This is a genomic window from Micromonospora sp. NPDC057141, assembly GCF_042670805.1.
Classification (GTDB): Bacteria; Actinomycetota; Actinomycetes; order Mycobacteriales; family Micromonosporaceae; genus Micromonospora.
Window position 1 is genome coordinate 1 of record NZ_JBHUVA010000022.1, and the last position, 83,598, is coordinate 83,598.

Annotated in this window: 65 protein-coding genes; 30 read left to right on the top strand and 35 right to left on the bottom strand. The window is 72.6% G+C overall.

From position 1 onward, the window contains the following. The 5 genes from ACFT41_RS14485 to ACFT41_RS14505 form a co-directional block, all read right to left on the bottom strand. The coding region (locus ACFT41_RS14485) for a TIGR02679 domain-containing protein (protein WP_377613826.1) at positions 1-397 on the bottom strand (397 nt) is incomplete at its 3' end. After that, the gene (locus ACFT41_RS14490) at positions 390-4,568 is read right to left on the bottom strand and encodes a TIGR02680 family protein (protein WP_377586575.1); all 4,179 of its coding nucleotides are present in this window, start codon (positions 4,566-4,568) and stop codon (positions 390-392) included. The genes ACFT41_RS14490 and ACFT41_RS14485, both read right to left, overlap by 8 nt. Before the next feature lie 26 nt (positions 4,569-4,594). Further along, positions 4,595-5,815: a TIGR02678 family protein gene (locus tag ACFT41_RS14495; protein ID WP_377586577.1), complete on the bottom strand. Its 1,221-nt coding sequence runs from the start codon at positions 5,813-5,815 to the stop codon at positions 4,595-4,597. Further along, complete coding sequence (locus ACFT41_RS14500) at positions 5,812-7,458, bottom strand: TIGR02677 family protein (protein WP_377613827.1); 1,647 nt, start codon at positions 7,456-7,458, stop codon at positions 5,812-5,814. Before ACFT41_RS14500 ends, ACFT41_RS14495 begins: the two co-directional genes overlap by 4 nt. A 121-nt stretch (positions 7,459-7,579) precedes the next feature. After that, entirely contained in the window at positions 7,580-9,061 is a 1,482-nt protein-coding gene (locus tag ACFT41_RS14505) for an endo-1,4-beta-xylanase (protein WP_377586581.1), read from the bottom strand. Between the two features lie 374 nt (positions 9,062-9,435). Between ACFT41_RS14505 and ACFT41_RS14510 the strand changes: the two genes are divergently transcribed. Next, positions 9,436-10,092, top strand: coding sequence for a GNAT family N-acetyltransferase (locus tag ACFT41_RS14510; protein ID WP_377586583.1), 657 nt, complete (start codon positions 9,436-9,438; stop codon positions 10,090-10,092). Between the two features lie 129 nt (positions 10,093-10,221). On the opposite strand, the gene ACFT41_RS14515 is transcribed toward ACFT41_RS14510, so the two are convergent. Genes ACFT41_RS14515 through ACFT41_RS14530 form a run of 4 tightly spaced genes read right to left on the bottom strand, consistent with a single transcriptional unit; the run spans position 10,222 to position 15,704 of the window. Then, positions 10,222-11,742, bottom strand: coding sequence for a bifunctional 3-(3-hydroxy-phenyl)propionate/3-hydroxycinnamic acid hydroxylase (locus tag ACFT41_RS14515; RefSeq protein WP_377586585.1), 1,521 nt, complete (start codon positions 11,740-11,742; stop codon positions 10,222-10,224). Between the two features lie 13 nt (positions 11,743-11,755). Continuing rightward, a complete protein-coding gene (locus tag ACFT41_RS14520) occupies positions 11,756-13,639 on the bottom strand; it encodes an acyl-CoA synthetase (protein WP_377586587.1) in 1,884 nt (627 codons plus the stop codon). Further along, positions 13,636-14,574, bottom strand: coding sequence for a fumarylacetoacetate hydrolase family protein (locus ACFT41_RS14525; protein WP_377586589.1), 939 nt, complete (start codon positions 14,572-14,574; stop codon positions 13,636-13,638). Before ACFT41_RS14525 ends, ACFT41_RS14520 begins: the two co-directional genes overlap by 4 nt. Further along, complete coding sequence (locus tag ACFT41_RS14530; protein ID WP_377586591.1) at positions 14,571-15,704, bottom strand: VOC family protein; 1,134 nt, start codon at positions 15,702-15,704, stop codon at positions 14,571-14,573. Before ACFT41_RS14530 ends, ACFT41_RS14525 begins: the two co-directional genes overlap by 4 nt. Positions 15,705-15,843: 139 nt before the next feature. Here ACFT41_RS14530 and ACFT41_RS14535 point away from each other — a divergent pair, with 139 nt between their 5' ends. From ACFT41_RS14535 to ACFT41_RS14545, 3 genes are all read left to right on the top strand, one after another. Further along, entirely contained in the window at positions 15,844-16,488 is a 645-nt protein-coding gene (locus ACFT41_RS14535; RefSeq protein WP_377586593.1) for a TetR/AcrR family transcriptional regulator, read from the top strand. 287 nt (positions 16,489-16,775) lie between these two features. Further along, a complete protein-coding gene (locus tag ACFT41_RS14540; RefSeq protein ID WP_377586595.1) occupies positions 16,776-17,468 on the top strand; it encodes a response regulator transcription factor in 693 nt (230 codons plus the stop codon). After that, positions 17,458-18,834 (top strand): ATP-binding protein, encoded by a 1,377-nt coding sequence (locus tag ACFT41_RS14545; RefSeq protein ID WP_377586597.1) that lies wholly within the window; start codon positions 17,458-17,460, stop codon positions 18,832-18,834. The genes ACFT41_RS14540 and ACFT41_RS14545 overlap by 11 nt, the downstream gene beginning before the upstream one ends. A 109-nt stretch (positions 18,835-18,943) precedes the next feature. On the opposite strand, the gene ACFT41_RS14550 is transcribed toward ACFT41_RS14545, so the two are convergent. Then, positions 18,944-19,633 carry a DUF2202 domain-containing protein gene (locus ACFT41_RS14550; RefSeq protein WP_377613828.1) on the bottom strand — a complete coding sequence of 230 codons (690 nt, stop codon included), beginning with the start codon at positions 19,631-19,633 and terminating at the stop codon, positions 18,944-18,946. Between the two features lie 229 nt (positions 19,634-19,862). Between ACFT41_RS14550 and ACFT41_RS14555 the strand changes: the two genes are divergently transcribed. Both ACFT41_RS14555 and ACFT41_RS14560 read left to right on the top strand, forming a co-directional pair. After that, the gene (locus tag ACFT41_RS14555) at positions 19,863-20,099 is read left to right on the top strand and encodes a YgaP-like transmembrane domain (protein WP_377590527.1); all 237 of its coding nucleotides are present in this window, start codon (positions 19,863-19,865) and stop codon (positions 20,097-20,099) included. A gap of 167 nt (positions 20,100-20,266) precedes the next feature. Then, complete coding sequence (locus ACFT41_RS14560; RefSeq protein ID WP_377590526.1) at positions 20,267-20,698, top strand: OsmC family protein; 432 nt, start codon at positions 20,267-20,269, stop codon at positions 20,696-20,698. Between the two features lie 134 nt (positions 20,699-20,832). Here ACFT41_RS14560 and ACFT41_RS14565 read toward each other — a convergent pair whose 3' ends face one another. Then, complete coding sequence (locus tag ACFT41_RS14565; protein WP_377589789.1) at positions 20,833-21,102, bottom strand: metal-sensitive transcriptional regulator; 270 nt, start codon at positions 21,100-21,102, stop codon at positions 20,833-20,835. A gap of 151 nt (positions 21,103-21,253) precedes the next feature. Here ACFT41_RS14565 and ACFT41_RS14570 point away from each other — a divergent pair, with 151 nt between their 5' ends. Together ACFT41_RS14570 and ACFT41_RS14575 are read left to right on the top strand one after the other, a co-directional pair. Further along, positions 21,254-22,456, top strand: a complete 1,203-nt coding sequence (locus ACFT41_RS14570; RefSeq protein WP_377589790.1) for an FAD-dependent oxidoreductase — start codon at positions 21,254-21,256, stop codon at positions 22,454-22,456. A gap of 79 nt (positions 22,457-22,535) precedes the next feature. After that, positions 22,536-22,928 carry a DUF302 domain-containing protein gene (locus ACFT41_RS14575; protein ID WP_377589791.1) on the top strand — a complete coding sequence of 131 codons (393 nt, stop codon included), beginning with the start codon at positions 22,536-22,538 and terminating at the stop codon, positions 22,926-22,928. 66 nt (positions 22,929-22,994) lie between these two features. On the opposite strand, the gene trxA is transcribed toward ACFT41_RS14575, so the two are convergent. Continuing rightward, a complete protein-coding gene (trxA, locus tag ACFT41_RS14580; protein WP_377589792.1) occupies positions 22,995-23,363 on the bottom strand; it encodes a thioredoxin in 369 nt (122 codons plus the stop codon). Between the two features lie 170 nt (positions 23,364-23,533). On the opposite strand from trxA, the gene ACFT41_RS14585 reads away from it, so the two are divergent. Both ACFT41_RS14585 and ACFT41_RS14590 read left to right on the top strand, forming a co-directional pair. Continuing rightward, positions 23,534-23,848, top strand: a complete 315-nt coding sequence (locus ACFT41_RS14585) for a rhodanese-like domain-containing protein (protein WP_377589793.1) — start codon at positions 23,534-23,536, stop codon at positions 23,846-23,848. A gap of 20 nt (positions 23,849-23,868) precedes the next feature. Next, entirely contained in the window at positions 23,869-24,216 is a 348-nt protein-coding gene (locus ACFT41_RS14590) for a rhodanese-like domain-containing protein (protein ID WP_377589800.1), read from the top strand. A gap of 62 nt (positions 24,217-24,278) precedes the next feature. On the opposite strand, the gene ACFT41_RS14595 is transcribed toward ACFT41_RS14590, so the two are convergent. From ACFT41_RS14595 to ACFT41_RS14655, 13 genes are all read right to left on the bottom strand, one after another. Next, the gene (locus ACFT41_RS14595) at positions 24,279-24,683 is read right to left on the bottom strand and encodes a Fur family transcriptional regulator (RefSeq protein WP_377589794.1); all 405 of its coding nucleotides are present in this window, start codon (positions 24,681-24,683) and stop codon (positions 24,279-24,281) included. A 315-nt stretch (positions 24,684-24,998) separates the two neighbouring features. Further along, entirely contained in the window at positions 24,999-25,652 is a 654-nt protein-coding gene (locus ACFT41_RS14600; RefSeq protein WP_377589795.1) for a choice-of-anchor M domain-containing protein, read from the bottom strand. Further along, on the bottom strand, positions 25,649-26,305 hold the full coding sequence (locus tag ACFT41_RS14605; RefSeq protein WP_377589796.1) for a choice-of-anchor M domain-containing protein: 657 nt from the start codon (positions 26,303-26,305) through the stop codon (positions 25,649-25,651). Before ACFT41_RS14605 ends, ACFT41_RS14600 begins: the two co-directional genes overlap by 4 nt. A gap of 67 nt (positions 26,306-26,372) precedes the next feature. Further along, entirely contained in the window at positions 26,373-27,245 is an 873-nt protein-coding gene (locus ACFT41_RS14610; protein WP_377589797.1) for an anchored repeat-type ABC transporter permease subunit, read from the bottom strand. After that, a complete protein-coding gene (locus tag ACFT41_RS14615; RefSeq protein WP_377589801.1) occupies positions 27,245-27,958 on the bottom strand; it encodes an anchored repeat-type ABC transporter ATP-binding subunit in 714 nt (237 codons plus the stop codon). Before ACFT41_RS14615 ends, ACFT41_RS14610 begins: the two co-directional genes overlap by 1 nt. A gap of 26 nt (positions 27,959-27,984) precedes the next feature. After that, positions 27,985-28,977, bottom strand: coding sequence for a choice-of-anchor M domain-containing protein (locus ACFT41_RS14620; RefSeq protein ID WP_377589798.1), 993 nt, complete (start codon positions 28,975-28,977; stop codon positions 27,985-27,987). Beyond that, on the bottom strand, positions 28,977-32,090 hold the full coding sequence (locus tag ACFT41_RS14625; protein ID WP_377613829.1) for an anchored repeat ABC transporter, substrate-binding protein: 3,114 nt from the start codon (positions 32,088-32,090) through the stop codon (positions 28,977-28,979). Before ACFT41_RS14625 ends, ACFT41_RS14620 begins: the two co-directional genes overlap by 1 nt. A gap of 127 nt (positions 32,091-32,217) precedes the next feature. Beyond that, positions 32,218-33,360, bottom strand: a complete 1,143-nt coding sequence (locus ACFT41_RS14630) for a WxL protein peptidoglycan domain-containing protein (RefSeq protein WP_377586679.1) — start codon at positions 33,358-33,360, stop codon at positions 32,218-32,220. 131 nt (positions 33,361-33,491) lie between these two features. Further along, positions 33,492-34,964: a choice-of-anchor M domain-containing protein gene (locus ACFT41_RS14635; RefSeq protein ID WP_377586680.1), complete on the bottom strand. Its 1,473-nt coding sequence runs from the start codon at positions 34,962-34,964 to the stop codon at positions 33,492-33,494. A gap of 38 nt (positions 34,965-35,002) precedes the next feature. Continuing rightward, the gene (gene rpsN / locus ACFT41_RS14640; RefSeq protein ID WP_377586681.1) at positions 35,003-35,308 is read right to left on the bottom strand and encodes a 30S ribosomal protein S14; all 306 of its coding nucleotides are present in this window, start codon (positions 35,306-35,308) and stop codon (positions 35,003-35,005) included. Beyond that, complete coding sequence (gene rpmG, locus ACFT41_RS14645) at positions 35,308-35,475, bottom strand: 50S ribosomal protein L33 (RefSeq protein ID WP_013287204.1); 168 nt, start codon at positions 35,473-35,475, stop codon at positions 35,308-35,310. The genes rpsN and rpmG overlap by 1 nt, the downstream gene beginning before the upstream one ends. Next, on the bottom strand, positions 35,475-35,711 hold the full coding sequence (rpmB, locus tag ACFT41_RS14650) for a 50S ribosomal protein L28 (RefSeq protein WP_377586682.1): 237 nt from the start codon (positions 35,709-35,711) through the stop codon (positions 35,475-35,477). The genes rpmG and rpmB overlap by 1 nt, the downstream gene beginning before the upstream one ends. Positions 35,712-35,861: 150 nt before the next feature. Continuing rightward, a complete protein-coding gene (locus ACFT41_RS14655) occupies positions 35,862-37,184 on the bottom strand; it encodes a condensation domain-containing protein (protein WP_377586683.1) in 1,323 nt (440 codons plus the stop codon). 194 nt (positions 37,185-37,378) lie between these two features. Between ACFT41_RS14655 and ACFT41_RS14660 the strand changes: the two genes are divergently transcribed. From ACFT41_RS14660 to ACFT41_RS14740, 17 genes are all read left to right on the top strand, one after another. Next, positions 37,379-38,428 carry a beta-ketoacyl-ACP synthase III gene (locus ACFT41_RS14660; protein ID WP_377586684.1) on the top strand — a complete coding sequence of 350 codons (1,050 nt, stop codon included), beginning with the start codon at positions 37,379-37,381 and terminating at the stop codon, positions 38,426-38,428. Positions 38,429-38,436: 8 nt separating this feature from the next. Further along, entirely contained in the window at positions 38,437-38,679 is a 243-nt protein-coding gene (locus tag ACFT41_RS14665; protein WP_377586685.1) for an acyl carrier protein, read from the top strand. After that, positions 38,676-39,545: a TauD/TfdA dioxygenase family protein gene (locus ACFT41_RS14670; protein WP_377586686.1), complete on the top strand. Its 870-nt coding sequence runs from the start codon at positions 38,676-38,678 to the stop codon at positions 39,543-39,545. Before ACFT41_RS14665 ends, ACFT41_RS14670 begins: the two co-directional genes overlap by 4 nt. Beyond that, positions 39,542-40,066 carry an FcoT family thioesterase gene (locus ACFT41_RS14675; protein WP_377586687.1) on the top strand — a complete coding sequence of 175 codons (525 nt, stop codon included), beginning with the start codon at positions 39,542-39,544 and terminating at the stop codon, positions 40,064-40,066. Before ACFT41_RS14670 ends, ACFT41_RS14675 begins: the two co-directional genes overlap by 4 nt. Further along, positions 40,063-41,607 (top strand): long-chain-fatty-acid--CoA ligase, encoded by a 1,545-nt coding sequence (locus ACFT41_RS14680; RefSeq protein ID WP_377586688.1) that lies wholly within the window; start codon positions 40,063-40,065, stop codon positions 41,605-41,607. The genes ACFT41_RS14675 and ACFT41_RS14680 overlap by 4 nt, the downstream gene beginning before the upstream one ends. Positions 41,608-41,626: 19 nt before the next feature. Then, a complete protein-coding gene (locus ACFT41_RS14685) occupies positions 41,627-41,878 on the top strand; it encodes a phosphopantetheine-binding protein (protein WP_377586689.1) in 252 nt (83 codons plus the stop codon). Further along, positions 41,871-46,286: an amino acid adenylation domain-containing protein gene (locus tag ACFT41_RS14690; protein ID WP_377586690.1), complete on the top strand. Its 4,416-nt coding sequence runs from the start codon at positions 41,871-41,873 to the stop codon at positions 46,284-46,286. The genes ACFT41_RS14685 and ACFT41_RS14690 overlap by 8 nt, the downstream gene beginning before the upstream one ends. After that, complete coding sequence (locus tag ACFT41_RS14695) at positions 46,283-47,743, top strand: MFS transporter (protein WP_377586691.1); 1,461 nt, start codon at positions 46,283-46,285, stop codon at positions 47,741-47,743. Before ACFT41_RS14690 ends, ACFT41_RS14695 begins: the two co-directional genes overlap by 4 nt. A 127-nt stretch (positions 47,744-47,870) precedes the next feature. After that, a complete protein-coding gene (locus ACFT41_RS14700) occupies positions 47,871-48,962 on the top strand; it encodes an ABC transporter substrate-binding protein (protein WP_377586692.1) in 1,092 nt (363 codons plus the stop codon). 100 nt (positions 48,963-49,062) lie between these two features. Beyond that, entirely contained in the window at positions 49,063-50,046 is a 984-nt protein-coding gene (locus ACFT41_RS14705; protein WP_377586693.1) for a FecCD family ABC transporter permease, read from the top strand. Beyond that, positions 50,043-50,915 (top strand): ABC transporter ATP-binding protein, encoded by an 873-nt coding sequence (locus ACFT41_RS14710; protein WP_377613830.1) that lies wholly within the window; start codon positions 50,043-50,045, stop codon positions 50,913-50,915. The genes ACFT41_RS14705 and ACFT41_RS14710 overlap by 4 nt, the downstream gene beginning before the upstream one ends. Further along, the gene (locus ACFT41_RS14715; RefSeq protein WP_377586695.1) at positions 50,902-51,627 is read left to right on the top strand and encodes a LuxR C-terminal-related transcriptional regulator; all 726 of its coding nucleotides are present in this window, start codon (positions 50,902-50,904) and stop codon (positions 51,625-51,627) included. Before ACFT41_RS14710 ends, ACFT41_RS14715 begins: the two co-directional genes overlap by 14 nt. Before the next feature lie 234 nt (positions 51,628-51,861). After that, complete coding sequence (locus ACFT41_RS14720) at positions 51,862-52,344, top strand: sigma-70 family RNA polymerase sigma factor (protein WP_377586696.1); 483 nt, start codon at positions 51,862-51,864, stop codon at positions 52,342-52,344. A 59-nt stretch (positions 52,345-52,403) separates the two neighbouring features. Beyond that, entirely contained in the window at positions 52,404-53,156 is a 753-nt protein-coding gene (locus tag ACFT41_RS14725) for a zf-HC2 domain-containing protein (protein ID WP_377586697.1), read from the top strand. 102 nt (positions 53,157-53,258) lie between these two features. Further along, positions 53,259-53,804 (top strand): copper resistance protein CopC, encoded by a 546-nt coding sequence (locus tag ACFT41_RS14730; RefSeq protein ID WP_377586698.1) that lies wholly within the window; start codon positions 53,259-53,261, stop codon positions 53,802-53,804. A 227-nt stretch (positions 53,805-54,031) separates the two neighbouring features. Beyond that, a complete protein-coding gene (locus ACFT41_RS14735) occupies positions 54,032-56,035 on the top strand; it encodes a cytochrome c oxidase assembly protein (protein WP_377586699.1) in 2,004 nt (667 codons plus the stop codon). 193 nt (positions 56,036-56,228) lie between these two features. After that, positions 56,229-56,957: a class I SAM-dependent methyltransferase gene (locus ACFT41_RS14740; protein ID WP_377586700.1), complete on the top strand. Its 729-nt coding sequence runs from the start codon at positions 56,229-56,231 to the stop codon at positions 56,955-56,957. Positions 56,958-57,054: 97 nt separating this feature from the next. Here the strand turns inward: ACFT41_RS14740 and ACFT41_RS14745 are convergent, their stop codons facing one another. From ACFT41_RS14745 to ACFT41_RS14770, 6 genes are read right to left on the bottom strand one after another with little or no spacing between them, the layout of a single operon-like run. Beyond that, positions 57,055-57,999: an NAD(P)/FAD-dependent oxidoreductase gene (locus ACFT41_RS14745; protein WP_377586701.1), complete on the bottom strand. Its 945-nt coding sequence runs from the start codon at positions 57,997-57,999 to the stop codon at positions 57,055-57,057. Beyond that, a complete protein-coding gene (locus tag ACFT41_RS14750; RefSeq protein ID WP_377586702.1) occupies positions 57,996-59,378 on the bottom strand; it encodes an ABC transporter ATP-binding protein in 1,383 nt (460 codons plus the stop codon). Before ACFT41_RS14750 ends, ACFT41_RS14745 begins: the two co-directional genes overlap by 4 nt. Next, the gene (locus ACFT41_RS14755; protein ID WP_377586703.1) at positions 59,375-60,175 is read right to left on the bottom strand and encodes an ABC transporter permease subunit; all 801 of its coding nucleotides are present in this window, start codon (positions 60,173-60,175) and stop codon (positions 59,375-59,377) included. The genes ACFT41_RS14750 and ACFT41_RS14755 overlap by 4 nt, the downstream gene beginning before the upstream one ends. Continuing rightward, entirely contained in the window at positions 60,172-61,098 is a 927-nt protein-coding gene (locus tag ACFT41_RS14760; protein WP_377586704.1) for an ABC transporter permease, read from the bottom strand. Before ACFT41_RS14760 ends, ACFT41_RS14755 begins: the two co-directional genes overlap by 4 nt. Continuing rightward, entirely contained in the window at positions 61,095-62,606 is a 1,512-nt protein-coding gene (locus ACFT41_RS14765) for an ABC transporter substrate-binding protein (protein ID WP_377586705.1), read from the bottom strand. The genes ACFT41_RS14760 and ACFT41_RS14765 overlap by 4 nt, the downstream gene beginning before the upstream one ends. 34 nt (positions 62,607-62,640) lie before the next feature. Beyond that, the gene (locus tag ACFT41_RS14770) at positions 62,641-66,618 is read right to left on the bottom strand and encodes an amino acid adenylation domain-containing protein (protein ID WP_377586706.1); all 3,978 of its coding nucleotides are present in this window, start codon (positions 66,616-66,618) and stop codon (positions 62,641-62,643) included. Positions 66,619-66,667: 49 nt separating this feature from the next. Between ACFT41_RS14770 and ACFT41_RS14775 the strand changes: the two genes are divergently transcribed. Continuing rightward, positions 66,668-73,081 (top strand): SDR family NAD(P)-dependent oxidoreductase, encoded by a 6,414-nt coding sequence (locus ACFT41_RS14775; protein ID WP_377586707.1) that lies wholly within the window; start codon positions 66,668-66,670, stop codon positions 73,079-73,081. Positions 73,082-73,113: 32 nt separating this feature from the next. Then, positions 73,114-75,531: a methyltransferase gene (locus ACFT41_RS14780; RefSeq protein ID WP_377586708.1), complete on the top strand. Its 2,418-nt coding sequence runs from the start codon at positions 73,114-73,116 to the stop codon at positions 75,529-75,531. Between the two features lie 7 nt (positions 75,532-75,538). On the opposite strand, the gene ACFT41_RS14785 is transcribed toward ACFT41_RS14780, so the two are convergent. The 3 genes from ACFT41_RS14785 to ACFT41_RS14795 all read right to left on the bottom strand — a co-directional run bounded on the left by ACFT41_RS14785 (position 75,539) and on the right by ACFT41_RS14795 (position 80,169). Then, complete coding sequence (locus tag ACFT41_RS14785) at positions 75,539-76,612, bottom strand: saccharopine dehydrogenase NADP-binding domain-containing protein (RefSeq protein WP_377586709.1); 1,074 nt, start codon at positions 76,610-76,612, stop codon at positions 75,539-75,541. Then, complete coding sequence (locus ACFT41_RS14790) at positions 76,609-78,579, bottom strand: phosphopantetheine-binding protein (RefSeq protein ID WP_377586710.1); 1,971 nt, start codon at positions 78,577-78,579, stop codon at positions 76,609-76,611. Before ACFT41_RS14790 ends, ACFT41_RS14785 begins: the two co-directional genes overlap by 4 nt. A gap of 363 nt (positions 78,580-78,942) precedes the next feature. Beyond that, positions 78,943-80,169, bottom strand: a complete 1,227-nt coding sequence (locus tag ACFT41_RS14795; RefSeq protein ID WP_377613831.1) for a serine hydrolase domain-containing protein — start codon at positions 80,167-80,169, stop codon at positions 78,943-78,945. Between the two features lie 185 nt (positions 80,170-80,354). Between ACFT41_RS14795 and ACFT41_RS14800 the strand changes: the two genes are divergently transcribed. Beyond that, complete coding sequence (locus ACFT41_RS14800; RefSeq protein WP_377586712.1) at positions 80,355-81,464, top strand: LacI family DNA-binding transcriptional regulator; 1,110 nt, start codon at positions 80,355-80,357, stop codon at positions 81,462-81,464. On the opposite strand, the gene ACFT41_RS14805 is transcribed toward ACFT41_RS14800, so the two are convergent. Next, on the bottom strand, positions 81,403-83,598 hold a 2,196-nt coding region (locus ACFT41_RS14805; protein WP_377613832.1), incomplete at its 5' end, for a family 78 glycoside hydrolase catalytic domain. The two genes, ACFT41_RS14800 and ACFT41_RS14805, sit on opposite strands and share 62 nt — an antisense overlap.

An 83,598-nucleotide genomic window follows, 5' to 3' on the forward strand; every position in this document is an offset into this window, starting at 1 on the left:
CAGCACACCAGGCGGCCAGCTCGGTACGACGCTCACCGAGCGCGGTGAGCGGTGCCAGCGCCGCCCGCCAGGATGCTGCCTCGGCGGCCCGCACGTCGGCGAGGACCGCGACCTCTCCGGTGAGCGTCCGCACGGCGGCGGCCAGCCCTGCCGGGTGCAGGCCGCTGCGCCGCAGCACCCGGTCCAGCTCGTCCAGGTTGACCGTCAGGCTGCCGCCTCGGCCGGGCGGGCGACCCAACAGCCCTTCCACCGCCCGGCGTTCCTCCGGGCTGGGCTCGGCGAGCGAGAGCGTACCGGTCAACGGCTGTCCCCGGGCGATCCGGCTACGCAGCCGCTGGACCAGCCGGGCGGTGGCCGAACCGCCGAGCTGACGGCGCAGCCGGTCGGGGTCACCCACCCGGCCCCCACAACGCCGGCTGGCCGTCACCCGGCTCCGCGGTGCCCGGCGGACCACCACCGTCGGCAGGTTCCGGGACCCGTGGCTGCGGCGTCCGCTGCTCGGGCCGGGTGCTCCGCCGCCGCTGCCGGCCGTCCCACCGCCACGGGGTGACCAGCACCGCGTCGATACCGTCGTGCCGCGACAGCTGTGCGATGCCGAGACCGGGCACCTGCGGATAGCAGCCCCACTCCCGCTCGCTGGTCATCACGACGTCCAGGTCGAAGGTGGCCAGCAGGCCGAGACACTTCGCCCGGGAATCGTCGTCGACCCCGGCGAACGCCTCGTCCAGGGCGATCAGCCGTGGCGCGTGCGGATTGCCGGCGGACCCGTAGTAGGACGAGGCGGCGGCGAACAGCGGAATACTCGCGGCCAGCACCCGCTCGCCACCCGAGGCCGGCCCGGCCGCCGGGCGCCACTGCCCGTCCTGGTGCCGCTGGATCACGAACTCGTGCCACGCCCGATAGTCCAGCGCCCGGGTGAGCTGCTCGGTCCAGGTCGCCGCGTCGTCGCGCAGCCGCTCCCGGTTGATCTGTTCCTGAAGGAAGGCGCCCACGACCCGGCGATCCTCGTCGTTCCAGACGTCGGTGCTCTGCCGCAGCTGCCGGCCGCGCAGCTCAGCCAGCCCGGCCGGGGCGTCGCGGGTCGGTCGCCACAGCAGTCTCAGCCGCATTCCGGTGGACGTGGGTCGGGCCTGCAGCTCGGCGTTCATCTCGTCCACCTGCCGTTCCGCGCCGACGATCAGCTCCTGCAACGCCCCCGCGACCTCGTTGACCAGGTGGGTCTCCAACACCTCGCGTTCGTGCGCGGAGAGCAGCCGCTGCCGTTCGGTGATCTCGTCGACCAGGGCGGCGGAGAGGTCGGCCACCGTCCGGCTGTGCCCCTGAAAGATCACCTCGACCACCATGGTCTCCTCGCGCACCATCGGCAGCACCTGGTGACCGTGCCGGGAGAGGCTGTCGGTGAGCGTCTTCATGTCTGCGCTGACCTGCTGCTGCAGCCGATCCCAGCGACGGTCGTCGTCGGCGGCGTCGGCGAGCGACCGTTCCACGGCCCGGGCGAGCGTCACCGCCGGGGTCACCGCCCACGCTCCGGTGGTGTCCGGCACGTCCAGCTCCGGGCAGGCCAAGCCGATGAGGCCGGTGCCGGCGAGGGCGCGTAGCCCGTCGACGGCGCGGTCACGGGCCGGAGTCGCCTCGTCGAGGGTTTCGCGCAGCCGGGTGCGCTGGCCATGGGCGTCACCTCGCGCGTCCCGGGCGGCCCCCTCCTGCTCGCGTGCCTGCTCGATGTCCCGGTCGCACCGCTGGCGCAGCTCGGTCACCTCGGCGATGCGGCGGTGGAGCTCGGCGACGGAGTCGCCGGCGGTGGCGTCGAGCGTCTCGAACTCGACCCGGGCGACGGTCGCCGCCTGCCGCGCCTGCGCCGCCTCCGCGGCAGCCGGCGTCAGCCGCTCCAGCCAATCCGCGTGCTCCCGGTCGGCGTCCTCCCGGCGGGCCGTCGCGGTCCGCACCCCGGTCACGGTCGGCCACCACGCGGCCAGCGCGACCCGGTACGACTGCAGCCCGTCGCGGACCTCGGCCAACTCGTCGGGGTCGTACGGCAGGTCGACGTCGCTGGCGAACTCGGTCGCCTCGGTCAGCGCGGCGCTGGACTCCGCCAGCCGCCGGCGCAGCCGCCCATCGGCCTCCTCCCGCCCCACGACGACGTCCCGACGACCCTGGTAGGCGCCGCGCACCAGGGTGTGTGCCTCGCGCAGCGGCTGATCCGACGGCAGCGCCTCCACCTCGGCGGCAACCTGCTCGCGCCGCCGCCGTAGGTCCTCGCGGCGGGTTCCGATCGCCGCCAACTCCGCCGTCAGGTCGCTGGCCTGCCGACGGAGCTGCGCGACGCGCGCCCGGCGGTACGCCTCCCGGGCCCCGTCGCCGATGTGCTCCGCCGCCGGTTTGGTCCACTGCCCGGTGAGGATGCCGTTGCCGAATCCGCCGTCCGGGTCGACCCAGGTGGTGGCCGAGCCGGCACCGAGGCCGATCGCGGTGAGCACCGCCGTCACCGTGTCGTCGGCCAGCGCGGCGCTGGCCGGGTCGGCCGGGTCGATCGCCGGGCGCAGCAGCCCGCCCAGGTGGGCGCCGACAGGTGGGCCGGGCCGCAGCAGCGTGTCCCCGGTGACGGGGTCGCGCAGTGCGCCGTCCGGATCGAGCCAGGCGTCCAGGATTCCCGCCGCCTCCAGCGCCGCCTCGATCCCGGCCCGCTGCGCCGGCGGCACCTGCGGGGCGAAGTCGACGACCCGCCACAGTGGCGCACCGGGACGATCCCGCCGGATCCCGTCGGTCCGGGTGTGCGGCGCGGACGGTGGTTGGTGCCTCCCCTCCGCCAGCTCCCGCAGGTCGGCCTCGATCCGTGCCAGCTCGGCGCGGGCGGTGCGCTGCTCGGCCTCGGCGGTGGCGTCGGCACGGGTGAGCGCCTCGGTCGCGGCACGGGCGGCACGGGCGGTCTCCCGGACGGCGGGATTCTCCCCGTCCAGACCGCCGACCCACTGCTCCAGTGCGGCCAGCGTCACCTCGGCGTCGTCGACCCGCAGCTCGACCAGCCCGGTCAGGTGCTGCCTGGTCTGCCGCACGAGCAGCTCACCGGCCGCAGTCACCGCCGACTCCGCCTCGGCGACCCGCAGGTCCGCGGCGGCGAGCTCGCCGTCGAGCCGGTCGACGTCCTCGCGCGCCCGATCGGCCACGTCGCGGGCCCGGTCGGCGGCGGCGCGCAGCCGGTCGAGGGTACGCACCGAGGCCGCCCGCGACGCGACCAGCTCCTCGGCCGCGGCGGTCGCCTCGGCCGCCCCTCGCTCCAGCGCCGGCAGCACCCGGTTGGTGTGCCGATCGGTCAGCCGGGCAGCTTCGGCGTCCCGCCGTACCCGTTCCCGGGCCGCCTCCTGCGCCTGCCGTGACCGCTCCAGCTCCCGGGCAGCCTCCTCGGCCGACCGTCGGGTCCGCGCCACGTCCGCCTGCAGCTCGCGCAGCCGCTGCTCCTGCTGCTGAGCCAGCCGTTCCCGCTGTTCGGCGAGGTCACGCAGCCGCCCCAAGTGCTCGGCGGTGCGGGCCTCCGGGCTCTCCCGCAGCGCCTGCCACCGCGCGTCCAGCTCCTGGGACTGGCGCGTCAGCCGCTCGATCCGCCCCAACGCCGCCGCCAGCTCGGCGTCGGACTGCTCGTAGGCCCGCTGCGCTTCGGTGAGGTCCCGGCCGAGTTGCTCGTAGCGGCTGTGCTGTTGGCGCAGCACGGCCGCCCGTCGTCGGGTGGCGACGCGGGCGTACAGGCGGTAGCGGGTGAGGAACTCGTCGGCGGCTCGCTTGGTCTCGGCCAGTTCCCCCAGCGTCTCCCGTTCGTCGTCCAGGCTGCGGAACGCCTCGGCGACCTGGGTGATCAGGTTCTCGTTCAGCGGTGGCAGCGCGTCACCGAGCGCCCGGGACAGGCTCTTCTCGTCCGGTCGTTTCGACAGCTGTGGCTGACGCAGCCGGATCAGCAGGGAGATCAGCGCATCATAGCGGCTGCCCAGCCCGAACAGCGCCTCATCCACGGCCCGCCGGTAGTCCACCGCCCGGTCGTAGAGCATCCCCTCGACGCCGATCGCCTCCCGCAGCCGTTCCCGGGCCAGCGCGGTGCCGGTCGGGCCGACGAGGGCGAGTTCGACGCCGACCCGCTGGCTCGTGACGAAGAACCAGTGCCGGGCTATGCCCCGCCCGGCGACCGCCTTCAACCCACAGCCGATGGTGAGATACCGGTCGCCGTCGCGGTCGCGCCGGCCGAACTCCAGCCACGTGTAGCCGAGCCGCTCCGGGTGCGGGTGCCGGCCACCCAGCAGCAGGTTCCACTCCATTCGTTTGTGCGGGTCCCCGTCGGGCTCCACCCGGTACGGCGACAGCTCCCCGTCCAACAGGAACGGCACGGTCAACGCCAGCACCTTCGACTTGCCGGTGCCGTTGTTGCCCCGCAGCAGCAGGCTGCCACCGTGGAAGTGGAACTCCTCCTGGTCGTAGTAGAAGATGTCGACCAGTCCGGCACGCAGCGGCTGCCACCGTTCGCCACTCGGTCGGGGCAGGCTGTCGGCCGGGTGCGGTGGGGTGTCGGCCACAGGTGCGCTCACCGGGGCTTCCTCTCGATCGTTCCTGGTCACTGCGGGTGCGTAGGGGCACGGGCGGCAGGGACGCGGATGGTCGGTTCGGCCAGGGCGTACCGGGCGATCGCCGGGCGGGGCAGCACCAGCGGGTCGTCGGCCGGCTCGACGGCGACCAGCTTGAGCGCTTGCAGCGATTCCAACGCCGCCGCCACCAGGTCCACCTCGGCACCCGGGTCGGTGGCGTGTTTCCGCCAGTACGACCGGTGCTGCCGGGCCAGCTCCCGGGTGTGCCGATGCAGCGCGCTGACCCGCACGCCCGCGTCGGCTCCGGCGATCCGCTCGGCCAACAGCAGCGTCAGGTGGCTCTGCATCCCCTCGGCCGGCATCCGCACATCGGTCAGCTCGTCGTCCGGATCGACCATCGCGATCCCCTCCGCCCGCACCTCGGCCACCAGCCCGGTGAACTCGGTGATCCGGTGCAGCAGCGCATGCCGCTGACTGGTCAGGTAGGCCAGCTCGACGTCGGAGAGCTCGTCACGGTAGACCACTGGCTGCTCCAGCAGCAGCCGGGTGAGCCGGTGCCGCAGCGCCCGGTTACGGGCGTCGTCCACGTCCGGCACCACCTCGACGGTCAGCGCCGCCAGCCGGGACTCCGGCGTCGTCTCGTCGATCATCGACGGCCCCCGGGACGCGGCGAGCAGCCCGGAGATGACGTGCCGGTCCACGTCGTACAGCACGTCCCCGCCGGCGCCGAGGTACGCCTCCTCGTCCCCGGCGACCCGACGCAACACCCCCCAGTGCAGCAGCAGCCGCACCACGGCGACCATGTCGGCTCGACGTTCCCGGCGGTCCAGGGCGAACGAGAAGCCGGCGGCCGTCAACGCCGGATCGGTCGCCCCGGCGACCACCTCCTCGGCCAGCCGACCGAGGGTGATCTGCCCGTCGGCCCGCTCCAGCGTGGCCAGGGCCAGGCACGTCAGGACGTACCGCTGCCGGGAGAACGGGGTGCGGGCACGCGGGTCCCGAGCCGGGTGCGTGCCGTCGACCGGGTCGGCGGTGAGTTTCATCAGCCGTACCGTCTGGGCGTCGGCGAGAATCCGCCAGCCGGTCTCCCGGTCGAACCACTCCCGCAGCTCCGGCGCGTGGGCCCGGACCAGGCGGAAGTCCTCCTCGGCGGTGATCCCGGCGACCAGCAGCGGGCGGGCCAGCAGCAACCGGGCGGCCCGGCGGCGCCGTGCCTCCGGGGCGTCGTCGGGGCCTACGCGACGGCTCACCGGCCCACCCCGGCGAGGCCGACGCCGTCGGCGGAGGCGACTGGTCCGGCGGGGTCTCCAGATTCGGTCGCTGCGGCCAGGTCGATGATCTCGATGACGTGCTCCGGACCGGTGAGCACCCCGTCGGCGGTGACGAGCCGCACCAACGGCGCGTCGTCGACCCGACACAGTCGGACGGCCATCGTCCCGTCCGAGGTCGTGGTGCTCACCTCCGACCAGTCCGGCCCGCAGCCGGCGAGCGCGTCCCCGAGCAACTGGAGGAAGAGCCGGAACTCGACCGGGTCCAGCGCGGTGAGGGCGGAGAGAGGAATCGGCCCCGGCGTGGCCAGCGCGGCCCGGGCGCTGGCGGTCTGCTCCGCCTCCCGCCGCACCCGCTCGGCGAGCGCCCTTCGCTGCTCCGACCGGTCGATCACCCGGTTCGGCGAGCCTCGCCGCTCGTATGATCCGGTGCGCCGGAGTCGAGGGCTGATCTCCAGCCGAGGCCCCCGCGCCCACGGGGTGACCGCCGGCACCGGCTGCTCCCGTACGGCCGCGAGCGTCTCGGCCGTGACCGACAGGTGCCGGGCGGCGGAGAGCCCGAACGCGGTGTGCCACAGTCGATGCGCGGCCGGGTCGTCGGGCGTCTCGGCGAACCAGAGCGCGAGGCGACGGAAGTCGGCGGACCGGTCGGAACGGCCGGTCCGCCGCTCGTTGATCGCCGCGACCGCGCCGAGCAGCTGGCGGATCGCGCCGATCGCCGCGGTCCGCAGCAGTCGCGCCTGGGAGGGGCGGCTGGTCTCCGCGCTGACGAACCAGTCCCGCAGCCCGGCCCAGCGGTGCCGCCAGGCACGCAGCGCGTCCCGCTCGGCACCGGCGGCCCCGTGCCAACCGGCCGACGGCCGCTGGCCGGCGTCGGGCTCCTGCCCCGGCACGGCATCGGCGGCCTCCCGGCGCGCCACCACGACCAGGAGGGGCTCGACCCCGACCGCCTCGATCCGGCCGGCCAGCGCCGCGATCTCGGCACCCTGGTTGGCCAGGTCCGCGATGAACCGCTCCAGGTAGGAGATCAACAACTCCTTGTACGCGAGGAACGCCGCGACATCGGCGTCGACGAAGTCGATGGTGCGCCGCAGCGACGCCATGAACGCCTGCGCGTTGTCGGCCAGACCGGTGAACCGGTCGACCAGGCTCATCATCAGCAAGTGCGTCTTGGCCGCGTCAGGCTGCCCACCGGCGGCCGTCTCCTCGGCGATGAGCAGCAGTGCCCGCAACTGCCCGGCGATGTCCGACAGGGCCACCGACTGGAGGGCGCCACGCCGGCCCACGGCCTCCTCATAGGCGGCGATGGCCTGCTCGGCCGCGTAGCCCTCCGGGCTGAGCTGGTAGAGGTAGCGGGCCCGGTGGAAGTCCTCGACCGTGGTCACCCGGCCGGTGTCCGGGTCGGCCCGCAGGTTGCCCCAGGCACCGAGCTGGTCGAGCGCGGCGCGGACGGTCTCCAACGACTGGCCGGCACCGAGCTCGCCGAGCACGTCCTCCGGCCGCAGATGCACGGCGAACCGCTGCTTCGCCCGGACGAACACCGTCAGGACCTGCCGGTACAGCACCGCGTTCTGCGCCTGGAGATGGGCGAACGGCTGGGCTGTCGTGTCCACCCCGATAGCCATGGCGTCGATTGTCGCACCGACGCCCAGCGGGCCGTCACCCACCGTAGGCGACCCGGCGGCCGACGCACCGCTCTCGCCTGTCCTGGACGGGCGGCTCGCGCCCGCCCAGGACAGGACCTGCTCAGGAGGCGGCGCACACCGGGGTCAGGCCGGTGGCGGTCCCGGTGCCCTGGAAGCCGAACTCGGTGTACTGGCCGGCGTTCACCGCGCCGTTGTAGCTGACGTTGCTGAACTGCACGGTGCCACTGGTGCCACTGGCGTTGGCGCTCCAGGCGTTGGTCACCGTGGTCCCCGACGGCAGGGTGAGCTGGACGGTCCACCCGCGGATCGGCGAGGTGCCGGCGGTGACCCGCACGGTGGCGACGAAGCCCCCGGTCCAGGAGTTCAGCGAGACCGTGGCCGAGCAGCCGGTGGTCGGGTTCGGCGGCGTGGTCGGCGGGGCGGTCGTCACCGGCGGGGTCGTCGGCGGCGCGGTGGTCGGGTCGACCGGTGGCGTGGTCGGCGGGGCGGTCGTGGGCGGGGCGGTGGTACGGCCCTTGTTCAGCTCGTCGAGGACCGCGTGGTAGGCGGCCTTCTTCTGGTAGTTCCCGTTGCCGCCGGTGAACAGCAGGCCCCGCTCCGAGGAGCGCCACGACTCGCTGTCGGAGATGCCCCAGACGGTGATCCCGGTGCACTTCGCGACGTTCAGGCAGGCCCGGACGACCTTGCGGTAGTTCTCCGCCTGGCCCGCGCCGATGTCGTTGTTGCTCAGGTCGTCGTCGATGTCCACCTCGGACAGGTGCACCTCGACGCCGAGGTCGGCGAAGCGCTGGATGTTGGCCTGCAGGTCGTTGGTGATGATGCTGTTCGGGTTGTCGTTGAAGTGCGCCTGGAACCCGACGCAGTCGATGTACTGCCGGTAGTTGCGGACGATGTCGTACAGCGCGTTGGCCTTGCGGTTCTGGCCACCGCCCTGGACGGTCAGGCCCTCGACGTCGTAGTCGTTGATGCAGAGCTTGGTGGAGAACCCGCCGGCCTGCACGACCTGCTTGGCCCGGATGAACGAGTCCCGGATGACGTCGGTGTCGCCGGCGTCGAAGAAGTCACCGTCGCCGTTCGCGTCCCGGTTCATGCTGTGCGGCCACTGGCTCCGGCGCCGGCCGGTGTTGTTGTCCTCCAGCGCCTCGTTGACGACGTCCCAGTACGCGATCCTGCTGCCCCAGCGGTTGATCGCGTTGCCGATGAAGGTGTTCAGCGTCGCCTGGCTGGCCCCCTGCAGCGCGCCGGCCTGCGAGTGCCACACCAACGTGTGCCCCCGGACCAGCATGTTGTTGCTCTGGGCGTGGTTGACCAGGGTGTCCGCGCCACCGGTGTTCTGCAACCCACCGCTCGACGTGGCGATCCGGTCCGGCTTCATGTCGTTCTCGGGGGTCAGTTGGCCGAATTCCTGACCGACGATCGGGTAGAGCCGGTTGGGTGAGGCGGCGACGCCGAAGAACAGCCCGGCCTTGGCAGCCGCGGCTCGCAGCGTGGTCTCGGCTGCGGCGGCAGGGGCCGTGGACTGGACCGCCACAGCGCCGCTCACCAGCAACAACACCGCCGCCGGCAAGGCGATTCTCGGCATTCTCTTTCGCTGTCTCAGGCTGCCGTTCACGGGCCCTCCTCGACGCATGACGTCAATGATCGAAGTTCATGTATTCCAATCGGAGGGTCAGTATCGATACCGGTCGACCACAGTGTCAACAACTTCCGGAAATGTTTCGGAAACTTCGATGCGGGCTCAAGGAGTCGAAGGAGGCACGTCAGTGCAGGTGGGAGAGCAGTGCGACCGAACCCACAGCCTCGGACAGGAGGGCGACACTCGCCAGCTCCCCTCGCTCACACCACAGGTACCGAAACATTCGAAACCACGGCTTCCGGGAGAGCGGCCAGCGCCGCGTCGTACTGCGCCCGCAGCCGGTCCCGCTGGTCGACGAAGAGGGCCAGGAGCACGCCACGGTGGCCACCGCCGCGTCCAGCGACTCGCCACCGTGGGCGGGCGGCGAGACGAGGTACGGCTGGTACGGCGTCCCGCTGATCGCGTTCACGGCGTCTGGCAACGCCGTCCACGCCGCCACCTGCCCGCGCCGGGATAACGCGTTGCCTGCCGCCGGACGGATCGGGAAGGCTGCGCAGGTGGGGACAGAGCCTGAGCACGAGCGCCCGGTCCGGCCGGCGGCGGTGTCCGACGCCGACCTGGTGGCCGAGATGCTGGACGCCTTCAACCGCGAGTTCGACACCCCGACGCCGGGGCCGCGGGTGCTCGCCGCCCGGCTGCGGCGGCTCCTCGCCGGAGAGCACTTCCTGGTTCTGCTCGGCGGTGATCCGCCCGTCGGGGTCGCGGTGCTCTCCTTCCGGCCCAACCTCTGGTACGCCGGCCCGGTGGCCACCCTCGACGAGCTCTACGTGCGCCCCGAGGCGCGCGGACAGCGGTACGGACACGCCCTGCTGGAGGCCGCCTGCCGGCTGGCCCGCGAACGCGGCGCCGGATCGCTGGAGATCAACGTCGACGGCGAGGACACCGACGCCCGCCGCTTCTACGAGGCGCACGGCTTCTCCAACGTCGAGCCCGGGGCACCCGAGCCGATGTTCTACTACTACCGCGACCTCGACTGACTCCACAGGTCGCCGAACACCGTGGTCGGCCCGTACGACACTCTGCCCGCCTCGTTGGCGCCCTCGCTGCTGGGCCTGGCACCATCCGCGACAGCCGTCCGGGAGCGGTCCCAGCCGCGCGCCCCAGGTTCAGCGCGCTGCCGCCGACGACGTCGGTGCAGGCAGGGCTCGGCAGAGGCCGGCCAGCTGCTTGCCGGCAGCGAGCACGGTGCCGTCGGGGCGGACGATGGCCGCCCGTGCGCGGCTTCTCGTCAGCCATCGATGCAGTTCGCTGCCCGGCGGGGCGCCGACGACGACTGCTCCCTGGCGTGTCATCTCGGCCCGTTGCTCTGCCGACGGCTCGATGGAGGTGACGATCGCGAACCGGCCCGCAGCCACGTCGTCGAGACGGAGGTGGCCGTCGAGGACGGCGTTCGGGCACAGCCGGCCTGCGACGCCGCGGCGCAGCCGTGCCCGTATCACCAGGGCGGATCGGCGCAGCGCGGGTGTCTCACTGTCCGCAGCGAGGACCTGGAGACGGGGTACGAGATGCAGGCGTGGCGCCACCACCCGGCGGACGAGGTCTCCCCACCTGCCGCCGGCCGTCATGGCGATGCCGATCAGCTTCGCCATTCTGATCATGGCCCGGGCGTGCTGCCTGCGTTCGATCTCGTAGGTGTCGAGGACGCTCTCGGGCAGGGTCCCGTCGAGCACGCCGGTGAGTTTCCAGGCGAGGTTCATGGCGTCGCGGAGCCCGGCGCCCATGCCCTGGCCGATGAACGGCGGGGTGAGGTGGGCGGCGTCGCCGAGCAGGAAGATCCGCCGGTCGCGCCATCGGTCGGCGACCTGGGCGCGGAAGGTGTACTCGGCCGCACGGACGACCTCCAGCTCCGCGAGGGGGAGGTTCCCCGTCCACGGCGCGATCAACGGATGCAGCCGGGTCAGGTCGCGGAAGTCGTCGGCGGTCTCGCCGGGTGCCAGCAGGAACTCCCAGCGGTAGCGGGTCCGGCCGACCCGCATGTACGTCCCGGCGCGAGCCGGGTCGCAGAGCTGGTGCACACCCTCCCAGTGGCCGAGATCGGCCTCGGTGACCACGTCGACGACGAGCCAGCGTTGGGTGAACCCGAGGTCGTGCATGCTGGCGCCGATCGCGGTCCGGGTCAGCCCGTTGGCGCCGTCACAGCCCAGGACGTAGGCCGCGCGGACGATGTCGTGCGCGCCGGTGACCGTGTCGGTGACGCTCACCCGCACGCCGGCCGCGTCCTGGGCCAGCGCGGTGACCTCGGTGTCGCCGCGCAGGGTGGCGCTGCCGTGCCGCTGGAGGTTGCGGCGGAGGATCGCCTCCAGTTCCGGCTGGTCGAACATGCTCCCCTGCGGGTAGCCGTGCCTGCCCGGCGCCACGTCGCGGGGGAACTCGGCGAGCACCCGCATGCTCCGGTCGACCAGCCGCAGGCCCCGGTGTGGCCTGGAGATGGCGGCGAACTCCGCCCGCAGCCCCAGCCGGGCGAGGATGCGGTGAACCTCGTCGTCGAGGGCGACCGCGCGGGGCAGGGGATAGACCGCTCCCCACCGTTCGAGGATCAGGCACTCCACGCCGTACCGGGCGAGCAGCGTCGCGACGGTGAGCCCGGTGGGCCCCGCGCCGACGATGACGACCGGAACCCCTGTCACCGTGCCCCCCGCGTCATGAGACGACCACCAGTCGCCATTCGATGGCGTAACGGCCCAGGATCGCCTTGACCGCCTCCTCCTGACCAGCGGACTGTACTGTCACAGTGGCCACGATGGAGCTTCCCTCGATCATGGCCCCGATGTCCCGTACCCCGGCGACCTGGTCGAGCGCGGCGCGCAGTTCCTCGCGGGCGGCGTCCCGGCGCAGGGCGAGCTTGTAGAGCTTGCCCACGGCGGTGACGGGCAGTTCGTCGAGGACCGTCACGGACCTGGGCGCGGCGGTGCGGTCGGGCACCCGTTCGCTCGCCCAGGCGCGCAGCTCGTCCTCGGTCACGGTGGCGCCGGGCGCGAGGGTGACGTACGCGACCGGCACCTCCCCGGCGTGCACGTCGGGGCGTCCGACGGCGCTGGCCGCCGCGACCTGCGGGTGGGCCAGGAGAGCGTCCTCGACGATGGCGGGGTCGATGTTGTGGCCGCCGCGGATGATGAGGTCCTTGGCCCGGCCGGCGAGGTGGACGAAGCCGTCCTCGTCGATGCGGGCGAGGTCGCCGGTGTCGAGCCAGCCGTCGACCAGCTTGCCGAGTCCGTCCAGGACGGGTCCGTTCTCGTCGCGGTCGACGACATAGCCGGGGAAGACGGTCGGGCCGCTGATGGCCAGCACGCCCGGCTCGCCGACGGGTCGGTCCTCCCACGTGCCGTCCCCGGCCACGATTCGCACCCGCTGGTAGGGCAGGCGCTGCCCGACCGAACCCGGTCGCGGCGCGTCGGGAAAGTTGCGCGTGCTCGCACAGGTCGCCTCGGTCAGGCCGTAGCCCTCGACCAGGGGTATCCCGGTGCGGGCCCGGAAGCTGTCCCGGACCGCGGCGGGCAGGGGCGAGGCACCCACCATCGGAAACCGCAGGCTGCTGATGTCGTCGTCGACCGGGAGCTGGGCCAGTACGGCGTACACGGTGGGCACCGCGCTCATGGCCGCGATCCGGTAGTGCTCGACGATCTTCCAGAACGCGCCGAACAGTGCCGCGTCGCGGTAGCCCAACGGACCGGCCCACACCACGGGCTGGCCCTTGAACAGCGGTGCGAGGAGGGTGACGACGAGGGCGTTCACGTGGAACAGCGGAAGCGCCGCGAACACCACGCTCTCCTCGTCGAACAGGGAGCTGGCGGCCAGCATCCACGCGTCGCAGACCTCGTTGGCGTGCGTGTGCGCGGCCAGCTTCGGTGCTCCGGTGGTGCCGCCCGTGTGGAACATCGCGGCCAGGTCGGCGGCTCGGGGCAGCTCACCGGCGAAGGCGGCCAGGTCCCTGGTCGCGGCAAGCTCGCCGAGGTAGCCGACGCGAACGCCCTCGACGGTCGGCAGCGGCGGGGGCGTTCCCTTCGCCCCGGTGGGCCGGAGCACCAGGATCGCGTCGAGCAGGCCGGTGCGGGCGAGGGCCTGCGCGGTGTCCCACCCGTCCGGCCCGAGCTCGGGCCCGGCCGTGACCAGCACGCGGGCGCCGGAGCGGCGCAGGAGTTCGGCGAGGTGCTGCCGGGACAGGCCGCCGCCCAGCGGCGCCGCGATCCCGGCGAGCTGCCCGGCCAGCGTCGCGGTGACCAGTTCGGCGCAGTTGGGCGACATCAGCGCGACCGCGTCGCCCCGCCGCACGCCCAGGTCGTGGAACAGGTTCGCCGCCCGGTGGACGTCGGCCAGGAGTTCGGCGAAGGTACGCCGCAGCGGCTCCCGCCAGCGGGCGGCGTCCGGCAGGACGCTGACGGCCGTACGATCCGGCCAGTTCGTCGCTGCTCGGGACAGCAGCGCGTACGTGGTTTCGGGCAGGCCCCGCGCCTCCAGCGGCACGGCCTCGATCGCCTCCAGGTCGTCGGGCGCGGCGTACTCCGGCCACAGCAGGTGCCCGGTCATCGGGCGTACCGCACGACCGTGCGCTGCCGGCCCAGGTCGATCGCGCCGTCGTCGGTGGCGATCGCGGCCTCGACGACGTCGCCGTCGGCGAGGTACCTGGGGTTGCGGGCCTGGCCCTTGAAGAACATCCGCCACTTGACCGCGGGCGGCAGCAGCGAGGCGATGATCTCGACCGGCCTCGGTGGTGCGCTCAGGGCCGTCCCGACGGGCGTGCCGGTCAGCAGCAGGTCACCGGCGTCGACCCGCTGGAAACGGGTCAGCGCCTGCAACGCCCGGACCGGCAGGTAGATCATGTCGGCCGCCGTCATGTTCTGCCGGAGTTCACCGTTGACCCACAGCTTCAGCCGCAGGTCGGTGAACCGCCTGACGTCGTCGGCGTCGAGCAGCGCCAGCACCGGGCCGACCGGGGTGAACGTCGGGTAGGACTTGGCCTCGTAGAACTGGGTCTTGGGCAGCTGGACGTCGCGGGCGGAGATGTCGTTGGTCACCACCACCCCCGCGACGTAGTCGGCGAGGTTGTCGTCGGTGACGGCGGTGCCGACCGGCATCTCGCGGCCGAAGACCAGCCCGATCTCGACCTCGTAGTCGAGCAACGTCACATGGCCGGGGCGGACCACGTCGGCGTACGGGCCGGTGATCGAGCCCGAGGTCTTACGGAAGAACGTCAACGGGACGGTCGCCGGGTTCCCGTTCGTGTCCTCGACGTGCGACACGAAGTTCGTCATCTGGGCGACGACGCGGCAGGGCGCCGTCACCGGGGAGACCAGCTCGAGGTCCTCCACCGCGACGGTGTCGCCGCTCGCCGCGGCCGCGAGGATCGCGGGCCGGTCGGCCAGCAGTCCGCCGGTGGTGGTGGCGCTGGTGGGCACCCGGGCGGCGCCGGTGGGGGTGAGCACCCACCAGGCGTCGGCGGTGCGCAGGACGGAGGTGCTCATGAGGTGAACGCTTTCATCAGGCCACGGAGGCGGTGGAGGTCGAACTCGTTGTCCTCGCGCAGCGCGCCGATGACCGCGCGCAGCTCGCGAAGCGCTTCCCGGCCGGGTTTCATGCCGAGGAAGTCGGTGGTGGCGGGTGGGCCCCACTGGGCGAGCCCGGAGGCGGTCATCGGCGCCCAGCCCGGCTCCAGGGTGCAGTCGAACAGGTCGCCGTCGGTGAAGTGCTCGACCAGGAAGCCGTCCGGGTCGCGCCAGTAGTCGAAGATCTGACTGCCCTGGATGTGCCGGCCGATCCCCCAGGATCGCTGGTAACCCCGGTCGAGCAGGTGCTCCCCACCGGCCGCCAGCGAGTCGAGGCCGGGCACCTGGTAGGCCGAGTGCACGTACCGGTTGGCCGGGCCGAGGGTCATCGCGAGCGTGTGATGGTCGGTGGGTGTGCTGCCCCGGTCGCAGCGGATGAAGCTCATCACCGGGCCGCGCCCGCGCTGCCCGGGGTGGTAGAGAAAGTCGCTGACGATCAGGCCCAGGTGCTCCAGATACCAGTCGAGGGTCTCCAGGTACCTCGTCGTCTGCAGCACGACGTGACCCAGCCGCTGCACCCCGGCCGGCTCCCGCGGCGGCCGCTGGGTGGCGTTCACCCGCGTGACGTCGTGCCCGACGTTGAACGCCGGTGGCTGCTGCGTGGGCAGCGCGGGGAGCTCGTGGGTGTCGGCGACCACGCGGACCCGCGTCCCGTTCGGGTCGGTCAGCTCCACCGTCACCCCGCCCAGGCTCTCCGGCAGCCGCGTGATCGTCCTCCCGGTCGCCTCCGCGAGGCGCAGCACGTCCTGCCCGTCGGCGGCCCGGAACGCGGGGCCGAGGAACCGCGACCGCGGGCCCCGGCGGATGAGCACGCAGGGGGAACCGGCGTCGGTGCCCCGCAGCTGCACCTCGTCGGCGGTACGCAGCGCGGTGGTGAAGCCGAAGGCCCGGGCGAACGCCTCGGCCCGCTCAAGATCGGGCTTCTGGAACTCCAGCCAGGCGAGGTCGTGCACCTTCACGGTCGGGTTGCGGGCCCTGCCCGGGTGCTCGCCCGGCAGTGCGCCCTGCTCGCTGTGCAGACCGGTGTGCGGGTCGTGGTGCGCGATCATGTCCCGCTCCCTCCAAGTTGACGAAATCGTCACTTACGAGGGTAGCGTCAGTCAAGAGCGGACGACGACTTCGTCAACACTGAGTTCCGGCTGGGTTAAGGTGGTCGCGGACCCACCCGGGAGAGGTGAGCACGCCGGTATGACTCAGCAGACCAGGCAGGCGACCAACCGCCTGGAACGGCGGAAGGCGCACACCCGGTCGGCGCTCGTACGCGCCGCACAGACCTTCATCGCGGCCGGCAAGCCGCACGTGCCGATCCTTGAGCTCACCCAGGCCGCCGACGTGGGGATGGGGTCGTTCTACAACCACTTCGACAGCCGCGAACAGCTCATCGAGGCCGCGGTCGAGGACGCCCTCGATCGCTACGGCACCCTGCTCGACGAGGCGACGGCGGGCCTGGACGACCCGGCCCACGTGTTCGCGCAGAGCTTCCGGCTGACGGGGCGACTGCACCGCCGACAGCCCGAGCTGAGCAGGGTCCTGCTCAGCACCGGCCTGACCCTGGCCGGCTCGGACAAGGGCCTCGCACCGCGAGCCCGGCGCGACATCGCCGACGGCGTCCGCGCCGGGCGGTTCAGCGCCCACGACCCGGAGTTGGCGATGGTGACCGTGGCCGGCGCCGCGCTGGCCCTCGGGCAACTGCTGCACGACCAGCCGGAGCGTGACGACGTCGCAGCCACCGACCAGGTCACCGAGGACGTGCTGCGCATGCTCGGCCTACCGCCCAACGAGGCCCACGAGATCTGCCAACGCCCGCTGCCCGACCTTGACGATCGTCCGTAGGTCGGGCACCTGATCTCGGACTGGCGCGGCGCTGCGGATGGCAGGCGGCCTGGCCCTCGGCAGAGAGTTCCACGCCGGAAGCGCATGGCGTCCATGCCGACTGATTCTCCGCCGGCGGACTCGCAGGTCCGCAACCGCCGGCGGCGCACGGGCGTCCGCCAGCGGACCGGGGATGCCGCGGGTCAGCGGCCGTCGGTGGTCGCCTGATCCATGGCAGGGCCTGCCGACGGCGCGCCACGGGCCGTTCGGCCCTGGCCCGGCGCCGCCGGGGACGGGAGCGTAGGGCCGTGTCGGACACGGTGCTGGTCGTCGAGGACGATCGGGAGTTGCGGGACGTGGTACGCCGCTACCTGGAACGGTCCGGGCACGCGGTGCACACCACCGGATCCGGCGCGGAGGCGCTGAGCCGCCTGGCCGCGGGCGGGATCGATCTCGTCGTGCTGGATCTGGGCCTGCCGGACGTGGACGGCCTGGAGGTGCTGGCCGCCGCACACGACGGGCCGCAGGTGCCGGTGGTGGTGCTGACCGCGCGCAGCACGGTCGAGGAGCGCATCGACGGGTTACGCCGGGGCGCCGACGACTACGTCACCAAGCCGTTCAGCCCGACGGAGCTGGTGTTACGGGTGGAGGCCGTGCTGCACCGTACCCGCGGCGCAGCCGGCCCCGCCGGGCCGGTCGGCTTCGGCGGGGGCCGGCTGTGGCTGGACGAGCAGCGCCACGAGGCGGTGCTGGACGGCGCCCGGCTGGATCTGACCCCCACCGAGTGGGGACTGCTGACCGCGCTGGCCGCCGCCCCGGGCCGGGTGTACTCCCGCTACGAGTTGATCAACAGGGTCCGCGGGTACGAGTTTCCCGGGTACGAGCGAACCATCGACTCGCACGTGAAGAACCTGCGCCGCAAGCTCGGTCCGGACGCCGCCGGCACCGTGGAGACCGTCCTGGGCGTCGGTTACCGGTTGGGCTGGACCCGTGACCGCTGAGCGGTCGCGGCTGAGCGGTCGGGGGCGGCCGCTGTCCGGCCCGTTGGGTCGGCGGCTGCTGGCCGCGTTCGTGCTGGTCGCGCTCTCCTCGGTGGCGGTGCTCAGCATCGCGGCGCTGGTGGCCACCGACCGCGGGCTGGCCAGCGCCCAGCAGGCCGAGCGGCAGCGGGTCGCGCAGCGGGTGGCGACGGCGGCCGGCACCGCGTACGCCCAGGCCGGAGGCTGGACCGGCGCGGAGCTGGCGCCCGCCGCGGCGTTGGCCGACGGCTCGGGCGCCCGCCTGGTGGTACTGCTACCCGACGGCGGCATGGCGTGGCCCGGCCGTGGCATGGGCCCGATGGCCGGCGTGCACACCGGCACCGGCACGGTCGTGGAGGCGCCGGTCACCGCCGACGGGCAGCGGGTCGGCACCGTGCGGCTGGCCTTCACCGGCGCGGCGGCCAGCGGGCGCGGCGTGGCCTGGTCCTGGATCGGCGGTGCCGCGCTGGCCGCGCTGGTCGTGGCGCTGCTGGTCAGCGCGTATGTGGCGAGCCGGCTGGCCCGGCCGCTGGTCGCGCTGGCCGCCGCCACCCGTCGCTTCGCCGAGGGTGACCGGACCGCCCGGGCTGCGGTGTCCGCGCCGGGCGAGCTGGGCGAGGTGACGCGCGCCTTCGACACGATGGCCGAGGCGGTGGTACGTGCCGAGCGGGTCCGGCGGCAGTTGGCCGCCGACGTTGCCCACGAACTGCGCACCCCGCTGGCCGCCCTCCAGGCCGGCCTGGAGGAGCTGCGGGATGGGCTGCGCCCGGCCGACCCGCCACGGCTTGCCGCCCTGCACGACCAGACCCTGCGCCTCGGCCGGGTCGTCGAGGACCTCGCCGACCTGTCCGCCGCCGAAGCCGCCGTGCTGTCCCTGCACCCCGTCGACACCGACCTGGCCGCCGTGGCCCGCGCCGCGCTCGCCGCCCAGCAGCCGCGGCTGGACGCCGCCGGCCTGACCGTCACGACCGATCTGGACCGGCCGGTCCCGGTGCGGGCCGACCCGGACCGGCTGCACCAGGCCATCACGAATCTGCTGGCCAACGCCGCCCGCTACTGCCGCCCCGGCGACCGGGTCGAGCTGTGGGCGCGCGTCGAGACCGGCAAGGCGTTGCTCACCGTGGCGGACACCGGCCCCGGTATGTCGGCAGAGGAACTGCCCCGTGCTTTCGAACGGCTCTGGCGCGGCCGGGACGCCCGGCCCATCGCCGGCAGCGGCATCGGCCTGGCCGTCGTCCGCGAGCTGGTCACGGCACACGGCGGTGCGGTGGCGCTGGACTCGCCCCCGGGTGGCGGACTCACCGTCACCATCGGCCTGCCGGCCCGGCAACCGGCCGCCGCCGGTTGACCTGGCGATGAGCACCGAGGCCGGCAAGGTGGGTCGGGAGGGCCCTGCGCCCCGATCGTCGGCGGTGCCGGCTGTCGGCCGGCACCGCCGAAGTTCGGGGGGGGTTGGGTCAGGTCCAGCGGGTGAACGCGGCCAGGTGTCGCTCGGATGCGGCGAGCAGGTTGGTGTAGAGCTGCGTGACATCCGGGGCGGAGAGGCCGGTCAGCGCGGCCTTCAGGTCGGCGATGTCGGTCTGCTCGACCTTCTTGCCGACGCCGAGGGCGGCCGTCTGGCTGGTGCTTCCCTCAGCGAGCAGCGTGTCGTACGTGGCCTGCACGGCCGGGTCGCTGAACGTCCCGTCGGTCGTGCCCGCGGTCGGGTCGACCACGCCGTAGCGCTGCAGCAGGGTCCGCACCATGGCCAGGTGTTGGGCCTCGGAGTTGGCGATGTGGTCGAAGACCACCAGGTCGTACGTGGTGCCGAAGGCCGCGTACAGGTCGTGGGCCAGCTTCTCCTCCTGGGCCATCGCGGCCAGGGTGCTCTTCTGCGCGTCGGTGAGCGTGCCCTGCTGCGCGGTGACCGACGACCCGGCGCACCCGCCGCCCCGGGCCATCGCGCCCGGGCCCATGGGGCTGGTGGCGCCGTTGCGGGTGCCGTGGCCCATGCCACCGTCCCCGCCCGATCCCGGCGTGGCGGTGGCGGCCGGCCGGTCGAAGGGACCGGCGCCGGCCAGCGCTGGCGCGGCGATCGCCACCCCGCCAAGGCCCAGCGCCCCTGCTGCTACCAGGATCACCGTCCGGTGGGCCGTCGTTGTTCTCATCTCGTCCTCCTTCGTCGGTGCCGACACCACCACCGTGGCGCCGCGGGGTGCGGCCGCTGTGGAGACGGTGTGGAGGCGACGTGGAGAACGCCAGCGTCGGGACGGTGAAAGCGTCCGATACATCGGACACAACTCCGAACGTCGCGGTTTCGCCACTTCGGGTGCTGTTCGGCGATAGGCTGCCGGGAAGTTGGGGGCTATCGTCCCTTTTCGCCCAGGGGGTGTGGTCGTGCCCGTCCTGCAGTTCTTCAACTCCCCAGCCGGTCGCGTCGCTCGGGTCGTCCTCGGGTTGGTGCTCATCGCGGTCGGGGTGTCGTTGGGCGGCTGGTGGTGGCTGCTGGCCCTGCTGGGCCTGTTGCCACTGGCCGCCGGGCTCTTCGACTTCTGCACCCTGGCACCGTTGTTCGGCATGCCGCTGTCCGGCCGCCGCTTCCAGGAGGCCAGCCGGAACAGAGGACGCCGGTGACCCACCTGGGCGCTCCCCTGTTCGGCTGATGATGCGCGCTTCTTCACCGGGTTGTCCGGGGCCCGCGCCCAGCAGGGCCCAAGGTCCTCTCATCAGGGCCGCACGGGACTTCTGCGGAGACAGGCTGCGGGTGTTGGCTGAATCGGGAACACGGGAAGGAGCAGGCGATGGGACAAGCCGGCACGCAGGCCGTGAATGGGCAGATCGGGGCGGTGGACGTCCGCTTCGCGGCGGGTGAGTCGTACGAGTTCGCGGTGCGGGGACACCGGCTGCTGGTGGATCAGCCACCGGATGCGGGTGGCGCTGACGAGGCGCCCACGCCGACGGAGTTGTTCGTGGCGTCGCTGGCCACCTGTGTGGCGTTCTACGCCGGCCGGTACCTGACCCGGCACGGCTTGGGCCGGGACGGCCTGGGCGTGTCGGTCACGTACCGGATGGCGGCGGACCGGCCGGCCCGGGTGGCCGACATCCGGCTGTCCCTGCGGCTGCCACACGGGTTTCCGCAGGAACGCACGCAGGCGCTGCTGGCGGTGGCGTCGCACTGCACAGTGCACAACAGCCTGGCCTCCCCGCCGACGGTCACCGTCGACGTGCTCTGACCACGTCTCCGGGTGCACGTCGTCTTCTGCGGGTCGGGGCCACGGCGGCGGTCGACAGCCGCCGGTGTTCGTGGTCCCCGACGAGCACCGGACACCGCCCGCGCCGCCGCCAGGCAGCGCGGGCGGTCGACCGCTCAGGCGAGCGCCAGGAAGAGCTTCTCCAGCTCCTCCTCGGTCATCTCCGGCGCCTCGCCACGCTCGCGCGCGGCCTCGCAGTACCGCACGCCCGAGGCGATGATCTTGTAGCCGGCGCGGTCGACGGCCTTCGACACCGCGGCCAACTGGGTCAGCGCCTCGCGGCAGTCCCGACCGCTCTCCATCATCTCGATGACCGTGTTCAGCTGGCCCCGAGCCCGCTTGAGCCGCGTCAGCGCCTCGCCGGTCATTTCAGGTCGAAGATCCATCGCCCCACCTCCCACGCTCACCATACCCCCGGGGGTACCGATCGATGCTGGCATACCCCCACGGGTATGGTTAACCTCGAAAGTCGCCGGCACATTCCCGCACGTGGGGCGATGTCCCCGGCGGTCGCCCTGCACATACCTGGGAGGTTCCATGACTGCGGTCCGCCATCATCAGGTGGTCATCGTCGGCGGCGGCACCGCCGGCATCAGCGTGGCCGCGCGACTTCGCCGCCAGGGGGTCACCGACATCGCCCTGGTCGAGCCCTCCGAGCACCACTACTACCAGCCGCTGTGGACCCTGGTGGGAGGTGGCCTCGCCAAGGCGGGCGAAAGCGTACGGCCGCAAGGCAGGCTCGTCCCCAAGGGCGTGACCTGGATCCGGGACCGGGCGGCCGGGGTCGACCCGGACAACCGGACCGTCACGCTCACCCGCGGCGACACGCTCACCTACGACCAACTCGTCATGACCCCCGGCCTGCAGCTCGACTTCGAGGCCGTGCCCGGTCTGGCCGAATCGGTCGGGCGGAACGGGGTGTCGAGCAACTACCGGTACGACCTCGCACCACGCACCTGGGAGTTCATCCAGAACGTACGCGGCGGCACAGCGATCTTCACCATGCCGGCCGGGCCGATCAAGTGCGGCGGCGCCCCGCAGAAGATCGCCTACCTGGCCGCGGACTGGTGGCGTCGCCAGGGGCTGCTGGATGCCACCCGGGTGATCCTGGTGCTGGCCACGCCGACCATCTTCAGCCAGCCGGACTGGGCGAAGGCACTGGAGAGAATCGCCGCGGACTACGGCATCGAGGTCCGCTACGAGTCCCAACTGATCGAGGTCGACGGCGACAGCCGGCGTGCGGTCATCCTCGACAGCAAGTCCGGCACCAGGGAGACCCTCGACTACGACCTGCTGCACGCCGTACCGCCACAGAGCGCGCCTGCCTGGCTCAAGGACAGCGCCCTCGCCGACCCCGCCAGCCCGTTCGGCTACCTGGCAGTCGACCGGTACACCCTCCAGAGCACCCGCTGGCCGGACATCTTCGCGCTCGGCGACGTGGCGAACCTGCCCACCTCCAAGACCGGAGCTGCCATCCGCAGACAGGCGCCGGTGGTGGTGGCCAACCTGCTGGCCGCCGGCCGGAACAGACCGCTGCCGGCCCGGTACGACGGCTACACCTCCTGCCCGCTGGTCACCGCCCACAACCGGATGCTGCTGGCCGAGTTCGACTACGAGCTCAAGCCGACGCCCAGCTTCCCGCTCATCGACACCATGAAGCCGCGATACGACATGTGGCTGCTCAAGCGGCACGGGCTTCCGGCGATGTACTGGCACGCCATGCTGCGCGGCCTCGCCTGACCGGCTCGGCACGGCTTTGCCGAATCACCCGCGCCGGCCGCTCACGGCCGGCACCATTTCAGCTGAGGGAGAGCAGAGCATGAGCTACGCGATGACCATCCGGTTGACCGCCGGGTTCGTCCCGACCGTCGAACGGGTCCGGTCGGCGCTGAAGGACCAGGGCTTCGGGGTGCTCACCGAGATCGACATGCGGGCCACGCTGCACGAGAAGCTCGGGGTCGACCTTGAGGAGTACGTCATCCTCGGCGCCTGCAATCCGCCGCTGGCGCATCGGGCCGTGCAGGCCGACCGGAACATCGGCCTGCTCCTGCCGTGCAACGTCGTGGTCCGCGCCGACGGGCCGGACGCCACCCTGGTGCAGGCGCTCGACCCGCAGGTGATGGTGCAGTTGAGCGACGCAGACGAGCTGCGGGCGGTCGCCGACGAGGCGACCCGACGGCTGCGGGCCGCACTGGACGCCCTGTCCGGCTGACGAACGGCGGGGTGCGGGCATCGCCCGCACCCCCGGTCGTGGTCGTGGTCGTGGTCGTTCAGGATGTCACCGGTTGGCCGGCTCCCCGGAGATCTTGGCCCGCACCTCGTCCATGTCGAGCTCGCGGACCGCCTGGATCACCTGCTCCAGAGCTGCGGCCGGCAGCGCACCCGGCTGGGAGAAGACCAGCAGGCCGTCCCGGAAGGCCATGAGCGTCGGGATCGACCGGATCTGGGCCGCCGCGGCCAGGCCCTGCTCCACCTCGGTGTCCACCTTGCCGAACACGACGTCCCGGTGCTTGTCGCTGGCCTGCTCGAAGACGGGCGCGAAGCCGCGGCACGGACCGCACCAGCTCGCCCAGAAGTCCACCAGCACGATCCCGTCGCGGGTGACGGTCTCCTCGAAGTTCGCGCCGGTCAACGCCACGCTCGCCATGTCCAACCTCCACGTTTCAGTAGTGCTCTCGCACCTACCAACATACCCCCGGGGGTTTACATTCCCCGGGTGGCACCCGCGCCCGCACTCGACCGGCGGGAATGCCGGGCGGCCCCGGCGCGCTATGGTCGATGCAGATACCCTGGGGGGTATCAGGATCGGAGGATGAGATGCAAGAGGTGAACTTGGCGGACTTCGCCGCCGCACACGCCGACGGGGCCGCCGTGGTGGACGTCCGCGAGCCGTTCGAGTACGTCGAGGGGCACGTGCCCGGCGCCCGGTCGGTGCCGCTGGCGCAACTGCCGGCAGTGGTCGGAGAGCTCCCCCGCAACCGCCCCGTCTACGTCATCTGCGCCAGCGGTGGTCGCAGCATGTCCGCCGCGCAGTTCCTGGCCCGCGCCGGCATCGACGCCCGGTCGGTCGCCGGCGGCACCGGCGGGTGGGCCCGCAGTGGTCGCGCTGTCGCGACGGGAGCGGACGCGTGAACCTCGGCGGGATGCTGAAGATGGTCTTCGGAAAGCCCTACACCTCCGTCGGGCCCGAGGAGGCTGCGGCGCTGGTCGCCGACGGAGGGCTGTTGCTCGACGTTCGGGAACCGGCCGAGTGGCGGGCCGGCCACGCGCCCCGGGCCCGGCACATCCCGCTCGGCCAGCTCGCCGGCCGGGTCGGGGAAGTGCCGGCGGACCGGCCGGTGATCACTGCGTGCCGGTCGGGGGCGCGCTCGCGGCAGGCGGCTGCGCTGCTCGCCCGCGACCGGCACCAGGTCTACAACCTGGCCGGCGGGATGCGGGCCTGGGTCCAGGCCGGAATGGCGCTCCAGGCCAAGGGTGGGCGGCCCGGGCACCTGAGCTGAGGGCCACCCGGAGGGCCGAGATCGGCCAGATCGCCACGCCGGCGGCAGCCGCAGGCACGTGCTCAGGCAGCACACTTGCCGCAGGTGCCGAATATCTCCAGGGTGTGCCCGACATCGGTGTAACCGTGCTGATTGGCGACCTGGTCGGCCCAGCGTTCCACGGTCGGTCCGGCCACCTCGACGGTGCGCCCGCAAGAGCGGCACACGAGATGATGGTGATGCCGGCTCTGCCTGCAGCGACGGTACAGCTGCTCCCCATTCGGCAGCCTGGTCGAGTCGATGTCACCGTTGTCGACCAGCATCTGCAGCGTGCGGTAGACCGTGGTCAGGCCGACGCGAGCGTTGCGCGCGACAAGCATCTGGTGCAGCCGCTGCGCACTGTGGAACGCGTCCACCTCGCGCAGCAGCGCCAGGACTTCGGCGCGCTGACGGGTGTTGCGCGTCGCTCCCCGCAATGCGTCGGTCACGGCTCGCCGTCTCCTCCCACCGTGGCGGCTGCTCGACGCCGGCACACCGGTCCGTCCGGGCTTCGCAGCACACGACATCCCAACTCATTATGCACTGCGCATATGCATGACCTCGCATGCGAGTGGAGACGCCACCAAGACCCGACACCGGGAGCGGCACCCGGGGCCAGCGCGGCCGTCGGACGTGTTGGCCGGTGGCCGGTGGCCGGCGCGGAACCCGGTGGGTGATGGTCCCGCGCCGGCCGGTCCGCCACCCTCGAGGTACCCCCTACCTCAGCGGACCACAGAAATGGTAACGGATATCAGTTGCACCAATCAGGCGAGCACCTCGAAGGTGAAGGTCTTCGGACCGGAGGTGACGGTGCCGCCGGTGGCGGCGAGCGTGCCGGTCACCTCGAAGGTGACGGCGTAGGTGCCGGGGGCATCGAAGCCCCAGTTGGCGTGGGCATGGGTGTTACGGCTGACGTTGAGGCTGTCGGGCAGGCCGTTGCCACTGTCGAACAGCACGGTCGGGGTGCCACCGGAGACGGTGTAGACGCTGAATCCCGCCGGCCCGGAGACGCTGGTGAGTCTGAACGTGACGCGGTTGTTCTGGAAGACGCCGGAGGGCACCTCCGCCGTGTTCCAGCCGGCCCAGAGCAGCCCCGCGGTGCTGGACTGCGGCAGGACCCAGGCTTGTCCGCCAGTGCCGAGGAAGGACCAGGCGGCGGTGCCCGGCACGGCGATCTCGGCGGTGTTCGGCACCCGGAAGAGCACGTCGGCGGGGTCGCGCTCGACGTCGGTGCCGCCAGCGCCGTCGAGGACGTTGACGGTGAGCGCGCCTGCGGCGTAGTCGACGTCGATCACGTCGACGTGGCCCGCGGAGAGCACCACGGGCGCCGCGGCGACGGGAGTCGCGGCGCCGACGAGCAGGGCGGCGGTGAGCGCGACCGCGGCGAGGAACCGGTTACGGAGCACCATCGCGCTCATGCCTTGACCGTGAAGCGGAGCGTGGCGGGGGCGGAGGCGATCTGTTCGCCGGTGCCGGCCAGGGTCCCGGTGGCCTGGACCGTCACGCAGTACGTGCCGGCCGCGTCGAACGCCCAGTTGGCGTGCGCGTGGTCACCGGCGGTCAGGGCGAGGGCGTCGGGCAGGCCGTCACCGCTGTCGGCCAGGACGCTCGGTTGGCCGACGGCGTTCTCGGTGTAGATCGCGAGCTGGCCCGGGCCGGCGACGGACTGGACGGACAGCGTCAGCGAGTCGTCGGCGAAGACGCCGCCCGCGACCTCCTCGGCGGCGATGCCGGGCCAGATCAGATCGGCGTTCTGGATCTCGGGCAGGATCCACACCTGGGACACGCCGGGGGTGCCGAGGAAGGCGAACGCGGGGTCGGCGGGGACGGTGACCTTGGCCTGACGCTTGACGACCAGCCTGACCTCGCCGGTGCCGTACTCGACGTCGTTGTCCTCGTCGTGGACGCCGATCTCCAGCACACCACCCGCGTAGGCGACGTCGACGACGTCGAGGTGACCGGTATTGAGCACCACGGTGGAGGTGCCGGCCGCCTGGGCGGGCAGGGCCGTGGCGACCAGCGCCACACCCAGCACGCCCGAGGCCAGCAGATGACGAACGGTGCTGCGCACGAAGAAGCTCCTCTCCCGAGGCGGTCCCCGATGGACCACCTCTTAATGAAAAGCATAGTCGTTTTCATTAAGCCTGGATAGGGTGCCGCGGACGGCGGCGCCACCTGGTCAACAGACCGTGCCGGGGGGCGAACAGCCAGGCGGCCAGGAAGACGGCGGTGGCGACCAGCACGACGGTGCCGCCGACCGGCGTGTCGTAGCTCCAGGACAGGTACAGCCCGATGGTCGCCGAAGCACCGCCGATCACCGGGGAGAGCAGCATCATCACCGCGAGTCGGTCGGTGAGCAGCCGGGCTGCCGCGGCGGGGGTGATCAGCAGGGCCAGGACGAGGATGTTGCCGATGGTCTGCAGCGAGATCACCACGGCCAGCGCGACCAGGACGTAGAGCGCGATGTCGAGCCAGAAGACCGGCAGTCCCATCGCGCGGGACATCTCGCGGTCCAGGCAGACCGCGACGAACTCCTTGTGCAGTGCCAGCACCAGCCCGAGGATGATCAGGCCGGCGCCTCCGACGAGGTACAGGTCCCGGTCCGGGATGCCGGTGATGGAGCCGAAGAGGAACGACTGCAGGGATCCGGCGTAGCCGGGCGCCTGGGAGATGATCACGATGCCGAGGGCGAACGCGCCGACCAGGAGGACCCCGATCAACGAGTCCTCCTTGACCCGCCGGTTCTGCGCGAGGATCGCGATCAGCAGGGCGGTGGCCACGCCGGCGACCGCTCCGCCGAGAACCAGGCTGCCCTGCAGCACGAAGGCGGCCGCGATGCCGGGGAAGACCGCGTGTGCCACGACGTCGCCGATGAAGGCCATCCCCCGCAGCACCACGTAACAGCCGACGACGCCGCAGACGACACTCGACATGAACGCCATGGCCAGCGCCTTGGGCAGGAAGGCCAGATCCGGGTTGAACAGGTCGGTGAGGAAATCGGTGATCGACATCAGGTCGCCTTCACGAGCTTCAGCAGCGGGGAGGTCGTGCTCACCCCGAAGGTTGTGGTCCACGCCTCGGCGTCCTGCAGGTCGGCCGGGCGCCCGTCGGCGACGACCCGGCCGTTGAGCAGGACCAGCCGGGTGCAGGAGTCCACTGCGGCGACCAGGTCGTGGGTGGTCATCAGCACCGCCCGGCCCTCCTGCGCCAGGGCGCGGAACAGGTCTCCCAGCAGCTCCTGGGTGGGCATGTCCAAGCCGGTGAACGGCTCGTCGAGCAGCAGGATGCTCGGGCCGAGCGCGAGCGCCCGCGCCACCAGGACACGTTGGCGCTGCCCGCCGGACAGCTCACCGACCGGCCGGCGGCGCAGCCCGGTCAGCTGCACCCGGTCGAGCGCGTCGCCGACCGACCGCCAGTCGGCCACCCCGGGGCGGCGGAGCAGACCCAGGCGGCCGGTACGCCCGGTCAGCACCGCCTGCTCGACGGAGATCGGGAAGTCCCAGGTGAACTCATGGCGCTGGGGGACGTAGCCGATGTCGGCGCGGCCGGGACGCGACGGCCTGCCCTCCACGGTCACGGTGCCGCCGCGGGTGCGGGTCAGGGTCAGAATGGCGCGTAGCAGCGTCGTCTTCCCGGCGCCGTTGGGCCCGAGCAGTCCGACCAGCTCGCCCCGGTCCAGGTGCAGCCGCACGTCGCGCAGGACCGGCCGGCCGCCGAGGTCCACGTCCAGCCCGTCGATGTCCAGTGCTCTCACCGCCGGCCCTCCGACGCCGACACGACGCGTTCCTCCTCGGCCCGCCGCTTCGCGGCGCGTCCGCGCAGCAGCAGGAGAACCAGCCCGACGGCGAGCAGGAGGGCCGTTCCCATCAGCCCCGTACGCAGCATCGTCGACGAGGTGCCCGCCGACGCGTCGACGTCGGCCTGGTTCCCGCTCACCGCTGCCGCCCCCGTCGCCCCGGGGATGTCCGCCGTGGCGGCGAACGCCTGGTCGCCGCTGGTGCCGTCCCCCACCGCGAAGCGCAGGGTGCGGGTGGCCGAGACCGTCTCACCGTTGATCAGGTCGGCCGACGCCCGCACGGCGACGAGGTAGACGCCGGGCATGGTGAACACCCAGTTGGCATGGGTGTGGGTGTTCACCTCGGCCCAGAAGGGCTGGGGCTTCGACTCGGCGGATCGCCACAACGGCTGCGGTGGCGTGAAGTTGCCCGACTGCAGGTACGTCGTCAGGCTTCCCGGTCCCCGTACGCCGAGCAGGGTCAGGGTGACGCCACGGTCGATGGTCTGCATCACCCGGGGGTCCTGGGTGTTCCAGCCGAGCCAGACGACGTCCTGGTTCTGGACCTGCGGCACCACGTACACCCGCTTGCCGGCCTCGACGCCGAGGAAGGCGTACGCCGGATCGTCCGGAACGCTCTGCAGCGCGGCGTCGGATACGCGGAGCACGGCCTCGTCGGGGTTGCGCCACACCGGTCGCGCCTGCGTGCCGTCGTGGATCAGCAGCGTCCACTGGTCGTCCACGTAGCGGGGACCGAGGTCGACGTGCCCGGTGGCGAGTTCCGCCCGTCCGGTGGTGACCGGCTGGTCGGCGGCGATCGACTGGCCGAGACCCGGCACCGGCTCCTCGGCCCGCGCCGGGCTCTGCGCCGTGGCCAACACGACCACCGCGCCCAGCACGATCCGCAGGACTGCGGTGGCCCGGTGACGCCGCCCTCGCGTCCGTTCTGCCGTCACTGGTTCCTCCATCACTTGTCCGTGGTCAGGCAGTTGCGCAACGATTCGGCGTTGAACCGCATCATCTCCGCGTAGGTGGTGACGTCCCGGTCGAAGGTGTCGCCGTAGATCGGACACACCCGCAGTCCCTCCTCCCGGGCCACCTCGGTCAGGGTGGTGGACCGGGCCGCCAGGTTCGGCTCCAGGAACACGGCGGGGATCTTCAGGTTGCGGATCGTCTCGGTGAGCCGGCGGCGGTCGGCCAGGCTCGGCTCGGTCGCCGGGTTCGGGGTGACGAAGCCGGAGACGTTCATCCCGTACGCCTGCGCCAGATAGCCGAACGCGTCGTGGGTGCTGACGAGGTGGCGTCGCGACGGTGGGATCCGCGCGATGGTGTCCCGGACGTGGCTGTCGAGCTTCTCCAGTTCCCGGATGTAGGCCGCCGCGTTCGCCCGGTAGGTGGTCGCACCCGCGGGGTCGACCCCGATCAGGGTGTCCCTGATCAGCTCCACGTAGGAGATCGCGTTGCGCACGTTCTGCCACAGGTGCGGGTCGATCTCGCCGTGTACGTGCTTGCCGAGGACGGCCTGCGGCAGCTGATGGACCTGGGTGCCGGGCCGGCCCAGGAACCGGAACCTGCGGTCGCCGGGTACTTCGCGCAGCGCCTTGTTCGGTACCTCGATGACGGTGCTGGCCGGGTCGTGCACCCGCTGGTTGGCCTCGCCGCCGCCCTTCGGGTCGGCGAACAGGTAGAGGCGCCGCTCGTCGAGGTCCGCGGTGACGTCGGCGTGTCCGGAGTGCAGTACCGTCGCTCCGGTCATCCCCGGCACCGAATGGGGATCCACCCCGACCGCGAAGGTGAACACCTGCTCGCCCAGTGGCACGGGAGCCGTGTCGGGGGTGACCGCCAACCGTGCGCGCATGGTCAGCCGGTAGACGCCCGGCCTGGTGAACGCCCAGCTCATGTGGGTGTGCGCGTCGGGTGGCAGCCTGGCGGTGTCGTCCCGGTACCCGTTGGCGGCTTCGAACCCGTCGGCCGAGTCGACGGAGAACGACGGGTTGCCGAACGACCCGGTCAGGTACGCGAGCAGCCGCCCCGGCCCGTCCGCGGCCGTCGCGCTGAGCAGCACGTCGGAGGCGCGGTTCGCGCCCAGCGCCGCGCCGGTGCCGCGGACCCGCATGCCCAGCCAGATGGTGTCCAGTGACACGTCCTCGACCAGCGGGATGATCTCGGCGGCGTACTTCACCGCCCCCTCGGCCAGCGAGACGTTCGGCACGCCGTCGCGCAGGTTCGCGTCCAGCGCCTTGATGACGGCCTGCTCTTCCAGGAGCAGGTAGTTGCTGAACGCGACATCCGCGTAGACGACGTCGCGCACGTCGCGCAGCGACGGCTCGTAGCTGTGCGGATCGGCGCCGTCGGGCACCAACGAGGTGACCAGCACCCGGTCACCACCGACGTTGCCCACCAGGTCGCGGAGGATCCCGGTGGTGGTGACGACCTGGACCCGCTCGTCGTGCGCGCGCAACGTCGCCCCGGACCGGCAGCCGTAGGTCAGCGACGCGATCAGCAGCAGCGGCAGCAGCAGCCACAGCCGTGGGCTCGGCCGGCGGCGGCGGGCCACCAGCGCCAGCAGGGTCCCCACCGCGACCAGGATCACGCCGGCCGCTCCGGCCGTCAGCACCCAGCCGGCGCCGGTGCGAGGCAGGACGCCGCCGTCGCCGTCACCCCCGTCGTCAGCACCGCCACCGGGGCCGAAGCCGTCGGTCGGGTCGGTGTTGTCACCGACGGCGATGGTGAGCGTCTTCGTGTCGGTGACCGCCCTGCCGGCGCTGGTGGTACCGCTCATCTGCACGGCGAGGCGGTACAGGCCCGGCTTGCTGAACGCCCAGTTGCCGTGCGCGTGGCTGTTCAGTGCCACACCGGTCTTCTGCGGGAACGGCCTGCTGGAGTCGAACAGCACGTCGGCGTTGCCGAACGCGCCGGTCAGGAACAGGGCGAACCGGCCGGGTCCGTCGACCCCACGTAGCGTCCACGTGACGTCGCCCCTGACACCCGACACGACGGACGGGTGCTGGGTGTTCCAGCCGGGCCACACAAGTCCCGCCTGCTGGGTCTGCGGCAGCAACCACACCGTGTCGCCCGGGTCGCCGAGGAATCCGGTGCCCGCGGGCACCGTCGTCTTCGCCTTGTCCTTGATCTGAAGGACCACGTCGGCGGTCTCCCGCCAGACCGGAGGACTGCTCCGGTCGTCCTTGATCCGGATCGTCCAGCTGTCCCCGGACAACTGCGGACCCATGTCCACGTGTCCGTCGGCGATCACCTGGCGGGCAGCCGTGGAGGTGGCCGCCGCCTTCACCGCGGACGGTGAAGCTGCGGTGGGCCCCGGCGCGGCAGCCGGCTTCGGCGCTGTCACGGGCGCGGGCGCGGCGACCGGCGGCCCGTCACGCCGCGCCGCCGGTTCGGGCGCCACCGGTGGCGGCTGCCCGACCGGGTCGATGACGGGCACGCGCACCCGGTACGTCGCGTCGGCACTGACCTCCCGGCCGGAGCGCAGGGCGGCCGAGCCGGTCAGGGTCAGCCGGTACTCGCCGCCCGCGTCGAACGCCCACACCACGCCGCCGGTACGGGTCCCCACCGGCAGCCGCACCGACCGTTTCCCGCCCGGCCCGCTGCCGAGCAGCGGGCTCGCCGCGCCCAGGCCGGACAGGGCGTAGGCGGTGAACGTTCCCGGCCCCTCGACCGAGCGCAGGGTGAGGGTCACCGCCTCGTCGACGACGACGCCGGGGCTCAGCCCGGTGGTGTCCAGGGCCGGGAATCCGGTGTCACCGGCGGCCAGTGACCACACGGGGTGTCCCGGCGCCCCGAGGAAGGCGAGGGCCTTTCCGGCCGGCACCCGGCCGGAAAGGCCGCCGTCCGGGCCGAGCACCACCTCGGCCGGATCATGCCCGGGCTCGTCCCGGGCCGCCTGCGCGGCGTCGCGAATTCGCAGCGACATCGACTCGCCGTCGAGCGCGACGGAGACCAGGTCCGCGCCGGCCGCCGCGAGCACGACCGGCTCCGCAGCCGCCGCCGTCGCCCCTACGGCCAGCACCAGTACGGCCGAGGCAAGGCCGGCGGCCACGGCACGCACACCTCTCGTCGTCATTGCCTGCTCCCCGATCGGCGTGATGATGGTTCGTCGTGCCGCATCGAGCCGGCGCGGCTGATGGCGGCGGGCACCCTCCGGTGTGCCGGAGGGGCGGGTGCGGTTCCTTCGGTGGGGCGCAGCCGTGTCACTCCTCGTCCTTCCCCGTGCGGTCGACGTTCGGTCGTGGGTCGTCGGGGCCTTGCCCGGCACGACCGGCCGGCGGCGCCGGGCGGTCGGGGGCTGTCCCGCCGCCGGCCTGTGCGCGCCCCTCCTCCCGGGCGGCGGCCACGGCCCGCGCGAGCTGACGGGCCCGCCGTCGACGGGCCCCGACCAGCGCCCAGCCGGCGAGGGCCAGCAGGGCGAGCAGGGCCAGCTGCGGCCAGGGCACCGCCCAGACGACGACCTGTGCCGTGTCGCCCTGCGGCGGCGGGTCGAGGACCTGCTCGCCCACGGCGGCGGGCGTGACGCCGGCGATCGTGGTCAGCCGGAACAGCGGTGGCACACCGGTCACGCGTACGGAGGCGGTCAGTTCACCGCCGGGCAGGATCTCCGGCAGGGCCGCCGCGTCCGCCGAGCGCCGGCCGAGGCCGAACGGTCCGGCCGCGCCGAGCGTGGGCCGCGCGGTGAGCCGTACGTTGCCGGTGTTGCGGACCGTGAAGGTCGCGGTGAGCCGGCCACCGGCAAGGGGGTTGACCGAGCCGGTGTGCCGCACCCGAAGGTTCTCGACGGTCAACGCCGGTTGCAGTTCCCCGGTGACGCGCAGGTAGACGCGCACACCGACCCGGTGGTCGACGGCGACCTGGTTGCCCTGCGCGTCCGCCGTCGTCGTCGCGAGCGAGGCGACGATCCCGCCGGCGTGGTCCCCCGGTGTGGCGTTGCCCGGCACGGTGAGCGTGAACGGGACGATCAGCCGGGACGTCGACGGGATGGTCAGGGTCCGGCGGGTCAGGCGGACCCAGGAGCCGACGTCCGTGGGCTGTCGAGCACCGGCCAGCAGGTCGAAGCCGCCCTGCGCGGTGGTGAAGGCGTCACTGGCGTAGAGGTTCAGGGTGAGCGGGCGGGCCGAGTGGTTGGTGACCGCGACGTGGTCGGTGAGCGTGGCGCCGGGGTCGAGCTTGTAGGTGAACGCGGCGCGGCCGTTCGGTGCCCGCACGCTCGCCGGCGCCACCCCCCACGTCGCGGCGGACGGCGCCGACGGTGCAGGGAGTGGCGGCGGGGCGGGGGGTGACGGCGGGGCGGGGGCCAGGGCGATGCCGAGCAGTGCGACGACGACGGCGGGCAGGCGCATGGCGAGGCTGGTTTCCGTTCCTGGACACGAGGGGGATGGGGCGGGGTGGGCGGGCCGCGGCATCGGTCCCGCCCACCCCGCGACCGTCCGGTGGTCGGCTCGGCGCGAGACCGCCGGACGGGTCCGGGTGATCAGATCGCGGTGAGGGTCAGGGTCGCGGTGTACGCCCCGGCGGCTGTCTCGGTGGGCAGGCTCAGCCGCAGGCCCGCGCCCAGTTGCGCGGTGCCCCGCCCGGCGCCGCCCGGTGCCGAGCCCAGCACCGCGCTGTTACCGAGCCCGCCGCCGACGCCGACGACGTACGGCGCCACCTCGGGGCCGGCGACCACGTCCTGGCCGGCGGCCTGGGCGAGGACCCGCGGGGTCCAGCCGAGGTAGCCGGCGCTGAAGCTCGCGCCCGCCGGCCCGGCGAAGTCCGCCGGGATCTGCCCGGAGGCGCTCCACCCCGGCTGACCGGCGCGGGTGTCGGTCACCGTGACCGGCCGCAGCTCGCCGCTGCTCTCCCAGCGGTCACCGCCGGCACCCAACTGGGCGGGCGGCAGCACGACGGCCCGGTCGTCCGGGTCGACGCTGAGCACCAGGGAGCCCTGCGTCTCGTCGATCGACGCGGTGACGGTCTGCGAGGGGCCCGGCTCCTGCGGCGGGAACGCCACCCAGAGGGTCGCCGGTTCGCTGGTCGCGACCACGGTGTGGTCGTCGTCGTAGAGCTTGACGACGTACTCGCAGGCGTTCAGCTCCCGGGTGGCGGTGAAGGAGTAGCTTGCAGCCGCCTCCCCGGCGACGATGCTCCAGTCCGCCGCGCCCGGACACCTGCTGAACCAGTGGTAGTGGTCCAGTTCGGTCTGTGGCGTCTGCGCTGCGGCAAGTGTCACCGTGTCGTTGGGCTGGTACTCGTCGGCCATCCCGCCGATCGACAGGCCGATCTCCGGGTCGCCTCCGGACAGCTCGCCGACGACGAAGGAGTAGTCGACCGGTCCGGTGCTGACCGTGGTGCCGTCGGTCCGCGTCGCGTCGGCCTGGAACGTCAGGGTGTAGCCACCCAGCGCGCTGAACGCCCAGTTGGCGTGCGCGTGGGTGTGCACCGGGACGTCGATCGCGTCCGGCAGCCCGTCGTCGCCACGGAACTTGATGATCGGACCGCCGAATGCGTCCTGGGTGAACAGCGTGACGTTTCCCGGGCCCTGCACGTCGAGCAGGCTCAGCCGCACCTTGTCGCCGGTGAACACCCCCTCGTCGAGCGTGGTGGTGTTCCAGCCCGGCCAGAGCAGGTCCGGGTCCTGGGTCATGGGCAGCAGCCAGATGCGTGAACCGGCCGTTCCCAGGAACGCGAACCGCGGGTCGTCCGGCACCGGCGTCTCCGCCTGCGGCAGCACCTGGAACGTGACGTCCGCCGGATCGCGGATCACGGACGGGCTGACGGTGTCGTCATGCACCTTGAGGGACAGCTTCCCGTCGGTGTAGCGCACGTCGACGGCGTCGGTGTGCCCCTTGGACAGCACCGGCCTCTCGGCCGCCGACGCGGTGGCGGGGACCAGCACCACGCCGGCGGCCACGACCGCTGCGCAGGTCAGGGCCGCGAGAGTGCGCTCCCTCGCTGTCGCGTTCATACCTCCCCTTCCACACCACACCCGCCTGCGCGCGGCCGTCACCAGGACGCCTTGCGTACCCCGGGCAGTTCGCCCCGCAGGGCCAACTCCCGGAACCGCACCCGGGACAGCCCGAAGCGGGTCAGCACGCCACGCGGGCGGCCGTCGATCTGGTCCCGCGACCGCAGCCGCACCGGGCTCGAATCCCGGGGCAGCCGGCCGAGCCGGCGGACCGCCCCGGCGCGTACGTCCGGGTCCGTGTCCGGGTGGGCGATCAGCCGCTTCAGCTCGGCCCGCGCCTCGGCGTGCCAGGCCACCAGTTCCTCGCGGCGGGCCTGCCGGTTGACCAGGCTCCTGCGGGCCATCAGCGTGCCTCGCGGAACTCGACGTGGCGGCGCACCACCGGGTCGTACTTGCGCAGCACGAGGCGGTCCGGGTCGTTGCGGCGGTTCTTGCGGGTCACGTACGTGTAGCCGGTGCCGGCGGTGCTGCGCAGCCGCACGATCGGACGCACGTCGGTCTGCCTGGCCATCAGAGCTTCACCCCTCGCGCGCGCAGCTCCGCGACGACTGACTCGATGCCCCTGCGGTCCACCGTCTTGAGCGCCTTCGCGGTCAGCGTCAGCCGGACCCACCGGCGCTCCGCTGGCAGCCAGTAGCGGTGGTTCTGCAGGTTCGGGTTCCACCGGCGGCGGGTACGCCGGTGGGAGTGGGACACGGCGTTGCCGAAGCTCGGTTTCGCGCCGGTGACGTCACAACGTCGGGACACGGTGATCGTTCCTCCCTGGAGTTGCCATCCAAACGACAATGGTTTTCATTCTTCCATCGCCGGCCCATAATGGCAATCATTTCCAGTTACGTCGAGAGGGAAGCCGATGTCGTCGTCACCACAGGCCCCGCCGACCGCAGGGTGCCCGGCTCAGACCCCCGACCAGGCGTCGTGCTGGGCGACGTCGCCAATCCTGTCGTCGACGTCCAGGCCGCCGGCCACGGCATCGAACGCGTGCAGCAGGCGCACCGCGCGGCTGCGGGGCAGCAGCCGCTCGTCCAGCCGGAGCCACAGCGACGCCGTCGTACCCTCGTCGTGGACGAGCAGCCCGTTGGGCCCCGCCTCCCGGCCGGGCAGCCAGCTGAGTACGGGCTCCGGGGGCGCTGCCGAGCCGACCTGCGGTGAGGCGACGTAGTTGGCGATGAACTGCCGGTGGAACAGCACGTCCGAGCGGCGGAAGCGCCGGCCCCGCAGGATGTGGGTCCGGTCGAGGTCGTACGCCCCGGTGCGACCGGCCCGCACACCAGCCCGGTGGACGCGCCGAATGAGGTCGCCGACGGTTTCGTCCGGGTCGACCGGCACGACGGCGGGAACCGGCTGCGCGGTGCAGCACAGGGCCCGGTGCATGTCCTTGCTGTACCAGCGGTTGGCGGCCATGACACTCAGCACCGGCTGCCGCCAGCCGAACTGCCGCCACAGGGTGACGGCGGTCAGCGCCTCCATCGCCGAGGCACCGCCGACGTCGAGCCGGCGGGTGAGCCGCCGGAGCGCGCCGGCGAACGCGGCGGACCGGAGCACCGGCTGATGCCACCGCGAGCGCTCCGGCGGGGTACCGGCCCACTCCGGGGGCGGCTCCCGCCACGGCAGCGTGGGCAGGAGTGCGTCCCAGTAACGGTCCGCCTCCGCGCGCCGCTGCGCCCAGCGGGGCGAGCCCTGGTCCCGGGCGATGTCGAGGGGGCGCGCGGTGGATCCGGCCGGCGGCCGTCCCGCCAGGAGCCCGGCGAGCTCCGCCCGCAGCCGCTCAAGGGAGATCCAGTCGAGCATGACGTGATGCGCGACGAGCACCACGTGGGTGGGCCGCCCGTCGACCACGGTCACGGTGACCCGCCAGGGCGGGCCGGCGGTCGGATCGAGCGGCGACGACTGCGACCAGGTGCCGGCCTCGGCGACGAACCGGCCGATGTTCGCGCGGTCGCCGTCGACCACGGCCGGCGCGCCGCCGGTCCGGGCCTGCACGATCTGGTACGGCAGTCCGGTGCGCTCGTGCACGTCGTAGCGGGTCCGCAGGACGTCGTGCCGGCGTTCGAGAACCGCGATCGCCTCCGTGACGGCCGGCAGGCCGACGCCGGCCGGCACCGCCACGGAGGCGGTCAGGTTGACCTCCCCCAGCATCTCCGCCGGGTACGGCTCGGCGTTGCGCCAGATGTAGAGCTGGCCGAAGGTCAGTGGTCCGCTGTCCGTACGGTCGCTCATCCAGATGCCTCCTGCGGGCACGGCGCGCCACCGGCGCGGTCGCGCGATTCGACAGCAGCATGGGTCGTCCGAGCTCGACGCCGCAACGACTCCGGGGCGACGCGAACGCCCGTTGTGCGGGCTCAGCAACGGTTGACGGCCGAAGCAACAGACGTTGATGTGCGGTGGACGGGGCGTTCCTAGGCTCGGGTGTCATGCAGACGAACGGCCTGGTCGAGGGCGGGTACACCACTGCGGGGCGGGTCCGGTCCGCCGTGCTGCGCGGTGTCGGCGGTCAGGTGCCGGCGCGTACGGTGACCAACGACGAGGTCGCCGCGCGGACCGGAACCTCCGTCGGGTGGATCGAGGAGCGCACCGGCATCCGCGAACGCCGGGTGGTCGACGCCGGCACCGCCACCTCCGACCTCGCCGTGGGCGCCGCCGAGCAGGCCCTGAAGTCCGCCGGCGGACCCGCCCCGGACGTGCTGATCGTGGCGACCACCACCCCCGACCACCCCTGCCCCGCCACCGCTCCTGCGGTCGCACAGCGACTGGGGCTCGGCGGCGTCGCCGCGTTCGACCTGAACGCCGTCTGCACCGGCTTCGTCTACGGTCTGGCCACCGCCGCGGGTCTGGTGCGCTCCGGGATGGCCGGGACCGTGCTGGTCGTCGGCGCGGACACCTTCTCCACGATCGTCGACCCCGACGACCGGGACACCGCGGTGATGTTCGGCGACGGCGCCGGCGCGGTCGTCGTCGGCGCCGGCGACGAGGCCGAGCCCGGTGCGCTGCTCGCCGTCGATCTGGGCAGCGACGGGAGCCTCGAGCAGGCGATCCAGGTGGCGGCGGGCGGGTCCCGCCTGCCGTCCGCCGCAGGCCTCCCCCGTTCCGCCCGGACCCTGGCCATGAGTGGTCGCCTGGTCTACCGTCACGCGGTCCGTCGGATGTCCCAGTCCTGCCGGGCGGTGCTGACCCAGGTCGGTTGGCGACCGGCCGACGTCGACCGGCTGGTGCCGCACCAGGGCAACCTGCGCATCCTGCGGGAGGTCGCCGCGGAACTCGGTGTGGACGCCACGTGCCTGGTCAGCAACATCTCCCACGTCGGCAACACCGCTGCCGCGTCGATACCCCTCGCGCTGGCCGACGCGGTCGCCGCCGGAGAGCTGCGGCCGGGCGACCGGACCGTGATCACCGCGTTCGGCGGCGGCGCGACCTGGGGCTCGGTCGCGCTGCGGTGGCCCCACCTCGACCGACTCGTCTCGTAAGGACAACCATGGACAAGAACCAGATCCGGGCGGTCGTGCGCGACGTCGCACACCAGGTGCAGATCGACCTTCCCGACGACGTGGTGCGCGGCGGCGGCCGGTTCGAGGACCTGGGCGTCGACTCCCTCACCGTCATCGACCTGCTCAACCGGGTCGAGACCACGTTCGACATCGAGATCCCGGACAGCGCTCTCTACTCCATCGACAGCATCGACCAGCTGGTGGACCACATCGCGGAGGCAGTGGTATGAGGATCGAACCGCAGCGCAGCGGCAGGTTGGGCGTCGTCGTCACCGGATTCGACGCCGCGCGGGCGTCCGACGAGGGCATCCGGCACCTCAAGAAGACGATCTACACCGAGAAGATCGCGGTGCTCAAGGGTCAGGAGCTCGACCCGCACCAGTTCCTCGCCCTCGGTGAACGCTTCGGCACGGTCGAGCCGTACTACGAGGAGATCTACCACCACCCCGAGGTGCCGCAGGTCTTCGTCTCGTCGAACATCCCGGACAACGGCAGGCAGGTCGGGGTGCCGAAGACGGGACGGTTCTGGCACTCCGACTATCAGTTCATGCCGCGTCCGTTCGACCTCACGTTCATCTACCCGCAGGTGATCCCGACGACGAACCGCGGGACGTACTTCATCAACCTCTGCACCGCCTACGACGCGCTCGACGAGGACCTCAAGGCGGCGGTGGCCGGCACGACGGCCCGGCACAGCGTACGCCGGTACTTCAAGATCCGCCCCGGTGACGTCTACCGGCCGATCTCGGAGATCCTGGAGGAGATCGAGCAGCGCACACCCACGGTGGAGTTCCCCACCGCCTACCCGCACCCGCACACCGGCGAGACGATCCTGTACCTCAGCGAGGGGTTCACCCAGTCCGTCGTCGACGCGAACGGGACGGAGCAGCCCGAGCTGCTGCGCCGGCTGCTCGACGCGACCGGGCAGCTCGACGGGACGTACCAGGACGACCTGATCCACCTGCAGACGTTCGAGCAGGGCGACCTGCTCGTCTGGGACAACCGGAGCCTGGTCCACCGCGCCCTGCACACCAGCACGCCCGAGCCCGCCGTCTCCTACCGGGTGACCGTCTACGACGAGCCGGAGCAGCGGTGAACGACATCGCGTCCCCGCTGCTCGACAGGGATGCCGGGTTGCGCGACGAGGTGCTCCGGTGCTACCTGCCGCACTGCCGCTACCTGACCTCCATGGCGCTGCAACGCACCGCGGCGGGACTTGAGGGCCATGCCGAACTGACCATCGGCGAGTCCTGCTACATCCAGGACACCGGGCACCTCAACGCCGTCGAAGCCATGATCGGCTACAACCAGATGCTCTACTACGGCATCGCCCGCGCCGTCCGCGATCGCCTCGATCCGGTGTTCGCGACATGGTCCATGGCCGACTTCCGGCGGCGGCAACTCGCCGACATCCTGATCGTCGGGATGAGCAGCACGTTCCGCAGCCCGATCGACCGCAGCGCGTTCAGCGGTGCGATCACGCTGCGCCGGGTCCGGCAGCGACGGCTGCGCCCCGACCAGCCCCCGCTCATCTCGCTGGACACGGCCTTCCGGTTCTGGGACCGCGACGGCGGCGCCTGTTCGGGTCAGGTCGACGTCGCGGTCGTGGTGTCGTGAACGCCACGAGGACCGTCGGCGGCGTCGTGGCCCGGCACGCCACCGCGATCCCGCAACACCCGGCGATCGTCTGCGCCGGACGTGTGCTCACCTACGCGGACCTGCACCGGGGCAGCAACCAGGCAGCCCGCGCCATGACGGCTGCCGGGCTGCGGACCGGCTCCCGAGTCGCCTATCTCGGCGTGGAGTCCGAGTGGTACTACGAACTCTTCGTCGGCTGCGCCAGGGCCGGCACGGTCCTGGTGCCGATCAACTGGCGGCTGACGCCCCCGGAGATCGCGCACATCCTGCGCGACTCCGGCGCGGAGCTGCTCCTCGTCGCCGAGGACAACCGGACCGCCGTCGAGGGGTTACGCGAGGCGTTGCCCCAACTGTCCGAGGTGGTCGCGGTGGCGGACTACCCGGCCTGGCGGGGCGGCCACGACGACGGCGACCTGGTCGACACCACCGGCGGGGACTCCCCGATCGTCCAGCTCTACACCAGCGGCACCACCGGCCTGCCCAAGGGTGTGGTGCTGGCGCAGCGCAGCTTCTTCGCCGTCCGCGACGGACTCGACCGCGAGGGGCTGGACTGGATCGACTGGCGGCCCGACGACGTCAGCCTGATCGGCATTCCCGGCTTCCACGTCGGCGGGATCTGGTGGGCTGCGCAGGGACTGACCGCCGGCGTCACGAACGTCTCCATGCCGTTGTTCGACAGCCGCACCGCCGTGGAGCTGATCCGCGACCGTGGGGTCACCACGATGTGTGTGGTCCCGGCCATGCTGCGCCTCGTCCTCCGCGAGCCGGGCGTCGGCAGGTCCGACTTCGCCGCGCTCCGCAAGGTCGTCTACGGTGGCTCGCCGATCGCGGCGTCCCTGCTGACCGAGGCCATCGAGGTGCTCGGTGCCTCCTTCGCGCAGATCTACGGCCTGACCGAAACCGGCAACACGGCGATCTGCCTGCCACCGGACGACCACGTGCCGGGAAGCCCGAGGCTCACCGCCGCCGGACGGCCGTACCCCGGCATCAGCGCGAAGATCGTGGACGGCGACGGCAGGGAGCTTCCGGCCGGGACCGTCGGGGAGGTCTGCCTGCGGACACCGGCGCGGATGCTCGAATACTGGGGCATGCCGGACGCGACCGCCGCGACCCTGGTCGACGGCTGGATCCACACCGGCGACGCCGGCTACCTCGACCAGGACGGCTACCTCTACATCTGCGACCGGATCAAAGACATGATCATCGTCGCCGGCGAGAAGATCTACCCCACCGAGGTGGAGAACGCCCTGGTGCGGCATCCGGCGGTCGCCGAGGCGGCGGTGGTGGGGGTGCCCGACGACCGGTTCGGTGAGGCGGTCCACGGCTTCGTCGCGTTGGCCCCGGGCGCCACGGCCGGTCCGCGTGACCTGGTCGCCTTCCTGCGCGGCCGGATCGCCGCCTTCAAGATCCCCGTCCGCTTCACCTTCGTCGAGCAGGTGCCGCGCAACCCCAGCGGGAAGATCCTGCGGCGCGAGTTGCGCGACGGGTTCTGGACCGGCCGGGACCGACAGGTCAACTGAACCGTTCGAGGAGCACCGGATGACCACCCCCCTGACCCTGGCCGAGCTGCGCGCGGACGTGGCCGAGCTGCTGTTCCTCGAAGCCGACGAGGTTCCCGACGACGCCAACCTGTTCGAGGAGGGGCTCGACTCGATCCGCGCGCTGGAACTCGTCGAGCGGTGGCGCTCTCGCGGCGCCGAGGTGAGCTTCGTCGACCTGGTCGAGCAGCCCACGGTGACCGCCTGGTGGACGCTGATCGGGCCTCCGGCAGCCGGTGCCACGGATGCCTGACGGGCCCCGGCCGATCAGCGCCGCCCAGCGCGGCATCTGGACCTGGCACCAACTCGAGCCGGACGGCGCGGTGTTCAACATCGCCGAGTACGTCGAGATCCGCGGTGCGGTGGACGTCGACCGGCTGGTCGAGGCGATCCGGCGGGCCGTGGCGGACACCGCAGCCGTCCAGGCCCGCTTCGTCGACGGCGACGACGTCCTGCTGGCCGACGCCCCCTGCCCGGCCGCCCCGGTGGACGTGGTCGACGTACGCGCCGGGTCCGATCCGATGGGTGCCGCGCTGGCCTGGATGAACGACGACCTGGACACCCCGGTCGACCTCACCCGCGACCCGCTGTTCCGGCACGCCGTCCTGACCGTCGCCGGGGATCGCCACCTCTGGTACCACCGGGTCCATCACATCGCGCTGGACGGGTTCGGCCTGGCCCTGGTCGCCCGGCGGGTGGCCGAGATATACACCGCGCTGGTGGCCGGCCACCCGGTGCCCCCGTCGCCCTTCGCCGACCCGGCCCTGCTGGACGGCGAGGAGACCCGCTACACGGCGAGCACCGCCTACGCCGACGACCGGGCGTACTGGACCACGTACTGCGCGGCGCTCGGCGAGCCGGCCACGCTGGCTGCCGGCCGGCCGCCACCGGTGGCCGCCGACCGGGGCGCCCGGCACGGTGTCCGGCGGACCGCCGGGGTGCCGGCGCGGACCATCGAAGCGTTGAAACGGGCCGCCGCCGGGGCGAAAGTCGCCTGGACCGACGTGTTCACCGGAGCGTTCGCCACCTACCTGAGCCGGATGACCGGTGCTACGGACATCGTCCTGGCGCTGCCGGTCATGCTCCGGGTGGGCTCGGTGGCCCTGCGCATTCCCTGCATGACCCTCAACGTGGTGCCCCTGCGCGTCCGCGTCGACGGCGACGACGGCATCTCGACGGTCGCGCGCCGGGTGGCCGGCGCCATCCGGGCCGGTCGGCCGCACCACCGCTACCGCTATGAACAGTTGCGCCGCGACCTGCGCCTGGTCGGCGCCGACCAGCGGCTGTTCGGCCCCGCGGTCAACATCATGCCGTTCGACTACGGTCTGCGGTTCGCCGGTCACCGCGCCTCGGTGCACAACCTGGCCGCCGGGCCGGTCGACGACCTCATGATCGGCCTGTTCGACCGCGCGGACGGCACCGGCATCCGGGTCACGCTCGACGCCAACCCGCGTCGCTACGCCCCCGACGAGGTCGAGCTGCACCTGCGGCGCTTCCTCAAGTTCCTGGACCGTTGGCTCGACGCGGACGGGGCCGCCGCCCGCGACGTGGACCTCCTGCTGACCGGGGAGCGCGAGGCCCTGCTCCGGTTCGGTGGCGCCGCCGCGCACCGGGCACCGGAGGAGACGGTGCCGGCGTTGTTCGAGGAGCAGGCCGCCCGCACCCCGTCGGCGGTGGCCCTCGTCGCGACCACCGGGGACGGTGCGCTGGCCCGGCTGTCGTTCGCCGACCTGAACGTTCGCGCCAACCGGCTGGCGCGGCTGCTGGTGCGACGGGGCGCCGGCCCCGGATCGTTCGTCGCGTTGCTGCTGCCGCGCACCGACGCGCTGCTGGTGGCGTTGCTGGCCACGCTGAAGTCCGGGGCGGCCTACGTGCCGGTGGACCCCGACCTGCCCGCCGCCCGGATCGGCTACCTGTTGTCCGACGCGGGCCCGGCGGTCACGGTCACCGACCGTGACCGGCTCGCCCAGGCCGGTCTCGACGCCGGCGACTGCGTCCTGGTCGACTCGACGCGGACCGTCGCCACGCTCGCCGCGGAATCCGGCGGCGACCTCACCGACGACGAGCGGCCGCGCCCGCTCACCCCGACCGACCCGCTCTGCCTGATCTACACCTCCGGCTCGACCGGCGCCCCGAAGGGAGTGGTCCTCGAACATCGCGGCATGACCAACCTGTACCGGCACCATCGGGCGCACCTCATCGACCCGGAGACCGCCGCGCAGGGCGGACGCCGGATGCGCGCCGCGCTGACCGCCGCGCTGTCGTTCGACACCTCGTGGGAGGGGCTGTTCTGGCTGATCGCGGGACACGAGCTGCACCTGCTCGGCGACGACGCGCGCTACGACCCCGATCAGGTCGTACGCTATGTCGACCAGCACCGCCTCGACTTCCTGGACGTCACACCCACCTACGCCGAGGAACTGCTCCGCGCGGGCCTGCTGTCCACCGGCCGGCACCGTCCCGCCGTGATGGCTCTCGGCGGGGAGGCCACGTCAGCGCAGCTCTGGACGACGCTGCGCGGCACCGCCGGGGTCCGGTCGTACAACCTGTACGGGCCGACCGAGTGCACCGTGGACGCCCTCTGGTGCCGCCTGGCCGACAGCCCCACGCCGATCATCGGGCGACCGGTCACCAATGGCAGTGCCCACATCCTCGACGAGCACGGCAACCTGCTGCCCCCGGGTGCCGTCGGTGAGCTGTTCCTGGGTGGCGTGCCCGTGGCCCGTGGCTACCACCGGCGTCCCGAGCTCACCGCCGAACGGTTCGTCCCGGGGACCGCCGGGCTTCCCGGCATCCGCCTCTACCGCACCGGCGACCTGGCGCGTCGGCGTCCCGACGGCGCCGTCGAGTTCCTCGGCCGCAGCGACGACCAGGTGAAGGTCCGCGGGCTGCGCATCGAGTTGGGCGAGATCGAGGACGCGTTGCGCCGCCACCCGGCCGTGGCGCAGGCCGCCGCGGCGGTGCGGGCGGACCACCGGCTCGGCGACCGGCTCGTCGGGTACGTCGTACCGGCAGCGGGGACCCCGCCCACGCCCGCCGAGTTGCGGGTGCATCTCGGCGGTGTCCTCCCCGCCTACATGGTCCCGGCGGCGTACGTCGTCCTACCGGCGCTGCCCCGCAACCCGAACGGCAAACTGGACCGGCGGTTGCTGCCCCCGCCGCCGCCGTCGGCCGACGCGGCCGGACGGGAACCGCGCGGGCGGTGGGAGCACCGGTTGTGCGCCCTGGTCGGCGAACTGCTCGACCAGCCACGGGTCGGCCCCGATGACGACTTCTTCGCCCTCGGCGGCCATTCCCTCACCGCGGCCCGACTCATCCGGCAGATCCGGTACCGCTACGGGCGGGAGCTCTCCGTCCGCGCGGTCTTCCGGAGCCCCACCCTCGCCGCCCTGGCCCGTGCGCTCGACGACGACCACGGCACCCGGGACCACGGGGCGACCGCTACGGACCTCGAACGCGACGCCTGCCTCGACCCGGCCGTCACCGTCGCCCCGCGCCCCGCCGTACAGGTCCGTGAAGCGGAGACGATCCTGTTGACCGGGGCCACCGGCTTCGTCGGCAGCCACCTGCTGCACGAGTTGCTCGCCCACACCGACGCGCGCGTCGTCTGCCTCGTCCGCGCCCCCGACCACGCCCGGGCCAGGGAGCGGATCCACCAGGCTCTGCGCGACAACCGGATCCCGGCGACCACGTCCGACGACGGTCGGATCGAGGCGGTGGCCGGCGACCTGGCCCTGTCGGGGCTGGGCCTGACCGATCGGCGCCGGGCCGAACTGGGCGCCCGGCTCACCACCGTCGTGCACAACGGCGCCCAGGTCAACCACCTCGACAGCTACCACCGGCTGCGGGCGGCCAACGTCGCCGGCACGGTGGAGATCGTCCGCCTCGCGGCCGGCCGGTCGGTTCCGCTGCACTACGTCTCCACCTGCGACGTGGCGGTCGGCGCCGACGCGGCGACCGCGGTCGCCGACGAGTCCTGCCTCGCCGGGCCGGCGCAGGCATCGGGGAACGGGTACGTGGCCAGCAAGTGGGTCGGCGAGCGGCTGGTGCGGGCCGCTGCGGGCCGGGGCCTGGCCGTGACGGTCTACCGGCCGAGCCGGGTCGGCGGGCACTCGACCAGCGGCGTCACCTCGACCCGCGACGCCTGGTGGAGCCTGATCCGCGCCGTCGTCCGGCTCGGTTCCTACCCGGACCCCGCCACCGGCGGACCGGCCGGCGTCGACCTCGTGCCCGTCGACCACGTCACCGCCGCGATCCGCCTCCTTGCCCGGCGGCCCGCCTCCGCAGGGGCCACCTACCACCTGACCAGCCCCGCGGTGACCAGCACCGAAGACGTGATCGACGCCCTCGTCGCGTACGGACACGCGCTGCGGAAGGTGCCTGCGGACCGGTGGCGGCGCGAACTGCGAGCCGCCGCCGACCGCGCCGCCCTGACCGGTGACTACTCCCTCGCGGTGTTGAGCGAGCACCCGCTGAGCCACACCGCGCCCGCCGCGCCGATCCGGTTCACCCGCGCGGCGACCGATGCGGCGCTCGCCGGCACGGCGATTCCGGCGGCGTCGGTCGACGGCAGCTACCTGCTGCGGTGCGTGGACCAGCTGACCGGGGTGGGCTTCCTGCCGCCGCCGGACCGACAGCCCTCCGGGAGGGACGGGACATGACGGCCCTGTCAACGGCATCACGCCTCGACCGCCGCACCCGTGCGGGTGTCCTGGCGCTGCTGCTCGCCACCTTCCTGGGGCAGTTCGAGAGCTTCGTGGTGGTTGTCGCGCTCCCGCGGATCCAGCAGGACCTGGCAGCCGACTTCGGCGAGGTGCAACTGGCGGCGGCGGTCTTCGTCTTCGCCTGCGCGGCGGGGCTGGTCGTCGGTGGGCGCGCCGGCGACCGCTACGGCCGGCGGCGCATGTTCCTCGTCGCGGTCGGGGCCTTCACCGCGAGCGCCCTGGCCTGTGCCCTGTCGACGGGTCCCTACCTGCTGATCGTGTCCCGTCTCGGTCAGGGACTCAGCGCGGCGGTGATGATCCCGCAGGTGCTGTCCCTGCTGCGGGTCATGGTACCCACACCGGCGGCCCAGGCCAGGGCCGTCAGCGCGTACGGGGTGGCCATGGGCGTCGGGGTGGTGGCCGGACTCAGCGGCGGTGGCCTGCTCATCGGTCTGGATCCCACGGGCCTCGGCTGGCGGACGGCGTTCCTGGTCATGGTCCCGGCGGGGGTGGTGATCCTCCTGCTGGGCAGGTGGGGCGTTCCGGAGAGCCGGGACTCCGGGTCGCAGACTCTCGACCTCACCGGTGCCGCGCTCACCCTGGCGTGCCTGCCGTGCCTGCTCACACCGCTCATGCTCGGCCCGACCCACGGCTGGCCGGCATGGGTCTGGCTGGTGCTGGCCGCCGGGGTCGGCGTCGGGGCGCTGCTGGTGCGGCAACAGCGGAGCGGGGCGCGGCGCGGCAGCAACGTGCTCTTCCCGCCGTGGTTGTTCCGGCCGGCCGGACTCGCCACCAGCATGGCGGCCCTGCTGTTCTTCTACGCCGCGAACGCCGGCTGGTTCCTCATCCTCACCTTTCACCTGCAGCGTGGGCTCGGACTCGGCGCGACCGCCACCGGCCTGGTGTTCGCGCCGTTGGGAACCGGCTTCGCGGTCGGCTCCGCGGTCGGCGGCAGGTGGGCGGGCCGCCACGGCATGCGTACCGCGGTCACCGGGGCGAGGGTCACCGCGCTGAGCCTGGTCGGCGCCGCGACCGCGACCGTGCTCCCCGACGCGGCGCAGGTCGCCGCGCTGGCGATGCTGGCCGGCATCGCCGGGGTCGGCCAGGGCATGTTGGTGGCACCGCTGCTGGCCGGCATCCTCGCCCGCACGAGAGTGGACGACGTCGGGGCCACCACCGGGGTGGCGGCCACAGTGATCCAATTCGGACTGGCGTTGGGTTTCGCCGGCACCGGCGTCAGCTACCGTCTCCTCGCCGACGGGGCGGCCGGCACGGCAGCGGAGGACCGCCCGGCGTTCGCCGTAAGTGCCGTGCTGCTCGCGGCGACCGTGGCCATCGCAGCGAGTCTGTGCAAGCGCCTCCAGGTGGCCGAGAAACTGTCGGGAACCACCGCAGTGGACGCGCCGACTAACTAGGCGCCGACCTGTTGGGGCCCACCGGAAAGGTGATGCCACCACGGGGCGGCGCCACCTTGACATCCGCTGAGGCGGACGTAACCCCGGAAGGGCCGAACCTCATATGTTGCGACCGAGCGACCCGGCGATGCGACGTTTCCGAGCGCGTTCCTGGCAGGTTGGGCTGATCGCCTGCGCCGTTGTCGTACCACTCGCCGGCTGCGGCGGCACGAAAGTCTCCCCGGAACCGCGGGCGTCCACGTCGGCCGGTGCGTCCACGGCTGCCGGCGCGCGTACCGGCTATCCACTGACCATCGACAACTGTGGCCGGCCGGTGACGTTCAAGGAGGCGCCGAAGCGGGTCGTACTGCTCAACGGCGCCTCGGTCGCCGAGGTGGAGAGCCTCGTCGCCCTCGGGGTGCAGGACCGCATCGTCGCCAACAGCCAGCAGTACGGCGCATCGGACGACCCGACGATGCTCGCGCAGATCGACGCCATCCCGACGGGCGGGGTGAAGCTCAACGAGAACTTCGAGGTGCCCCGCGAGCAGATCCTGGCCCAGGCGCCGGACCTGGTCATCTCCACCTGGGCCGGCGGCTTCGACGACAAGATCGGATCGATCACCCGCGACCAGCTCGCCAAGGCCGGGATCAACAGCTACGTCACGCCGGCGAACTGCGCGTTGGGCGCGACCGCCGCCCGCCCGGCCGACCAGGAGAAATACCAGAAGCGGTCGGTGGAGTCCTCCTTCGAGCTGCTGACCGAGCTGGCCACCGTCTTCGACGTGCAGCAGCGCGGCGCGGAGGTCGTCGAGCAGGCCCGCACCCAGCTCGCGGCAGTGCCCGCGCCGGCCGGGCAGCCGAAGCGGGTCCTGGTCGCCTACCCGGGCATGGCCGCGATGAGCACCAGCGGACTCCCGGCCGTCTTCGGCGGTGGGATCTTCGACGACATCATCACCCGGGCCGGCGGCGTCAACGCCTTCGCCGGTGCCACCGACAAACAGCTTTCCGAAATCAATGCCGAGGCAATGGCGGCGGCAAACGTGGATGTCCTCGTGATCGGACTCTACGCGAAGGGCGAAGACCCGAAGGCACTTGCGGAAAAGCTGTTCGCTCAATTCCCCCAGTGGCCGGCTGCCAAGAGCAAGACCTACACGTCGGTTTCCGACAGCTTCTACATCGGACCGCTGAACGCCGTCGCGGTGAAGCGGATCAGCGATGCCGTCCGCTCCGCCAGTTGAGTGTGACGGCCACCGCACCGATCGCCGGGTCCGGGTCCCCACGACCCGCACGCCCTACCCCTTTTCGGACAGGACGTTACCGTTCCTGATCGGAGGGCTGGTGGCCGGGCTCGTCCTGGCCACCAGCGTGGCGATCGCGATCGGCACCGTCGCGGTGCCGCTGGCCGATGTATTCGCCGTCACCTGGGCCCACCTGACGCCTGGCGACAGCGAGCAGAATCTCCTGTTCGACCAGATCGTCTGGGACTTCCGGATCCCCCGGGTGCTGCTGGCCGGGGTCAGCGGCGCCGGGCTGAGCGTGGCCGGGGTCTGCCTACAGGCGCTGGTGCGTAACCCGCTCGCCGATCCCTACCTGCTCGGCGTCTCCTCCGGCGCATCCCTCGGCGCCGTACTGGTGCTCACCACCGCCACCGCGGCCACCACGACCGTCGGGGTGTCCGGCGCGGCCTTCGTCGGTGCGTTGACCAGCGTCGCCGCCGTGCTCGTCCTGGCGCAGCGGTCCGGCCGGGTGGCTGCCACCCGGCTGATCCTCGCCGGTGTCGCGGTCGGTTACCTGGGTTCGGCCGTCACCAGCTACATCCAGTTGCAGGCCGATCCGACCGAGCTTCGGGGGATCATGTTCTGGTTGCTCGGCTCGGTCGCGGGCGCCTCCTGGACGGACCTGCCGGCTCCGGCTGTCGCCCTGCTGCTCTGCTCGCTCTGGCTGGCCAGCCAGGGCCGGCGACTCAACGCGCTCACGATGGGTGAGGACTCCGCGACCGGTCTCGGCATCGACGTCCACCGGCTACAGATCGGCCTGCTCGTGGCAGCATCGCTGCTGACGGCCACCGTCGTCAGCGTCGCCGGTGGCATCGGGTTCGTCGGTCTCATGGTGCCGCACGCGGTACGGCTGCTCGTCGGCCCCGACCATCGCCGCCTCGTCCCCGTGTCCCTTCTGCTCGGTGCGCTGTTCCTGGTGCTGGTCGACCTGCTGTCACGGACCCTCGACCGGCCGAACGAGATGCCGATCGGCATCTTCACCGCCGCGCTCGGCGCCCCGTTCTTCCTGTGGCTGATGCGCCGACGGACAGGGGCCCTGCGGTGAGGGTCACCGCCACCGGACTCCGGGTGACCATCGACGGTCACGTGATCCTCGACGACGTCGCACTGACCGCCGAAGCCGGGGCCGTCATCGGCCTGGTCGGACCGAACGGTTCCGGCAAGAGCACCCTGCTGCGCAGCATCTACCGGGCGGTCCGTCCGGATCGGGGGGTTGTGCTGATCGGGCAGACCGACGTCCGGCGCATTCCCGCCCGCCGGGCGGGCAAGCTGCGCGCGGTGCTGGCGCAGGACCAGGAGTTGGGCAACGACTTCAGCGTCCGTGACGTGGTTGCGCTGGGCCGGGTGCCGCACCAGGGCCTCCTGGACCGGGACACCGCGGACGACCGGCACATCGTGGCGTGCTCGCTGGAGCGGGTCGGCATGACCTGGTCGCATTCCCGGCTGTTCGCCTCGCTCTCCGGCGGGGAGCGCCAACGGGTGCTGCTCGCCAGGGCGCTCGCCCAGCAGGCACCCGTCCTCCTGCTCGACGAGCCCACGAACCACCTGGACATCGGTGCCCAACTCGAACTCCTCGACCTGGTGCGTGGCCTCGGCCTCACCACCGTCTGCGCCCTGCACGACCTGGACCACGCGTTGGCCTACTGCAACCGGCTGGTGCTCCTCGACGGCGGACGGGTGGTCGCGGCCGGCGGACCGGTCGAGGTGCTGACCACGCAACGGCTGGCGGAGGTCTTCGGCGTACACGGCGCGTTCACCACCCACCCGCTGACCGGTCGGCCGCACCTGGTCTTCACCGCCCTGGATCCGACCAGTCAGGGCCGGCCGCCCGGTGTGACACCGCCGTCGTCGGCGCTCCGAACCCCACCGCACGACCACCCCCGAAGGGAGTGCCCGCCGGATGAGCACGAGTGACCGAGGCCCGGGCGACGGCGATCCGATCAGGCTCCTCATCTGCGACGATCACGCGCTGGTGGTGGCCGGTGTCCGCGCGCTGCTGGCCGACTCTCCGGAGATCCGTCTCGTCGGCGAGGCCCGTAACGCCCACGAGGTCACCGTGCTGGCCCGAAGCCGCCGCCCGGACGTCGTGCTGCTCGGTGTCCCCCTCTCCGGCGCAGATCTGCTGTCGACCGTCGGCGCGCTGTGGGCGGTCGACGGTGACGGACCCACCGTCATGGTGATGGCCACGAACACGGACGAGGACGATCTGATCGAGGCGGTGCGCGCCGGCGTACGGGGCGTCGTCGGGCGTACCTGCTCCGGAGACGAACTGGCGCGCGACGTACGCGCGGTGGCCAGCGGCCGGGCCGTGCTCAGCCCGTCCCTGGCAGCCCGGCTGGTGAAGGGGACGCGACCGGCGGACCGGTTCGCGACGCTGACCCCACGCGAGACCGAAGTGCTGACCCTGGTCGCCCAGGGGCTCAGCGACTCGACCATCGCCGGCGCGCTGTGGGTGTCGAAGGTGACCGTGCGCTCGCACATCCACCGCACCATGGCCAAGCTCGGGCTCAGCAGCCGGGCGCAGGCCGTCGCCTACTACTACCAGCACGGGGTGTTCCGGCGGGTGTCGTACGCGCCCAGGGGCGACGAGCTGTGCGGCACCCGGACCCGGCCCGCCGCCGGCTGAGACGAAGGCGAACCGGCGCAAGATCGAATGTGGCGGGCGCCACCCTGATCCTGGCCGGCGCGGCCTGCGCCGCCCTGCCGGCCGGCCCGGCGTACGGGCATGTTGAACCGCGCGCGGCTGCGGACCGTACGCCCGGGAAGCGGCCCCAGCCGATGCCGTAGGCTTCCGCACAACTACTACAGGTTGTCGTGATCAGTGGCCCCGGAAGCGACCACCGGGACGAAGGGATCGGGATTGGCGGAGGACGCACAGGTCACTGCCTGGGCGCTCGCGGCCGCCCGGGGTGACCGCGAGGCGGCCACGGAGTTCGTCCGCGCGACGCGGGCCTCCGTATGGCGATACCTGCTGCCGTCCTTCGCCGGTCGTTCCTCCGCCCGGACCTGGCTGCTGGTGATCGCCCGGCGGGTCGCGGCCGGCCGGGCCCGGACCGGCACGCCCCCGCCGCGTACGGTGTCGATGCCCGACATGCGCGAGGTGAGCAACCGGCGGCGCAGCGGCTCCGACCAGCGGATCACCCTCGATCGGCTGATCGCGGCGCTGCCCGCCGACCGGCGAGAGGCCTTCGTCGCCACCCAACTGCTCGGCATGTCCTACGCCGAGACCGCCGAACTGTGCGGCTGCCCGGTGAGCGCCGTCCGGTCCCGCGTCGCCCGCGCCCGGGAGGACCTGGTCGCGGCGCTACGGGCCCGGCCCGGACGCGGCGACGCCGTCGGTTGACCTGCGTTCCTCGGGCAAGGCGCGGGAACCGGCGACGCCGCCGGGGCGACTACCCGTACATGGGGTGTACGCAGTGGCATGAGGTGTTGTCGGCGCAACTCGACGGCGAGGAGACAGCCGCCGAGCGGTCGGCCGCCGAACAGCACCTGGCCGGCTGCCGGGCCTGCCGGAGCTGGTACGACCGGGCCGCCGCGATCAGCCGCCGGGCCCGCCTCACGCTCGCCGTCGCCAGGGTGGACCGCATCGACGCCCTGCTGGCGGCTCTGCCCGACCGGCCGCGCCGCCGGTGGCGGCACCGGATCTCGCTCGGCTTGCGATTCGTGCTGGGCCTTGTCGGCACGCTCCAACTCGTGCTCGGCCTCGCCCAGGTCGGCCAAGGGTCGACCGGCGGGCACCAGCACGGCGCAGGGACGCTGACCTCCGGCCACCTGTGGCACGAATCGGCCGCCTGGAACGTGGCGGTCGGCGCCGGGTTCCTGTTCGTCGCCGCCCGGCGTACCCCGCCGACGGGGCTGGTGCCGATGCTGTCCGCATTCGTCGGCACCCTGATGCTGCTGTCGGTCAACGACCTGGCCATCGGCCGGGTGGACCCGAGCCGCCTGGTCAGCCACGCGTTCCTGCTCGCCGGGTACGCCATCGTCGTGGCCATGTCCCGCGCCAGGCAGTCCCCCGACGGGCCGACCGGCCGAGCCCACCGCGCCGGCGGCCGCTGGCGGCTGGCCGAGGAAACCACACCCCCCGCCCCTGGACTGCGGCTGGTGCCCTCGGCCCACCACGGCTCGGCGCACTACCGCAGGGACACGGCGGCCTGACCGGCGGCCGGACGTGCCGTGACCGACCGCACGGGCCGGAACCATCCGCCGCCCCCGGCCGACCAACGGGACGAACACCGATCTTCGAGGGGACAGCCCACGATGCGTACCCGTACCGCCTCCGCCCTCGCCGCGGTGCTCACCGTGCTGCTGCTGGCACCGGCGTCGCCCGCGGCGGCGCACAACTCTCTGCTGGCGGCCACGCCGGCCCAGGACGCCCGGCTCACCGCCGCGCCGACGGCGGTGACGCTGCGGTTCCTGGAACGGCTGAACCCGGAGTTCACCACCATCGTGCTCAGCGACGCCGGCCGGCAGAAGGTGCCCACCGGCGCACCGGCCGTGGACGGCGCGGCGGGCACCGTGACCATCGACCAGCCGCTGGCGAACGGCACCTACACGGTTGCCTATCGGGTGGTCTCCACCGACGGCCATCCGGTGCAGGGGTCGTACCGGTTCACGGTCGACGACCCTGCCGCGCCCGCGGCCTCGACGGCGGCGGCCGGCACCGCCGCTCCGGCGAGCCCGGTGTCCGCCGCCGGAGCCACCGACGACGGCCCGTCGGTGGCGTTGCTGGCCGCCGGGGCGGCCGTCGTGGTGGCCGTGGCCGGCGCGGCCGTGCTGCTGTTCCGGCGTCGCCGCACCTCCTGAACTCCGAGGCCGGGCCCGCCCCGGCGCTCCGATCCGAAACCAGGTTCCGCACCGTGCACCAGCCCACGTCGCCGTCCCCGCAGCCCTGTTCCCACCGCCGACCCGGCCCCGCCGGACCGGGGGCCGTCGAGCCGGGAACTGCCGGACCGGGGGCCGGTGGCAGGGCCGGACCGGCGGGCGGTGGTCCCGCCGGCTGGCTCGTCGGGCTGGCGGCGGCCGGCTCGGCCGTGGCCGTACTGCTACTCACGCTGCGGGCCGGTGGCGCGCTCGCTGCCGCGATCCCCGGCCTGCCGGACCCCGGCCCGATCACCACCTGGGCGCTGCCGCCGGTCCGGTTGCTCGTCGGCGGCCTGGCCACCCTCACCGTCGGGTTCGCGGCGACCGCCGCGTTCCTGCTACCCGGTGACGGGACCAGCGTGTCCGCGCACGGTTGGCTGCTGCTGCGCCGCGCGGGCGCGGCGGCGGCGGGCTGGGCCGTGGCAGCCCTGGCACTGTTGGTGCTGACCGTCTCCGACCTGCTCGGTGTCCCCCTCGGCCGGCTCGGCGTGGCCAGCGTGGTCAGCTTCGGCGTCGACATAACGCAGGGGCGGGCACTGCTGGCCCAGGCCGGGCTGGCAGCGGTGGTGGCCGTGGCGGCCCGGGTCGGCGTGTCCCGGGGCACGGCCGCACTCGCGTCGGCGCTCGCGCTGGTCGGGTTGCTGCCACCGGCGCTGACCGGGCACGCTGCCGGGGCTGGCAACCACCAGATCGCGGTGTCGAGCCTGGCCCTGCACGTGCTCGCCGCCGCACTGTGGGCCGGGGGCCTGGCCGCGCTCCTGACGATCCGGCGCAGCCGGCACCTGCCCGGGGCCGCCGCGCGCTACAGCCGGCTCGCGCTGGTCTGCTTCGTGGCCGTCGCGGTCAGCGGCCTCGCCAACGCCGCCGTCCGCCTCGGCGCCGTGGACCAGCTCTGGCAGTCCCGGTACGGCGCTGTGGTGCTCGCCAAGCTGGCCGCCCTCGCGGTGCTCGGCCTGCTCGGCGCGGCGCACCGGACGCGCACCCTGCCAGCCCTGGCCGCTGGCCGGCGCCGGGCGTTCGCGCGGCTGGCCGCCGGTGAGCTGGTGGTCTTCGCCGCGACGGTCGGCCTGGCCGTGGCGCTGTCGCGCAGCCCGACGCCGGTCGCCGAGCCGGTCGACGCCGACCCGGTGACGGAGGTGCTCGGCTTCCCGATGCCGGCCGCGCCCACGGCGGCGCACCTGCTCGGGCAGCCGCTGCCCGACCTGTTCCTCCTGACCGTGACCGTGGTCGGCATCGGTGGGTACCTGGCCGGGGTGCGCCGGCTGCACCGGGGCGGGCACCGCTGGCCGGTGGCCCGCACCGCGAGCTGGATCGGCGGCCTGCTGGTGCTGGCCGCCGCCACCGGCCTCGGCTTCGCCCGGTACGCGTACGTTCTGTTCAGCGTGCACATGGCCCAGCACATGGTGCTGTCCATGGCGGTGCCGATCCTGCTGGTCGGGGGCGCCCCGGTCACGCTCGCGCTGCGAGCACTGCGCCGCCCGACCGACCCGGGGGTGCGCGGCGCCCGGGAGTGGCTGCTGCGCGCCCTGCACAGCCGGGTCGCCCGGCTGCTCACCCACCCACTGGTGGCGTTCGGCAGCTACACCGCGAGCCTGTTCGGCCTCTACTTCAGCGACCTGCTCGGCACCCTGATGCGGTCCCACCTCGGGCACCTGGCCATGCTGGGGCACTTCGTGCTCTCCGGCTACCTGCTGTTCTGGGTGCTCATCGGCATCGACCCCGGCCGGCCACGGGTTCCCCACCCGATCCTGATGCTCATCCACCTGGCCTCGATGATGGCGCACGGCTTCTTCGGCCTCGCGCTCATGCAGACCACCACCGTGATCGCCCCGGACTGGTACCTCGGCGTCCATCCCGAGTGGTCGTCGTCGCTGCTGGCGGACCAGAGACTGGGCGCGGGCATCGCCTGGGCGTTCGGCGAGATCCCGGCCGCCGTCGTCATGGTCCTGCTGGTCCGGCAGTGGCTGCGGGCCGACCAGCGCGAGCAGCGCCGCCTCGACCGGGCTGCGGACCGGGCCGAGGCGACCGGCGAGGACGACGATCTGACCCGGTACAACGCCTTCCTCGCCGCCGCCGCGCGCACCGACGCAGGCGGCCCCGACGAACCAGCGGCCTCAGGCACCGGCCCGGGCGATCCCGGCCCGTCAAACCGAGTCGAGATCGACCCGGTTTGACGGACAGAGCCGACAAGGCGCTCCCACGCGAGTTGCCTCACGGTTGCCGCGCCCCGACGGCAGCGCCTGAGCCGGTCCAGCGGGGCGTCGTACCCCCTCATCGCGGTAGCTCTCGGCCGCCACCTGCGATCAGCGGCTCCGGAAGCCCGCATTCGACATGGAAATCGACACCCATTTTCGATAAGGTCGTGCTGTGACGGACGAATACAGTGCTTCCGGGGAGTTCCTCGACATTCTCAGCCGCGACGCCTGGGCCGCGTTACGAGAGCCGGTCACCACCGCGCTGGAAGGAGCGGACCCGACGGCCGGACCACTGGTCGACCTTGGCGCCGGCAGCGGCCGGGGAACGCGGATGCTCGCCGAACTCACCCCCGCAGCGACCGTCCTCGCCGTCGAACCGTCGCTGGTGCAGCGCGCGGTTCTGTTCGCACGGCTGGCCGACGACTCCGCGCTGGCGGATCGGGTATCCCTGGTTTCGGAGCCGGCAGAGACAGCGCCGCTGCCCGACGCGGTCGGCGGAATCCTCGCCATGAACATGATCGGCCACCTGAGCCCGGACGACCGACGGCAGCTCTGGCGCCGGCTGGCCGACCGGATGGGCCCGGAGATCCCCCTGGTGGTGAACCTACAGCCACCCTCGCGTGTCGAGGTGATCCCGGATGCCGACTTCGCCGCCGTGCGGATCGGCGCCCACGTCTACGGGGGCGGCGGCCGCGCCGAGCCGGACGGCCCCGACAGCGTCACCTGGCACATGCGCTACGGCGTGCGTGACCCGAAGGGCAATCTCGTCCGGGAGGTCACCGCAGCCTACCGATGGCATGTCCTCGACGAGCAGACCCTGCTGGCCGAACTCGCCGCGGTGGGCCTCGTCGCGCAGCCATGCGGCCTCGGCGTCTATCGGGCATCGCGCGCGGCCGGCTGACCGGCTGCCGACCACCCGTACGGCCCGCGAAGAACTCTGCTGTTCAGGCAGAATCGGCGCGCCCCCGCCGGTGGCTGGTCAGCCGGCCCGCGATCTGTCAGCCGAGCGGCACAGCAAGATCGGCGCGGAACATGCCCTGCTCCAACCAGACGGCGGCCCGGACACCGTCGGCAGCGGCCTGGCTGACCAGGGTCAACCCGTCGGGCAGGGCCGGTAGGCGAGCGAGGTCACCGGCGGCGGCCAGGCCAGGTACGGTGGTCTGCGCGAACTCGTCGATCCACAGGTAGCCGTCCGGGAGGACCTCCGCGCCGAGTTGAACCGCCAGCGAGGTCTGCGGGTCGACGGGTGCGCGGTGGAACACGACCTGACAGCGCCTGCGGCTGCCGTCGGCGAAGTGGACCTCAAGGTCGTCGAGTTCGCCACTGAGTTCGGTGACCGCCTCCTGGATCACGGGTACGCCCAGCTCGCGCAGGTTGCCCAGGATCGGCTCGGGCAGCGCGTGGGGGCCGTTCGTCACCACGGTGACCTCCTTGGTGTACCGGTCGGCGAGGTAGGCGGCGAGCATGACCTCGGCCGGTTCACGACCGAACACGACGACGCTCCGGCCGCGCGACTCCCAGCCGTGGCAGAAGGGGCAGTGCATGACGCTGTGCCCGAAGCGTTCCGGCAACCCGGTGACGGGCCACGGCCGGTCCACCTGGCCGGTGGCGAGCAGCAGCCGGCGGGCGTGATGCCGGTCCCCGTTGTCGAGCACCACGGTGAACTCGTCGATCTGTCCGGTGGCCTCGGTGGCCCGTGCCGTGACGAGCTGCACGCCAGGGTAGGCGTCCAGCTCGCGGCGGCCGGTCTCCAGCAACTGCAGGGGAGAGAAGCCGTCCCGACTGAGGAACATGTGGATGCCGTCGGCCGGGCTGTTACGCGGCGGCCCACCATCCAGGACCAGCGTCCGCCGTTGCTGGCGGCCGAGCACCTGGGCGGCGCTGAGACCGGCCGCGCCGGCGCCGACGACGATGACGTCGTACTCGTTGTTGTTGCCGGTCATGGTTGTCCTCCCAAGGGGTGCAGGGCATGGTCGATGATCGTCAGGACGCGGTCGGCCCGGTCGGCGACCGTAGGATCGTGGGTGGCGACGAGCACGGCGAGTCCTGCGCGGCGCTTCTTGTCGAGCAGTTCCATTACGGCCCCGGTGGTGACCGCATCCAGCGCGGCGGTGACTTCGTCCGCCAGGAGCAGCCGGGGCCGTGCCGCCAGCGCGCGGGCGAGGGCTACCCGTTGGCGCTGCCCGCCGGAAAGGCCGCCGGGCCGCCGGCCGGCCACGGCGGGGTCGAGGCCGACTCGGCTGAGTAGCGCGTTCACGGCGTCGGCGCGCCCGGCCCGTTCGACGACCTGGAAGGTGCGCATCGGCCGGGCGAGCGCGGTGCGGATCCGGTGCGCGGGGTTGAGTGCGTCGACCGGATGCTGACCGACGTACTGGACAGCCTGCAGCATCGACCGGGAGCGCTGGGCGATCGGCCAGGGCAGCAGGTCACCGGCGAGGCTGGCGCATCCGGCCGTCACGGGGTGCAGACCAGCCAGCGAACGCAGCAGGGTGGTCTTGCCGCATCCGGATGGTCCGAGTACGGCAACGCATTCGCCTGCCGCCACGGTCAGGTCGACCCGACGGAGGAGGTTCCCCGTCCCGCCGGGCCCGTCCACACGGAGGCCGTCGACACGCAGAAGCCCGACACCGGCCACCGGACGTGCGGCCGGTGACGGCGGTGACGCCGACCCGGGCGGCCCGATCGGCAGGACGCGGTCGGCCGCGGCCGCGACGAGGGCTCGGTCGTGGGAGACCAGCAGCGTGACGAAGCGAGGATCACCGCGGCGGGCACGGATGACGGTGGCCACGAGCCCTGCCGCGGCGCTGTCGAGCGCGCTGGTGGGTTCGTCGAGAATCAACAACGGCGGTTGCGCCGCAATGGCCCGGGCCAGCGCGACACGCTGGGCCTGCCCCCCGGAGAGTTGGTGGACCCGGTGGGCATGCAGGGAGGCGTCGATACCGACCCGGTCGAGGACGGCTGCGGCCTGCCGGGCGTCGACGCCGGTCTCGGCCACCGCAGCAAGGGCAGTCCGCAGCGGGTGCAGCGACTGTGCGGCATCCTGTACGAGGACACCGAGGTGCCGGCGACGCCATCGGCGCGCGGGCTCGCCCGGTTCGATGACCTGTCCCTGCCATCGCACTGTTCCGGCGATACGACGCAACGGTGGCTCAAGGGCGTCCATCATGGCGTTCAGCCACACTGTCTTCCCTGCTCCGGACGGTCCGGTCAGGGCCACCACCTCGCCGGGCGCGACCCGCAGACTGATCGGGGTGTCGATGCTGCGGCCGTTGCGGGCGGTGACGTGCAGGTCGCTGACCTCCAGCCCGCCTGAGCCGTTCACAGCGGCCGCCGGGTGTGACGAGCGGCGGCGCCGCCGGCTGCGGCCACAGTCAGGCTCAGCGCGGCGAGGGCGACGGCCGGAGCCACCAACGCGGCCGGGCTGAGACCGGCGCCGCTCACGTTCTCCCTGATCATGCCAGCCCAGTCCGGAGCGGGTGGCGCGGGACCGAGCCCGAGCAGGCTGAGGGCCGCAGCCAGTTGCAGCGCCACCAGGAAACGGGCGCCGATCTCCGTCCCGGCCAGCGCGGCCAGGGCCGGGAGGATCTCGCGGCCGAGGATGGTCGTGCCGGACTCGCCACGGCCGAGAGCGGCGTCCACGTATCCGGCGTGGCGGATCTGCCGTACCGCGTCGCCCACGATGCGCAGCGTCAGCGGGGCACCGCCGCAGACGGTGGCGGCGATCACCGCCGCGGTAGCGGGAAGGCTGAAGGCGAACAGCATCGCAATGAGGAGCAGGGGCACGGCCAGCAGCAGGTCCGCCGCGGCGTGCAGCAGCCGGGACAGGAGACCGTCGCGCCACCCGGCGAGCAACCCGCCGGTGATGCCGACGGCCGCGGCCACCACGGCTGCCGCACCGGCGGTAAGGGTCAGCTGCCGTCCACCGGCCAGCACCCGGGAGAGGACGTCGCGGCCCAGGACATCGGTGCCCAGGAGACTACCGTCACCGGGCGGCGACCACGGTGCGCCCAGCGGCGTGACGGGATCGTGCGGTGCCAGCGCGCCGCCGCACAGTGCGACGGTCACGACAATGCCGGCGAGCGTCGCCACAGCGGTCCGGCGGGCTGCCGCGACACTCATGCCGCAGCCCGCCGGGGATCGGTCAGCGCGGCGGCCACGTCTGCGGCCAGCAGGCCGAGAACCACGGCCGCCGCGGCGAGCAACGCACCGGCCTGCACCACCGGGACGTCGCGGTTGGCCACCGCCCCGACCAGCAGCTCGCCCAGCCCGGCGTAGCCGAACATGACCTCGACCACGGCGGTGGCGGCGATCAGACCACCGGTGACAACGGCCAGGATGCGGATGGCGGGTGCCACGACGAACGGCCCGACATAGACGAGGGCGATCCGGCTCGGGGCGAGCCCGCGCAGCCGCGCATCACGGACGTACGGGCGGGCCAGGACGTCGGTGACGAGGCCGCGCAGCAGCATCGCCCCGTAGGCGGCGGCCGGCAGAGCAAGACTCAACGCCGGTAGCGCCAGTGCTGGCAGGCCGGGCGGACCGCCGTCGGCGGGCAGCAGCGAAACCGGCGGTAACCAGGCCAGCACCCCGGCGAAGAGGGCGGTCAGCGCGGCGGCGACGACCACCTGAGGGATCGCCGCAGTGGCCGTCACCATCGCACCGACCAGCCGGCCGGCCACCGAGTCCTCGGCAGCAGGCCAGGCCAGCACCAGCATCAGCGGCACGGCCACCAGCAGCGCGGCACCGGCCAGCGCTGCGGTGGCGGGAAGCCGCTGGCCGATCAGGTCGGTCACCGGGCGGCCCGAGATCGACGACACGCCCGCTTCACCCTGGAGAAGGCCAGCGGCCCACCGTAGGTAGCGGTGCCAGGGCGCGACGTCCAATCCGGTGCTGGCACGCATCTCCGCCAGCTGCGTGGCGGTAGCCCGCCCTGCGGTGCGGGCGTCGGCGGCGTCGCCGGGCAGTGCCTCGGTGGCGGCGAACACCAGCACCGAGACGCCGACCAGCAGCAGTGCGGCGCGGACCAGAGCCCGCAGGATCACCGCGACAGCCGTACCTGATCGATGAACAACCGGCTGAAGCCGGGACCGGTGGGCAGTCCCTGTACCTGCGCTCGGGTCAGGTCGAGACCGTCGCCGGTGCCCCAGACCACGTAGCCGCCTTCGTCGCGGACCTGCTGTTGCAGCGCGCCGAGGGCGCGGTTGCGTACGGCCTCATCGGGCTCGGCCAGGGCTTTGCCCAGCGCCGCGTCGAATTCCGGCCGATTCCACGCCGTCTCGTTCGTCGGTGAACTCGACAGCAGTGAAACCCGGGCCACGTCGAAGAAGGGGATGCCACCGAAGTAGCCGGTGTAGAAGTCCTGCTTGCCCCACACCGTGGTGAAGTAGGTGTCCGGCGGGTTCAGCTTCACCTTCGCGGTGACACCGATCTCCTTCAGCTGCGCGGCGAACAGGGTCGCGGCGGTGTCCATCCCCGGGTAGGACGTGGTCGTGTGCAGTGTCACGGTGAGCCCGCCGCCATGGCCTGCCTCGGCCAGCAACTGCCGAGCCCGGGCCACATCGCGGACGCGCGGGGTCAGTCCCTTCGGCGCGGAGGCGTCGGCGGGGGCGAGCACGTCGTCACCGGGCTTGCCGAAGCCGAGGAAGACCGTCTCCACCAAGGCCGGGCGGTCGGCGGCCAGCTTGATCGCCTCCCGGACGCGGGGATCGTCGAACGGTTTGCGGTCGGTGCGCATGACGAAGGGATACACGGTGACCGCCGGCCGCCGGACCAGACTCAGGTCGTCGCGGGCCGCCACCTGGCGTGCCACGGTCGGGGCGATGCTCGTGGCCACGTCGGCCTGCCCGGACAGCACGGCCTGGGCGCGGGCCTGCGGGTCGGCCACCGCCCGAACCTCGATGCGCCGCAATGCCGGCGTGGTGCCCCACCAGCCGTCGCGGCGTTCCAGCACGGCGGTTTGCGCGTCGTTGCTGACCAGGGTGAACGGCCCGGAACCGGGCACCGCGCCGGTGAAGTCGTCGCTGCCCTCCGGCACGATGAAGGTCATCGACTCCAGTGCCCGGGGCACCTCGGCGAACGGCTGGCGGCTGACGATCTCGACGGTGTGCTCGTCGACGACCCGGGAGGCCGTCAGGTCGAAAGCAGCCAGTCGGCCGTAGTTCTCCGCGGCCTTGCGCTCGATGCGGCGCAGCGAGTAGAGCACGTCGGCGGCCCGTACGGGCCTACCGCCGGAGAAGGTGGCGTTACGGCGCAGCGCGAACTGCCACCTGGTCATCGTCGGGTCCGATTTCCAGGACTCCGCCAGCCTCGGCTGGGTACGTCCGTCGGCGCCCTGGCCGGTGAGCACGTCGTACATCAGCGCGAACCGCACGGCGTCGGACTCGTTGCCGAGCCCGCCGTGCGGGTCGTTGCTCGCGGTGGCCGGTGACCCGACCGACACGTACCGCAGGGTGTCGCCGGTCGTCACGGCGGTCTGCTCGTCGCCGCCGCAGGCGGCCAGCGACGCCGTGCCGAGCAGCGCGAGGAGGGTCAGAATGACGCGGGTTCTCATGGTTGCCTTCTGCAGCAGGGTTGGTCTGGTGAGTTCAGAGCGTGGTGCGAGCGGCCAGGGCCCGGGCTGCGCGTCGGCCCGCGCCGCGGTCGGGTGTCGGCGCGGTGGCGGCCGGGTTCTCGCGTGCCGGCCCGGCCGGGCGGCGGTGACCGGTGATCAGCCGAGCGAGGTCGCGGACGGTGGGGTGAGCGAACATGTCGATCATGGCGAGAGGTACGCCGAGTCGTTGGGTGAGCCGCCGGCGGGCCCGGATGAGCGTCAGCGAGGTCGCTCCGAGGTCGAAGAAGGGTCTGGTGACGTCGATCGGAGCGTCGAGAAGCTCAGCGAACACGGCCGCGACCAGTTGCTCGGTTTCCGGATCGGGCGGCACGGCGTCGATGGCGACGATCGCCGGAGACGCGGCCGGCTCGTTGGTGACAGCTGGCGGAGAGACCGGGTCGGCGGTGATCTGAAGCCCGAGGACGGCGTCGGCGTCGAGCTCGGGTACGACCCGGTAGGAGCCGCTCAGCTCTCGGGCCGCACCGGCGAGTTCGGTGGCGGTCCGAAGTGCCGAGACGACGTCCAGCCGGCCCGCGCCGACCTTGACACGGACGTCGAGCCCCGACCGGGCGGCGTCGACGAGAAGCGCGGTCAGGTCTTCCACCTTCGCCGGTGGCGCGGCGGGCGTCTCCGGCGGTGCCCCCTGAACCGTGGCGCGTGGGTCCGCGACCTCCTGGACGGCCGCATCGTTACGGAACGGGTTGTCCAGGCGATCGTGGTCCACCTTGCCGTTGGCGGTGACGGGCAGTGCGGACAGTTGCACGAGGCGACTGGGAATCATGTACCCGGGCAGATGTGCCCGCAGCCGGGCGATCAACTCGTCGTCGGAAACCGCTGCCTCCCCGTCGCCGGTGGCTACGTAGGCGACCAGCCGCGCGCCGCCGTCGGGTCCGGGCACGGACCGTGCCACACACCGCCGGACCCCGGGTGCCCGGCTGAGCACGGCCTCGATCTCACCGAGTTCGATGCGGTGTCCGCGGATCTTCACCTGCCGGTCGACGCGGCCGAGAAACTCGATCGTCCCGTCGTACCGCCAGCGGCCGAGGTCCCCGGTGCGATAGATCCGGCGGCGCAGCGCCGGGTGGGTGGTGAAGCGTAGCGCTGTCTGTCTCGGGTCGCCGAGGTAACCGGCGGCGACACCGCCGCCGCCGATGAACAGCTCACCCGCCTCACCGACCGGGCATGGCCGTCCGTCGCCGTCGAGGATGTGAAACGACTGACCGCGCAGCGCCCGTCCGTAGGGGATACTCGGCCAGGCCGGGTCGACCACGTCGATCGGGTGGCAGATGGACCAGATGGACGCCTCGGTGGCGCCGCCCAGGCTGATGATCCGGGCTTGCGGGGCGAGGCTGCGGACCCGGTCGGGCAGGGTCACCGGGATCCAGTCGCCGGAGAGCAGCACCAGGCGCAACGCCGACAGCGCCGAGGTGGCCACGGCGGGCTCGATCTCGGCGTACTCGACGAGCATCTCCAGCAGGGCCGGTGCGGTGTTCCACACCGACACCCGGTGGCGTTGCATCAGTTCCAGCCAGTGGCCCGGATCGCGTTGCCGCTCGGCATCGGGCAGCACCATCGCACCGCCGGCCCCGAGCACGCCGAACACGTCGTACACCGACAGGTCGAACGACAACGCCGACAGCGCCAGTACCCGATCACGGGCGTCGAGCGGAAAACGGTCGGCCATGTCGTCGAGCGTGGTGCGCGCCTGACGGTGTTCGACCGCGACGCCCTTGGGACGCCCGGTGGAGCCGGAGGTGAAGATGGCGTAGGCCAGACCGGCCCCTTCCGGTGTACGCGGATCGGCGCCGCCGATAGAGGTGGGCACGCCGTCGTCGCCGAGGGGGTGGGCCTGGACCGCCTCCGGCCACGAGGACGCCGACGTGTCGGTGACCAGCGCGTGCCGGACGGCGGCCTGGGCACAGACGGAAGCGATCCGTGCCGCGGGCCAGGACGGCTCCACCGGGACGTAGCCGGCGCCGGACGCGGTGATGCCGAGGGTGGCGACGATCTGGGCCGTGCCCTTCGCTGCGGCCACCGCAACCATGTCACCCGGTCCCAGGCCGTAGCCGGCGAGGACCGCGGCGGTGGCGCGTACGCGTTCGGCAAGCGTGCCGTGACTGACCGCGTCGTCGCCGTGCAGGAGCGCGATGTCGTGCGGCGCCCGCTCTGCCGCGGCCCGGAGCGGATCGTCGATCAGTGGGCCGCAGTCGCCGAACGGGCTGACGTCCAGTGGCTCGTCGGGGCGGAACGAGGGATCCCACCCGAACGCCGGGTCCGTCCACGCCTGCTCGTCGCCGGCCAGGCGGCGCAGCAACCACAGATGGGCGTCGCGGATTCCGGTGGCGAACCCGTCGGGCAGGCATCCGTCGACGACATCCCAGGCGATGCGCAGCCGGCCGCCGTCCTCCCACACGATGTGGTCGACGAAGATCTGCGGTGTCTGTGAGACACCGAACACCTCCTCGCCGAGCCAGGACGTCGGCGACTCCTCGGTGGCCGACAGCCCGACGCCGCTGGTGAACACCACCGGATACACGGGTACGAGCGCTGCGTCGCCGCGACCGCGCAGCATCTCCACCGCTGAGATCGAGCGGTGGTCGAGGTCGGACCAGAATCGGTGGTTGATCGTGGCGGCGTACCGGGCGAAGCCACCGTCGCCGGACGGATCGGGCGACGCGCACTCGGTGAGCACGGTGGTGGTGAAATCGCCGACCACCGACCGCAGGTCCTCCTCGTCCGGCCGGTCGAACAGGGTGGTGTTCAGGCAGAACGGGCCGGGGGCGCCCCAACGTCCGACGACCGTCGCGAGCGCGGCCAGCAGCACCGCGGTGGAGGAGACGCCGTGGGCGCTTGCCCGGCTTCGCAGCTGCGACCACTCGGCGGTGGTCAGCGCCGCGGCGTGCCGGGTGAAGCGCGGAGTGCCCAGCTCCTGCGCGGTCGCCCGCCAGGGCAGAGCCGGGCCGGGCGGAAGGTCGGCGGCCCTCGTCTGCCAGTACTCGCGGGCGCGAGCGCGGCGTGCGGCTTCGGCCGGGTCCTGCGCGCGCCGTGCGAGCGACGCCGCGAAGGTGGTGGCGGCAGCGGGCAGTGCCAGGCCGGGGTCTGCGGTGATCAGGCCCCACTCACGCATGAGTTGCATCCAGCCAGCCATGTCGAGGGCGATGATGTCCATGCCGACGAAGAGCCGGGTGCGGCCGTCGGGCAGCAACGCGGCCCGGATGTCGAACAGCGGCCACTGGTCCACTGCGGGCAGCCGGTGCGACAGGGCGGCACGCATGCCCGCGACCTGCCGCTCGGCGTCGGCGAGCGCGGCACGGCGCAGGTCGGTCACCGGGATCTGGTAGCGCGGCACTTCGGGCAGCACCTGTTGGCGGGCCTCGTCGTCGATGATCAGGCGCAGCATCGGGTGGTGGGCGACCAGGCGGTTCCAGCCTTCCGCCAGGACGTCGATGTCGGCTTCCGGGTCGGCACCGGGTCGCCGGTCGTACTCGAAGTAGAAGTAGGTGGCCACACCGCCCAGCGGCAGAGACGGGTCGCGGCCGACCAGGTACGCCGTCTGTATCGGGGTCAGCGGGAACGGCGCGGTCCCGGCTGTGCGGCCGGGTGCCGGCGGAGCTGCGGTGTCCAGCAGCACGCCTGCGGCGACCGTGCCGGGTGTCGCGCCGTCGAGGAACGCGGTCAGCGGCAGGTCCACACCGAGGTCGTCGAGCAGTCTCCGACGCAACCGCACCGCAGCGAACGAGTCCAGGCCCAGCTCAGTCAGCTTGCGGTCGGGATCTATGTCCTCCGGATCGAGGTCGAGGGTCTCCGCCAGGCATGCGGTCACCTCGCTCCGGCGGTCGATCGGCGATGTACGCGACGCCGTCATGCGTCTCCCTTCCCGGCGGGCTCGGAGTCCGTAGTACAACATGAAAACGACAACGATTTCTAGTATGGTTCGTCGAAAGTGGACGAAGTCGATGGAGATGATTATCATTTCCACTCATTTCGGACAGGCCAATCCGGTTCCACCAGCGAGGAGCGCGATGACGTCGTCTGAGCAGCACAACCCGGCCATCGCGGTGACCGCGGTCGCCGGCCGCTTCCCCGGAGCACCGGACACCGACCGGTTCTGGCAACTGCTGCATGACGGCAGGCAAGGCCTCACCCGATTCACCGACGACGAGCTCGCCGCCCAGGCCGTACCGACCGCCCTCCGTCGGCACCCGGACTACGTTCCGGTCGGCGGCCTCATCGACGGCCAGGAGCTGTTCGACCCGGCGCCCTTCGGGCTCACCGACGCCGAGGCCGCTCTCACCGACCCGCAGCACCGGCTCTTCCTCGAGGCCGCCTGGCAGGCGCTGGAGCGCAGCGGACACGGCGGCGGCACCGGTGTCGAGGCGGTCGGCGTCTTCGCCGGAGCGGCGCAGAGCGCGTACCTCACTGCCAACCTGCACGGACGATGGGACCCGACCGGCGGCGGCCCCGATCCGCTGGGCAGCCTGGAGACCGCGATCGCGACCCAGGCCGACTACCTGCCGTTGCAGACCGCGTACCGCTTGGGCCTGACCGGCCCGGCGATGAACATCACCACGGCCTGCTCGACCTCGCTGGTCGCCGTCCACGTCGCCGCCCAGTCCCTGCTGGCCGGAGAGTGCGACATGGCCGTCGCCGGCGGGGTGTCGCTGATCGTGCCCCAGGGACACGGCTACCGGTACGTGCCGGGGGGCATCTTCGCCGTGGACGGCCGGGTCCGCCCCTTTTCCGCCGAAGGCACGGGCGTCGTCTACACCCAGGGCGTCGGCGCGGTGGTGCTGCGCCGGCTCGACGACGCTCTCGCCGAGGGTGACCCCGTCCTGGCCGTCCTGCACGGCAGCGCGGTCAACAACGACGGCGCCGCCAAGGCTGGCTTCACCGCGCCCTCCCTGCGAGGCCAGGCTCGGGTGATCGCGGAGGCACTCGCGGTCGCCGGCATCGATCCGGCCGGCGTCGGCTATGTCGAGGCGCACGGCACCGGAACCCGGCTCGGCGATCCCATCGAGGTCGCAGCCCTGCGCAGAGCCTTCGGACGCGACCACACACCGGCCGCGCCATGGTGCGGGTTGGGATCGGTCAAGAGCAACATCGGCCACGCCAACTCGGCCGCCGGTATCGCGTCGTTCATCAAGACCGTGCTCGCGGTGCACCACCGGACGCTTCCCGCTTCCCTGCACGCCGAGCCGATCAACGACCAGCTCGGGCTCGACGGTTCGCCGTTCGCGGTGGTGACCCGGACCCGTCCGTGGGACACCCCGCCGTACGCCGGTGTCAGTTCCTTCGGCATCGGCGGCACCAACGCGCACGTCGTGCTCGGCCCCGCTCCCGAGCGCACCGCGTCCCCGGCCGACGAACGCCCCCAGATCCTGCTGTACTCGGCGCACGAGCGGCCCGCCCTCGACGCGACCGCCCGTGACCTGCCGCCGGCGGACCTGCCCGACGTCGCCTACACACTGCAGCACGGCCGCACCCACCTGCCGTACCGTCAAGCCGTGCTCGCCGGCCGAGGCGTTCCCGCCCGGCGCACCGCTGCGGTCCGCGCCGACGGCGTGCCCCGCGTCGCGTTCCTCTTTCCCGGCGGCGGCAGTCAGTACGCGGGCATGGCCGCACGACTGCACGCCGACGAACCGGTGTTCGCCGCTGGCGTGGACGAGTGCGCGAAGCTGTTCCGCGGTCACCTCGACGCCGACGTCACGACGTTGATCACCGGCGGCGGCAGTGTCCTGGCCGAATCGGCTGTCGTGGGCCTGCCCGCCCTGTTCACCGTATCGGTGGCCACCGCGCGGCTGCTCGGCTCCTGGGGTATCCACCCGGACGTGCTGCTGGGCCACAGTCTCGGCGAGTACGCGGCCGCCGTCACGTCCGGGGCGCTGACGCTGCCGGACGCGGTCGCCCTGGTCGCGGTGCGGTCCCGGGTGCTGGCCGGGGCTGCGGGCGGCGGGGCGATGCTGTCCGTGCCGCTGTCCGAGACCGACGTCACCGCCCTGCTGCGTGATCATCACCGCCTCGACCTGGCGGCAGTGAACGCTCCCCGGTCCTGCGTGGTCTCCGGCCCGTCCGACGCCGTGGCACACTTCGAAGCCACGCTGAGGCGCGACGGCGTCGAACCTGCCCGGTTACGGCTGAGTTCAGCCGCGCACTCCCGGCTGATCGACCCCGCCCTGTCCGACATGCGGAAGGCCGCCCGCTCGGTGCGCGCGGGCCAGCCCAGTGTGGACACGGTCAGCTCGCTGACCGGCGCAGTCGTCGGCGACGAGTTCGCCGATCCCGAACACTGGGTACGCCAGCTGCGCGAGCCGGTGCGCTTCTCCGCGGCGCTCACCACCGCGATCGCCGATCCCTCACCGACGGTGGTGGTCCAGGTCGGCCCGGGTGCCGCGCTCGCCGCGGCCGCCCGCAACCACGGGGCCGCGCACCTGCGGGCCACCGTCACCACATACCCGTCGGACGGGGAGCTGTCCGATCTGGCCGCCGCCCGGCTGGCCGCCGGCGAGTTGTGGAGCCACGGTGTACCGGTCGACTTCACCGCCATGCACCGCCCGGGACGACGGCGGGTCACCGCACCCGGCTACGCCTTCCAACGCCGTCATCTGTGGGTCGGCCCCGAACCGCGGCAGGCGACGCAGCCGGAGACCACCGAGCTGCTCCAGATCCCGCTCTGGCGGCAGAAGCCGCCACTGCCCGCCGTGACCGATCTCGGCGGCCGGTGGCTGGTGACCGGGGACGACGAGGACATCGTCGGTGCCGAGCTGCGCGCTCGCGGCGCCGAAACCGTCGGCCTGGAACATGCCGGCGAGGCCGTCGACGGCGTGGTCGTCGTGGCCGGTGCCCCCCGGACTCCGCAGGAGACGGCCGAGGAGATCCTCCGGCACGGCCGGGTCGCCGCGCTCGATCCGCCGCCGGCCCTGCTGTTGCAGGTCACGCTGACCGGGTGCCGTGTCGAGAGCGGTGACGTGCCCGCAGCGGGCGCCGCAGCGGTACGCTCCCTGCCCCGGGTGATCTCCCAGGAGACACCGGGACTGTCGTGGCGGACGGTCGACGTCACCGATCTACGGGAGCACGCGCCCGCGGTGCTCGCCGAACTCGCCGACCTGCGCCGGGGGCACACGGTCACCGAGGTTGCCGTACGCGGATCCCAGCGGTGGGTGAGCACTCTGACGCCTTGGCCGGCGTCGCCCACCGCCCCGGCGGCGCGACGCGGCGCAACCGCACTGATCATCGGCGGCCTGGGCGACGTCGGCCTCACCATCGCGGCACACCTGGCCCGGCAGGGAATGCGGGTGGTGCTCACCTCACGCTCCGGCGCCCGCACCGCCGGCGTACGCCAGCTGGTCGCGCAAGGCCACGACGTAGCCGTGCGAGTGCTCGACGCCGCCGACACCGCCGGCACCAGCGCTCTGCTCGCCGACCTGACCGCCGGATCCGCCGTCGATCTGGTGGTGCACGCGGCCGGTGTGGTGGCCACCGAGGACCTGCAGCCCATGCGACGTGTCGGTGTCGAGCACGTGGCTGGCCACCTGCGGGCCAAAGCCGGCGGAGCGCTGGCCCTGCGGGCCGCCGTCGACGCCCTGCCACCGGCGCAGCGCCCCGCCTGTGTCCTCCTCATGTCGTCCGCCGGCACCCTCGTCGGCGGTGTCGGCACCGGCCCCTACAGCGCATCGAACGGCTTCCTCAACGCCCTCGCCGAGCAGCCGCCGACCGGCGGCACACGGTGGGTCAGCGTGGTCTGGGACGCCTGGAAGGTCGGGCCCCTCGGCACCGAACGCGAGGTCAACCTGACGTTTGCGCTGGATGCCGCGACCGGGATGCAGGCGCTGGACGCCATTCTGGGCGCATGCACGGCGGGCACCGCCCCACCGGTCGTCGCAGTGTCCACCACGGACCTACGAGCCCGGGTACGCGACGCCGACCGTCCTGGCGTACGCCGCCGTGACGACGCCCCCAACGACCTGACCGGCATCGAGGCGGAGGTGGCCGCCACCTGGTCGGAGCTGTTCGCGACGCCGGTGACCGAAGCCGGCACCGACTTCTTCGCCCTGGGCGGGCACTCGCTGCTGGCCACCCGCATGCTCGCGAACCTGGGAGAGCGGTACCGCGTCCGCCTGAGCCTGCGTGATCTCCTCGCTCGGCCCACCGTCGCCGGACTGGCCGCGACCATCGCCGCCTCCGCCGGGCAGCCGGCCGCCGATCCGGCACCGGTCGTGGCCGTGATCGGCGGGCCGGACGCGGACGGCACGTTCGCCATGACACGCGTGCAGCACGCGTACTGGACCGGCCGCACCGGCGGCTACCGCTTCGGCGACACCGCCTGCCATTTCGCGCTGGAGTACGACTGCCCAGACCTCGACCTGGACCGTTACGAGCAGGCGTGGAACCGGGTGATCGCCAGGCACCCGATGCTGCGCACCGTCACGACCAGCCAGGGCCGCATGCGACAACTGCCGCGGGTGCCCGCCTACCGCATCCGTCCGGTGGACCTGACCCAGGCGGGTGAGCAGCAGCGGACCGAGCGTCTCGCCGCGCTACGCGAGCAGGTCTTCCGCCGGCCCGGCCCGGCCGACCGGTGGCCCCTGGTCCAGATCCGCGCGGCCCGGCTGCCCGGCGGGCGCGTGCGCTTGTTCCTCGGCATCGACGTGCTCGTGTGCGATGCAGGCAGCTACTGGATCATCGACCGCGACCTGCGGCACTACTACCGCGACCCCGACCAGGAACTACCGGAGGTGCCGATCACCTTCGCCGGCTGCGTGCATGCCATGGCGGCGCGGCGCGGCACACCGGAGTGGATCCGCGCCGCCGGCTACTGGCGGGACCGGCTGCCTGCCCTGCCCAGCGCACCCGCTCTACCTGTCTCCGGCACCGAGACCGGCGGCCGGTTCGAACGGCACACGGGCCGGCTCGACGCGCGGCAGTGGGCCGCCCTCCGCCGCAACGCCGCCGACAACGGCGTCACCCCGACGGCGGCCCTGCTCGCCGCGTACGGAGAACTACTCGCCCAATGGAGCGGCGAGGACCACTTCGCTGTCACGGTGACCCTGTTCGACCGGCCCGCGATCCACCCGGCGATCGACAAGGTCGTCGGCGACTTCACGTCGCTGCTGCTGCACGAGGTGGACCGGCGCGCGCCGGGCGGATTCGCCGAACATGCCGCCCGGGCGCACCGGCGGCTCTTCACTGACCTCGACCACCGGGCGTTCTCCGCCCTCGACCTGCTGGCCGAGAAGTCCGCGCAGACCGGGACGGTCGCGTCCGTCCCGGTGGTGTTCACCAGCGCCCTGGGCCTGGACGACGTGATCGGCGGCGACCGCGACCTGGAATGGGCGGGCCGGCAGGTGTCCGCCCTGAGTCAGACGCCGCAGACCGTCCTGGACCACCAGGTGCTCGAACACCACGGCGAACTGCTGGTGCAGTGGGACGCGCTGAAGCCGGTGCTGCCCCCCGCTGACGTCGACCGGATGTTCGAGCGCTACCTGGCCCGCTTGCGTGCCCTGACGGATCCGGCGGTTTGGCACCCCGAGCCTCTGCGGGCCCGCGCGGCACAACTGCCGGTGGACGACGTGGCGATCACGCTGCGCGCCGCGGCCGGTTCCGGGCCGACGCTGTTCCTCGTCCATCCATCCGGTGGAGACGTGACCTGCTACACCGACCTCGCGCAGCGGCTCGACGAGCGCGTCGCCGTCGTCGGCCTGACCGACCCGGGGCTGGCGGGCGGTGCAGCGCCCACCGAGTTCCCCAAACTGGCACGGCTCTACGTCGACGTGCTGCGCTCGGTTCAGCCGGACGGTCCCTACCTGCTCGGCGGCTGGTCGATGGGGGGCAGCCTGGGACACGAGATGGCCCGCGCTCTGCACGAACACGGCCAGCACGTCGCCCTGCTGGTCATGGTGGACTCCAACGATCCGGCCCACATCACGGCGGTGCCCGGCGATCCCGGGACCGCCGCGGCACACGTGCTCGCCCGGCACCTCGGAGCGCTGGAGGCCTACCTCGGCATCGACCTCGGCGTGGGCACACCCGAGGCCCTCAACGCGTTCTTGGCCCAACCGGCCGAGCATCGGTGGGCCCAGGCCACGGAACGGCTCCGCCGTCACCGGTTGCTCGGCGCACGCGAGGACCCGCGCGGCCGGGTCGCCGTGTTCGACCGTCACCTGCTCGGCTTGGCGCTGCACGAGCCCGGATTCCATGCCGACGGGCGGACCCACACCCTGCTGGTGCGAGCCGACCGCAAGGCCACCCGCAACTCCGGGATCGGGATGGGCGTCGACGACACCCCCGCCGGCCTGACGGATCTGGGCTGGTCCGCCCACCTCGCCGCGCCACCGCAGGTGATCGGAGTCGACGCAGACCACTACTCCTTGATGCGGGCACCGGCCATCGCCACCGTTGCGCAGCTGCTCAACGCCGCCCTCGGCCGACACCTGCCATGAACACCGAACGGAGTCACACCGTGTCCCCGGAGATGACCGCTGCCCTGCAACGACTGAGCGCGCACCCGTGGATCGCCGCCGCCGTCCACGACGGCACCGGCCTGCGCGTCCGCGTACGATCCGAAGCCACCGCCGTCCGGCCGGAGCTCGGGGCGCTTGTGCGCGAGTACCTCGGACACTGGACCGAGGTATACGACTTCACGTACGCCGCCGGTGCCGCAGCCGACGACGCACTGGCCGGCTGGCGGGCCTCCGACACCGGTGAGCCGCTTCCGGCGGCACACATGACCGAATGGGTCGAGCGCACCGTCGAGCTGGTGCTCGCGACGCGCCCACGCCACGTGCTGGAACTGGGCTGCGGGACCGGGCTGCTCGCCGACCGGCTACAGCCGCATCTGGCCGGCTATGTCGGCACCGACGTCGCCGAGGGCATGGTGCGACGGCACCAACAGCACGCCCGGCAGGGTCAGGTCTTCGTCCGCGCGGCCGCGCACGAGGTCGGTTCCGTGACGGTACGGCAGGCGCTGGACCGGGCCGGTTTCCCCGCCGACGGGCCCGACTGCGTGCTCGTCAACTCCGTCACCCAGTGCTTCCCCGACGTCGCCTACCTGACCCGCGTGGTGCAGGACGCGATCCGGCTCGTCGCGCCCGGCGGCGTGGTCATCGTGGGCGACAACCGCCATGCGGGCCTGCTGGAGGCCTACTGCCGCTGGCTGGAACGCGCCGCTGACCTCGCAGCGGCCGAAACGGTGATCGACGAACGTGTCCGCGCCCGCGCCGACCGGGACGGCGAGCTCAACTTCGATCCTGCCGTGCTCGCCGTTGCGGCCTCCAGCAGTGGTCGCGACGCGCGCATCGCCACATACCCGAAGACCATGACGGCCGACACTGAACTTACCCGCTACCGCTTCGACGCGGTGCTCCAGGTAGACCCCGGTGACGCCCCGGTCCGGCCCACTACCCACCTTTGGTCCGGACTCGACGACGCGCGTACGGCCATCGCCGCGGGATGGCCGGTCCGCATCGGCGGCATCCCCAACCGGTTGCTGGTGGACACCGCGGACGCCGTGACCGCCAACGAGCTGCGTACCGCCCTGGCCGGAACCGACGCCGCGGTGGTGCTGGACGCCGCCGACCCCACCGCGCTCGCGCTCGTCTCCCCGGCCGTCGCCGCCTTCACCCCCGCCACTCCCACGCCCGGCCGCGCCCACGAGCCGTTCACCGCCTTCGTGCACCACCGCGTCGGCGAGGTCGTCCGGGCGGCCCTGCGCCGGGCAGGCGCGGACGCCCGGGGACTGCGGATCACCGTCGAACGTGGCGTGCCCGCCGAGCGGATCGCGGCCGCGGCGGGGCGCGCGATCGACGCGCACGATGCCGAGAGACTGCCGGACTTCCTCCGGAAACTCGACCATGTAGCCCGGCTGGCCATGGCCGACACCCTCGCCGGTGCCGGCCTCTGCACGGGATCACCCGGCGACGACGAGGGAAGGATCGCAGCCACACTCGCTATCGCGCCGAGACACCGCTGGATCATGCGCCGGTGGCTTGCCGTCCTCGTCGACGCGGGCATGATCGGCACCGACGGTCACCGATACCACGATCTGCGGGCGCCGGGACGGGCCGCCCTGATCGCCGCCACCGACAGCATCGACCAGGCTCGCCGCGGTCTGCACTACCCGCCCGAGCTCACCCGGTTCTTCCAGACCGCAGTGCAGTACCTCCCCGCACTGCTGCGCGACGAGGTCAGCCTTCAGGCTCTGCTGTTCGCCGACGGGGAGACCGGCACCGCCGAAGGCGCCTACCGGGACAACGCCGTCAACCGCTACGTCAACGCGGCCGCCGCCGAAGCCGTCCGTTGGATGGCGCAATGGCGACCGGCGGACCGGCCGCTGCGTGTCCTGGAAGTCGGAGCAGGGGTGGGCGGCACCACCACGGAGGTCCTCGACGCGCTACGCGACACCCCGATCGACTACCTGTTCACCGACGTGTCGGCGTTCTTCCTCACCGACGCCCGACAGCGATTCGCCGACCACGCCGGGCTCCGGTACGGGCGGTTCGACATCAACGCGGACTTCCTCGCCCAGGGAGTCGGCGAAGGCACTCTCGACATCGCGCTCGGAGCCAACGTGCTGCACAACGCCGTCGACATCGGTGCCACCCTGCGCGGCTTCCGGCGGCTGCTGCGTCCCGACGGCGTGCTGCTGTTCGTGGAGACCACCCGCGAGATGCACCAGATCCTGACCTCGATGCAGTTCCTGATGTCGGCCCGGCCGGGCGGCGAACGGCCGGGAGACCGTGACCGGCGGGCGGGAACCGGGCAGATATTCCTCGACGAGACGCAGTGGCGTACCGAGCTGGACGCCGCCGGTTTCCGGTCGATCGTCTCCGTTCCCGGCTGGGACCATCCCCTGCACCCGGTCGGCGTCCAGCTCTTCGCCGCCACCTGCTGACGACTGCTCAGCGTGACGGCAGCGCGAGTTCGCTGATCAACGGATCTGCTGCCAGTTCCTCCGTGACCGTCTCGGGGTCGAGCGCTCCCGACGCGTAGTGCGCGCCGGGAGCGACGGCCCCGATCGCCACCTGACGGGCCGCGATCGCCGCCACGACGCCGCTCAGCGGGTAGGAGTCCGGCGTCCTCAACAGCACCCGCCGAGGGAGAAGCCCCGATCCCGCCGGCGGGCGCGCGTACGCGAGAATGCCGTAGTGGCGTCCATGGGCCGCTACATCCCGGCGTGCCGCCTCCACGATCCGGTCGGCGTGCGCCTCCGGCGGGCGGTCGGCGTCGGCCCACGCGGTCGCGAAAGCCTGTGGCAGGTTGTCCGTCGCGTACACCGTGTAGTTGCGCAGTTCGGTGAGCCCGGCCTCCGACGCCAGCGAGATCATCTCGGTGGACAGGAACGGCACGGCGTGCACCCGGCCGCGGAAACCGGGCAGTGTGATCGATCGCAGCGGCGCCAGACTGTGCGGCACGGCCTGTCCCCCCTGCCACATCGCCAGCGCGTGCCCGAACTTCGGGCCTCGGGTCAGCAGCGCGTCCACCGCGGAAGCCGGGCTGATCTCGACCGACCCGCCGACGTACACGTCGAGGCGAGCCACCGGGCTGCCGTCGAGAAGCAGCCGTGGCAGCAGCCCGGACAGGCCGGGCATCAGTCCGGCGGAGAAGACGGCCGGACGCTGTGCCAGACCCGCTGGGGGATCCTGGGCGAGGGCCTCCACCGCCACCAGGTCACCGGCCGCGTCCACGTAGCCGGCGCCGACGTCCAAGGCGGCCCGGGCGACCCGATCGAGCACCTGGTAGGACGGCCCGGCACAGTTGAGCACCACCGAACAGCCCGCACAGAACGCGGCAAGTGAGGCGCCATCGAACAGGTCGACGGCTACCGCGGTCGCTCCGGTCGCTCGCACGACCTCGTCGGCACGGGTGAGATCACGCCCTCCGACCAGGACGGGGAACCCGAAACCGCGCAGCCGTTCGACGGCAGTCCGGCCCACCGTGCCCGCACCGCCGAGCACTCCGATGAGTGCTGTCACCGGGCCGCGTCCGTGCTGCTCGCCGCAGCCAGTCCGGCCACGGTCGGGTCGGCCAGGAAGTCGCGTACCGGCACCATGATGCCGGTCTCCTTGGCCAGCCGCGCCAGGGCCCGCACCGCGAGCAGCGAGTCGCCGCCGAGATCGAAGAAGCTGGCGCCGCGATCGAGCACCGGCGTCTCCAGCAGGTTCTCCCACAGGGCAGCGATCGTCTGCTCCAGCTCGGTGGCGGGCGGACCGCCATCGGTGCCGGCCCGGTCGTCGGCGTACTGTCCCAGCCGCAAGCCGGTCCGGTCACCGTCCGGCTGGTGCGGCAGATCGACCGGCCGGTCCCAGCCGTCGCCGTCGGCGAGACTGCCGACCAGAGCGACCAGATCGGCGTAGGCGGCGTCCACCTGCTCGATGCCGAACAGCTCCTCCACCAGCGAGAAAACGATGGCCAGCGATCCGCGCAGCTCATAGAACCGCGCTTCCAGCGCCACCTGCGGGGTGCGCAGCTGGTGGAAGAAGTCCTCCATGTCCAGCTGACCCAACGGCCCGGCGAAGTCGGGTTGCTGGGCACCCATGGCGGCGTCCATGCCGAGCGTGCTCTGAAAGACCACAGGTGCGACCGGTCGGTGGGTGCCGCGCCGCCGCCCAAGTTCCCGGGACACCTCGACGCCGGTCACCAGCGCGTGACCGGCGTGCTCAGTGAACCGGCGCTGCGCCTGGCTGGCCAGCTGCGCGAACGTCGATCCGGGGGTCAGCCCGGTGGGCAGCAGCATGGTGGACGCGAAGGCGCCGAAAACCCGGTGCACGTCGAGGTGCAGGGGGAGCCGGTTGAGCTGTAGCGAGTTCAGCAGGAGCCGGTGGTGGCCCGCCCATCGGGCGATGGTGATCGCGAACGCGGTGAACATCACCGTCGACGGGGTGACGTCGTGGACGGCGCACCGGTCCCGCAGTGCGGCCCAGCGACCGGGAGACAGGTACTGCTCCCGGTTGACCATCGTCGTGGCGCGGACCTCCCGCGGATCGGTCGTCAGGGGCAGCGCCGGGGGCTGCGGCATGTCGTCCAGCCGGGACCACCACCAGTCGCGGTCACTCGCCCAGGCGTCAGTCTGCGGCAGGGCGTGCACCGACGCGACGTAGTCGTCGAAGCCCATGTCCAAGGGGGCCGGCACGGCGTTCCAGTCGGCGCTCAACTCGAGCAGCTCCCGGTTCAGCAGCGTGGCCGACCATCCGTCGAACAACAGCAGGCTCATGTTCGTGTGGAGTCGGCCCCGACCGTCGGGCAACAGAGTCAGCCGGATGTCGAGCCCGGGACCCCGCGTCGGGTCCGGGCCGTTGGCGATCATTTCCGCGCGTAGTCGGGCCAGGCTCCCGGCCGCCTCCTCGGCGGACGCCTCGCGCAGGTCGTACACCTGCGGCTCGGGGACGGCCGCAGGCGCGTCGAGCGGCAGGACGTGCTGCATCCCATCGGGGGTGACCCGGGCGCGCAGCATCGGCTGATGTTCGGCGAGGCGGCGCAGGGCGTCGGCCAGTGCCTCCGCGGCCTCGCCGCTGTCCATCTCGCGCAGAGCGACATCGCTGTAGAAGTGCGCGGACTCGTACGACAACTCCCAGCCGCCCTGTTGGCCGACGAAATACCCCTGCTGCAGAGGGAGCAGAGGAAACGGCTCCGTCTTGTCAGCACGCCGTCGCAGCTCGACCGGCACGGCCCGGGTTGCAGCGCCGCCGGCCGCCCTCCTGCGGACGAGCCCGGCCAGCTCCGCCACGGTGGACTCCGCACCGACGTCGGCCAGCGCCAGCACCACACCGAGGCGCTTGCGGATGAGGGCCGCCATCCGGACAGCGAGCACCGAGTCGCCGCCCAGGCGCAGGAACGACGCGTCGGGCGCGATGGTGTGGGCGGGTACGCCCAGCAGCTCCGACCAGATCTCGGCAAGGACTGTTTCGGGGTTGCCGGGCCGCTCGGCGGTGCTGAGTGACATGGAGAGTGACTCCTCACGGGTGGGGTGGGGTATCGCGCACAGCGGCGATCCTCGAAGCCTACACCGATATGAATGTCATTCTCGATAGATGCAGGATGGGGAACACATCTTCGTGCAACTGCACGTACGCAGGGGCGCGCGTGGCGCCGTACGACCCGCTGACCATGGCCGACGACGTGCACGAGGTCGTCCGCGCTCTGACATCACACAACGCCCCCTCTCGTCGTCGGACACTCCTGCGGCGCAGTGGTGGCTACCGCCTACGCCGCGCGCTTCCCGGTGGGCGGCTGATCAGCCGACGTCCCCCGTTCGACCGGCGCGTCACCCCACCGGGGAGCACGTGCGCGGGCCGGCCCGCGCCGGTCAGCCGATCCGGGCGCGTAGACGTTCGCGGTGGGCACAGTCGCGTACGGCCCGCAGCAGCACCCGCCACCGCGGGTCGACCCCGTCGGTCGGGAAGCGCATCCGTTGCGCCACGAAGCCAAACCCGATCGCGGAACCGCGATGGGCGAACCCGAGTCGCCCACCCATTCCAGCGTGGCCGAAACTTCCCGGGCCGAGCATGGGGCAGGCCCGGTGGCTGATCTCGAAACCCAGCCCCCACCGGTCGGTCGGCACGGCCGTGCCTTCACAACGCGGTTCGGCGATCCCTCGAAGGTGGTCGGTGGCCACCTGGGCCACGCTGGCCTCATCAAGCAGCCGGACCGAACCTGACCCTACCTGGCTGATCGGGCTGAGGCAGGCGCCGTAGACCAGGGCCAGCGCGCGGGCGTCGCAGACCAGGCCACCGGCCGGGATCTGGGCCGACCGGAACGCAGTCGAGTTGACCAGTTCGCTGCCGGCCGTCCCGTCCCGCCGCACGAACAGCGGAACGACCTGCGCCTGTGCCTGATGGCGGACACCGCACAGAAGCCGCTGCATCGGGGGCACGTCGGCGAACGCCGGGGTCGCTCCGATCGGCTGGACGGGTTCCAGGACTGCCGGCAGATAACGCCGCTCCGCCTCGGTTGGCATCCCGAACCACGCCGACACCCCCAGCGGGCCGGCGATCCGTTCGGCCACCAGCTGACCGATGTCGCGGCCGGTCACCCGGCGCAGCACCTCAGCCAGAATGGTGCCGTAGCTGAGCACGTGGTAGAGGCGGGCCGAACCGGGCCGGTAGTCCGGCGGCTGTTCGGCCAGCCGCGCAGTCAAGGCAGCCGGATCGAGCAGTTCCTCCGGCCGCCGCGCCGGAACGGTCACCATCCCGGCCGTATGGGTCAGGACCTGACCTACGGTGATCTCGGCCTTGCCGGCGGCGCCGAACTCCGGCCAACTGTCAGCCACCGGCTGATCCGGGTGCAGTCGACCCGCCTGGATCTCCTGGGCGCACAGCAACGCCACGATGCCCTTCGCCGTGGAGAATCCCAGGGTCACGCTCTGCTCGTCCCATCGCTGCCCACTCACCGGGTCCGCCCCGCCCCACAGATCCACCACGAGCTGGCCCCGGCGCACGACAGCAACCGACGCGCCGGCCCGATCGTGGTGGAGCACCCGGTCGAAGGCGGTCCGGACAGGCTCCCAGCCGGGATTAACAGATCCGCAACTCACCCATGCCATGCTAGTGCCAAAGCGCTTTGGCGCACCCGCCGGGGCAGGCGTTCCCATCCGGCCACCGACTCGGTAGTCTCCTGCAACGGTCCGACCGGTAACGACTCGACAACAACCCGACACAGCGACGACTTCCCGCAGACGACCCGACCAATCTCCTGCCCCGAAAGCACCTGAGGAGGAAGATGTCCGCACAACCAGTGCGGTTGATCGATGTCGCCGCAGCCGCCAACGTGTCCACGGCCACCGCCTCACAGGTGATGAACGGCACCGGCCGGGTCGCCGAGAGCACCCGTCGTCGGGTCCTCGACGCCGCGCGCACCTTGCGGTACCGGCCCAACGCGCTGGCCCGTTCCGTCGCGTCGGGGCGCAGCAACACGGTCGGGGTGCTCGCCGAGAACGCGGCCGGGGCCTTCTGCATGCCGGTGCTGATCGGCATCAACCGCTGCCTCAGTTCGCACGACCTGGCCAGCCTGCTCTACGACGCGGCCCACGACCCGGACCTGCGACGCGAACACATCGCGCACATGCTGGCCCGCCAGGTCGACGGCATCATTCTCATCGGCGAAGGCCCCGACGTGCCCATCGCCGGCCTCGACGTCGACTTCGGTGGGCCGGTGGTGTGCGCGTTCGGGCCGCCCGGCGGGCCCGGGGTGACCCAGGTGAGCACCAACGAGCGGGCCGGCGGGGCGCTGGCCGCCCAACGGCTGATCGCCATGGGCCGTACCCGCATCGCCCATGTCACCGCCGCGGACACCCTGACCTCGGTACGCGAGCGGCTGCGCGGGTTCAGCCAGGCCCTCGACGCGGCCGGGTTGCAACCGGCCGCCGTGCTGCACGGCGAGTTCACCCGGTCCTGGGGGCAGCGGGCCGCGACCCGGCTGCTGGCCGAGGTCGACGATGCCGACGCCGTGTTCGCCGGCAACGACGCGATCGCCATCGGGCTGGCCGCCCAACTGGAGGCGCTGGGCCGCCGGGTTCCCGACGACATCGCGGTCGTGGGCTATGACAATCTCGCCGGGTACGGTGATGACGTGGCCGCCTATCTGGAGTCGGTGGATCCCCGGCTGATGGAGGTCGGTCAGCGCAGCGCCGAAACCCTGGTCGACCGGTTGCGCGGCGGCGAGGCCGCCGCCCAGGTCAACGTCGATCCGACCCTGGCTCCCGGCGCGACCACCCGAGGTGATTCCCTGCGACAGCGCCAGGAACTGCTGCAAGCCTTCCTCCGGTCGGTCACCGCTCCGCCGGTGGCCACCCTGCCCGATCCGCCACGGGCCCGTCGAACCCGCCGGTGAACTCGGCAGGTTCGACGATCTCCACCTCGACCCCCTCCGGCGCGGCGACCGTCAGCTGCCAACGCGGCTCGGTGCGCCACGACACCGAGACAGTCCCGTGCGAGGTGTCCAACGTGGTGTTCGCCCAGCTGATCCCGCCACCCGGGCGCGGGGCGATCCGGACCCGGGCGTACCCCGGCTCCAGCGGCACGATCCCGCCGATCGTGCGGTGCATCCAGTCGGCGACCGCCCCCAGGGCGTAGTGGTTGAAGCTGGTCATCTCCCCCGGGTTGACCCGCCCGTCGGCGAGCAGCGAATCCCAGCGTTCCCAGACGGTGGTCGCCCCCAGGGCCACCGGGTGCAGCCAGGACGGGTGCCGGGTGCAGGTCAGCATCGCGTACGCGTCGTCGAGGTGCCCGGTGCGGGTCAGCGCCTCGCACACGAACGCGGTGCCCACAAAGCCGGTCGACACGGTGTGGCCGTTGCGTCGGACCCGTCGGGCCAGATGGCCACCGGCCAGCACCGCGGTGCGTGCGTCGACGACCTCGCTGACGATGGCCAGCGCGTACACCGACGCGGTGTCACTGCGGATCCGCCCGTCCCGGTCGACGTAGCGGTGGGCGAACCCGGCGCGGATCCGTTCAGCCAGCGCGCCCATCCGATCGGTGAGGTCCGCGTCGCCGAGGATCCGCGCGGCCTTCCCGGTCAGGTCGACGCTGCGGTGGAAGGCGGCCGTGGCTATCACCCCGGTGTCACTCATCGCCGCGAACGGATCGTCCGGCGGAGCGGCCGGATCCAGCCAGTCGCCGAACTGCGCTCCCCGGTCCCACACCCCGTCCGGGGACAGCAGACCGGCCACCCGGTCCACGTGTGACACCATGCTGGGCAGGCTCTCCCGCAACACCGCCAGATCGCCGCCGGCCTGCCACAGTGCCCACGGAACCCAGACCGCCGCGTCGCTCCACACGGCCACCGACTCCGGGGATCCGGTCCCGTCGACGCTCCAGTCGCCGAGCACATCGGGCACCACGTAGGGCACCCGGCCGGCGTAGGCGGCCTGCTCGCACCGCAGGTCAGCCAACCATTCGCGCAGGAACGCCGACATGTCGAACAGGAAGCAGGCAGCCGGGGCGAAGACGGCGATGTCGCCGGTCCAACCGAGCCGCTCATCACGCTGCGGACAGTCGGTCGGAATCCCTACCGTGTTGCCCCGCAGGCTCCACACCACGTTGGCGTGCAACCGGTTCAACAGCGGATCAGAGCAGTCGAAGTGCCCGGTACGCCGCAGGAAGCTGCCCACGACCACGGCGGCCACCCCGGTGCCGTCCAACACCCCTGGCGGGCCCTGGAGTTCGGCGTAGCGGAACCCATGGGTGGTCAATGTCGGTTCGAAGGTGTCGGCAGCGCCGCTGAGTACGTATCTGTCGGTAGCCTCGGCCGACCGGAGCGGCCGGCGGGCCAGCTCCCCGTTCTCCAGCACCTCCGCGTGCCGGACGGTCAACCGGTCGCCGCGGTCGCCACTGGTGGCCAGTCGGACCCAGCCGACCAGATTCTGACCGAAGTCCACGATGAGCCGGTCCGGCGCGATCCGGTCGAGCCGGACCGGCTCGATCGTCTCGTGCCGGACGATCGCCGGCCCGCGGTCGGCGACCAGTCGGGACCGGTCGAAGTCGAGTACCTCCACCGCGGCTGGCTCGCCCGGCTCGACCCGGGTGTCGATCAGCATCCCGTCGTACAGATCGTCTTCCAGCACGGTGGACCGGGTCAGCCGCCAGTCCGGTCCGGTGAGCAGTAGCCACGGCGGGCCGTCGGTGAACTCGACCCGCAGCTCAGCGCTGGCCCCACGGCGCGATCCGTACCAGCCCCGATGCCCGAACCAGCCGATCCGTCCGGTGAACCAGCCGTTGCCGACCAGCAGGGTCAGCTCATGCTCGGCCGACGCCGCAGTCGCAGTCGGTGCGGTCTCCGGTTCCGCCGCCCCGCTGTCGACGAGAGCGCCGGACAGGTCGTACTCGCGGTAGCGCACCCGGTGCTGGTAGGCCGACCAGCCGGGGCTGAGCACGTCGTCGCCCACCCGGACACCGTCGAGGAACGGCTCCACCACCCCGTGACCGGTCACCCGAAGGGTGGCCGACAGCGGCTGTCTCTTATACAC

Coding starts and splice junctions, on each gene's coding strand:
- ACFT41_RS14500 (WP_377613827.1), bottom strand. CDS start 7,458: ATGGCTATCGGGGTGGACACGACAGCCCAGCCGTTCGCCCATCTCCAG.
- ACFT41_RS14505 (WP_377586581.1), bottom strand. CDS start 9,061: ATGCCGAGAATCGCCTTGCCGGCGGCGGTGTTGTTGCTGGTGAGCGGC.
- ACFT41_RS14520 (WP_377586587.1), bottom strand. CDS start 13,639: ATGACCGGGCACCTGCTGTGGCCGGAGTACGCCGCGCCCGACGACCTG.
- ACFT41_RS14525 (WP_377586589.1), bottom strand. CDS start 14,574: ATGAGCACCTCCGTCCTGCGCACCGCCGACGCCTGGTGGGTGCTCACC.
- ACFT41_RS14530 (WP_377586591.1), bottom strand. CDS start 15,704: ATGATCGCGCACCACGACCCGCACACCGGTCTGCACAGCGAGCAGGGC.
- ACFT41_RS14535 (WP_377586593.1), top strand. CDS start 15,844: ATGACTCAGCAGACCAGGCAGGCGACCAACCGCCTGGAACGGCGGAAG.
- ACFT41_RS14550 (WP_377613828.1), bottom strand. CDS start 19,633: ATGAGAACAACGACGGCCCACCGGACGGTGATCCTGGTAGCAGCAGGG.
- ACFT41_RS14560 (WP_377590526.1), top strand. CDS start 20,267: ATGGGACAAGCCGGCACGCAGGCCGTGAATGGGCAGATCGGGGCGGTG.
- ACFT41_RS14565 (WP_377589789.1), bottom strand. CDS start 21,102: ATGGATCTTCGACCTGAAATGACCGGCGAGGCGCTGACGCGGCTCAAG.
- ACFT41_RS14570 (WP_377589790.1), top strand. CDS start 21,254: ATGACTGCGGTCCGCCATCATCAGGTGGTCATCGTCGGCGGCGGCACC.
- ACFT41_RS14575 (WP_377589791.1), top strand. CDS start 22,536: ATGAGCTACGCGATGACCATCCGGTTGACCGCCGGGTTCGTCCCGACC.
- trxA (WP_377589792.1), bottom strand. CDS start 23,363: ATGGCGAGCGTGGCGTTGACCGGCGCGAACTTCGAGGAGACCGTCACC.
- ACFT41_RS14585 (WP_377589793.1), top strand. CDS start 23,534: ATGCAAGAGGTGAACTTGGCGGACTTCGCCGCCGCACACGCCGACGGG.
- ACFT41_RS14590 (WP_377589800.1), top strand. CDS start 23,869: ATGGTCTTCGGAAAGCCCTACACCTCCGTCGGGCCCGAGGAGGCTGCG.
- ACFT41_RS14600 (WP_377589795.1), bottom strand. CDS start 25,652: ATGAGCGCGATGGTGCTCCGTAACCGGTTCCTCGCCGCGGTCGCGCTC.
- ACFT41_RS14610 (WP_377589797.1), bottom strand. CDS start 27,245: ATGTCGATCACCGATTTCCTCACCGACCTGTTCAACCCGGATCTGGCC.
- ACFT41_RS14620 (WP_377589798.1), bottom strand. CDS start 28,977: ATGGAGGAACCAGTGACGGCAGAACGGACGCGAGGGCGGCGTCACCGG.
- ACFT41_RS14625 (WP_377613829.1), bottom strand. CDS start 32,090: ATGACGACGAGAGGTGTGCGTGCCGTGGCCGCCGGCCTTGCCTCGGCC.
- ACFT41_RS14630 (WP_377586679.1), bottom strand. CDS start 33,360: ATGCGCCTGCCCGCCGTCGTCGTCGCACTGCTCGGCATCGCCCTGGCC.
- ACFT41_RS14635 (WP_377586680.1), bottom strand. CDS start 34,964: ATGAACGCGACAGCGAGGGAGCGCACTCTCGCGGCCCTGACCTGCGCA.
- rpsN (WP_377586681.1), bottom strand. CDS start 35,308: ATGGCCCGCAGGAGCCTGGTCAACCGGCAGGCCCGCCGCGAGGAACTG.
- rpmG (WP_013287204.1), bottom strand. CDS start 35,475: ATGGCCAGGCAGACCGACGTGCGTCCGATCGTGCGGCTGCGCAGCACC.
- ACFT41_RS14655 (WP_377586683.1), bottom strand. CDS start 37,184: ATGAGCGACCGTACGGACAGCGGACCACTGACCTTCGGCCAGCTCTAC.
- ACFT41_RS14660 (WP_377586684.1), top strand. CDS start 37,379: ATGCAGACGAACGGCCTGGTCGAGGGCGGGTACACCACTGCGGGGCGG.
- ACFT41_RS14665 (WP_377586685.1), top strand. CDS start 38,437: ATGGACAAGAACCAGATCCGGGCGGTCGTGCGCGACGTCGCACACCAG.
- ACFT41_RS14670 (WP_377586686.1), top strand. CDS start 38,676: ATGAGGATCGAACCGCAGCGCAGCGGCAGGTTGGGCGTCGTCGTCACC.
- ACFT41_RS14685 (WP_377586689.1), top strand. CDS start 41,627: ATGACCACCCCCCTGACCCTGGCCGAGCTGCGCGCGGACGTGGCCGAG.
- ACFT41_RS14690 (WP_377586690.1), top strand. CDS start 41,871: ATGCCTGACGGGCCCCGGCCGATCAGCGCCGCCCAGCGCGGCATCTGG.
- ACFT41_RS14695 (WP_377586691.1), top strand. CDS start 46,283: ATGACGGCCCTGTCAACGGCATCACGCCTCGACCGCCGCACCCGTGCG.
- ACFT41_RS14700 (WP_377586692.1), top strand. CDS start 47,871: ATGCGACGTTTCCGAGCGCGTTCCTGGCAGGTTGGGCTGATCGCCTGC.
- ACFT41_RS14715 (WP_377586695.1), top strand. CDS start 50,902: ATGAGCACGAGTGACCGAGGCCCGGGCGACGGCGATCCGATCAGGCTC.
- ACFT41_RS14725 (WP_377586697.1), top strand. CDS start 52,404: ATGGGGTGTACGCAGTGGCATGAGGTGTTGTCGGCGCAACTCGACGGC.
- ACFT41_RS14730 (WP_377586698.1), top strand. CDS start 53,259: ATGCGTACCCGTACCGCCTCCGCCCTCGCCGCGGTGCTCACCGTGCTG.
- ACFT41_RS14745 (WP_377586701.1), bottom strand. CDS start 57,999: ATGACCGGCAACAACAACGAGTACGACGTCATCGTCGTCGGCGCCGGC.
- ACFT41_RS14755 (WP_377586703.1), bottom strand. CDS start 60,175: ATGAGTGTCGCGGCAGCCCGCCGGACCGCTGTGGCGACGCTCGCCGGC.
- ACFT41_RS14765 (WP_377586705.1), bottom strand. CDS start 62,606: ATGAGAACCCGCGTCATTCTGACCCTCCTCGCGCTGCTCGGCACGGCG.
- ACFT41_RS14770 (WP_377586706.1), bottom strand. CDS start 66,618: ATGATAATCATCTCCATCGACTTCGTCCACTTTCGACGAACCATACTA.
- ACFT41_RS14775 (WP_377586707.1), top strand. CDS start 66,668: ATGACGTCGTCTGAGCAGCACAACCCGGCCATCGCGGTGACCGCGGTC.
- ACFT41_RS14780 (WP_377586708.1), top strand. CDS start 73,114: ATGACCGCTGCCCTGCAACGACTGAGCGCGCACCCGTGGATCGCCGCC.
- ACFT41_RS14790 (WP_377586710.1), bottom strand. CDS start 78,579: ATGTCACTCAGCACCGCCGAGCGGCCCGGCAACCCCGAAACAGTCCTT.
- ACFT41_RS14800 (WP_377586712.1), top strand. CDS start 80,355: ATGTCCGCACAACCAGTGCGGTTGATCGATGTCGCCGCAGCCGCCAAC.